Here is a 114,192-nt window from a genome sequence, read left to right on the forward strand (position 1 = left end):
GGAAGCACAAGGCTGGTTCTTTCCGCTCGATCTCGGCGCGCGTGGCTCATGCCAGGTCGGCGGCAATGCGGCGACGAATGCGGGCGGCAATCGCGTCGTGCGCTTTGGCGTGATGCGCGACCTGATCCTCGGCATGGAAGTGGCGCTCGCCGATGGCACTGTCCTCACGATGATGAACAAGGTCACCAAGAACACGACCGGCATCGACCTGAAGCAACTGTTCATTGGCTCGGAAGGCCTGCTCGGCGTCATCACGCGGCTCGTGCTCAAGCTGGAGCCGAAGCCCGGCGTGACGAATACGGCGCTCTGCGCACTCGCTTCGTTCGACGCCGCCACGCATCTGCTGAAAGAGTTGCGCCGCCGTTTGCCGGCGTTGTCGTCGTTCGAATTGATGTGGGACGACTTCATGGATGCGGCGATGGACATCGGCGGCCTGAAGGCGCCGTTTGCCGAACGCTCGCCGGTGTACGTGCTGGTCGAAACCCTGGGCGGTTCGGAAGCAGGCGAGCGTCGCGCGTTGGAAGAGGTGCTGGAATACGCGCTGGAAAACGCCATCGTGAACGACGTGATCGTTGCGCAATCGCTCGACCATGCGCGTCAACTGTGGGCGTATCGCGAAACGGTGGGGGAGTTGCTGGGCCGCCTGAAGCCACACGCGGCCTTCGACGTCGGCCTGCCGATGATCGCAATGGACCGCTTCGTCACGACGATGAAAGCGGCGCTGCAAGAGCGTTTCCCACAGCAGACGCATCTGTTCTTCGGCCATCTGGGCGATGGCAATCTGCATCTGCTCTCCGGTCCCTATGCCGACGCCGCCGCGCTTTACGAAGTCGAAAAAATCGTCTATGCGCAGGTGCAGGCGTGCGATGGCTGCATTTCAGCCGAACATGGCATCGGCGTGGTCAAGCAGGACTTTCTGCCATTGAGCCGCTCATCCGCGGAGATCGAACTGATGCGAAAACTCAAGGCATTGCTCGATCCCAGCGGAATCCTGAACGACGCGCGGGTGATCGCGCCGGACAACCTGTACGGCGGCGCCGGTCACCCACCATCCGCGCCGCACTGACTCGCTCAGAACTTCTGGCGCAGGCCGATGCTGACGATCGCTTGCGACTGCGTGGCGGCCGAGTGGCTATTGCCTTTGTCGCTGACCGAGGCGGTGGCCGCGACCGGTGTGCCGAGGGCGTTCAGCGTGTCGCCGGAAGCGTGCTGATAGCCGCCCATCAGGTAGAGCGCCGTGCGCTTGGAGAAGTTGTACTGTCCGCCGAGCGTGACGTTGTGATACTGCGCACGATCGTCCACGCCATCCACTTCGCCGCCGCGCGTGTAGCTGTAACCGGCGAACAGTTGCACGGCCGGCGAGAGAGTCCACTGACCGAACATCCCCGCGATGTTGAAGGTGGCGTGCCCCTTGAAGAGCGAGTCCGCGCCCGAGCGGTACTGCACGTTGCTGTAGTTCACACCGACGATCGCCGGGCCGACGCTATATGTCGCGCCCGCGCCGATGATCTGCTGCGATTGGGCGCTCGCATAGCCTTCGTTGATCGACGAATTGAACAGACCGTCGTCCGTGCTGTTCCACTTGCCGTTGGTGGCGTCCTGCGGGCCGCTCTTGCTGTTGTCGGAGCGCTCGTAACCCACCCCCACGTTCAGCGGACCGTTGCCGTAGCCCGCGCCCACGCTCCACGTGTTCTGCTGCTTCAGGCTGCCGGGTTGGCCGCCGAAGCCGTACAACGCGCCGAAGGTGAAGCCCGAGTAGTTGGCGCTGGTGTACTTGACGGAGTTGTTCACGCGCGCGGTCTGATCGAGATCGTCGATGTCGCCCGGATGCGCGCCATAGCCGCCGACCAGTGCGACCGGCGAGACCGGCGCGACGAAGTCGTTCAGCGAAGTGTACTGGCGGCCGAGTGTGACCGTGCCGTACTGCGTGCTGCCGATCCCCGCGAATGCCTGACGGCCGAAGAGGCCGCCATTCTGGCCAGTCTTGCCGTTCGTGATGTCGAAACCGTCTTCGAGCAGGAACAGCGCGCGCAGACCGCCGCCCAGGTCCTCCTGTCCCTTGATGCCCCAGCGGCTGCCGGAGAGGTTGCCGCTCGTCGCCGCCACGTTCGAGTGGCCGCTGTAGTTGCCGGCCGTGCCGGTGCGTTCATTGCTGCGGTACGTGACGCCCGCGTCGACGATGCCGTACAGCGTCACCGAACTCTGCGCGGACGCAATGCCGGCGAAAGACAACAACAGGGGGGCGGCAATCCATGGCTTTTTCATCGTGGTAATAGCTCGGTTGAAACGTCTATTTCAGGTCGCCTGACTGGCGATCTCTCGTTTTTTCCGCCCACACGCCGACCGCTCCTGAACCAGGGGGCGGTCTTGCGTGGTGCGGGGGAAGCGGGGTTCACGCCGGCATGCGCGTGATCGGTGGTTCAGCGGTTCAGCGGTTCAGTGACTCAGCGCTCAGTGACTCAGCGACGCCCCCGGCGGCATCTCGGGCGCATGCACCGTGACGGTCTTGCGGACCTTCGCGACATCGGCGGCGCTGACGGTCGAGCCGGTGTTGCCCCAACTGGTGCGCACGAAGTTCGTCACATCCGCGACTTCCTGATCGTTCAGCCGCCAGCCGAATGCCGGCATCGTGAACGAGGAGGGCGCCGTCTTCGTGCCTTCGAGCGTGTTGCCGGTGAGCATCACGTGAATCAGCGAGGTCGGGTCCTTACCCTGCACCACAGGGTTGCCGCCGAGTGCCGGGAACACGCGGTTGTAGCCGTGGCCGTCGCTACGGTGGCAGGCCGTGCAGCTGTCGCGATAGACCGCCGCGCCGGGCGCATTGGCGTCGCCGGTGCGCAACGCGCGGGCGGCCGTGTCGTCGTACACGTACGGTGTTTCCTGCGGATCGTTCGACGGCAACGTCTTCAGATAACGCGCGATCGCAGTGAGATCGGCGTCGCTCATGTGCTGCATGCTGTGCTGCACGACGTCGGTCATGCCGCCGAAGGCCGCGCTATGTTGTGTGCGTCCGGTCTTCAGGAACTGCACGAGATCGGCCTCGGTCCACGTGCCGATGCCGGTGCGTGGATTGCCGCGCAGGCTCGACGGAACCCAGCCGTCGATCGGCGCACCGCCGGCGAGAAACTGCGTGCCGTCGAGATCGCTCAACGCGTGCTCCTGCATCGTTACCGCGCGTGGCGTGTGGCACGCACCGCAGTGGCCGAGCCCTTGCACGAGATAGGCGCCGCGTGCAACTACCGGATCGCTGTAGTGCTGCGCGTCGAACGTGGCCGGCGCCGGCGCGAACATGTGCCGCCAGATGCCGAGCGGCCAGCGCATCGACAGCGGCCAGACGATATCGACCGCGCGATTGCCCTGAGCAACCGGCGCGACGCCGTGCGAAAAGTACGCATACAGCGCGTGCATGTCGGCTTCACTCAAACGCGCATACGACGGGTACGGCATGGCCGGATATAGCGTGTCGCCATTCGGCTTCACGCCGGCTCGCACCGCGCGGTCGAACTGCGCGAACGTCCACGCGCCGATGCCGGTGTTGCGATCCGGCGTGATGTTGGTCGAGTAGATCGCGCCGATCGGCGTGTCGAACTTCAGGCCGCCCGCGAACGGTTTGCCCGAAGGCGTCGAGTGACAGGCGATACAGTCGCCGGCGCGCGCGAGGTATTCGCCGTGGGCAATCAGCGCCGCATCGGATTGTGCTTGCGCTTGCGTTCCGGCAGCAGCTGGGGTTGCGGCCTTCACGGCGAGCGGCGCGCTCAGGGTGGCAGCCGCGCACAACGAAGCCGCGCCCGCACGTTTGAGTGCCCGCGCGAGGCGTTGGATATCGATCTTCTTCATGCGCTCACCAGCGGCCCGGGGTTCTTCAAATACTGCTCGCGAATCGCTTTCGCCGACCAGTAAGCCAGCGCCGCGACGAGGCCGGTCGGGTTGTAGCCGATGCCCTGCGGAAACGCGGATGCGCCCATCACGAATACGTTGTGTACGTCCCAGCTTTGCAGATAGCGATTCAGCACGCTGGTTTTCGGATCGGTGCCCATCACCGCGCCACCGACGAGGTGAGTGGTCTGATAGCGACGCGAATCGAAGTGCGCGCCGAATTCGCGCGTGTAGACGTTGATCGCTTTGGGTCCCATCTGCTGTGCGATCCTGTGCATCTGACCGGTCACGTAGCGGGCCATCCTGATGTCGTTGTCCTTCCAGTCGAAGGTCATGCGCAACAGCGGCTGGCCGTACGAATCGCGATAAGTCGGATCGAGATCGAGGAACACATCGCGGTACGACATGTTGGAACCGTGCGCGTCCATCGAAATGGTATGCGCGTAGTGGTCCTTCACGGACTTCTTCCAGTCCGAGCCCCAGTTCGGCGTGCCGGCCGGCGTGGCGATACCGCTCACCGGCTTGGTGCCCGCCTGGTTCACCCACAACGGCGAGCCGCCGACGAAACCGAGCGGCCCGTGATCGAAGTTGTCGGCGTTGAAGTCGTCCACCGCGACGCCGTTGCCGCCCGCACCGATGAACGGATTGGTGAAGGTGTCCTTGTCGAAGAACGCCGTGATGGTCGAGAGGTTCTGGTATGCGAAATTGCGGCCGACCACGCCTTCGCCCGAGAGCGGATCATACGGCTTGCCGATGCCCGAGAGCAGCAGCAGATGCACGTTGTGATACTGGAATGCCGCAACGATCACGAGATCGGCAGGCTGGAACACTTCGTTGCCCGCCGGATCGACATAGGTCACGCCCCTGGCGCGCTTTTTCGTGTCGTCGAGTTCGACGCGCAGCACGTGGCAACGCGAACGCAATTCGAAATTCGGCAACGGTTTCAGCGCGGGCAGAATGTTCAGGTTCGGCGACGCCTTCGAATACATGTAGCACGCGTAGCCGCTGCAGAAGCCGCAGAAATTGCACGGGCCCATCTGCACGCCGTACGGATTCGTGTACGGACCCGAGGTATTCGCCGAAGGCAAACGGTACGGGTGCAGGCCGAGTTCGCTGGCGGCCTTGCCGAAACGCTCGGCGGAATAGGTGTTCAACTGCGCGGCAAGCGGAAAATTATCGCTGCGCGGCGCTTCGAACACATTGCCGTCGCCGACCACCTTGCCGTCGACCTTGTAGGCCTGCCCCGAAGTGCCGAACACTTTTTCGGCGAAGTCGAAATGAGGCTCGAGTTCTTCGTAGCTGACGCCGTAATCCTGGATCGTCATGCCTTCGGGAATGAACTTCTTGCCGTAGCGTTCTTCGTAATGGCTGCGCAGGCGCAGCTCCTCTGGCGTGATGCGGAAATGCACGCCCGACCAGTGCAGGCCCGCGCCGCCGACACCTTCGCCCGGCAGAAACGCCGCGAGCTGCCGATAGGGCAACGCGGTTTGCGTGACGTCGTGACGGATCGAAACCGTGGTCTTCGAGAGATCGAGGAACAGCTTCTTGCGGACGTTGTAGGTCAGTTCGTCGATGGTGTTCGGATACGCGCCGTCCGGATAGGTGTCGCGATACTCGCCGCGCTCGAGCGCGACCACGTTCAGACCGGCCTCGGTGAGTTCCTTCGCCAGGATTGCCCCGGTCCAGCCGAAGCCGACGATGACCGCGTCGACGTGCGGTTTGGTCTGGTTGGACATCAGGTGCGCTTTCCTTCGATCGACACGGGGCCATACGGGTAGGCCGCGCCGTTCTGATTGACGAAGTCCATGAAATCGGCGCGCGCGCCCGGGAAGCCGATCATTTTCCAGCTGCCCATGTCGCGATTGCCGCCGTGGATCGGGTCGCTGAAGTAGCCTTCGCGGGTGTTCTGTAGCAGCTGCGCAAAGAACACATTGGCCGGCACATCGGCGAGTTCGATCCTGTCGTTTTCCAGCGCGCCGAGCACGGTGTCGCGGGTCGGCGCGTCGAGGGCGTCGAAGGCGTGGCCGTAGGTCTTCACGCTGTACGCATTGACCGACGCGATGCCGAGCCGGTACAGATCGCGCGGCACGAGCTTCAGCTGATAGCCGAGCTCGGGCACGCCTTGCGCGAACGGTCCTTGCATGTACCAGAGCGCGCCGTGCGCATACGGCGTCTCCATCTGACGATCGATGAATTCGGGCACGCCTGCATCCAGCGCGCCGGGGCCTTCGCTATCGGCGGGAATCAGACGGTCCACGGCAGCATGGATGAACGCCCATTCCTTTGCGTCGAAGAAAGTCGGCTTGTAGTCGACGCCGCTTGCACGGGCCGCCGATGGGCTTTCGCCCGAACCGGCGGTGGCCGTGGTCGACGATGGCTTCACTTCGCAGCCGGCGAGCGTGCCGGCCGGAACCAGCGCGATGGCCGTGCGCAGAAAGCCGCGGCGAGAGCTGAGTGGGGATTGGGACATGGGGTTCTGTTTACCGGGTGGGAGCGCTCAGTGTGCTCCTGAAAACTTGTCGTTGGTACGTCGGCGCCATCGTAAATGGAACCGGTTCCAAAGTCTTTCCGGAATTTTACAATAAGCTGTTTCCGGAAGTGGTGAAATGTCGCAATTCCCGGAAAAGCTCTTTTGAATCAAAGCGATCGAGCGGCGCAGCGAAGCGGATGGCGAGGCCGCCCAACTGTGAGCGAGTGATGCGAAAAAGCGACGACTTTTGGCGGAAGGACGCTTGACTGCGCGGCGGGCGGTGCGGCGCAATCCGCTGCGACGCAGACCCACCGACCCACAGACCCACGCCGAGATGCCCCGCTGATGCAACCCGGCGCCGTTGTCACGGCGCCGGCTCGACCATCAAAGCGGCAAGCCCGCGACACTCGGTTGCGTGGCGGTCGGCAACTCGAAGTAGAAGGTCGTGCCTTTGCCCGCGTGTTCGACGAGACGAATCTGCGTGTGATGCAACTGCAGCATGCGCTGCACGATCAGCAAACCGAGACCGCCGCCACGGTGCGCGCCGCCCGAACTGAAAGGGCGCTCGAACAGGCCGTCACGCAGTTCGGCTGGAATGCCGGAACCGGTGTCGCTCACGGTGACCGATACCTTGCCGTCCTTATTCGCGAGATCGACTTCGATCGATCCTTCTGCCGGCGTATGGCGAATCGCGTTGTCGAGCAGATTCGTGAGCACACGCTCGATCATGCCGAGATCGGCGTTGACGTTCGGCAGGCGCGGCGGGATACCGGCCCGCAACTCGATGTGCCGCGCTTCAGCGGGCAATTCGAATTTCTGGAACACGTCCTGCACGAGATCGACCAGTGAGAATTGCTCGAGCGCGGGTTGCACGTTGCCGTGTTCGAGTCGCGCCAGTTCGAAGAGCGATTGCGCAAGCCGGCCTACCTTGACGCTCTGCGCGAGCGCGATCGCCAGATAGCGTTTGCGTTCGGCCTCGCCGAGCGTGTCGGCCTTCAGTGCGAGCGTTTCGAGGTAGCCATGCAGGGAGGTCAGCGGCGTGCGCAGATCGTGCGAAATATTGGCGATCAACTCGCGACGCTGCTGGTCCTGGCGCCGCAGCGCGCGCCATTGTTCGCCGATACGCCCGGCCATCTGCGCGAAGGTGGCCTCCAGCACGGCGATTTCGTCGCCCCGGGTGTTGGGCGTCGAACGCGGCACGACCGGCTGTGTGTCGGGCTCGCCGTCGGCGTCGAAGCGACGCATGGCGCCGGTCAGGCGGCGCAGCGGACGCGTAATCAGGCCAAACGCCGTCAACCCCGCCAGCAGGCCCAGCAGCGCCACCAGCGCCATCGACCACAAGGTGGTGCGCAGCACCGAACTGGCGGCGACCCGCGCGGCGAGCGCGTCGTGCTCTTCGCCGAGCAGGACCACGTAGATATAGCCCGACGGCGGCTGCCCGTTCATTTGCAGCGGGGCGGCGCTGAACACTTTTTTGCCGTCGACACTGCGCGGATCGTCGCCGAGGATCGGCAAGGTGTCGCCGACGATGAAGCGGCGAACCGGCGTGAGATCCACCTGATCGCGTTTGACGTGACCCGCGGGCGCGTCGTCGCCCTGGATGCGGCCCTGGTTGTCGAGCAGATAGACCTCGACGCTCGGATTCACCATCATCAGCTGGCCGAACAGTTGCCGCACGGCGTCGGGGCGCAGGCCGTTCGCATCCATCAGGGTCGTGCGATGCGCGATGTGGTTGGCGAGATCCTTCGAGAGGCTTTGCACGACCTCTTTTTCATGCAGATCGCTGGAGCGGATCTGCAACATGGCAGACGCGCCGCAGCATGCCAGCAGCAGGGCGGAGAAAACGATCGAGAGCCGTTGGGTGAGCGTCAGATTCACGGCATGTCCTTGCGTGTGCCGGCCGCGAGCGGTGCCTCGCCGGGCACGGCGAGTTTATAGCCGCGACCCCACACCGTCAGGATGCGTTCGGGCTGGGCCGGATCGGTTTCGATCTTGGCCCGCAGCCGGTTGATGTGGGTATTGACCGTGTGCTCGTAGCCTTCGTGCTGGTAGCCCCATACGGCGTTCAGCAGGTCCATCCGCGAAAACACCTTGCCGGGATGCTGCGCGAAGTAATACAGCAGGTCGAATTCACGCGGCGTCAGTTCGATGGGCCGGCCTTCGACGGCGGCCTCGCGCGTCAGCGGATCGATGCTCAGCCCGGCGATCTGCAGATTGCCCGCGTCGATGCGCGAGTCTTTAGCCATCGCATCCACACGGCGTAACAAGGCTTTGACGCGCGCCACCAGTTCGAGCACGGAGAACGGCTTGGCCAGGTAGTCGTCGGCGCCGAGTTCGAGGCCGAGAATCCGGTGCACCTCGCTCGAGCGCGCGCTGGTGATGATGATCGGCGTGTAGCGTGTCATCGCGCGGGCACGCCGGCAGATTTCCAGGCCGTCCACGCCCGGCAGCATCAGGTCGAGAATCAGCGCGTCCCAGCCGCCCTGTTCGAGCAGGCGCAGTCCCTCGTTGCCGTCGGCGCTGTGCACGACCTCGTAGCGCTCGTCGCGCAGATGGAGGCTCAGCACGTTGGCGATATCGACATCGTCTTCGACGATCAGGATGCGCTTGGGATGGTCCATAGAGGGCGTCAGGTGCGTGATGGAGCGTGCTTCAGTGGGTTGAGCGGGGATCGCGCAGAGGGGCAGCGCCGAAATCCCGCGCCGGCGGCAAACCGGCGCGTTGCGCCATTGTGCAAAATTTTCGGGCAGCGAGTTATCACATTTAATTTAACTTTTCGTGAGGACTTCGACACCGCCCGCGCACTAGGATGTGACCACTTTCCCGCAACCTCCCAGTGAAGGGGTCATCATGCAAAGCAGAAGGCGCTTCCTTTTTTCGAGCGCGGCGTCGCTCGCCGCGTTGGCCGCGGCGGCCCGCTGGCGTCCGCTGTCCACCGCGCAGGCGGCTCAGCCGGTGGCCGGCAAGCCGGCTGAAAGTTTCGAGGTCACGCATACCGACCAGCAATGGCGGCAGTTGCTGAGCCCGGCCCAGTATGACGTACTCCGTCAGGAAGGCACCGAGCGGCCGTACACGAGTCCGTTGAACGACGAGCATCGCAAAGGCACGTTCGGGTGCGCCGGCTGCCGGCTCGACCTGTTCGCGGCGCGCACCAAGTTCGACAGTCACACGGGCTGGCCGAGTTTCTACGCACCGCTCGATCACGCGGTCGTCACCCGCGAGGACGGCTCGTTCGGCATGACCCGCACGGAAGTGCATTGCCGGCGTTGCGGCGGCCATCTTGGCCATGTTTTCGACGACGGCCCGCAGCCGACCGGCCTGCGTTACTGCATGAACGGTCTCGCCATGAACTTCACGCCGGCTGCCGCCTGAGCCCGCCTTCTCCCTGTCACGCATTACCTGAACGTCGGAACAGTCATGCTACTCATCGTTCTTGCCTATCTTGGCGGCGCCCTCACGATTCTGAGTCCGTGCATCCTGCCGGTGCTGCCCTTTGTGTTCGCCCGCGCGGACCAGCCTTTCGTGCGCAGCGGTTTGCCCTTGCTGGCGGGCATGGCATTGACGTTCGCGATCGTCGCGACGTTCGCGGCGGTGGGCGGCGGCTGGGTCACGCAGGCCAATCAGTATGGCCGCTGGATCGCCATTGCCCTGCTCGCCGTATTCGGCCTGACGTTGCTGTTCCCACGGTTCGCCGATCATCTGATGCGTCCGCTGGTTAGCGCCGGCAATCGCCTGTCGAATTTCGCCCAGGCCGATGGCCAGCAGGTCCGGGCGGGTTCGTCGTTTCTGTTGGGGATCGCCACCGGTCTGTTGTGGGCGCCTTGCGCCGGCCCGATTCTCGGCCTCGTGCTGACCGGCGCGGCGCTGCGCGGCGCCAGCGTCGGCACGACTTTGCTGCTGGCCGCTTATGCGGCGGGCGCGGCGACGTCGCTGGCCGTGGCGTTGCTGATCGGCGGCAAGGTGTTGACGGCGATGAAGCGCTCGCTCGGCGCCGGCGAATGGATTCGCCGTGGCATCGGTGCGGCCATGCTGTGCGGGGTGGTCGCGATCGCGCTGGGTTTCGACACCGGCGTGCTGGCAAGCGTCTCGACGGTGGCCACGGGCGGTCTCGAACAGAAGCTGGTCGACTCGCTGTCGCCCAAAAAGCCTGCCGTTAACGCGGCGCCCGATGCGGCAAACGGCGACGCGATGATGTCGGCCAACCCGGTGGTACAGCCGGCAGCGGACTCGAGCGGCGGTGCCGCTACGGGGTCCGGCTCGATGATGCGCGCCTCCCAGGTCACACCCGGCTCGCCCGCGCCGCTGCCGGTGGAAGGTACGTTGCCGCCGCTGAACGGCGCGGTTCAATGGCTCAACTCCGCGCCGCTGACGACCCAGGACCTGCGCGGCAAGGTCGTGCTGATCGACTTCTGGACTTACTCGTGTATCAACTGCCTGCGTTCGCTCCCGTACGTCAAGGCATGGGCGCAGAAGTACAAGGATCAGGGGCTGGTGGTGATCGGTGTGCACGCACCGGAATTCGCCTTCGAACGCAATATCGACAACGTGAAGAAGGCCACGCACGACCTCGGCGTCGACTATCCGGTTGCGATCGACAACAACTATGCGATCTGGCGCGCGCTGAATAACCAGTACTGGCCCGCGCATTATTTCGTCGACGCGAAAGGTCAGATCCGCTACCACCACTTCGGTGAAGGCGACTACGCGGAGTCCGAAAAAGTGATCCAGCAATTGCTGACCGAAGCGGGCCATACCGACGCATCGAAGATCGCCATCGGCGTGCAGGACATGGGCGCGCAAGGTGTCCAGGCGGCCGCCGACAACGCCGATATGCAATCGCCGGAAACCTACGTCGGCTACGAGCGGGCGGAGAATTTTTCCTCGCCGGGCGGCCAAGCCGAGGACAAGTCGCATACGTATGCGGCGCCGTCCCAGCCCGCCGTCAACGATTGGGGGCTGGCCGGTACGTGGCATGTCGGCGCCGAGCACGCCACCCTCGAAGCCGCCTCGGGACGCATCGTCTACCGCTTCCATGCGCGCGACCTGCATCTGGTGCTGGGCCCGGGCAAGGACGGCAAGCCGGTGCGGTTTCGCGTGAGCGTCGACGGCGCCGCACCGGGCGCCGCGCATGGCAGCGATGTCACCGCCGACGGCAGCGGCACCGTGACCGGACAGCGTCTCTATCAACTGGTGCGGCAAAGCGGCGAGGTCGAGGATCACACCTTCTCGATCGAGTTTCTCGACCCGGGTGTGCAGGCCTTTGCATTTACCTTCGGCTGAACCAGGCCGGGGCAACGAATCAATCAACGTTTGAAGGATCGATATCATGCACACGAAATCTGGCACGCAGGCTTTCTGGAGCGGGCGCTCGTCCGTCGTCAAACTCGCGGGTTGTGTGGCGATCGCGGCGAGCGTGTTTGCCGCGCAACGCTTCGCGCATTCGGCGGAGGGAGCCACCAGGATTCCGCTCCCCGTTCAGGACGAGAGCGTCGGCGCGACGCACAACGAAACCGCCGTATTTGCAGGCGGCTGCTTCTGGGGCGTTCAAGGCGTATTCGAGCATGTGCGCGGCGTCAAGCAGGTCGCCTCGGGCTATACGGGCGGCGCGGCCAGCACGGCGCAATACGAAACCGTGAGCGATGGCGACACCGGTCATGCCGAGTCGGTGCAGATCACTTACGATCCGACGCAGATCACGTATGGACGCCTGTTGCAGATCTTCTTCTCGGTGGTTCACGATCCGACCGAACTGAACTACCAGGGTCCCGACCACGGCACGCAGTACCGCTCGGCGATCTTTCCGGTGAATCCGTCGCAGCGGACCATCGCGCAGTCGTATATCGCGCAACTGGATCACGCGCATGTGTTTTCGGGGCCGGTCGTCACCAAGGTGGAGAACTTCAAGGGCTTCTATCCGGCGGAAAACTATCACCAGAATTTCCTCGCGCTCCATCCCGACTACCCGTATATCGCGATCAACGATATGCCGAAGGTGAGCGAACTGAAGCGGGTGTTCCCGGAGCTTTATCGCACCGATCCGGTCCTGCTGAAAGTCGGCCAGTCCTGACGACTGAGCACTATTCCTTCTGTACGCCATGCCGATGGTATATCGTGAATCAGTGGCACCCGATCTGTCCCGCTGCGGGCAGATCGCGTCTGCTTGCAGTGAAGCACGCAAAACATCAGAACAATCGTGCGTGACGCATCGGCGCATGTCGATGCGGTCCCCATGAAAGCAATGAAACGCTGAAAAAGTAAGATTCGCTCCGTGTGCCGTATCGCGAGAGCGTCAAACTGGAGCGAGACATGAGCCAGTCAGTTTCCGCCGTGCCCGATGCGGGCGAACACGGCGGGCGCGGACATCGCGGTCCGGCGATGCCCGCACTCGCGCTCGCGGCCCTGGGTGTGGTGTATGGCGACATCGGCACCAGTCCGCTCTATACGCTGCAAACCGTGTTCGACCCGGCCAACGGCCTCGCGCTCAATGCGCTGAATATCGTCGGCATCGTCTCGCTGATCGTCTGGTCGCTGATCGTCGTGGTCTCGCTCAAATACGTCACGCTGATCCTGCGTGCCAACAATCACGGCGAAGGCGGCATCATGGCGCTGCTGGCGCTGGCCGCGTCTTCCGTGGCGACGCGGCCGCGACTGCGTCGAACCCTGCTGGGCGTGGGCATCATGGGCGCGGCCCTGTTCTATGGCGACAGCGTGATTACGCCGGCCATCTCGGTGCTGAGCGCGGTCGAAGGGCTGGAGGTCGCCGCGCCGATTCTGAAGACCTGCGTGATCCCCGTGACCCTCGTCGCGCTGGTGACGCTGTTTCTCATGCAGAAGCGCGGCACGGCCGGTATCGGCGCGGTATTCGGGCCCGTGATGGTGCTCTGGTTCATCGTGCTGGCCGCGGCGGGCCTCGTCAACATGATGCGCTCACCCGCGATCCTGGTCGCACTCAATCCGTTCACGGGGCTCGCATTCTGCCTGCATCACCGGTGGCTCGCATTCGTTGCATTGGGCGCGGTCGTGCTGTCGCTCACCGGCGCCGAAGCGCTGTATGCCGACATGGGCCATTTCGGCGCGAGACCGATTCGCTGGACCTGGTTCGGCCTCGTGTTTCCGGCCCTCGCGTTGAATTATCTGGGGCAGGGCGCGTTGTTGCTGGCCGAGCCGGGCGCGCTGCAAAATCCTTTCTACCGGATGTTTCCCGCATGGGCGCTGTATCCGATGATCGTGCTGGCGACGATCGCAACCGTGATCGCCTCGCAAGCCGTTATCTCGGGCACGTACTCGATGACGAAGCAGGCCATGCAACTCGGCTTTCTGCCGCGTATGAGCGTCGTCTACACATCGGAAAGAGAAATGGGGCAGATCTATGTGCCCGGTATCAACTGGACGCTGCTGGTCGCGGTGGTGGCGGCCGTGCTCGGCTTCGGTTCGTCCACGGCACTCGGCTCCGCGTACGGTATCGCCGTCACCGGGACGATGCTGATCACGACGATCCTGACGTTCTTCGTGATTCGCTACGCGTGGCATTACAACTGGTTGCTCTGCGTGGTGGCCACGGTGTTCTTCTTCGTGATCGATGCCGCGTTCTTCTCGGCGAATCTGCTGAAGATCGTGCAAGGCGGCTGGTTCCCGCTACTGGTCGGGTTGATCATCTACACGATCATGGCGACCTGGGGAAAGGGCTGGGAGATGATGCGCGCCGAAGCTCGCGTGCGAGCCGGCACCATGCCGCTCAAACCCTATCTGGCGACGCTGCTGGCCGGCTCGCCGATCAGGGTGAAAGGCACGGCGATTTTTCTGTCGCCCGACCCGGATGGTGTGCCGCATTCGCTGATCAACAATCTGATGCACAACCGCGTGCTGCACAAACGCGTCGTTTTCGTCACGGTGAATAACGAAGAAGTGCCGTGGGTTCCCGCGAGCGAGCGGGTCAACGTGCATCGGCTGGACGCGGAGTGCTATCAGATCACGATCAACTACGGTTTCATGGACGAAGTCGATCTGCCGTGCGCACTGCAGATCTGCAAGGCCGAAGGGCTCACGTTCGAGGCTGCGGAGACGTCTTACTTCCTCAGCCGCGCGACCCTCGTGCCCACGCGCGACAGCGGCATGGCGATGTGGCGCGAGCGACTGTTCTCGGTGATGTTGCACAACGTCGGCAATGTCGCGGCGTATCTCAAGCTGCCGGCCAACCGCGTGATCGAGTTGGGCGCGCGCGTGGAAATCTGACGTCGAAGTCAATCTTATCCGGCGAGCGCCCGCGTGACGAAGCGGCGAGAGACCGGCAACCGGGCTACGGTTGCCGCCACTGCCGGTTAGGAACGATTGGCTGTTTCCGGCGCGGGCGCATCCGATACGGCGAGCACCTTGATGCCTTCCCAGTGCGGATGCAGCAACCTCAGGACCGCGAGGATCGCGCTATTGGTGTTCTCCGGCACGGTGACCAGATCGCTGCCTTTCTGGACCGTTTTCTTACCATGCTGGCAATACTGATACTCGACATGAAGCGTGACTGACATGACTCTGACTTCCCTTTTCTATGGGTGCTGATCTCGCGTGAAGAATGGCGCGTCGTTGCCCGCTCTGCGCTTCGCCCCGATCGATGAATCCGCGCCGTCTTCTCACCGCTCTATAACGGCACCGTGACGGCTCGACTTGAGTGCTTACAGCCGTAGGATGGTCGTCGGCTATTTGTCATATTTGAAACTTCGTTTCAGAACCTGCATCGGTGCGTCGTTAAGACGGGTATCAAAACACGCAGGTATTTCATGGCTTTCGTCAGCAACCTCAAAATCGGCCCCCGTCTCGGTGCGGGCTTTGCAATCGTGTTACTGCTGCTGTGCGCGGTGGGTGGCATCGGCCTGATCGAAGCTTCACGCATATTCGACGGCACCCGCGAGATCGCCGACAACTGGCTGCCCAGTATCGAAAGTCTCGGGAACATTCGCACCCAGGCGGACGACGTACGCCGTTTGTCGCTGCGTGAGTTGCTGACGACCGACGCCGAAGAAACGCGCGCGCTGCGCGCGCAACACGCCGCCGCCGTTGCCGGTTTCGCGTCGGCGATGAACGACTACGCGAAACTCGTCTCGTCGCCGGAAGAACAGCGTTTCGACGACGGCATCAAATCGTCGTGGGCGAGCTATCTGGAAACGGACGCGAAGCTCGAAAAACTGCTGGACGGCGGCGAAAGCAATGTCGCTGAAGCCCGTCAGTTGGCGTCCCTCGAAGGGTCCAAACGCTTCACCGCGACGCTCGCGTTTATCGACGACGACATCAAGCTGAATCACACGGGTTCGACGCAGGAAGTCGGCGTTGCGCAGACCGCATTCGAGAGTGCACGCATGTGGACGCTGTTACTGGTGGCGCTTGCCTTGCTTTCCGGCGGCGCGATCGCCGTGTTCATCACGCGCTCGATCACGGGTCCGCTGCGCCGCTCGGTCGATGTCGCGGAAACAGTCGCGCGCGGCGATCTCACGGCGGTAATCGAGGTGACGGGTGGCGATGAACTGGCGCAGTTGCTCGGCGCGCTGCGCAATATGAACGAACGTCTGCTCGACACCGTTAGCCGCGTGACGTCCAGCAGCGAGGGCATTGCCACCGGCTCGGCGGAAATTGCCGCGGGCAACACCGATCTGAGTCAACGCACGGAAGAGCAGGCGGCGTCGCTGGAAGAAACGGCGGCGAGCATGGAAGAGCTCACGGCCACCGTCAAACAGAACGCCGAAAACGCCAACCAGGGCAATGCGCTGGCGGCGCGGGCTTCGGAAACGGCGGCGCGCGGCGGTGCCGTGGTGGGCCGGGTGGTCGATACTATGAGCGATATCTCGGCCAGCTCGCAGCAGGTCGCCCAGATCATTTCGGTGATCGAGGGGATCGCGTTCCAGACCAACATTCTCGCCCTCAACGCAGCGGTCGAAGCGGCGCGCGCGGGCGAACAGGGTCGCGGTTTCGCGGTTGTCGCGGGTGAAGTGCGAACGCTCGCGCAACGTAGTGCGGCAGCGGCGAAGGAGATCAAGGATCTGATCAGCCAGTCGGTCGAACGCGTGAACAGCGGCACGGCGCTCGTCGACGAGGCGGGCCGCACGATGGGTGAAATCGTGCAGGCTGTGGGTCAGGTGTCCGATCTGATGGGCGAGATCAGTGCGGCATCGGGCGAGCAGCACACCGGTATCGAGCAGGTGAACGTGGCGATCGCGCAGATGGATCAGGTCACGCAACAGAATGCGGCGCTGGTCGAAGAGGCGTCGGCGGCGGCGCAGTCCATGGCCGCGCAGTCGGCTTCGCTGCGCGAACTGGTCGCCGTATTCAAGCTGCCCGCCGGGCGCCGCGCCCAGGACCCGGCGCGTGCTTCAGTCGCGCCGCGCGCCCAGCACGGCCTTCGGCTCCAGAAAAGCCTCTAGTCCGTAGGCACCGTACTCGCGGCCGATGCCCGACTGCTTGAAGCCGCCGAACGGTGCAGCCGGCTCGTGCGCGAGCGTGTTGACGAGGACGCGGCCGGCGTCGATACGCGCCGCGACTTCGCTCGCCCGCGCCGGGTCGGCTGAGAAGACATACGCCTGCAAGCCGTAAGGGGTGTCGTTAGCGATGGCGATGGCCTCGTCGGTGTCGCGGTACGTGATGATCGACAGCACAGGGCCGAAGATTTCTTCGCGCGCAATCGTCATGTCGTTGGAGACGCCGCTGAAGACGGTCGGACGCACGAACCAGCCTGCGCCGACCCCTTCCGGCCTGCCTGCGCCGCCGGCAATCAAACGCGCGCCTTCGTCGATGCCCAGGCGAATATAGCGCTGCACACGCTCCCATTGTTTCTGACTGACCATCGGCCCGACCACGGTTTGCGGATCGCGTGGATCGCCCGCTTGCGTGCGTGACACTTCCTCACTGATGCGCGCTTCGAATTCGTCGAGCCGGTGTTGCGGCACGAGAATCCGCGTCCCGGCAATGCAGGCCTGGCCGCTATTCATGAAGCCGGCCTGAATCACGAGCGGGACGACCACGTCGAAGTCCGCATCGTCGAGCACGATTGCGGGCGACTTGCCGCCGAGTTCGAGTGTGACGCGCTTGAGCGTATCGGCCGCGCTGCGCAGTATCGTCTTGCCGACCGCCGTCGAGCCGGTGAACGACAGCTTGGCGACATCGGGGTGGGCACTGATGCGCGCGCCGACGGTGTCGCCGCGTCCGGTGACGATGTTGAACACGCCCGGCGGCAAGCCCGCCTCATGCAATGCTTCGGTGACGACACGTGTCTGCATCGCGCTCATTTCGCTCGGCTTGATCACGGCGGTACAGCCTGCGGCCAACGCGGCGGCAAGCTTGCCGCAGATAAAGCCGGCATCGCTGTTCCAGGGTGTAATCAGCCCGGCGACGCCGAGCGGCTGCATCACGACATCCGCCGTACCCGCACGGCGCGTGAACGCAAAGTCTTGCAGCACCTTGGCCGCTTCGAGCAGCACCGCGCTCGCATGCTTCGCCATCCAGCGGCCGCGCGACACCGGCGCGCCATATTCTTCGGTGATCGCCTCGAAAAGTTCGTCCTCTCGTGCGAGTACCGCTGCGTGCATCCGCTTCAGCATGTCGATGCGTTCGCGCTTGCTGGTGCGTGAAAATGCCGGAAAGGCGCGCTTCGCGGCGGCGATCGCGAGGTCGGCATCTTGCGCGTCGGCCAGCCGCACGCGGCCGATTACCTGTTCGGTGGCGGGGTTGAAGAGATCATAGCGTTCCTCGCCGTGCGGCGTGACGAAGGCGCCGTCGATATAAATCGTGTCGATGTCCTGCATGGTTCGCTCCCAAAGCGGTTCCGGTCGACACACGATAAGCCGACGGCATTGCGCTGACTAGCCGTACAATCGCGCATGATTCATTGAATAATTCGGGACAATGAAAACATCGGGTCTGGGTGAACTGGAAGCGGTGCTGGCGGTGGCGCGGCATCGTAACTTTCGCGCGGCGGCGACGGAACTCGGCGTGTCCACTTCGGCGCTCAGCCATGCGGTGGCCGGGCTGGAGCGGCGCATTGGCGTGCGCCTCTTCAATCGCACGACCCGCAGCGTGTCGCTGTCGGAAGCCGGCGCGCAATTCGTCGAGAGCGTCGCGCCCGCGCTGTCCTCCATCCGCATGGCGATCGAGCGGGCCGGCAGCTTTCGCGACACCGTGTCGGGCACGTTGCGCATCAATACGTCGGCGGGCGCGGGCAGGCAGGTGATGGCGCTCTTCATCGATTTCCTGCAGCGCTATCCCGAGATGAAACTCGATATCGTCACCGAGGGCAAGCTGATCGATATCGTCGCGGACGGTTTCGATGCGGGCGTTCGCCTCGCCGAAACGGTGCCGCAGGAGATGATCGCGGTGCCGTTCGGCGATATGCAGCGCTTTGCCGTGGTCGGCAGCCCGGCCTATTTCGAGCGGCGCAAACCGCCGCGCAACCCCGGCGATCTGCTCGCTCACGAGTGCGTCCGCATGCGCATGCCCAGCGGCGCGATTTACCAGTGGGAGTTCGAGCGGCGCGGCGAGGCGCTGCGGGTCGACGTCAAAGGCGCGCTGATGCTCGACGAACCCGCGATGACGCTTCAAGCCGCGCGGGCCGGTCTCGGTCTGGCGTATCTGAGCGAATGGAATGCGGCGGCGGATCTGCAAGCCGGCACGCTGGTGCGCGTGCTGGAAGCCTGGACGCCGCCGCTCGACGGCCTGTGCCTGTATTACCCAGGCCGCCGCCATGTGCCGGCGGGCTTGCGTGCGCTCATCGAGATGATTCGCGAGCAAGCCGACGCACGGCGGGTCAAGCGGCGAACCCGGCCTGTTCAGTGACCGTGCCGCTCGCCGACCGCGCACCTCGCCGCGCATGGCGCGCTGGCCGCCGCGCGTGAACTCACGCGGCACAATTGCGGCGGCATAACGGGCGTTGTACGGCGCGGGAAATATCCTTTTTGCTTAAGTTCTGCCAGCATTTGCCGTAATCGAGGAACGAATCCCATCGATGAGACCGGCATAAATGAAGCGATTGACCTTGAACCAGAAGCTCTGGAGCATTCTGACGCTGCTCTGGTTTGGCCTTGGTGTGCTCGTCGTCACGAGCGCGTGGTTTAGCCGGGGCGATATGCTCGAACAGCGCAAGAGCATGCTGTCCCAGGAAGTGGACACCGCGCTCGGCGTGATTGCCTTCTACCAGAAGAAAGCCGCCGACCATACCTTGCCGGTCGACGAAGCAAAACATCAGGCGCTCGAAACGCTGCGCGTGCTGCGCTACGGCGCGGACCGCAGTGGTTATTTCGGCATCTACGACTCGAACGTGGTGGGGCTGCTCGTGCCGCCCAAGCCGGAACTCGAGGGCAAGTCGCAGGCGAACCTGGTCGATCCGAACGGCACGCACGTGGCGGCCGAGATCGTCAAAAGCTCATCGCCGGGTGGCAATCACTTCAGCGAATACGTGTGGCCCAAGCCGGGCAGCGACACGCCCGCGCGCAAGATTTCCGCCAGCGAATTCGTCGCCGACTGGGACTGGCACGTTTTCACGGGCGTGTATGTCGACGATATCGATCAGGTGTTCTACGCGGCACTCCTGCGCGATCTGCTGCTCGCGACGATCGTGACCGCGGTGTTGTCGCTCGGGATCATGTTGCTGATCCGCAGCATCCGCACGAGCCTGGGTGGCGAGCCCGATCACGCGGCCGAGGTCTGCAAGCAGATCGCCAACGGCGATCTGGGTGTGGATGTCGACCTGCGCGCCGGCGACACCACCAGCCTGATGGCGTCGCTCAAGGCCATGCGTGACAGCCTGTCGCGCGTGGTCATCGAAGTACGCGAGAACGCCGAAGGCGTGGCGACCGCCAGCAGCGAGATTGCACAAGGCAATCTCGATCTGTCGAGCCGTACGGAAGAGCAGGCCGCCTCGCTCGAAGAAACCGCGTCGAGCATGGAAGAGTTGACCGCCACGGTCCGTCACAACACCGACAACGCCAGACAGGCGGCGACGCTGGCCGGTACGGCCTCGGGAGTGGCGGTGCGCGGCGGCGAAGTGGTGGGCCGCGTGGTCGAGACGATGCAGGAGATCTCCGGCAGTTCGGCCAAGATGTCCGAGATCATTTCGGTCATCGAGGGCATCGCGTTCCAGACCAATATTCTTGCGCTCAACGCCGCGGTCGAAGCGGCGCGTGCCGGTGAACAGGGGCGAGGTTTCGCAGTCGTGGCCGGCGAAGTCCGCACGCTCGCGCAGCGCAGCGCCACGGCGGCACGCGAGATCAAGGACCTGATCGGCGACTCGGTCGGCCGTGTGGAAGCGGGTTCGAAACTGGTGGAGGAAGCGGGCCGCACGATCAACGAAATCGTCGGTGCCGTGAAGCGCGTGACCGACATCGTCGGCGAGATCTCCTCGGCGTCGGCGGAACAGAGCCAGGGCATCGAGCAGGTCAGCCAGGCGGTCAGCCAGATGGATCAGGTGACCCAGCAAAACGCAGCCCTGGTCGAAGAGGCCTCGGCGGCGGCGCAGTCGATGGCGCATCAGGCGCGGGCGTTGCGTGAGACGGTGTCGTTCTTCAAGGTCGAGGGTGCCAGATCGTCGGCCGCCCTCGCGGTCGAACGCGTGAGCAAGCCGCGTAGCGTGGTGGCGACAGCGGCGCCGAAGGTTCGCGCGCCGCGTCCTGCCGCGACGAAGCCGGAGACGACGCGCGCCGCGAGCGCCGGGAGCCACGCCAAGGCCGCGGTCGTTGCGCCGACCGCGGATGCCACCGCGGACTGGGAGACGTTCTGAACGCAGCAGTCCGCGCGCGGACTGCTCGACTCGATGCGCTCCCACGTTAAAGGACGCAGTGTCACGCCCTGAAGTCCCGCATCCGATGGCATCATAGAGGCCTCGTTTTCCAACCCGCGAGCCTCTTTTCGAACATGTCGAACCTGATCGTGCACGGCGGTCTCCCTTTGCGCGGCGAGATCGCGCCGTCCGCCAACAAGAACGCTGTCCTCCCCATTCTTTGCGCCACGTTGCTGACCGACCAGCCCCTGCGTCTGGTCGGCGTGCCTGATATCACCGACGTCAGGAAAATCCTCGATATCTTTCGCACGCTGGGCAGCCGGGTCTCGATGGACTTCGCGACCGGCATGCTCGAACTGCATCATCACGCGACCACGTTCGATCCGGTCGCGCACAAACTGCCTGAGGAGATGCGCTCGTCGATCATGCTCGTGCCGCCCTTGCTGGCGCGTTTCGGCGTAGCGCGGCTGGAGAACGACGTGAAGGGCTGCACGCTCGGCGTGCGCGAGATCGACCCGCACGTCGAAGTGTTCGAGCGTTTCGGCGCCAGCGTCGAGCGCACGGCGGATTCGCTGGTGGTGCGCGCCGGTGGACAGATGCAGGCGAACCATCACTGGCTGGACTACGCGTCGGTCACCACTACCGAAAACTTCGTGCTGTGCGCGGCATCGGCGAACGGCACCTCGAGCCTCGTCAATGCGGCGTCCGAGCCGCACGTGCAGGAGTTTTGCCGCTTTCTGGCCATGCTGGGCGTTGCGATCGACGGCATCGGCACTTCGCGTTTGACGGTCGAAGGCGGACGCAAGCTCGGTGGCGGCGAGTTCCGTTTCAGCGAAGACTTTCACGAGATCGCCACGTTTCTGGCACTCGGCGCGATCACCGGCGGCGACATCGTCGTGCGAAACACGGCGCCCGAGCAGTTCCCGCTCATCGACCGGACCTTCGCGAAGTTCGGCGTGCAGGTGGTGCACCGCGACGGCTGGTCGCGCGCCGTACGGCAGGGTCCGCTGCGGGTGCAGCGACCGTTCACGCAGAATATCCTCACCAAGGTGGAAGCGGCCCCGTGGCCGTATCTGCCGGTCGATCTGCTGCCCATCTTCATTGCACTCGGCGTGAAAGCCGAAGGCAGCGCCATGTTCTGGAACAAGGTCTACGACGGCGCGATGGGCTGGTCGGTCGAACTTTCCAAGTTCGGCGCGCATGTGTTTTTGTCGGACCCGCATCGCCTGATTACCTTCGGGGGACTGCCCCTGAGTCCGGCACGAGTCGAGAGCCCGTACATCATTCGCGTGGCGATTGCCCTGCTGATGGTCGCCGCGAGTATCGAAGGGCGCTCGGAGATCATGAATGCACTGCCGATTCGCCGGGCGCATCCACGGTTCGTGGAGAATCTGCGCTCGGTGGGGGCGAACGTCGAGTGGACAAGTAGTGAGTGAACCGTCCGGCAGAGGCCGCATGAAAGACAGGGCAACCGTTCTATGCGTGCGCGACGACCGCATCCTGCTGGTTGCCCGGGCACGCTCGCGCTGGGCACTGCCCGGCGGCCGGATTCATCGGGACGAAGCGCCGCACGAGGCGGCGTTGCGCGAACTGGAAGAGGAGACCACGCTCGTCGCGGATCAGATCATGTATCTGTTCCAGTTCTCCGGCTTCAACACGATCCACCACGTCTTTTTTGCCGACCTCGCGCCGCACGCGCAGCCGCAGCCCAGCAACGAAATCGCGAAGTGCCGCTGGTTCGCGCCCGTCAAGATCGCGACGCTCTCTGCCAGCGTGCCGACGCACGGCATCGTGGAGCTGTTCTTCGAGCACATCCGGGCTCACCAGGCCGACGATCCGCTCTCGCCGCCGAAGCCGCCGGTGCCCGCTCGACCTTGACGCCGGCCTGAGCCACCCGCCTCGAAGGCCTGTGGGATAATCGCGGAGTTTGCCCGGAGCGCGGCTCAAAAGGTTGCTCGCACGGGCGCGCGAGGGGCCTTTATTCCCGTGGCCCGCTTCCTTTCGGCGATATTTAATCAGCAACCACAATGCCCGCATACCGTTCCAAAACCTCCACCGCCGGCCGCAACATGGCGGGGGCGCGCTCCCTGTGGCGCGCCACCGGCATGAAAGACGAAGACTTCTCCAAGCCGATCATCGCGGTGGTCAATTCGTTCACCCAGTTCGTGCCCGGCCACGTCCACCTGAAGGACCTGGGTCAGCTCGTCGCGCGCGAGATCGAAGCCGCGGGTGGCGTAGCCAAAGAGTTCAACACCATCGCGGTCGATGACGGCATCGCCATGGGTCACGACGGCATGCTGTACTCGCTGCCGAGCCGCGACATCATCGCCGATTCGGTGGAATACATGGTCAACGCGCACTGCGCCGACGCCATGGTGTGCATCTCCAATTGCGACAAGATCACCCCCGGCATGCTGATGGCCGCGATGCGGCTCAACATCCCCGTGATCTTCGTGTCCGGCGGTCCGATGGAAGCCGGCAAGACGCGCCTGGCGAACCCGCAGACCGGCACCATCGAGTTCAAGAAGCTCGATCTGGTCGACGCGATGGTGATTGCCGCCGACGAGCGCTATTCCGACGCCGACGTCGCCGAAGTGGAACGTTCCGCCTGCCCGACCTGCGGTTCGTGCTCGGGCATGTTCACCGCCAATTCGATGAACTGCCTGACCGAAGCACTCGGTCTTTCGCTGCCCGGCAACGGCACGGTGGTGGCCACGCATGCGGACCGCGAGCAGCTCTTCAAGCGCGCCGGCCGCCGCATCGTCGAACTCGCTCACAAGTACTACGAGCAGGAAGAGGCCTCGGTGCTGCCGCGCGCGGTCGGCTTCAAGGCCTTCGAAAACGCGATGACGCTCGACATCGCCATGGGCGGCTCGACCAACACGATCCTGCACCTGCTGGCAATCGCCCGCGAAGCGGAGATCGACTTCACCATGACCGACATCGACCGCCTGTCGCGCATCGTGCCGCAGTTGTGCAAGGTGGCCCCAAACACCAACAAATACCACATCGAAGACGTGCATCGCGCGGGCGGCATCATGGCGATCCTCGGCGAGCTGGACCGCGCCGGCAAGCTGCACACCGACGTGCCCACGGTGCACACCGCGACGCTCAAGGACGCGCTGGATCAGTGGGACATCGTGCGCACCCAGGACGAAGCCGTGCGGACCTTCTACATGGCCGGTCCGGGCGGCGTGCCGACGCAGGTGGCGTTCAGCCAGAACGCGCGCTGGCCGAGCCTGGACACCGATCGTGCCGAGGGCTGCATCCGCTCCTATGAACACGCGTTCTCGAAGGAAGGCGGCCTGGGCGTGCTGACGGGCAACATCGCGCTGGATGGCTGCGTGGTGAAGACGGCCGGCGTGGACGAAAGCATTCTGGTGTTCGAAGGCACGGCGCACGTCACGGAATCGCAGGACGAAGCGGTCGAGAACATCCTCAACGACAAGGTCAAGGCCGGCGACGTGGTGATCGTGCGCTACGAAGGTCCGAAGGGCGGCCCCGGCATGCAGGAAATGCTCTACCCGACGAGCTACATCAAGTCGAAGGGTCTGGGTAAAGCCTGTGCGTTGCTGACCGACGGGCGCTTCTCGGGCGGCACCTCGGGCCTGTCCATCGGTCACTGCTCGCCGGAAGCGGCGGCGGGCGGCGCGATTGGTCTCGTGCGCGACGGCGACAAGATCCGCATCGACATCCCCAATCGCACGATCAACGTGCTGGTGTCCGACGAGGAACTGGCGCGTCGTCGCGAGGAGCAGAACGCCAAGGGCTGGAAGCCGGCCCAGCCGCGTCCGCGCAAGGTGTCGGCGGCGCTGAAGGCGTATGCCAAGCTGGTGATGTCGGCGGATAAGGGCGCAGTGCGCGACCTGTCGCTGCTGGAAGACTGAACCTGCGGCGGGCTGCGTGCCCGTCCGCTGTGAAGAAGGCCGCTCTTTTGAGCGGCCTTTTTTTCGTGCAACGAGTCTTTCGGATTCGCGCCTCAGTCCTCGCTTCCATGATGAAGCGGCGCGCGTTCAACGCAGCGCGGGCCAAGCTGCGCCAGTGCGTTGCAGCCGAGCAGCCGCAGGGTGATCTGCATCTCGTTCATCATCAACGCAAGCACGTCGGTCACGCCGGCGCCGCCTCGCGACGCGAGACCATACAGCGGCGCGCGTCCGAGCAGCACGCCTCGCGCGCCTAACGCGACCGCTTTCAACGCATCGCTGCCGCGGCGGATGCCGCCGTCGACGTAAATACTCAATCGATGGCCGACCTCGTCGGCGATCGACGGCAACAGTTCGAGCGGCGACAGGGTGCTGCCCAATTGCCGCCCGCCGTGGTTCGACAGCACGATTCCGTCGGCGCCGTGAGCGGCCGCAAGCAGCGCGTCCTCGTGGCCCTGAACGCCCTTGACGATCAGCTTGCCGCTCCAGTGGCGACGCACCCATTCGAGATCCGTCCACCCAAGCGTCAGATCCATCTGCCGACTGAGCATCGCTGCATGGCGGGACAGATCGGCGCGCTCGCCGACGCTTTGCGCGATGTTCTTCAACTGCGGCGCGCCGTATCGCGCCATCTGCCAGCACCAGTGCGGATGCCGGAGACAGTCGGCCAGCAAGCGGCGCGACACGCGCAAGGGCAGCGCGAAACCATTGCGGGTGTCATGGTCGCGTTTGCCGTGAACCGGCACGTCGACCGTGAGGACGAGCGTCGAAAAGCCGGCGACACTCGCCCGGCGCATCAGATTCTCGGCGATGCCGCGGTCCTGCTGGACGTACAACTGCATCCACAGGTCGGCGCCGGGCGCAGCGGCGCGCACGTCTTCGAGCAGCGAAGTCGACGCCGTCGACAGCACGAAGGGCAAGCCCGCGCGACTCGCCGCCTGCGCGAGCAACTCGTCTGCGCACGGCCAGAAGAGTCCGTTGAGCCCGGTCGGCCCGACGATCAGCGGGGCCGCCGCCTCCCGTTCGAAAAACCGTGTGGCGATCGAACATTGCGACACATCGGTCATCACACGCGGTTTGAAGAGCCATTGCCGGTAAGCGTCGGTATTGCGGCGCAACGCATCGCCGTCTTCGGCGCCGCCGTCGAGATAGTCGAAGGCCAGACGCGGCAGACGTTTGCGCGCGGCGATGCGGTAATCGGCAACACAGGAAAGCATGAATGCTCCGGATGCATCGAATTGACTTCAACGGTGCGAATCAATCGCATTACAATTGAACCAGGCGCAATCCGATAAACGTTGAACAACCTGATACCACCATGTCAGAACGCACCGCACGCACGCCCAAGGCGGAGAAGACAGCCAGTCCGGAAGCGTCCCGTTCGTCGCTTTTCGTCGGCTCGACCGAAAAAGCCTTTCAGGTGCTGCATGCTTTCGACGGTCCCAGCCGGCACATGACGCTCGTCGATATCGCACGCGCGTCCGGACTCGATCGCAGCGCCACGCAACGACTCGTGCACACGCTCGAAACGCTCGGCTATCTCTACCGTGTGCCCGACACGCGCAACTACGGTCTCACCACCAAGGTGCTGCAGTTCTCATACAACTACGTACGCGCCAACGAGCTCATCGACAAGGCCTCGCCGTATCTGCTGGACATCAGCCGCCGTCTGGGCGAGACCACCAATCTGCTCGAACTCGACGGTCACGAAATCGTGTTCGTCGCGCGCTTTCCCGGGCAGCATCTGGTCAACATCGACATCGTGGTCGGCGCCCGTTTGCCTGCCATGTTCACGGCGGCAGGCATCGCGATCCTGTCGCGTCTGTCCGACGAGCGCGTGCGCGAAATCCTCGCGCAAACCCGGCTCGACCCGCTCACGCACTACACCGAAACCAATCCCGACAAGCTGCTCGAACGCGTTCGCAAGGTGGCGCGGCGCGGCTACGCGGTGATCGAAAACGAAACCGTGCTCGGCGATATTTCGGTCGCTGCACCGGTCACGGATCACGGCGGCATGGGGGTCGCCGCGATCAATATTTCGGTGCCGACCTCGCGCTGGTCGCGTGAACGCGTGGAAGCCGAACTCGCGCAACACGTGCAGGTGGCCGCGACGTCGATTTCCAAATCGCGGCTCTCGGGCTACTCGCGCTAAAGCGCTGACCAGAGCGTCAGGCAGGGCACCAACGCGACTCAGCGATTTCGCTCGAAGCGGTCCAGTTGCTTCTCGAGTTCGACGCGCAGATTCGCCGACAGCTCCGGCGCGGCCTCCGCCAGCGGTGCGAGCATCGCCGGCGCATGCACGCCGATCAGATCCATCACCGATTTCATCGGCCCCGGATTGGTTTCGGCGAACGCCATGTTCATCAGCGGGATCAGCGAGCGGTGCAGCGTCAAGGCTTCTTGCGTCTTGCCGTCGCTCGCGAGCTGGTGGATGGTGCGCCACGCGGTCGGCAGCAAGCTCGCAGTCACGACGATGCCACCGCGCGCGCCCGCCGCGACGTGTAGCGGAAACAGCGTGTCTTCGCCACTCAGCACCGAGAACGACGAATCGACGCCGGCCACCGTGCGCAGAAAGTGCCACATGTCGGTGTTGCAAGCCTTCATGCCGATGATCCGTTCGTGTTTCGACAGTTCGTGCAGCACCTCCGGGGCAATCGCGATACGCGTGCGGTACGGAATCTCATAGATGAGGATCGGCAACGGCGATTCGTCGGCGTAACGCATGAAGTAATCACGGATGCCGCCTTGAGTCGGATTCGTGTAATAGGGCGTCAGGACCAGCAAGCCGTCGGCGCCGACGGCGGCGAATTCCTTGCCGGCCTGAAGCGCGTCGTGATATCCGGGATCGAGCACGCCCGGAATCACCGGCACCTTGCCGGCGGTTTCGCTGACGGTAAGCTCCGCCATACGGATGCGCTGAGCGCGCGCGAGCGCGCCATATTCACCGGTGCCGCCGAGCGGCACGAAGCCGTCCACGCCCTGCTTGAGCAGGTAGCGAATCAGCGTGCGCGCCGCGTCGACGTTGATGCTGTCGTCGGCATTGACGGGAGTCGGGATGGCCGGCAGAACGCCGCGCAGTTGTTGTGCTGAAAGCATGAAAGAGTCTCGATGAATAAAGTCAGGAAGCGAGGCTGCGGCGGCGCAAGCGGTCGGCCACCCAGATCAGCACCGCGATGAAAGCGAACAGGCAGGTCGAGACGGCGGCGATCACCGGTGAAATCTGCATGGTGATTTCGTCCCAGAACTGCTTGGGTAAAGTGGTGCTCACGCCGCCCGAGGTGAAGAGGGCGATGGTGAGTTCGTCGAACGAGGTGGCGAAGGCGAACAGGAACGAAGACATCAGCCCCGCGCCGAGAATCGGGAACGTCACGCGGCGCAAAGTGGCCCACGGCCGCGCGCCCATGCTGTGCGCCGCCTGGTCCAGACGCGTGTCGTAGTTGCGCAGCACGGCCATCATCGTGATCACGACGTAGGGCACGGCCACCATGGTATGCGCGAGCACGAGTCCCAGCGACGAACCCACCAGCCCGATCTTCGCGAAGAAATAGAACACGCCCACGGCGATGATCATGCGCGGCACGACGATCGGCGCGAGCACGAAGGCCAGCATGGCGGCCTTGCCGCGCATGCCGCCGCGCACCAGCAGGAAGGCGGCGGGCGTGCCGATCAGCATCGACAGAATGCCGGTGCCGACGCCGACCAGCATCGAGCGCGTGATGGCCTGCATCCACAGCGGCGAGTCGACGATCTGCCGATACCACTGCAGCGAGAAGCCGTGCGGCGGCCAGGCGAGGCCGGAGCCGGCGTCGAAGGAGAGTGGAATCATCAGGAACGCGGGCGCGCTCAGGAACACCAGCAGCAGGATCACGACCACGCGCAGCGTGAGGCTTTCGCCGTTGCCGGCGGCACGCTTGCGACGACGCGGCAGCACGCCGATGAGTGCGTCGGTTGCGTTGCCGAGCAGGGTCAGCACGGCGTCGCCGAGTTGACGGCGCCACTGGCCGCCGCGGCCGGGTTGGCGTGCGGTCGAGCTGCCGCCCGCCATGGTGGAGAGTCCCACCATGCGGTCGTAGACGAGGAACACGATCAGCACCACCGCCAGCAGCAGCACCGAGATCGCCCCGGCGAAACCCCAGTTCAGCGCTTGCATCACCTGGTCGATGATCAGTTGCGTGATCATCGTTTGATGGCGTCCGCCGAGCAACGTCGGCGTGATGAAAAAGCCGATCGCGGTGACGAACACCATCAATGCGCCGGCCGCGACGCCGGGCAGCGAGAGCGGGAAATACACCTTCCAGAACACGGTGCCGGGACGCGCGCCGAGTGTCGCCGCGGCGCTCGGCAAGCGGCGGTCGATGTTCTCCATCACCGACAGCATGGTCAGCACGGCGAGCGGCATCAATGCATGCACCATGCCGACGATCACGCTGGAGAAGTGGTAGAGCAGGCTCAACGGTTGATCGATGATGCCGAGGCTCATCAGCAGCTTGTTGATTACGCCGTTGCGGCCGAGCAGCACGACCCATGCAAACGTGCGCACGAGGAAGCTCGTCCAGAACGACAGCAGCACCCAGAACAGCAAGCGGTTCTTGCGTTCGCGCGTGAGCGACGAGATCAGATAGGCGATCGGATAGCCGGTCAGCACGGAGAAGAAGGTGGTCCACAGCGAGACCTTCAACGTGATGAGCAGTACGTCGACATACACGGAGGAGGCGAACAGCCGCTTGTATTCGATCAGCGTGAAGCCGTTGCCGTTGTGCACGCTCAGCAGCAGAAGCTGGCCGACCGGATAGACCAGCATCACGAGCAGCAGCACGACGATCGGCGCGGCTTTCGCGCCGGGTTGCAGCCACGCGCGCCAGGGCGCGCGTCGTGCCGGCGACGCGCTGGCAGGATGAGGCGGCTGCGCGGTGAGAGCGGAATGATTCATGGCTTATCCCGCGATCGCGACGGCGTCGGCGGCGAGCCACGACAGCCCGAGCGTCTGTCCGACTTCGTACTGGCTGCCGAGCCGGTTGGTGGGAAACGCGGCGACGAGCGGGGCGGCATCGGCCGCCGGCGGTTGCAGATAGAGCCGCGTCATGCTGCCGGTGACCATGATGTCGGTGAGTTTCGCCGACAAGGTGCCGCCGCCGTCGGCGCCGCTGCCCGCGTCTTCGTGAACCTTCAGATTCTGCGGACGCAGCATCAGCTTGACCGGTTTGCCGTCGGCGATCACCGGGTCGTACACCATCGCGCGACCCTGTTCGACACCTTGCAGGCTGATCTGCACCTGATCGCCGGCGCGGCCGGTGACCACCGCGTCGAGCAGGTTCGATTCGCCGAGAAAGTCCGCCACGAACACGCTCTTCGGCCGGAAATACAGATCGGCCGGCGTGCCGAGTTGCGCGATCGAGCCGGCGTTCATCAGGCAGATGCGATCGGACATCGTCATTGCTTCTTCCTGATCGTGCGTGACGTAGACGATGGTCGTGCCGAGGTCGCGGTGAATCCGCTTGATCTCGAGTTGCATGTGATCGCGCAGCTTCTTGTCGAGTGCGCCGAGCGGCTCGTCCATGAGAATGATCGACGGCCGGTAGACCATGCAGCGCGCCAGCGCGATCCGTTGCTGCTGTCCGCCGGACAACTCGCGTGGGTAGCGGTCCGCGACATGCGGAAGATGCACCATCTCCAGCGCCTGCCTCACCTTGTCGCGCGCAGCCTTCGCGTCGGTCTTGCGCATCTGCAGCGGAAACGCGATGTTCTGCGCCACCGTCATATGCGGAAACAGCGCGTAGTTCTGAAACACCATGCCGATGTCGCGTTCATACGGCGCGCCCCACGTGACGTCGACGCCGTTGATATGAATCTGGCCCGCATCGGGTTGCGCAAGGCCGGCGATCAGGCTGAGCAGCGTCGTCTTGCCCGAGCCGCTCGGACCGAGCAGGGTCAGAAACTCGCCTTTGGCGACGTCGAGATCGGTCGGCGCCAGCGCGACGAAATCGCCATAGCGTTTGCTGAGGCCCGTGATTTGAAGGTTCGAGGCGGACATGGAATCGGCATCCTTGAAAATGAAAACGAAGGTCAGGTCAGGATCCAGCGGTTGAAGCGTTCGAGTGCCACGCTTTGCTGTTCCTGCCAGTACCGCGCGTCGATATGCAGGCCGTTTTTCATATTCGCCGGGAACGTGGGGCAGTTTTTGGCGATGTCCTGCTTGATGAAACTGAACGCTTCGGGCTGCGTGACGCCGGCCGGAAAGTAATCGACCAGCGAGGCCTGGCGCTTCGGATCGGAGGCGAACTTGATGAACTCGCGGCACGCGTTCGCGTTCGGCGTCCCTTTCAGGATCGACCAGTTGTCGCAACCCCAGATGTTCTGATTCCAGACGATCGCCACGGGCGCCCCGTTCGCGATGGCCGACTGTGCGCGCGACACCCAGGTGCTGATCATGTCGACTTCGCCCGAGCCGAGCATCTGTTCGACTTGCGCGCCGGTGTTCCACCATACGTCGACGTGTTTCGAGATCTTGTCGAGGCTCGCGAAGCCGCGATCGAAGTTGCACGGGTAGACCTGCGAAGTCGGCACGCCGTCGGCCATCAGTGCTTCTTCCAGCGTGTCGAACGGATATTTGCGCAGACCGCGCCGGCCCGGAAAGTCTTTCACGTTCCACATATCCGCCCACGAATTCGGCGCCTTGCGTCCCTTGAACGCGTCGGTGCGATAGGCGAGCACGGTGGTGTACACATTCGTGCCCACGCCGTACGGCGACATGTATTGCTGCGGAATTTTCGCGACCATCGGATCGGCTTCGAGACCGTGTTTCTCGAGATATTCCTTGCCGCCGCCCGTCAACAGCAAAATGGCCGGCTGGCTGATCTTCGCCATGTCCCACGTGTAGCTGCCGGTCTCCACCATGCTTTTGATCTGCGCGGTCGGTTCCGCATTGGCCTGCACGCCGATCACCTCGATGCCGGTCTTCTCGAAGAACGGTTTATAGAACACCGCGCCGTAGGCTTTCGTATAGATGCCGCCGTCGTCGCGGATCACGATCCGCTTGTTGGCCGCACGCGATGGCGTCCAAACGAACGGGAAAGCGAGTCCCGCCGCGCCGACGAGCGCCGTCTTGATGGCCGTGCGACGGCCGGGCTGTTGAATCTGATCGCGTGCGGGCTGCTTTTTCATGTCGGCTCCAGAGGAAGAGGGAAGGCCTGTAGTGCGAGAGGTGAGGCCGCGGGGGCGGCCGGATTGGAATGGGTGGCGCGGTGTTCGTGCGCGGTTCGTCGACGAGGCACGGTCAGGGCAATAAGCGGCCCGGGTTGAGCAGGTTGTGCGGATCGAGCGCCTGTTTCACGGCGCGCATCAGATTCAACTCGACCGCGGACTTGTAGTACGCCATTTCGCTGAGGCCGGTTTGGCCGACGCCGTGTTCCGCGCTGAACGTGCCGCGCAATTCGTAGGCGACGTCGTTGACGCAGCGGCGCATCGCGGCGGCCATCGCGACGGGATCGGCGAGTTCGCGCCAGGCCTCGAAGGTGAAGAAGGGGATGAAGTGCGCGTTACCGTCGCCCAGATGCGCGACGACGAGTACGTCGAGATCCGGCACGAGCGCTCGTACCGCGCCGGTGGCCCGTTCGATGAACGCCGGCACGGCGGACACGGGCACCGCGCAATCCGTGGTCAGGCCCACACCGCCCTTCTTGTTCGCTTCCGAGACGCTGTGGCGAATCTCCCAGAGCGCGGCGCGCTGCGTGTCGTTGCTCGCGACCACGGCGTCGAGCACGAGTCCGGCTTCGGCGGTCTGTTCGAGTGTCTGCTGCAGCAGCTCGGCCATTTCGTCGCCGCCTTGCGTGTCGGCCAGTTCGACCAGCACGTGCCATTCGTGCGATTGGTGCGATTCACCGAATGGATTGCGACGCTCGGGCACATGCTCGATCACGAGATCGAGTTGACGGCGGTTGATCATTTCGAACGCGTTGAGCCGCGATCCACAGGCGGCCTGGAACAGTCCGAGTACGCGCAATGCGGCAGCAGGATCGGCTGGCGTGAACCACGCAAGCGCGTGATGCGTGGGCAGCGGATGCAGCTTCAGGGTGGCTGCGGTGATGATGCCGAGCGTGCCTTCCGTGCCGATGAAAAGATGCTTCAGATCGAGCCCGGTGTTGTCCTTGCGCAGCGCGCGCAGACCGTTCCAGACCGTGCCGTCGGCGAGTACCGCTTCGAGGCCGAGCACGTTGTCGCGCGTGTTGCCGTAACGCAGCACACCGGTGCCGCCCGCGTTGGTGGACAGATTGCCGCCGATCTGACACGAGCCTTCCGCGCCGAGACTCACCGCATACAGACGCTGGTGCCCTGCAGCGGCGTCCTGCACGGTCTTCAGCACGCAACCCGCCTCGACTTCCATCGAGCCGTTGGCGGCGTCGATATGACGAATGCGCCGCATGCGCGTCAGGTTGACGATGACCGGTGGCACGCCCTGACCCGGCGGCACCGCACCGGCGCACAGGCTCGTGTTGCCACCCTGCGGCAGCACCGGCACTCGATACTGCGCGCACAACCGCACGACGGCGGCCACCTGCGCCGTATTCGCGGGCAGCACCACACAGGCGGCGGGTCCTTTATAGCGGCCGCGCCAGTCTTCCGTGAAGCCCTCCAGATCGGACGGCTCCGTCAGGACGGCATCGGCGCCGAGGGCAGTGGTCAGTGCGGCCAGGAGTGACGCGACATCGTTCATTTCCGTTCCTCGATCAGGCAGCGGCTGCGGCTCGATTGAGCGCGAATCAGCAGTGTCTGGGAAAAGCATAGGAGCAAAAAAATCGCATTGAAATGCAATTAATCGCATTGCGATTGAAATGGGTGTATTTACTGAAGCGATCAGCGCAGAGGCCCGTCAGGCGGGCTTCCCAGGCTTACGAGTTGGCAACGGCTCGAGTTTCGTCAGCTGTTTGGGTCGACGAAGGTCGGCGATCCTGAAGGACGGGCGCGACTGAGAATGCGCTTGAGCGCGAGGTGGGCACGTTGAATATCGCGGATGACCGACCATGCAGCCAGGCGAACCGCGACAAGTGGCGAGAAGCCGAAAGAGGGAGCGCCGGCATGCCGGCAGCGCCGTGCAATGGCCCGACGCTCCGGTGAGTCTCTACCGTTACAGGTAGCTGCAGACGTAGTCGAGCGTTTCGACCACGTCGATATCGAAACGGCTCTTGCCGGGCACCGAAAACGATTCGCCCGCGTTGTAGGTTTTCCACTCTTCGCTACCGTCGAGGCGAATGCGGCATTGGCCGGCTTGCACTTCCATGAGTTCCGGCGCGTCGGTGCCGAAGTTGAGCGCGCCCGGCAGGATCACGCCCAAGGTCTTGCGCGTGCCGTCGGCGAATAGAACGGTGTGCGAGACACATTTGCCGTCGAAATAGACGTTGGCTCGTTTGATAACGGAAACCTGATCGAATTGCGTTGCTGTCGTCATAGCGGAATGACTCCGGGTCATCGTGAAGAAATACGTGGGCGTTCCGAGGCGCGCGGGCGGTTTAGGGTTGCCCGCGCGGGGCGTCGGTGCGCGAAAGACCGCCATCATACTGTGTCGATGCCCGCATCGCGCAGTGCAATGAGTTTTCCCCATCTTGCCTCGAAATCAAGACTGTTTTATCGTGATTCGCGCCGCCTCCACGATCGGCAAAACAAGCGGAATTTTAAGTGCAGTCTGGCGGTGTTGAAGATGCGAAATGAATGCGCAACTGCACGGGCCGGTGCGTTGTGCCGGGCCGGGCCTTTCTGAGAGAAGGTTCCTGAGCAATATCACGAACGACTAATCGAGCTTTTAAAAGCCGCCGACCTATGCAAAGCAATTACAACCTGGGGCTAGTCGCGTTCTCCCTGATCGTCGCGACTTGCCTCCTATACCGCACTCGATCTTGCCGACCGGATTTTCCTGCTGGCCTACGCTCGCGCTCGTCATATCTGGCTGCTCGGCGGTGCGTTGGCAATGGGCTTCGGAATCTGGTCGATGCATTTCATCGGCATGCTGTCGTTTTCATTGAATATCCCGCTTGGCTATGATTTTGCCGTGACCGGTTATTCGCTGCTGATCGCCGTTGTCGTAGCGTGGTTTGCGTTGTACGTGGTCACGCGCGTGAGGCTCAGGCTCGCCGGTTTGCTGGCAGGCGGCGTACTGATGGGCGTGGGCATTGCCGGCATGCATTACATGGGCATGGCGGCGCTATTGATGCACCCCGCGATTCACTATGAGCCCGGCATTTTCGCCGCGTCGATTCTGATTGCGATCGCGGCATCGACTGCGGCGCTCTGGGTCGCGCGCACCTTGCGTGGCGCGGAGACGATCCATTTGATGCGTAAGCGCATCGGCGCAGCTTGTGTGATGGGTGTCGCGATTGCGGGCATGCACTACACGGGCATGGCCGCGGCCAATTTCCTGCCGGGTTCGATCTGCGGCGCGGCCAACGGAGTCAGGCCGTCATGGCTGGCCGCCGCCGTGATCCCGTTCGCGTTCGCGATTCTTATCGTGACCTTGTTGTTGTCCCGCCTCGATGCACGCGCCGCGTTTCTCTCGAAGTCGATCGCGCGGCTCGACGATCAGATCGATCGTATCCAGGGTTCGGCGCGTTGAGCGTCTGCATATCGAGTCGGGCTGCCATTTACATGCGCTGCACGAACAAGGTGAATCGATCGATTCACCTTGGGCGTAGTCGCCTTGAACTGCTATCTTGAGATGAGTGTTCCTGCCAGCGGCTGTTGGCGGAAGCCTTGCCATACACGCTGAAAGAATCCCTGTCTGGAGGTGCAAGATGGTCGACAATACCTGGCTCGTCGTGGCGGACGGAGGTCGTGCGCGTTTTTTCCAGATGCCTGGACTCACGCTGGATTTGCAGCAGATCGAAGAACTCGTCAACGACGAGTACACCGGTACGACGCTCACCGAAAAGGATCGCGAGAAGTTCGCGAAGCGCGTGTCCGACTACATCGAGAAAGGGCGACTGCACCAGCAATACAGTCGGCTGCGGCTTGCCGTCGAAGCGAAATTCCTCGGCATGGTGCGTTTGAACCTGAGCGAGGACACGCGTCGTTTGATATTCGAACAGGTCAGCGAAGATCTGACCGGCCGCAGCGTGCAGGAGATCGAAGCGCATCTGCGGCGCCAGTGAACGTCAATGGCATGCCGCGAGACCTGCAAGTGTCTTGCAAGCCTGCAAGCCCGGCGCCTAGCCACTAATTTCCGGACCGCGCGTTTTTTCTTCGGCGGCGCGGAACCACTCTTCCGCGCGCGAGCGTTCGGCGACCCAGGAGTGGGTCTGCGGCGAGTTGAACTCACGATCGATGAAACGCTGCGCCCATTCGACTGCGTCCCGGATCGCTTCGTCTTCCGTGAGCCATTCGGGCTGAATGGTCATCGGGCGCACATCGACCACGGTGCCCGCAGCGTTTTTCAGACTCACGCTGGCGAGCCAGGCGCCGAGTTTGTTGGTCTCGGTGTTCACGACAATCTCAATCTCGCCGTAAGAAACAGTGCGTGTCGGCATCGTTCGCTCCTGTAATAGACGTGTCGATTCAAGCGCCATCATGCCGCAATTTGCGGGGTTGTAGTTCGCCAGCAACTCGCGTTGGTGGGATCGCGGTTAATCTGAACATTACCGGGCGACTCGTATGACGAAACCGTGTCGCTGCAATTTCATTTTCTGGTGAGGAGGTGTGATGGCTCCAGCATTCTCGTATCGACGTTTTCAGTTTGCCGCCACGATTTCGACGCTGGGTGAAAGCCGGGGCTGGGTCTCGGTCGATGTCACGACCGCGGATGCCGAGCGTATCGCCGATCTGGGCACAGAGCGTTTTCTGCATCTGGAGCGCTGGGTGGAGCGCAACGAGCCCGACTTTCTGCAGGTGGTGGTGGACGAGTGCAAGGTTGCCGTCGACCATTACGCCGACAACGTCGACGACAGTTGAGGTTTCCCCATCGCCGCATGAATAGCGTGCCGCAGTGGACTATCCTGTTTATTCTGGTCACCGGACTCTGAACTCATATGAGGTGCGGAATATGCAGGAATTCGATTTCTATCTCAACCTGAAGAAGCCGACACTTGGACTCTACGTACGCAACGGAGCGGGCCTGCCCGATCTCGCCGACAAAGCCGACTGGCAATTCGACGGCCACGTCTGGCAAAGCGAGTTGAACGCGGAGTTGCTGAAGGGGCTCGAGGCCAATGGCCACGTATTTCAGGAGCTGGGTGGGTAAGGCCAGGCTCTACGGCGCGTAGAGCGAAATAAGGTAAGGGAGCAAACCATGGCGGAGCAGCAAAGTGACTTGAGCGCGGAGTTCATCGCGCAACAGCGTAAGCGTCTCGAGACGCTGCGTCAGCAACTGGTGGGCGGCGAGGAGGGCACGATTGCCGACCAGCGTACGGCCGGCGAGGAGCACGGCGACGAGGCCAGGGAGTACGAAGACGATGCACAGACCATGGCGCAGGACGACGTCGACCAGTCGCTGAACGACGTGAACGACCAACGCATCGGCAATATCCTGCGAGCCTTGCAAAAGATCGACGAAGGCACCTACGGTCTCTCCGACGAAAGCGACGAGCCGATACCCAAAGCGCGCCTCGAGGTCATGCCCGAAGCGATATACACGGTGGCGGAGCAGAGCCGCCGGGAAGCGGGCAATTAGCGGGTTGGCACGCGGCCCGTCGAGTGAGTTGCGTGTTCAGGGCCGCGAGTCGAAAGAGGTTTCAGCTACGCGCGTTTGCGCAGCGATAGCGTCGGGCAAGTGCGCCTCTGCGGGTCATCGAAAAAAGCAATGTTCCCTTGCTCGTGATCCACTCATAGAATTCTAAGGCGGTGACGGAGTTCGGTGTGCCAAACATGTTTGGCCAGGGCGTTCGCGTCGCTCCGTTATTTCGGACATCGCTTGTCGGAAACGGACAGGCACTCGAAGGGTCCGCGTCAGGACCGACTATTCAACCGAACGAATCGCACCGACCTCAGCGTGTGCTTCGCGTATCCACGAATCTCATCAACGCGTCCTACAACCTTTAGTCAAGCCGGATGCTTCAACCGTAAAGGTGACTCCACGATGCCCGCCCTCTGCGAAATCTGCCATTCCCGTCCCGCTGTCGCCCGAGTAGCCGTCGTACAGAATGGCGAGCGGAAAACTTTATCGATTTGCGATTACGACTATCGGCAATTAATGCGGCACCAGGGCATGGTCAATCCGTTCGATTCGCTACTCGGCGGTAGCGGCTTGTCGCGCTTTTTCGGCGGCATGGGCGGCGCCGGCCAGCAGGGTGACGACGAAGACGAGGAGGACGAGGGCTACGCCGCCGAAGTGCCGCGCGAATCCGTCGACGCCACCGACGCATTCAGCGAGCAGACGATGGAGCTGCTGCAGCGCGCCGCGGAGAAAGCCCACGAGTTGCAGCGCACCGAACTCGACACCGAGCATTTGCTGTACGTGCTCGCGGACACCGATGTATGTGCGGCCTTGCTGAAGGAATTGAAGCTCTCGCCGCAGGATATCAAGAGCTACATCGATCAGCACGCGCAGAAGGGCACGGCCTCGTCCGATGCGCCGATGGACAAGATGACCGTCTCGCCGCGCCTGAAAAAAGCGTTTCAGTACGCGTTTCAGGCGTCGCGCGATCTGGGGCATTCGTATGTCGGCCCGGAACATCTGCTGATTGGTCTGGCAGCGGTGCCGGACAGTATCGCGGGCAGCTTGCTGAAGAAGTACGGCGTGACGCCGGAAGCACTGCGGCAAAAAGTGGTGAAAGTCGTGGGCAAGGGCGCCGAGGACGGGCGCGTCAATGCACCGACCGGTACGCCGACGCTCGACAAGTTCGGGCGCGACCTCACCGCGCTCGCGCGCAAGGGCGAGCTCGACCCCGTGCTGGGGCGCGCGCAGGAAATCGAAAACACGATCGAGGTGCTGGCCCGGCGCAGAAAGAACAATCCGGTGTTGATCGGTGAGCCGGGTGTCGGCAAGACCGCGATCGTCGAAGGCCTCGCGCAGCGCATCGTCAACGACGACGTGCCGGAAGACCTGCGCGGCAAACGCCTCGTCGAGGTCAATATCAACTCGATGGTGGCCGGCGCGAAATATCGCGGCGAGTTCGAGGAGCGCGCCAAGCAGCTGATCGACGAAGTGACCGCGAAGAAAGACGAGCTGGTGCTGTTCATCGACGAGTTGCACACCATCGTGGGCGCGGGGCAAGGCGGCGGCGAAGGCGGTCTCGACATTGCGAACGTGCTCAAGCCCGCGCTGGCCCGCGGCGAACTCAGCCTGATCGGCGCGACGACGCTCAACGAATACCAGAAGTACATCGAAAAGGATGCCGCGCTCGAACGGCGCTTCCAGCCGGTGCTGGTGCCCGAGCCCACGGTCGAGCAGACCATCGTCATCCTGCGCGGTCTGCGCGACAAGCTCGAAGCGCATCATCAGGTGACGTTCGCCGACGACGCCTTCGTGGCCGCCGCCGAACTGTCGGACCGTTACATCACGCAACGCTTTCTGCCCGACAAGGCCATCGATCTGATCGACCAGGCCGCCGCGCGCGTGCGCATCGGTGCAACCTCACGTCCGCCCGACATGCAGGAACTCGAAGCCGAAATCGCCCAGCTCAAGCGTGAGCAGGATTACGCGTCGTCGCGCAAGCGTTTCGACGAAGCGAAGAAGTTCGAGGAACGCATCGGCGAAAAGCAGACGAAACTCGACGAACTCACCGAGGCCTGGCAACGCAAGACCGGTTCGGAGACGCTCGAAGTCACCGTGGCTTCGGTTGCCGAAGTGGTCTCGCGTTTGACCGGCGTGCCGGTCACGGAATTGACCCAGGAAGAGCGCCAGAAACTGCTGGACATGGAGAACAAGCTGCGCGAGCGCGTGGTCGGTCAGGACGATGCGGTGCTGGCCGTCAGCGACGCCGTGCGGCTGTCGCGTGCCGGACTCGGCCAGGCGAACCGGCCGATCGCGACCTTCCTGTTCCTCGGACCCACCGGCGTGGGCAAGACCGAACTCGCCAAGGCGCTGGCCGAAACGGTATTCGGCGACGAGCAGGCGGTCATCCGCATCGACATGTCCGAATATATGGAGCGGCACGCGGTGGCCCGCCTGATCGGTGCGCCGCCGGGCTATGTCGGTTACGACGAAGGCGGTCAGCTGACCGAGCGCGTGCGCCGCCGCCCGTATAGCGTGATCCTGCTCGACGAGATCGAAAAGGCGCATCCGGACGTGAGCAACGTGCTGCTTCAGGTATTCGACGACGGGCGCCTGACCGACGGCAAAGGCCGGGTGGTGGATTTCAGCAATACGATCATCATCGCGACGAGTAATCTCGGCGCGTCGATCATCATGGACAACCTCGAGAAGGACGAGAAAGACCGTCTCCCGGAGAAGGCCGTACGCGAGGAATTGATGGGCGTGCTCAAAGGCCACTTCCGTCCGGAGTTCCTGAACCGGATCGACGAGATCATCGTCTTCCACGGGCTTTCGCGCGAAAATATTCATGCCATCGTGCGGATTCAGCTCGAACGTGTCATACGTACCGCCGCCGCGCAGGACATCACGCTCAGGATGGACGAGTCGGTGATCGACCATCTTGCCGAAGCGGGCTTTCGTCCGGAGTTCGGCGCACGGGAATTGAAACGGCAGATCCGTCAGGAGTTGGAGACACGCCTTGCCAAAGAGATTCTCAACAACGATTTGAAATCCGGTGATAGTGTCGAGGTGAGTTACGATAAGGACAGCGACACCGTCAAGTTCACAAAGAGCGATACACCGGCGCCCAAGCCTAAGCGCAGCGGTGGCCGCTCGAAGAAAAAATCGCCCGATGAACCGAGCAGCGCCGAATCCACGACGGCGGGCGCCGGTCACTAACGGCTGGCGTCATCCCTCGATCGAGCCGTTCCCGGCCTGCCGGGACGGTTCACGGAGCTTTCATGACCACGCGACGCGACACATGCAAGTCGGTGCCGGTCCATGTTCTGCGCGCCGCGCAGAACTGATCGACTATGGACCTCTTCGACGCATTCCACCTGGCCCGCCTGCAATTCGCGTTTACCGTTTCATTTCACATCGTCTTTCCCGCGATCAGTATCGGCATGGCCAGTTTTCTCGCGGTACTGGAGGCGCGCTGGCTGCTGACCGGCGACATCGCCTACAAGGACATGTTCCTGTTCTGGTCGAAGATCTTCGCGGTCGGCTTCGGCATGGGCGTGGTGTCGGGCGTGGTGATGGCCTACGAGTTCGGCACCAACTGGAGCGGCTTTTCTTCCATCGCGGGCAATATCACGGGGCCGCTGCTGACCTACGAAGTGTTGACGGCGTTCTTTCTCGAAGCCGGTTTTCTCGGCGTCATGCTGTTCGGCTGGGAGCGCGTGAGTCCGCGCGGTCATTTCTTCGCCACGCTGATGGTGGCGGCGGGCACCTTGATTTCCACCTTCTGGATTCTGGCATCGAACAGTTTCATGCAGACGCCGCAAGGCTATGCAATCGAGAACGGCCGTATCGTGCCGGTCGACTGGATGAAGGTGATCTTCAATCCGTCGTTTCCCTACCGGCTCGCCCATATGACGATTGCCGCGTTCATCGTCGCGGGTTTTATCATCGCCGCGTGCGGCGCGTGGCATCTGTTGCGTGGGCGGCGTGACAAGCCCATCACGCGCAGTTTTTCGATGGCGCTGTGGATTCTGCTGTTGCTCGCGCCGATCCAGATTTTCGTCGGCGATGCGCACGGTCTCAACACGCGCCAATATCAGCCGGCCAAAATCGCCGCGATCGAAGGCTTGTGGCAAACCGAGAAGGGCGGCACGGCGCTCAACCTCGTCGGATTGCCCGACATGGACGCGGAAGTCACGCGTTACACGCTGCAAATACCGCATCTGGGCAGCCTTATCCTGACCCACAGCTGGGACGGCGAAATCCGCGGACTGAAGGAGTTTCCCGCGCAGGACCGCCCGTACTCGCCGATTATCTTCTGGACCTTCCGCATCATGGCGGGCCTCGGCATGCTGATGCTCCTGACCGCCTTGCTGGGCTTGCTGCTTCGGCTACGAGGCCGTCTCTACGAGACGCGCTGGTTCCAGAGGCTCGTGCTGTGCATGGGACCGTCGGGCATCGTCGCGCTGCTGGCGGGGTGGATCACGACCGAGGTCGGACGCCAGCCCTGGACCGTCTACGGCGTGTTGCGCACGGCCGATTCTCTTTCGCCGATCAGCGCGCAACAGGCGGGCGTGTCATTGCTGATCTTCGTGCTGGTGTATTTCCTGGTGTTCGGAATGGGGGTCTATTACATGCTGCGGATGATGATGCGCGGCCCGGAGCCGCGCCTCGACGCTCGCCCGTCCAGCAAACATCCGGTGTTGCGCAACCGGCCGCTGGACGCACTGGAAAAGGAGTGACGCCGTGGAAATCGATCTTCCGGTTATATGGGCTGCGATCATCGGCCTCGGCGTATTCATCTACGTGATGCTCGACGGCTTCGATCTCGGCATCGGCCTGCTGTTTCCGTTTTTCGAGGAGAAGGCCGACCGGCAGGTGATGCTCAACACCATCGCGCCGGTGTGGGACGGCAACGAGACGTTTCTCGTGCTCGGCGGCGCGGGCTTGTACGGAGCGTTTCCGGTGGTCTATTCGACCTTGCTGCCGGCGAACTATCTGCCCTTGATCCTGATGGTGGTCGGTCTGATTTTTCGCGGCGCGGCCTTCGAGTTGCGCGCCAAGGCCACGCGAACCCAGCACGCGTGGGATCTCGCGTTCATCGCCGGGTCCGCGCTGGCGGGGCTTTGCCAGGGCATCGTGCTGGGCTCGCTGCTGCAAGGCATCAAGATCGTAGATGGCCGGTTCGTCGGCGAGCCGTTCGACTGGCTGTCGCCCTTCAGCCTGTTCTGCGGCATCGGCGTGCTGTTCACTTACGCGACACTCGGCTGCGGCTGGCTGATTCTGAAGACGGAAGGCGAGTTGCAGCGCAAGATGCGCGAGGTGATGCGCCCGCTTCTGAGCGTTCTGCTCGGCGTCATGGCGGTGGTGAGCCTGTGGACCGTGCTCGGCTTGCCGGCGGTGGCGCATCGCTGGTTCGGCAGCGGTAACCTCGGCTGGTTCCTGCCCGTGCCGATTCTGGTGATTGCCTGCGTGTGGGGTATTTTTCGATCGCTGCGCCGGCAGCACGAGGCGATGCCGTTCCTGCTCACGCTTGCGTTGTGCTTTCTTGGCTACAGCGGCTTGCTGATCAGCATCTGGCCGAACATCGTGCCGCCTTCGCTGACGATCTGGGAAGCCTCGTCGAGTCACTCGAGCCAGCTGTTCGCGCTGGTCGGCACCGTCATCGTGCTGCCGATCATTCTCGTGTACAACGCCATGCAGTACCGCGTATTTCGCGGCAAGGTGCGTGAAGGGGATGCGGGCTACCACTGAGGGCGCCTGAACGTGAAATCGTCGTTGCGTGCCCGGGCACGCAACGACAGGCAATTTACTCCGCCGAGGTCAGCGACACCGAGGCTTCGCTCGTCAGCATCAGGAAGGTCAGCGTCTCGACCAGGTAGAGGCGTACTACCGCGTCGGTATGGCTGATATAGCCGATCGACAGATCTTCGCCCAGGTGCAACTCGAAGTCGCCGCCGCGCGTGGACAGCACGGTGCCGCCTGCCAGCGCCGGCGCCCAGATGATCTCGCCGTTCACGATCCGCTTGATGTGCTCGATCACCGGATAACCCTGGTCGCGCGCCTCGCTGAGCGCGGTGTACGCGTCGGCGCCGAGCAGCACGGAATAGGGGCCGTCCACGCCCGCGAGGCGCAACTGTTCGAGCGCGTTGCCGATCGCATGCGGGTAGTCGGCGATGTCGGCCGGCAGCGCGATCGGCGTGTTCGACGAACTCTCGCGTATGCCGTCGATGCTCGCGGCTTTATAGCCGTCGAAAATGGCGCGGTCTTCCGCATAGGCGAGTTCCTGCGCCGCTTCCTTGGCGGGCTGCCAGTCGGCGTCGTTCGCGCCGCGCACGACGCTGTCGATCTCGTCGCGGCGCAACTCGAACGGCACGTTGAACTGGACCAGACTCTTGACCTCGGCCAGCTTGGCCACCACGCCTTGCTGCGGCTCGGCAATCGCGATCTGATGGCCGGTGCCGACGCCGGTCAGTTCGATGCCGCCAGGTTCCTTGACGTCGACCACGCGACGGCCGGCCACGCTGCGTTTGAAGGTGCGTGCCACTTCGGCTTCGAGCTGCGACCAGGCGGCGCGGGAGATGGGAGCAAGCTCGCGATGCAGGTTATTCATGTTGGGGGATTCCCTTGAGAGAGCCAATATTCAGCGAGCCTTGGTGGCGCGGCTCGTCGGTTGGTGCAGTATCCGGCTTCGATTCGACGGCGGCCACGGCGGGCGCATCGCGATCCGCGAGCGACTCGAGCATCTCCGCCGACGGCACGAAGAACAGGCCACCGGTCACCGCGCGGCTGAAGTCGAGCAGACGGTCGTAATTGCCCGGCGGCCGGCCAATGAACATATTCTCCAGCATCTGTTCGATGGGCGAGGGAGAGCGGGCATAACCGATAAAGTAGGTGCCGAACTCCGCCGCGCCGAGTCGGCCGAACGGCATGTTGTCGCGTACGATTTTGACTTCGTCGCCGTTCTCGTCCGTGATGGTGGTCAACGAACTGTGCGAGCGCGAGGGTTTGACCGACGCGTCGAGTTCCACGTCGGACAGTTTCTTGCGGCCGATGATGCGTTCCTGCGTTTCGACGGAAAGTGCGTTCCAGCCTTCCATATCGTGCAGGTACTTTTGCACGATCACATAGCTGCCGCCCGCGAACTCGGGGTCCTGATCGGTGATGAGCGTGAATTTGTCCGCGATACGGCCTGTCGGATTCTCCGTGCCGTCGACGAAGCCCACCATGTCGCGCATGTCGAAGTAGCGAAAACCGTGCACTTCGTCCACCACCGTGACGGCGTCGCCGAGTGCGCCGAGCAGTTGCGTCGCCAGTTCGAAGCAGAGATCCATGTGATCGGCGCGGATGTGCAGCAGGAAATCGCCCGGCGTGCCCAACGCCTGGCGCTCGCCGACGCCAATGTCGCGAAACGGATGCAACTGGGCGGGACGCGGCGCGCCGAACAGCCGGTCCCACGCGTCGGAGGCGAACGCACAGACACAGGACAGCTTGCCGGCAGGCGCACGCGTGCCGACCGAGCGCACGAGCGCCGCGACGTCGCCGCACCACGAGCGCACCGTTGCGGCTTCTTCGGCGCCGCCATTGACGGTCGCGACGATAAAGATCGCGCTGCGCGAAACGTCATTACAAATGGCTTGCGGCTCGGGCATTTCAGGGATTTCTTTAGGCATCGGTTCGAGTAGGAAGAGACCGTTACGGATTCCGGCTGCGGCAGAATCCATGTCGTTCCGCCTGGGTATTTCACACGCCTCAGGCGGGCGGGAATTTCTGTTTGAATGACATCGCCATGTCCTGTTGCAAGGGGCGATGCGAGGGACGGGAGCTGCCCTACGTCCATCGCGCCTACAGATGTTATACCGGGCGGCGACTGGATGGGAACTCGATGCCAACTGCGCCGCATTCGCCACGAGGCTGCCGGCAGAGATCGGGCGCCGGGATGTATGCTTAGGGTTGCGCATTCTTCCGGAGCGACAGGATATGACCGTAGACACCAACGAAGTTCTCGCTCGCGAAGCGGTTGACGGGTTCTATCGAGCCTTCGAGGGAAAGAGCGTCGAGTTATTGAAGAAGGTCGTCACGTCCGACTGGGAATATATTCCCGAGCCGCCCGGTGCCGTGCTCGGTCCCGAGCAGATGAAAGATGTGTTCGGCAGGATGGCGATCGCGCTTCCCGATATGAAAATCGATATTCTCGACGTGCTGGTTCACGACAATCGATTAGGCGTTCGCGCGCAGATCAGCGGCACGCAATCGGGCGCGCTGCTCGGCATTGCCGCCAGCTCGAAACACGTGAGCTTTGCGATTCATTCTTTTCATCAGATGCGCGGCAGTCTGATCGAAAAGACCTGGCATCTGGAAGACTGGTTGTCCGTGTTCCGGCAACTCGGACAATTGCCGACGTCGCTCGACAATCCCTGAGTCCACTTCCCGAGTCAGCGCTGGTAATGCATCGCTGCTGCAATCAGAAGACGAAACGGCAGTGCCAGCAAAACGGCGCCGAGCACGCCGAGCAGCCACAAGGCAACGAACCACAGCAGGCGTTTGCTGAAAGTACTTTCGCGATCATGGTTCGTGCGTGACACGCTTTTCCTCGCTCGACTATTCGGTCCGGCGCCAGCGGCCGGAAGCCGGGCATACCTCGACCGGTTGACCTGCCAGCCAGACCTGTTCGGTGTCCAGTTGCAACGCGCTCGCGGTGGCGGTGTCGAAGGCGACTTCGAGCGCGCGGCCGACATGGCTGTCTTCGATCGGAAGCTCCCATGTCAGGAATACCTGAGTGTAGTCCCGATCCGGCGGGAAGTCGGCTGCATCGAAACCGCTGCTGCCGCGCGCAATGACGGCGTGAGGCTGGCCGGTGTCGAAGATCATGGCCGTACCGCGCTTGAGGGGAATGCGCAGACCGATAGCGGGGAAATGCACGTCCAGGCCGCAGTCCTCGCTCAGGAAAAGGTTGCAGAAGGCCGCGCTGCCGTACTGCATGGCGTCATGGTGATAGCGCGCGCCGCGGCAAGCCATCAGGGCGACGTCGCTGGAAACCAGCACGCCGGGCAGGCCGAGCGTGGCGGTCCAATCGGCAACCGCCTGCACGCAGCGCCCGTAGTCCGGCCAGCGGGTCCGCGCGCGCGGTAGCGGCAAGGCTTCGACGTCGCCCGTTTCCAGTATCAGGTTCGACGCAATTTCCCTATCCCAGTCCGCGAGTAGACGCACAGGGAGTTCCGGTATAGCGAGCGTGCCGGTCAGTACGGTGTCGCTCACGTGCCGGCTGCGAATGACGTCGCCGCTCCAGAAAAAGGAGGTCAGCATGTCTTGCGCTCGTGGTGTCGGAAAGGGCTCATCGCGATCATTGTAAAGAGATCAAGCGAGCCACGGTCAGTAGCCGAACTCCGTGGCGAGCGTCACGATCACGACTGCCGCGACACTCATGATGAGCACGAGCGGTAGTGCGAACCGGACCCACTGGCCGTAGCCCACTCTGGAAATCGCGAGAAAGGCGAGCGTAAGACCGGAGGCCGGATTGACGATGCCCATGATGCCGTTGCCCAGCAGGAAGGCGAGCACCACGGTCTGGCCGCTCAGTCCCGCGAGGTGGGCAATCGGAGCGAGGATCGGCATGCTGATGGCGGCCTTGCCCGAGGTCGACGGAACCAGCAGGTCCAGCACGGCTTCGATCACCATGATGCCGCTCGCGACAAAGGCGGGCGGGTGCCCGTTGACGAGTTCCGACAGCCGCTCGATGACCGTGTCGAGCACCATGCTGCGTTGAAGCACCAGTTCGATGGTTGCCGCCAGTCCGATGAGCAGCGCCGCGAGCATCATGCCCTTCATGCCTTGCACGAAGGCATCGGCGGCTTCGCGCGCGCCGAGCCGTCCTGTCACCGCGATGGCGATGCCGAGGAAAATGTAGAACGCGCTCAGCTCGCCGTTGTGCCACTTGAACTCGCGCGCCGCGAATACCAGCACCACGGTGGCCAATCCCATCACGAGCAGCACCAGCCGGTGCGGCGTCGCCATGCGGCTGGCCGGCGCGGTGTGACGGATGGCTTCGTAGCGGGTCAGCCGCAGCTGGTAGAGGAAGTACGCGATGGCGATCGCCATTGCGACGGCGAAGACGATGAGACGAACGCCCGCGCCGCTGAAGAGCGGCACCCCCGCGATGGATTGCGCCACCGGCAACACGATCGGATTGCTCACCGAGGCGACATAGCCGAGCTTGGCGCCGAAGGCCAGCATCGCGAGCGAGAGCATCGGACTGATCTTGAGACGCTCGCCAAGCGCGAGCACGACCGGCAACAGCACCAGGTATTCGGACATCAGGCCGAGGAACGTGCTGCCCAGCCCGACGGTCAGAATCAGCAGCGGCGCCAGCACGTACATGTTGCCGCGCGAGACCGACACGAGCCGGTCGAGACCCGCGTCGAGTGCGCCGGTCCGCTTGAAGACTTCGAACATGCCGCCCACGAACATCACCATGAAGATCAGCGACGAGGTCCTGGTCAAGCCATCCGGAATCGCGCGAAACAGCGACAGCGCGCTTGCCGGGTAGGCACGCGCGGCGGTGCTGGCCGGCATCGAGAGTGCGAATATCGCCAGCGGGTCCGCGGTTTTTTCAATGCGCTGATAGCTACCGGGCTCGACGAGATTCTGATGCCGCTGGAATTGCCCCGCATCGAGAAGATAGGTGAGCGCCATCGCGATCAGCAGGATGCCGAGCATCATCAGAATCGGATGCAGGGACCGCTTGTGCGCAGTTGGAGCGTGGGCGATGTCGGGCTGGATTGACATGGTGGTGGACAGGTTGATCGTTAGGAGGCGCGGTGCCCGAGCAGGCGCGAAATCTCGCTGGCCGTCGCGTGCATCTGCTGAATCAGCTCGGGTAGGGTGGCTTCGTCGAAGCGCGTTTCGACGATCGACGCGCCCAGCGCCGCGAGCAGGTTGCGCTGCGAGTCGAACACCGGAACGGCGATGGCCACGACGCCGGGCGTCGCTTCGCCCCGGCTGATGGCATAGCCGGTTGCGCGGATGTGCGCGAGTTCCTCCTTCAGACGCCTGGGCTCCTTGCGGGTCTCGCGCGTAAATGAGCGCAAGGGCGACGCGAGCAGCCGGTCGCGCTCTTCGTCAGGCAAAAACGCGAGATAGAGCTTGCCCGATGCGCCGACATGCAGCGGCCGCCGGTTGCCGACCGTGCCGTGTACCCGCACTGCATGACTGGACTCCACCCGGGCGATGCAAACGGTCTCGTCGCCGTCGCGAACGCGGATCTGGATAGCCTCGTTCACCTGTTCCACCAGTTGCATCAGGGGCGTATTCGCCGCGGCCGCCAGATCGATCTGACGGCTCGCGGCCACGCCTAATGCGAGCGCTTGCGTACCCAGTCGGTACGACGCCGGTTCGCCCACCCGCTCGACGAGTCGATGCGTGGCGAGCGTGCTCAGCAGCCGGAACGTACGCGACGTGTTGATGCCGGCGCGCTCGGCCAGCTCGCTCAGCCCGAGCCGCGGATGGTCCGCGACGATGGCGAGCAGGCGAAGCGCGGTGTCCACCGACGCCACGGTGTAGTCGTTCATGAAAAAGCCTGTTCCGGCTGGCCGATGCGTTGCGCGAAAGCGTCCAGAAAGCGGTTGATGTCCGCTTTCAATTGAGCATAGCGAGGCGTCTTTTCACACGTTGCCTCGTCCATGTAGATCGCGCGATTGATCTCGATCTGGATGCTATGGCGGCGTTGCCGAGGGGCGCCATAGCTGTGCACGATGTCGCCGCCCTTGTACGGGTCGTTGATGTTGACTGCGTAACCCAGCTCGCGGAATTTCGCGGCGATCCAGGCGGTCGCCGCCGGATCGCTGGTCGTCCCCATGCGGTCGCTGATGACGAAGTCGGGACGAGCCTGACCGGCGTCCAGATTCATTGCGTTGCCGCGCGATTTCATCGAATGCAGATCGATGTGCCACACGTGGCCATGACGCGCCACGGTCTGTTCGATCGCCTCGGCCACGGCGGCGCGATAGGGGCGGTAGTAGGTGTCCAGGCGGTTTTCGACTTCGGCCACGCTGAGCTTTCGGTCGTACATCGGGACGCCGGGCAGGGCGAACCGGCGGATCAGCCCCTGACCGCGCCGGCTGTAATCGCTGGGGTTGCCCGGATGAGGCCAGCGGGCGTCGAGCAGCGCCTGGTCGATGTCGTCGGCCGCGCGGTTGGCGTCGATGTAGGTGCGAGGGAAATGCGCGCCGATCAAGGTGGCGCCGAGTGTGGTGGCGTGGGCCCAGAGGTCGTCGAGGTAAGCGTCCCAGCCTGTGCGGATTGCTTCCACCGGGGCTGCCGGGCGGAAATCATCCGGGAAGGTGAAGCCGCTGTGCGGCGAGTCGAGAACGAGCGCAAGAGCGGCATCGGCGGGTTGGTCGACGAAAAAGGCAGGGGTATCGCGGCGGGGCATTTTTTATCCAGTAAAAAGCATTTTCAATATTTAAAAACGCCGAACGGATGATGTCAAGCAATCGCTACGAGATCGACAAGGGTTTAGGGGTTAACGTGGGGGTGATGCGGACGGAGAAAACGGCGGTGGCGCGGACTGTTGGTGGCCGCAGAACTGCGGCGCACCGCACTCGGAGCAGCGGGCGATCAGCGGGCGAAAGCTGCGGTTCTATTCCGCTTGACTGCTGGATGCTTTCGCTCGGCCACGCGCGGGGGCATTCTTCTTCAGCCTGGTCTGGTTGTGCTCGATCGCGGCGCGCACGAGATTTTTTAGCGCAGTCTTGTTGATCTTGTCGCCCTCGAAAAAATCGATCGCGCGTCGCGCGTTGCCTTCGAGCCCCGCGTTGAAGAGTTGCTCAGGATCGGCGAGATGCGCCCCGTGCGCGAAGGTCAGCTTGACCTTGCCCTTGTGAGCATTGGCGACGGCAATCATGCCGTCGCGTGACCAGACCGGGCTGCCCATCCACTTCCATTCCTCGATGATTGCCTTGTCGGCCTCGAGGATGGTCTTGCGCAGACTGGCGAAGGTTTTGCCGCGCCAGTCTGCGATGCCGGCGATCAACTCGTCGATCTGTTCCGATGCGTTCATTGATGTCCACGCCTCAAGTTGTGATGTGGGTTCAGATGCTCGGCATAGTAACCTCTGACGTCTCGCTAGACGAGCCTTTGAGCCGTCATTGCCAACAGCAGCCGTTCTGGGTGAAGACGTGCACTGAGCATCAATTCGCGGTGAGCTTTCATACACGAACCTCCTGAGTGTCGACCTGACACGTTATTCAATCGCGCAACCATTAACCGTCAGGCGCAATGGCGTTTTTCGACGCAGCCTTGATGCACTGGATCGCAAGGCAATGCATATGCTTTACCACGCCGCGAATACCGATCCAGAATGGTTCCGGTGCTGCCGGCAAGTTGCCGTCCGGACTCTCTGGGATGAGCGAATGAACGCGGCGGTCCTCCGCGATTGGAAGACTCCAGTACTCGTACGGATGCAGCATTCTGGCAAGGGCAATACGCGTTGCCAACGTGGGGCTTCTTTCGTCCATGGTCATCTCCGCGGGTAGTGCCGGTCGCGGAGACGCCACAAACAAAAAAGGCCTCATCCGTATTTCCGGCGAGGCCTTTTAAGCTGCGTTTCTACTTGTCTAACGCGTAAAAGCCTCCCGTGGCATATCCGAACGGATTGCCATTTGGCGGTGAATCGCGAAAGAGAAGAAGTTGAGTGTCAGCATGCGAGCAAGTGTCTTTGCAATTGCAACGCGTGTCAACCTTTATGCGTTGTAGCGTTCAGCCGATCAGCACAGCAACCGAACTATTCTCGCAATAGACTGGAGTAAGACGGAAAGCGCGAGGTTCATCGTCCGAATGCCGCTACACGTTCGCAGCGTTACGTCGCTACAGCGCATTCACTCCGCGACGGAAAATCGCGCGTGCTGCGCTTGCGGTGATTTTGCCGAACGTTCGACGCGGGGGCTGGCACCGCGAACGAAGAGAATCGCGCAGAAGGCGACCATCGCCCAGATAGAAAGCATTACGGTGAAAGCGCTCATGTCAGTACTCGGAGATGCAAAACTGCGTGGTGACTGTGCGGCCGGTCGACCCATTCAATGTGTCGTGGGTGCGGCCGTGTCGTCGAAGAGGAGGTCGTCGATCAACTGCGTGGTGAGGGCTAGCTGTGCTGCCAGCACCACGCGTGCAGCGTTCGCGCTCACTTCATCGCCGCGCGCGAGCGCATCATGCGTGCAGGCTGCCAGACGCAACACCGTCTCCGACGCGAGCTGCAGGACTTGCAGCGATTCGGCGTCGTCGTCGAAGGCGGCGAATTCTGCTGAGCGGACGTCGAACGGACCATTCTTTTCGTAACGGGACGACATTTGAGACTCCTGGCGCGATGGGCACGAAGTCAGTGTGCGCCGCCCCGGCGGCTTTCAATCGGTCGAAAAGAAGCCGGTTTTGAAGCTAATCCCAGCATCGCGATTACGTATTGCTTTCAGTGGGAAAATGTACCGGCAGCATTGCGATAATCTTGGCTCGAACTGAGGAGTCAACCTGTGCCGTCTACCGTAAGCAATTCGCTGATCTGGATCTTCGACGCCTTCGAGCGCGAGCCGACTTACCTTGGCAAACGCATGTTCGGCTGCGATGCCGCATACCTCGACGGCTTGCTGTGTCTGGTTGCCGCGGACCGCCAGAAACCGTGGAATGGCCTGCTAATCTGCACGTCGCAGGAACGGCACGCCGCGCTCGTCGAAGAGATGCCGGCCTTGCGGGCACATCCGGTTCTGGGTAAGTGGCTTTATGTCCCGCAGGACGATCCGGCTTTCGAAGAGGTGGTTGAACAAGCGGTCGCGCTGGTGCTGGCGCGCGATCCGCGCGTGGGCGTCGAGCCGAAACCACGTCGAGGTAGCGGCAAATCCAGATTGCCAAAAATATAGAACTTGAATTTGCCCGCAAAACCTCTCGCGCAAAAAAATCTGGATACCGCGACGGATTGTGCCCGGATGGGTCGTTAAAGCATCAGGAGCACGACGTTCGCGGGCCGGAAGTTTCTGCCTGACGATTTCGAAAGCCGATGCCATCCGGCCGCCCTGGCCGGCGAGCACCCCGGCGGCGACGTCGTGCCGACCCGCTTTCCCATCGGCGCGCCGGACTCACACCATGACTACACACATACTGGTCGTCGACAACGACGCTGAATTGCTCGAAGCATTGACCGACGTCCTCGGTCGAGCCGGGATGGCGGTCTCCGCGCTGCGCGATGTGAGCCTGCTCGAGGCGCGGGTCGAGCGTGAGCCGCCCGACCTCATCGTGCTCAACCAGAGCGCCCAGGTCTCGACCAGCCTCGCGGCTCTCGCCAGGCTGCGCGCAGCGGGTAACGACGTGCCGGTGATCCTGACTGCGAGCGCGAACGACACGGACCGGATCGTCGGCCTGGAAATGGGCGCGGACGACTGTCTCGACAAACCTTTCAATCCGCGCGAGCTCGCGGCCCGCGTGCGCGCCATTTTGCGGCGCCGCAATGCATCGCTGGCGGCTGCGACGCAGGATCGGCATCCCGTTGCCACGTTTGGGCCCTATACGCTGGATCTGCGGATTCGCACGCTGACGCTGGATGGCAGCGCGCTCTTTCTGTCGGCGGCGGAATTCGCGTTGCTCAAGGTGTTCGTCGAAAATCCGATGCGCACGTTGACCCGGACGCGGCTGCTCGAGTTGCTGCACGGGCCCACCGACGAGCACACCGATCGCGGCGTCGACGTGCAGGTGTGGCGTCTGCGCAGAATCCTCGAAGCCGATCCGTCCGCGCCGAGATTCATCCAGACCGTGCGCAGCCACGGCTACGTGTTCGTGCCCGATGGCGCGCGCCACGCTCTTCAGCCTGACAAGGCGAGGCCCCGCTTCGACGGACGCAGCGCACGGGTGTCGGCGCTACGCGAATGGGCGCGTTCGACTTAACATGGCGCTTGTCGCCGGGCTTAACCGGCACCGCGCCATGGAACAACGTGGAAAACCTCCTCAAGAAACTCGACCTCACCTCGCTGCGCCTCTTTGTTGCCGTCTGCCAGGAGCAGAACATCGCGCGGGCGGCCGAGCGTGAATTCATTGCTTCATCGGCCGTGAGCCGGCGCATCGCGGAGATCGAAGTTTTGATCGGCTTGCCGGTGATCCAGCGCCAGTCGCGTGGCATTACGGTCACGCCGGTGGGCGAGACCGTGTTGCGCTACGCGCTCGCGATCATCGGCAACATCGAGCAACTGAGCGCGGAGTTGTCGCGCTGTTCGTCGGGTGCCAAGGGGCGGGTCAGGGTGGTGGCGAATCTGTCGTCGATCGTGCAGTTTTTGCCGGAAGACGTAGCCGCATTCGGGCGCGTGTTTCCGGAAGTGTCGATTGAACTGGAAGAAGAGAATAGCGCGGACGTATTGCGCATCGTCGCCGAGCATGCGGCTGATTTTGGCATCTGCAATCCGGTGGCGGGCAGCGAGGCCTTCGAGCAGATGCCATACCGGCAAGACCGTCTCGCGGTACTGGTGCCGGGCGCTCACCGGCTCGCAGATGCATCTCGCGCCGCCTTCGATGATCTGCTCGGCGACAGCTTCGTCGGTCTGCGCAGCGAGAGCGCACTGACGCAATTACTGGTTCAGCAGGCGGCCAATGCAGGCCGCCAACTCGATGTGAAATTCGCGTGAGCAGTCTCGACGCGCTGTGCCGGATGGTGCACGCCGGTCTCGGCATAGCAGTCGTGCCCGAGCAGGTTGGACTGCTGTATGTGAATACGCTCGACGTGCGTCTGCTGTCGCTCGCCGACGCGTGGGCCGTGCGCCGCCTCGTCATGATCTTCAAGTCGCGCGATCAGTTGAGCGCAAGCGCGGCGGCGCTGGTGAGGTTTCTCGGCCAGGGCGCGTAGCGATCCGGCCGCCCAAACGCGGAAGCATTCATGCCGGCACGGCCGCCGGCGCCGTTCTATCGCGCGCGTCCAGCATGCGCACGGCGAAGCCGAAGCATCGTTCGATCAGCGCCGGCTGCATGATGTCGCGCGGCGTGCCCTGCGCGGCGACGCTGAACGACGCACCCGCGAGCTTCGCCAAACGAGACGCCTGCGTTGCCGGACCAGCACTTCGGCATCGATCCCGTGCGCCGTATAGTGAGCGCCAAGGAGAATGCTCATGAGCGACACGATTCGTCTGGACGGCCGCGTGCTGTACCTGTCTGAAGATCCCACGGTGATAGCGGCGCAACTCGCCGGCGACAACTTCACGCGCGCCACGGCGGGTCCGTTGCGCGACAACGTCTCCACCGACGAGATCACGCCCGTCACGGTCATGCTCACTTACGACGAGCGCCTCGGTCAGTATCCGTACGTCGGCTTCGAGGTTGGCGCACGCATGCCGATCGGTCGCAACGCGATCAGGGACGGCGGCTTTCAGGTGACGGTAGCGGGCAAACGCTATGGCAAAGGGTCGTCGCGCGAATCGAGTCCGCTGGCCGAGTTGTCGGCGGGCATCCGGCTGATCGTCGCGGAGAGCTTCGAGCGGATCTATCAGCAGAACTGCGACAACATCGGCATTCTGACCACCACGGATTTTGCGGTGCTCGATAAGCTGATGGCAGGCGATGCCGTGCCGATCGACGAGTTTCTCAAAGGACGCGACGCGCTCACGCAGCAGATCATTCGTAGCGGTGGATTGCTCGCGTATAGCAAGTTTGCGGACTGGCCGGCGCCGCATGCCCGGGAGCGTGCGGGCGCCGAGACAAACGCGGGGGGCGTCGCGAAAACGCTCGTCGAGAAGATCATCGAACGACATCTGCATCCGGGCATGGCGAGTGCCCAGCGCGGCGACGGCGTGTTCATTGCCGCCGACTGGCGCTTCAGTCATGATTACTTCACGGGCATGTGCGCGCACCTGATGCATCGCGCGTTCGGTAAGCCCGCGCCGCTGCATGCACCGGATCACATCATTGCGTTTCAGGATCATCTGGTGCTCGCGTCGCAGAGCATTCCGCATGTGCGCGACGGTCTGTTGCCGGGCGTCGCCAATCTGATGGAAGGGCACACCTCGTTCTCACGCGACTACCCCGTGCGCGCGCACGGCGCGCTCGATAATCTGCCGGGTTCCGAAGGCATCTGTCATGCGTTGATGGCCGAACACTACGCATTGCCGGGCCAGGTCGTGTGCGGCACCGATTCGCACACGCCGCATTCGGGCGCGCTCGGCTGCCTCGCGTTCGGTGCGGGCGCAACCGAAATCGCCAATAGCTGGGTGACGGGCTACGTGCGCTGCAAAGTGCCGGAGACGTTGCGCATCGAGATCGACGGCAGCTTGCGCGACGGGGTGACCGCGAAAGACGTCGTGCTGCATCTGTTGAGTCTGGAGGCGATCCGCTCGGGCGGCGCGATCGGTCTCGTGTTCGAGTACGGCGGCGCGGCGGTGCGCGCGATGTCGATCGACGAACGCGCGACCTTGACCAACATGGTGGCGGAATTGGGCGGCTTCACCGGCATCGTCGAACCGGATGAGCGCACGGTGGCGTTTCTGAAGGAGCGGCGCGGCGTCGATTTCACCCTTGAAAACTGGATGCAAAGCGATGCGGACGCCGTCTATCGCGACACGATCCGCCTCGACGCGGGCGCGATCGAACCGATGCTCGCGCGCCCGGGAGATCCCGGCAACGGCGTCGCGGCGAAGCAACTCGACGAGGTTGTCGCGATCGATATTGCCTACGGCGGTTCGTGTACCGCGGGCAAGCGCGAGGACTTCGACTTCTATCATGAGGTGCTGCGCTGGGGCGTCGAGCGGGATATGCGTGTGCCGGTCGGGACGCGTCTCTTCCTGCAGTTCGGCACCATGGCGGTGCGTGCGTATTGCGAAGAACAAGGCTATTTACCGGTCTTCGAGCGTGCGGGCGTGACGCTCGTCATGCCGGGTTGCGGGTCCTGCGCCAATTGTGGACCGGGGCAATCGGCCGATGCAAACGAAGTGACCATCAGCGCGATCAACCGCAATTTTCCGGGCCGTTCGGGGCCGGGCGAGGTGTGGCTGGCGAACCCCTATACCGTCGCGGCGAGCGCACTGGCCGGAAAAATCACCACCTTCGAACAATTGAAGCGCACGCGCGGCTAGAATGCAGGCCGGACCTCGTGGCCCGGCATCGTGGTGCGGTTGACGCGCGGAAGCACGAAAGGCCGGCATGAGATCGGTCAAGGCGAGGTGGTTCGTGTTCCGTCTGCATCGCCCGTGCGACCCGCGTTATCAGGAGACAAACAACATGGCATCCCCAGAACACGCCGGAGCCGTCGTGCAAAACGGCGCCGGCGCGGCGTCCTTCCACACTACGTCCACGGCCACACCGCTCGACGCCGGCAGCATCTCGGCGCGCCTCGACCGCTTGCCGGCCACGCGTTCCGTCTGGAAGCTGGTGGTGCTGCTGAGTCTCGGCTTCTTCTTCGAACTTTACGACCTGCTGTACTCCGGCTACGTCGCGCCCGGTCTCGTCAAAAGCGGACTATTGACGGCGACCACGCACGGTTTATTCGGCTCGACCGGCGTCGCGAGTTTTATTGCCGCGCTGTTCAGCGGGCTTTTTATCGGCACGATTGCTTGCGGCTTTCTGGCGGATCGTTTCGGACGTCGCGCCGTCTTCACGTATTCGTTGCTGTGGTACACCGCGGCGAACGTCGTGATGGCTTTCCAGGAAACGGCCACGGGGTTGAACTTCTGGCGCTTCGTGGCGGGCATCGGCATCGGCGTGGAGCTGGTGACCATCGGCACTTATATCTCCGAGCTGGTGCCCAAGCAGATTCGCGGACGCGCCTTCGCGTGCGAGCAGGCAGTCGGCTTCACGGCAGTGCCGGTGGTGGCGTTTCTGTCGTATCTGCTGGTGCCGCGCACGCCGTTCGGTCTCGACGGCTGGCGCTGGGTCGTGCTGATCGGCGCACACGGTGCGCTGTTCGTGTGGTGGATTCGCCGCGCCTTGCCGGAAAGTCCGCGTTGGCTCGCTCAGCAAGGGCGTCTTGCCGAAGCCGATCGCGTGATGAGCCAACTCGAAGCCAGGGTGCGCAGTGAATATGGCCGGGAACTGCCGCCGCCTGCACCGTCCGTGCCGGTGGCGCCGCGCGGCAGCTTCCGCGATATGTGGGTGCCGCCATACCGCAGCCGCACGCTGATGATGACGATCTTCAACATCTTCCAGACAGTGGGCTTCTATGGCTTCGCGAACTGGGTGCCGACGCTGTTGATCAAGCAGGGCATTACGATCACCACGAGCTTGATGTATTCGAGCGTGATTGCATTGGCCGCGCCGCTGGGTCCGGTGATCGGACTGTTTATCGGCGACCGTTTCGAGCGCAAGACGGTGATCGTGGTGATGGCCGCGGTCAACATCGTGTGCGGGCTGTGGTTCAGTCAGGCGTCGGGCGCGGTGCTGCTGGTGAGTCTCGGCGTATGTTTGACGCTTGCCGGGAACATCATTTCGTACAGCTTCCATGCGTACCAGACCGAGCTTTTCCCGACCAGCATCCGCGCGCGCGCCGTGGGCTTCGTTTATTCGTGGAGCCGGTTTTCCGCGATTTTCACGGCGTTTCTGATTGCGTCGGTGTTGAAGCACTTCGGCACCAGCGGCGTGTTCGTCTTCATCGCCGGTGCGATGCTGGTCGTGATGCTGGCGATCGGCTTGATGGGGCCGCGTACGAAAGGGCTGGAGCTGGAGAAGATTTCGAAGTAGCCGAGCTTAAGCTATCGGTTCATCGAGGCGGATGGAATCGCGGCAATACCTCGTCCGCCAGCTCATTGATGACCTCGGCCACATTGCGTTGCGTCGAGAGATTGAACGTCACGTGATGCGTCCCGTCGGCGCGCATGTCCTGCAAGATGCGAATCAAGGCGTGCCGGCCAGTGCGATAGCCGAGAGAAACGGCCTGCGCCGGCTCATGCGGATCGTCGCTCAGTTCGAGCCGCATGGCGGCGCCGAATGCGCGGAACGCGCCTGGCGCCGCGCGCTCGACGGCGGCGCGCCACATGCTATAGCGAGCGCGCTGCGCTTCCGGCTCGCGATGGTAAGTCATCCACCCCAGCGAATGCCGCGCAATCCAGTCGACGCTCTGACCACCCGAGCCCACGGCAAGCAGCGGGACCGCGTTCGGGTTTTCAGGCAATAGCTGAAAAGTTGGCACGCCTTCGGGTGCCTCGTCGGGAATCACGCGCGACGGCTCGCCTAATGCGGCGGCCACCGTTTCCCAATGCTCGCGATACAACTCGCGCCGCTCGTCCGCATTGCGTCCGAATGCGGCGTATTCCGGCGGACGGTCGCCCGAACCCAAACCCAGAATGAAACGCCCGCGACTGAGCGTGTCGACCGAACGTGCCGCCTTGGCGATATGCAGCGGATGACGCAGTGTGAGCACGATGGCGCCGCTTATCAGGGCAATACGCCGGGTCTCGACGGCCAGCGCGCCGAGCAGGACCCAAGGATCGAGGTGCCCGACCGGATCGGGATAGTCGGCGCTGTTCAAGGGCACGTCACGGACCCACAGTGCGCGGAAACCGCGTTCGTCGGCAAGACGCGCGAGCGACATCTGTTCGTTGAAGTCGGCCACGATGACGCCGCTGCGCAACACGGGCAGCGTGAGCCCGATACTGAGTGCGCCCTCGGCAAATACCTGCTGCGCAACGCTGCTTGCCGCGTCGCCCGATTGATCGCTTGCTGTACTCAAATTCGACTCCTTCGTGCATGGCCGATCCCAACTGGATCCTGACACACCTTCAGAACAACTGCTTTTGTCCCGACACCAACGTCGTGAAATCGTCGCGCAGCAGCGGCAGAATCGCGTCGGCGACCGGCTGCAACTGACGCGTCAGATAGTGCTCGTAATCGATGGCCGAGCGCAGCGTTTCCAACGGCTCGGGGCCTGCCACCGTCATCACATAGCTGATCCAGCCGCCGTTCTGGTATTGCAGCGGCCGCCCTTGCCGCTGGTTGAACTCGTCGGCCACGCGGGCCGCGCGCACGTGAGGCGGCACGTTGCGCTCGTACTCGCCGAGCGGTCTGCGCAGGCGCTTGCGATACACGAGCTGATCGTCGAGTTGGCCGTCGAGCGTGGCGCGCACGTAGTCGCGAACGTAGTCCTGATAGGGTTGCTGCGTGAAGATGCGGCGATACAGTTCCTGCTGGAATTGCTGCGCGAGCGGCGTCCAGTCCGTGCGCACCGTTTCGAGACCTTTGTAGACGATATCTTCTTTACCGTCGGGCAAGACGGTGAGGCCCGCGTAGCGTTTCTTGCTGCCTTCCTCGGCGCCGCGAATCGTCGGCATGAAAAAGCGCCGGTAGTGCCGCTCGAATTGCAATTCGAGCGCGCTGTCGAGTTGGAAGCGTGTCTGCAGATTGTCCCGCCACCATGCGTTGATATGCTCGACGAGCGCGCGGCCGATGCGGCTTGCGTCTTCCTCGCCGTGCGCATGCTTCAACCACACGAAGGTCGAATCCGTGTCGCCGTAGATGACCTCGTAGCCCTGGCTTTGAATCAGCTCGCGCGTGGTGTGCATGATTTCGTGGCCGCGCATGGTGATCGACGACGCCAGGCGTGGATCGAAAAAGCGGCACCCGGTCGAGCCCAGCACGCCGTAAAAGGCGTTCATGATGATCTTCAGCGCTTGCGATAAAGGCTGGTTGCGATCGCGCTTCGCGGTCTCGCGCCCTTGCCAGACCTGCCCGACGATCGACGGCAAACAATGGCGTGTACGTGAAAAACGCGCGCCGAGAAAACCGGGCACCGACTGCGCGTCGCCGGGTTCGAGCATGCCTTCCACGAGGCCGACCGGATCGATCAGAAAGGTGCGGATGATCGACGGATACAGGCTCTTGTAATCGAGCACCAGCACGGAATCGTACAGACCCGGCCGCGAATCCATGACGAAGCCGCCCGGACTCGCTGCGCCGGCCACGTCACCGAGATTCGGCGCGACGTAGCCTTGCCGATGCATGCGCGGCATGTACAGATGGGTGAACGCCGCCACCGAGCCGCCGCTGCGATCGGCCGGCAGGCCCGTGACCGACGCGCGCTCCAGCAGAAAGTGCAGCAGTTCGGTCTTCTCGAAGATGCGGGTGACGAGCTCGCAGTCCTTGAGGTTGTAGCGTGCGAGCGCGGGCTTGTCCTCGTCGAAGCGGCGCTGGATTTCGTCCATGCGCTGATACGGGTTGTCGATCGCTTTACCTTCGCCGAGCACCGTGCGCGAGACGTGTTCGAGACTGAACGAGGGGAAGCTCCATGTAGCGGAACGTAGCGCCTCGATGCCGTCGATGATCAGACGTCCCGCAGCGCCGGCAAAGTAGTGGTTCTGCTTCATGCCGTGCTCGCGCCATTCCATCACGGTGCCTCCTCGGCCGAGCCGCAACGGGACGCGATATTGTTCGGCATGCTGCTGCAGCACCCGCAGATCGAACTGTACGAGATTCCAGCCGATGATCGCATCGGGATCGTGCTGCGCCATCCACTTGTTCAGTTTGTCGAGCAACTGGGCACGCGTGTCGCAGTATTCGAGGTCGAAGTCGAGCGCTTGCGCGTCTGCCGTATTGCCGTTCGGCGGTCCGAGCATATAGACCTGCCGCTGGCCGCAGCCTTCGAGCGCGATCGAATAAAGCTCGGCGTGGGCGCTGGTTTCGATGTCGAGCGAGACGAGCCTCAATGGCGGCCGATAGCCGGTAGCGGGCTTGAGTTCACTGTTCAGAAGCGGGCCCTGTTCCTGAGCCTCGCCACCGAACCATACCGGCGCAGTGATGAAACGCTCCATCATGTAGCGTTCGGGCGGGAAGATATCGGCCTCGTAGACATCCACGCCGCCTTGCTTCAGACGTTTTTCGAAGCCTGTCAGCTGCCGGTATTGCGGACAGTAAAGGCCCATGACGGGCCGATGCTGGAAGTCGCGCAATTCGAGTGTGCGCAGATCGAGCGGCGCCTCGCGGCGCAGAATCGTTTCGACACGCTCGCGCTGCCCCTCGGGAATGAACGCCACCGAAGCTTGCGAGCGCAAACGGATGTGACGAGGCCCGCTGTCTGTTGCCAGCCAGAAATCGACTTCCGTGCCGGCGGGCGTGTCCCGCCAATGCCGGGTCAAGATGAAACCCTGTTCAAGCTCAGTCAAACTGCCACCTCTAAAGCGGGCGTGATCGCCTCGTGCGATTTTACCGCCATGCGCTTTGGGTCGTGACGCGGCTTCCGAGGGCGGCTTCGTGGCGTTGCGACGGATCACCGCGCGCCTGGCAGGTTAGATGCAGCCTGTTCGCGCAGTCTGTATGATCGCGGAGGGATGTTTCCTTCGGCGTAGCAGATGCGCCGGTCAAGTCTACCAAGAGCGGAGTGAACGATATGACGTTGGGCAAATATGTTCTCGCAGTTGCAGTTGCAGCAACCAGTTTCGGTGCCCAGGCGCAAGTCGCCGGCACGCAACCGCTGAGCGTCACCGTCGAGCAGTCCACCGCGTTGCTGAGCGGCTGGAGTGTCAAGAAGAGCATTCTCGGTAAGGGCGTTTATAACGACCAGAACGAAAAGATCGGTACGGTCCGCGATCTCGTGATCGCACCGGACGGCTCGCTGTCGGCGGCAATCGTCTCGGCCGGCGGTTTCCTCGGCGTGGCGTCGCATGACGTGGCGGTGCCCATCGCTGCGCTGGATATTCGCGGCGGCAATTTCTATCTGGCCGGCGCAACGAAAGACGCGTTGAAGGCAACGCCGGAGTTCCAGTACAACAAGGTCCAGGCACCGCCGAAGCCGAAAAAGCTGACGGGCCAGTAAGCCGGGAGAGCGGACCGAACGGTCGGCTCATCGGCTTGCGAAACGCCTCCGGCGGTTCGCAAGCCAAAGAAAAAAGCAGGCGGCGTTCGCGGCGCGAAACGGTTGGCAGACAAACCGTTTCACGTTTGCAAACGCCGCTTTGTTTTGCTGACGCGCGACTGCGTAACGAATCAGGCTTCCAGAGCCAGCGTGGCGAACGTTCCCAACCAGTGCTCGCCCATGTAATCGCCGGCCACGTGAGCCAGCGCGCTCTGCAGATGCCGCTCGGCGGAATCGAACAGCACGGTGCGGCGGATATCGCCAGCGGGCAATGCACGCGCGAGCGAGCGCTGACACCAGGCACGGCTCAGATTGAGGCCGTCGAGGTGGGCAATTTTCCCGTCGGTGCGATCGGTTACGGTCACGGGTTCAAACAGCGTAGCAGGCATTTTCGCACCGAGATGCGGCAGAAAGCGCCCGAACCAGTCGACGAATTGGGCGGGCGGCAGCACGCGCCGCATCAACTCGGCTTCCATCAGCGAAGGCGAGAGGAATTCATCGCCGGCGGGTTCCCACGCCTGGCACGCGACGTCGTTCAGGAACCAGCGCTCCGCCGTATTGACGATCAGCGCCTCCAGCGACTCACGCGAAGTCTGACGCGCAAAATCGAGCGTGAGCGCGAGCGCGAAGGCCATGTTGAAATGCGTGCCCACGCGTAGCGGATAAGTCGCTTTCGGCAGAAATTCTTCGAAGCGTTCGACGAACGTTTCCGTGAGCGGCGCGAAGGTTTTCTTCCAGCGTACCGCTTCGGAGAGTTTGAGCGAATCGAGTTGTGCGCCGAGCGCGAGCGCCCAGGCCCATCCATAGGGGCGCTCGAAACCGCGGTTGTGCGGCAGATCGAGATACGCACGCTCACCCGCCACGTTGGCCGCGGTGAAATGCTCATGGACCACCGCGACGATGCGTGCCGCTTCGGGCAGCTCGGGAAAGCGCTCCAGCAGATGCAGGATCAGCCAGTAGCCGTGCACGCAGGAGTGCCAGTCGTAGCTGCCGTAAAAGATCGGATGCAGCACGCGCGGTCCCTGCACGTCTTGCGGACCGGCCAAGGAGTGTGTCAGCTTGTTGGGATATTCACGCGTGAGATGGGCGAGCGCGAGATTGGCGAATCGGGATGCGAATTCGGGCGTGAGTTGAGCAGTCATCGGCGCCTCCTCGAAAGCGTAGTGCGAACAGGTTCGTCAGTATGGTGTCGACGGTCGACGGTAGTAAAGCGGCCACGAAATCTATCATGATAATTTATCGATAAATAGTTGATAAAGTGAATATTGCGGGTAAATGCGGAGGCGTGTGGCTACCGACCTGCCGGATTGAACCGGGCAGGTCGTGGCAGAGGCGCCCTTCGCGCCTTTATTCCTTATGCCCTTATGCCGTCACAGGATGATGTCGGCTAGTTTGTCGAGGGGTAAAACCAATGGCTCTCCGCTTCTGAGCGCCTCCCGGCCGGATTCGTTTCTCGCCAGCGGATCAGCGGCGACGTATGCACTGAAGTCGTAGCCGGTAGCATCCGCCAGGTCGCTGATCGCCACCTGGAACGTGCGATAGGCGCCGAGCACGAATCCCTCCAGCGCCTCTGCCCGTGAGCGCTTCTCGAGCAGCTTGCGGATGAGCTGCCCCTGACTCAGCACGTAAGCCGTGGCGTGCAGCGTCTTGTCGCTGGCGTCCAGTGTGGCGACGACTTTCCAGAATTCGATCGGCACGATTGCGCCATCGATGACGATCTCCTCCTCGTCACCTTCGGGATCGCGCAGCACCGGTCCGGTGAAGACGCAGGCCTGGAATCCATGCGTGCGGGCGTTGTCGAGGATGTAGTTCTCGAGTCCTTGCCAGAGCGATTTGTCCTGATTCAGACGGGAGTGCTGGGCAGCGGCGTTGGTGTAGTGAAACGTATCGTCGTTGGCCTGTTGGGCGTCGCCCGGACTGCCCCAGACCGGGTCTTCGCGTCGCACCATGTGGCCGCGATCGATTTCGGCATCGCGGAAATTCTGCGCGTTCAACTGGACCGACCTGGGAATACGCTCGTCGGCAAACCACTTGTCGTTGCCCCGTTTCACCCGCACCGAGGCCGCACCGTCGAGATTGACCGCCGTGATCAGCGGCAGCTTGAGCGCGGCGGAGTACTTGATGCCGAAGTGGGTGTAGCGCAGTTCGTTAGGCTCCGGCGGATTGTCGGCCGGCTCGGCAAGCCCCGCTGACCAGTGCGCGGGAATGCCTGGCCAGGGCGTGGCCACCGGCTGCGCATCCGGGTGGCTTTTGAGGAAGTCCGTGTCGAGTCCGGCTCGACCTGCAAAGTAGGCAGCAGGATGGCTGCCGTCTCTTGCCTCTTCGCCTTCGCCCCGCAGCGCGACCGAGACAGGGCGCTGGCCTTTGAGTAGTGCGCCGATCGTCCTCGCGCTCACGGCGGAGTTGGCCTTGCCGTAGATGCCTGAGAAATGCAGGCCCGCGACCTTGCCGTCTTCGAGGCGGATCACCGGTGAGCCCGAGTTGCCGCCGAGGCTCGTGCAATCGTAGGTCAGGATGCCGTCGCCGGGCGCCTGAAGAATCTTGCCCGGCGCGAAACGCTTGACCTCGTAAATGTCACGGAAATACCGCGCCTGGGCGTCGGCGTCGTTACGGGAATCGTAGGCCGGGTAGCCGATCAGGGCGACCAGTTCCCCCTCGGCGAGCTTGCGCTCGTCTTCGATCAGACGGAATGCCTCGGGCAGTTCGAAGTCGGCCGTCTCGATCCGCAGCAAGGCCACGTCGGCGGACGTGTCGTCAGCCAGGTATTGGACTCTGGACAGTTCGGCCGTGCGACTGTGGTCGATTTTCCTGCTCGCGACCTCTTCACCGAAGTCGATGGCGGCGCCATAGCGGGCCCCCGAGGGCGAACGCATGAAGACCGCCGAGCCGTCGGCCTTGCGACGCGCGACGATCCTGGCGACATGGCGATTCGTGACCACCAGCGCGCCCTTGCTCCAGCGCTCGGCGACCCAACCGGTGCCACCCCATGCCATGTCGTTGTTGTGAAATTCGATGCGTCCGACAGAAGGAATCCATTTCTGGACGCCGAGGATCAAGCCAGGCGTCTGCCGAGGAAGCTCCGGCATTTTCTGCATGACCACCTTGTCGTTGCGGATGAGCAGCGACGGCCGTCCGACCAGTGCGACGATCGCCTCCATATCGCCGAACGATTGCGTGGCGGTATCCGCGACAGATCCAAACGATTGTCCCTTCTCCAGCGCGTCGAGGCTGGATTGGGGGAGCGCGTGCATGAGCGAGACAGGAAGCCGCTTATTGGCTATGGCGTCGCACACGGCGCACTCCATCTCCGGTGTGAGTCTTGCTCGTAGAGCTCTGATCCTTTCCTGGTTGGCCATGCGGTATTCCTTTGCAGTTCGTGCTGAAAACACCATCGAAGGTGAAGTGAACTCGCGTACCGATAACGCTCGCCGTGGCACGCTTCCAGCAACTCTGCTGCGACGGCTGTCCCAAAACAAGGTCCCGCCTCGGGGATGGGAAAATGGATAGTAAGTATTGCTAGGTTTTGCGCGCGTCAGCAGTCGGCTTGAGCGGTTCTACAGGCTTCTTTTCACGATGCGTGAAATGTTAAAAACGTATTCGTGGCGATCTGAATTGGGCGAGCCAAATTCGTAGAAAGACGCGCGACGATCAGGCGTGATATCTCGAAGTGGCTACGCAAACTCGCGCGGAGGATAAAGACGTGACGATTCCGAGCGCATCGGCGGAAATCGATCAGCAGGCGAGGAGGGCAGTGAGAGAGTGACGGGCGAATCGAAACGCCCGTCGGGTTTTCAAGTGGTGTAGCTTTACCTCAGGGCATTGCGACGAATTAGAACAACTCCAGAATCCGGTGATACAACATCCCGAGTTCCAGCGCCGGCCCGCGCAATGCCGGTCCACCCGGAAAACGCGCATGCCGCAGCCGCGCGAACAAATCAAAGGCCGCCGTTTCGCCGGCCATCGCTTTCGCCACGACACGCCCGGCGATTCCCGTCAATGCCACGCCGTGCCCCGAAAAGCCCTGCACGTAGAAGTAGTTTGGATCGATCGATCCAAAATCCGGCGCGCGATTACGCGTCACGTCGACAAAGCCGCCCCATGCATAGTCGATCTTCACATCGCCGAGTTGTGGAAACACACCGACCATGCGTTGACGAATCTCCTCACCGAGTTGCACCGGCGACGCGCCCGTCGAACTCGCGCGTCCGCCGAACAGCAAACGATGGTCCGCCGACAAACGGAAATAGTCGAGGAAGAAGTTGTTGTCGCAGATCGCCTCGCGTCCGTGGATCAACGCATCCGCGCGCGCTTTGCCGAGCGGTTCGGTCGCGACGATATACGAAGCAATCGGCGCGATGCGTGCCGCGATCGGCGCGGGCAATACGTCACCAAGGGTCGCGTTGCCACAGGCCGCGACGAAACGGCAGCGTACCTCGCCGCGCGCTGTTCGCACGACAGGCCGCGCGCCGCGCTCGACGTCGATCACACGAGAATGGGCAAAGAGCTGCGCGCCTTCGCGACGCGCTGCGTCGGCGAGGCCGAGGCAATACTTGAGCGGATGAAGATGGCGGGAAAAGGGATCGTAGACGCCGGCGAGGTAGCGCTTCGACGCGATACGTGAGCGTATTTCGTCGGTATCGAGCCAGGAGAGCTTCGTATAACCCCAACGCTGGCTGGCCGACTCCATCCACGAACGCAAATCCGGCACGCGTTTGGGTTTGGTCGCAACCGTCAGATACCCTGCAGTGAAGTCGCAATCGATGCCGTAGCGTTCGATGCGCTCACGCACCAGCCCCACGCCTTCGACCGACATGGCCCACGCCGCGCGCGCGCCATCGAGTCCGAGCTGGCGCTCCATGATCTCGTCTTTCGCGAAGCCGACGAGCGTTTGCCCGCCGTTACGGCCCGATGCGCCCCAGCCCGGCCGATGCGCGTCGAGCACGATCACCGACAAGCCACGCGCCCGGCATTCCAGCGCCACCGACAAGCCGGCAAAACCCGCGCCGATCACACAAACGTCGGCCTCGAACGATCCTTCGAGTGAAGGATCGTCGACGTGCGGACGCGCTACGCTCGCTTCGTAATAGGAGTTGGCAATCAGCGCATCGGCGCGCTGATCGAGGGTGTTGAAGCCGGAAGTCGGAGCGTTCATCAAAGCAGGTCCTTCATTCGATACCAGGCCATCGCGAGCACGAGGGCGGGGGTTCGCAGTGTAGCGCCGCCGGGAAAATCGCGGTGACGAACCTTGCCAAACAGATCGAAGCGCGACGCCTGGCCGTCGATGGCTTCGGCGATGAGTTTTCCCGCCAGGCCCGTGGTGTTCACACCATGTCCGGAAAAACCTTGCGCGAAATAAACGGTAGATGAGAGGCGGCCGAAATGGGGCGCACGATTCATCGTGATATCGACAAAACCGCCCCACGCATAGTCGATCTTGACGTCGTCGAGTTGGGGAAACGTTTTCAGCATGTCACGGCGCATGGCTTCGCCGAGATTGCGCGGCGCTAAGGTCGAGTAGCTGACTTTACCGCCCCACAGCAGCCGGTTATCCGGCGCAGGACGGAAATAGTCGAGCACGAAGCGGCTATCGCAGACTGCGGCTTTGGCGGGCATCAGCGCTTCGGCACGATCGGGATCGAGCGGTTCGGTGGCGATCACATAGGTGCCGACCGGCATGATCTTGCCGGCGACCTCCGGCGCCAGTTCGCCGAGATAGGTATTGCAGGCGAGTACGACAAAGCGCGCTTTAACCTGGCCACGCGACGTTTCGGCTACCTGTAGGCCGTTTTCTTTGCGCAGCGCCGTCACGCAGCTGTCTTCGAAAATCCGTACACCGGCTTCGCGTGCCGCACGCGCCAGGCCCAAGGTGTAGTTCAATGGATGCAGATGGCCGCTGTGGGCGTCGAACAACCCGCCGAGATAACGCTGCGACTGGACGTAGTGGCCGACGCTGTCCGCGTCGACATAGGTGAAACCGTCATAGCCGAAGCGGTGCTGCGCTTCATCGCGCCATTTTTGCAGCGCATCCACATCGCGCGGCTTATTTGCCGCGGTCAAATAACCAAAAGTCAAATCGCAGTCGATCCGGTGCTTCGCCACCCGCTCCCTGACGATATCGACGGTCTCGATGCCCATGTCCCAAACACGCTTCACGTCGGCCGCGGGCATGTACTTCGCGAACGTATCGATATCGCAGGCAAAGCCGCCGATCAATTGTCCACCATTGCGACCGCTCGCCGCCCAGCCGACTTTCGAGGCTTCGAGCACGACGACCGAGTGCCCGCGTTCAGCGAGATTCAGCGCGGTGGAGAGGCCCGTCAGTCCGGCGCCGATCACGCAGACGTCGACATCCAGCATGTCTTCGAGCGGAGGATGGCGGGTCGTGTCGTTGGCGGTAGCGGCGTAGTACGAGGCGACGTGAGGCTGGTTCGAGAATGGGAGCATAGGCAGAACAGACAGAAGAAGCCCTTGCGCCGGGCGATGAATCAGGCGAGCCCAGGCGCAAGGGCGATACGGTTTAGAACGAGTAGATGAACTGCGTCGCGAGCAGGTCGTTGGACTTGCCGTACGAACCGTCGTTCTTCAGGAACACCTGCTTGTTGGCCCAGTCGTGGCGGTATTCCACCTTGACCGTGATCTGCTGGGTCGGATAGAACAACACATCGAGCGACACGTCCTGATGGGTCGCGCCCTTGCACTCGAAGCCAAGGCCGCCGTTCGCCTTCGAATTGGCGAGGCAATCCGCGCCGATACCGAAGCCGTCGGCCGTATCCATACCGTTCGAGTTCAACGCGATGCCACCGCCACCGCCGCCGTTCTTGCTATCCACGAGCAGGTCATAACGTGCGGTCACGCCCATGCGGCCCACCATCGGCAGACTGAACTTGCGGTGCGCGAGCAGCGACAGGCCATACCACTGCGCCTGGCCGCCGTTGTACGCGCCGTTCTGCTGCTGGCCGTAGTCGACTTCGGCGTTGTACTGCACGTCGGCGAGGGTATAGGTCAGGTCGGCTTCGGTGAAGAAGAAGGTGCCGCCCGCGCTCGGCGACTGGCCGCCAATCCCGTAGGCGACACTGCCCGTGGTGGGATCGACTGCGCTCGACAAGGTCTGACGGCCGATATTGACCGAGCCGCCCACATCGAGTGCGCTCGACCACGTGTAGTCGGTACGCGCCGTGAAGGTCGGGATCTTGTTGCTGGTCGTGATCGGGTCGCCCAGTGCGTTGGTGCCGATCTGCGTCGTCGCACCATACGTGCGGTACTGTTCATTGCCGAGGAAGAACTTCCACGCCCAGTTGCCCGTCGCGTAGTTCGCGCCGACCCCGATGTAGCTGCCCGGATCCGAGAAGTCGTACAGCAGGTTGTGCGTGAGCGTGAGCATCTGATTCGACTGCTGCACTTCATAGCCGCCGAAGCTCGGAATCAAACCGGCCACGAGTGTCGTGGTCGCCGTCAACGGCACGTTGATGACCGCCGTGTTCAGGATGTTGTTGCCGATGTCGCCATGTTCGTTGGCAAGCAGCGTAATCCCGTTGCCGCGGTTCGGCATCAAGGTGATTTCGGCCGACGGCGCCATCGGGCCGACCCCGAAGGTCTTCTTGATGTCGAGGTACAGATCGCCGAACGTGCTGTTGAAGTAGTTGTAGCTGCTTTCGTGGTTCGCGAACAGGAACGAGGAGCTGCTTTGCGCGCGGTTATAGATATAGGTCGGGTCGATATAACCCGTCACCGACAAGCCCGCGATCGGCCCGGTCTGCGCTGCGTCTTCGAGCGAGTCCACCTTCAATTGCTGATTGGCGATCTGTTGTTTCATCGACGTGACGTCGTCGTTGGACAGCGTCGCCTGTGCCTTGCCGTAATCCGGCGACGAGATATCCACCGGCGCGGCCACCACAACCGGGGCAGGCGCCATCGTCGCCGCGGTGACTGCCTTGGGTTTGCTGGCGACTTCGGCCCGCAGCTGCTTCACCTCCTTTTGCAGCGAGTTGAGTTGGGCCTGGAGCGCCTTGATCTGGTCGCTGGTGGCATCTGCCATGGCCATGCCAGGCAGACTCCCCGCCACCAACAGACAGATAAGCTTCTTTCTCATTCAAATTCTCCTTATTGGTCGTATTGCGAAAGAACTTCTATGCGCGTGCCGTATCGAGCGACTTACGTACGGCGGCTTGTTGTGGTGCCGAAGGCAAAGGGTCGGCGGCTTCGGCAAGTGCGAACGCCATTTGCATATCGCGGTTGCGCTTGCGTTCACGTATCTGCATCCAGCGGTTCACGGCGATCACGCCGATCGTCACCGTGCTGATGAAGATCGTCGCCAGCGCATTCATTTCCGGATTCAGGCCGAGACGCACGCGCGAGAACACGACGAGCGGCAGCGTCGTCGAGCCGGGACCGGAGAGAAACGCGGACAGCACGAGGTCGTCGAAGGAGAGCGTGAACGACAGGAGCCAACCGGACATCAAGGCTTGCGAGATCAGTGGCAGCGTGATCAGGAAGAACACCTTGAAGGGTGTCGCGCCGAGATCGAGCGCGGCTTCTTCGAGCGACTTGTTGAGTTCCTTCACGCGCGACTGCACGATGATCGCCACATAGGACACGCACAGCATCACGTGACCGATCCAGATCGTGAAGAGGCCGCGGCCCTTCGGCCAGCCGAGCATCTGTTCCAGCGCTACGAACAGCAGCAGCAGCGAGATGCCCTGAATCACTTCGGGAATCACGAGCGGCGCGTTGATCATGCCGGCGAACAGCGTGAAGCCGCGAAAGCGTCCGAAGCGCGCCAGCACGAAGCCGGCCCACGTGCCGATCACCACCGACGCGCAGGCCGTCAGCAGGCCGATCTTCAGCGAAAGCCAGGCGGCGCTCAATAACTCGTCGTCGTGCAGCAGCGCGCCATACCACTTGAGCGAGAAGCCGGACCAGACCGTGACGAGCTTGGACTCGTTGAAGGAGTACACGATCAGGCTGATGATCGGAATGTAGAGAAACAGAAATCCGAATGTCAGCACGCTATTCGAAAGCGTTTTATTAGGCTTGATCATTTCGCGCCCTCCAGTTCCTTGACCTGGTAGTACTGGAACACGGCCATCGGCACGAGCAGCAGTAGCACCATGGCGACCGTGACGGCGGATGCCATCGGCCAGTCCATATCGTTGAAGAATTCATCCCACATCACGCGGCCGATCATCAGCGTGTCGGCGCCGCCGAGCAGTTCGGGAATCACGTACTCTCCTACCGCCGGAATGAACACCAGCAAACTGCCGGCGATGATCCCGTTCTTCGACAACGGCAACGTAATGCGCGTGAACGCGGTCCACGGTTTGCAGCCGAGGTCGTAGGCGGCTTCCAGCAATGTCAGATCCATCTTCACCAGGTGCGCATAGAGCGGCATCACCATGAACGGCAGATACGAATAGACCATGCCGATGTAGACGCCGATATCCGTGTGATAGAGACGCAACGGCGAATGAATCATGCCGATCGACATCAGCGTGTGATTGAGCAGGCCGTCGTCTTTCAGAATGCCGATCCACGCATAGACGCGAATCAGGAACGACGTCCAGAACGGCAGCATCACGCCCATCATCAACAGGTTGCGTTTCGCCGGCTCCGAGCGCGCGATGTAGTACGCAATCGGATAGCCGATCAGCAGACAGAAGAAGGTCGAGACCGCCGCCATCTTCAACGAGCTGATATACGTGGCGACGTACAGATCGTCCTGCAGCAGGAACGCGTAGTGACTGAGCTGCATGGCGAAATGCACCATGCCGTCCTTCACCGTCACCAGATCCGTGTAGGGCGGAATGCCCAGGCGCAGATCGGCGAAACTGATTTTCAGCACCAGCACGAACGGCAGCGCGAAGAACAACGTCAGCCACAGGAACGGCACGCCGATCACGGTGGTGCGGCCCGAAGGCAGCAGCATCGACAGGCGGTTTTTCAGCGCAGCGAGCAGACGGCTGCCTGAGGGCGCGCCCAGCGCCGCGGGGGAAGAGGTGGCGGGATTTCTCATTGCGTCAGCACCACGCCGCTAGCCGGCGACCAGTAGACGAACACGTCGTCGTTATAGGACGGCGCACCTTCGCTCATCAGATGCGAACTGGAGAGATTCGACACGACGGTCTTGCCGCTCGGCAGACGCACGTGATACAGCGAATAGCTGCCCATATACGCCACGTCGGAGACCACGCCGCGTGCCCAGTTGTGTGGCGTCGAGGGCTTGTCGAGCGATACCTTGACGCGCTCCGGACGCACCGAGATACCGACCGGCATGCCGAGTGGACCAGTAACGCCGTGACTCACGTAAATGCGCGATTCGAGCTCGTCGCTCTCGACGAAGATATGGTCCGGCTCATCGGCGACGACCGTGCCTTCGAACAGATTGGTCGAGCCGATGAATTCGGCCGAGAAGCGGCTATTCGGAAACTCGTACACCTGACTCGGCGAACCGATCTGCACGATGCGGCCTTCGCTCATCACCGCGAGGCGGCCGGCCATCGTCATCGCTTCTTCCTGATCGTGCGTGACCATCACGCAGGTCACGTCCACTTTCTCGATGATGTTCACCAGTTCGAGCTGGGTTTTCTGGCGGATCTTTTTGTCGAGCGCCGACATCGGTTCATCGAGCAGCAGCAGCTTCGGGCGCTTGACGAGCGAACGGGCCAGCGCGACACGTTGTTGTTGACCGCCTGACAGTTGATGTGGCTTGCGCTGCGCGTACTTCCCCATCTGCACGAGATTGAGCGCGTCGGCGACGCGTTCCTTGATCTCGTTCCTCGGCGTGCCTTCCTGCTTCAGCCCGAAAGCGATATTCGCTTCGACGCTCATGTGCGGGAACAGCGCATACGACTGGAACATCATGTTGACCGGCCGCTTGTACGGCGGCATCGCGGCGAGATCTTCGCCGTCGACGAAAATACGCCCCGACGTGACCGGCTCGAACCCTGCGAGCATGCGCAGGAGGGTGGACTTGCCGCAGCCGGAGCTGCCGAGCAGCGCGAACAACTCGTTCTTGGCAATGCTCAGATTGACGTTGTCGACAGCGGTGCTGTCACCGAATTTCTTCACGACATTTTCGATGCGGACGAATTCATCCGACTTCGATTTTGTCGCCACTGCGGGGCGGGCCATCTGCGTGGCGCCGGCTGCGCTTTTAAGGGTCGTCGAGTTCATGATGTAACCATTCCTTGCGGATCGCGGGCGCAAGTGTCTCCCTACGAGGGCGCGGGGAGCGTCTCGCACTGGCGCTGCGATCGGAAAACATGGGACTGCGCGCAGGTGGGACCTTAAACGCGCGCAGGCTGACTACCGGTACTGCTTTCATGCGCTCAGGGTTCGAGCGATCCCTGAGCGCGGGATCGAAGTTCTAACTCGTGGGTTTAATCAATGACCGGTTTTAAGCTGCGCCCAAAGACGGTTTTCGAGGCGCAGAATATCGGTCGGCATCGGCTTCATCAGCGTCATCTTGCTCAACACGTCGTCGCCCGGATAAACGGTCTTGTCCTGTGCGACGCCCGGAGTCACGAACTGGCGCGCGGCCTTGTTCGCGGTCGGGTAAAACACTTCGTTGGTGATCGCGGCGTTGACCTTCGGGTCGGAAATGTAGTTGATCCATTTCAGCGCGGCCTCCGGGTGCGGCGCGTCTTTCGGGATCACCATCACGTCGAACCACAGCAGGCCGCCTTCCTTCACGTTCGAGAATTTGACCTGATACGAGCGCTTGGCTTCTTCGGTGCGGCGGCTTGCGATGCCGACGTCGCCCGACCAGCCCACGGCGACGCACACGTCGTTATTGGCGAGGTCGTTGATGTAGCCCGATGAATTGAATTGAGTGATGTAGGGGCGGACTTTCTTCAGCACTTCGAACGCGGCCTGGTAGTCGGCAGGGTTCGTGCTGTTCGGATCTTTGTGCATGTATTGCAGCGTGGCGGCGAACACGTCGACGGCCTGGTCGAGGAACGATACACCGCAGCCTTTCAGCTTCGAGAGATTGGCCGGATCGAACACGAGTGCCCAGCTGTCTACCGGTGCATTCGCGCCGAGCGCTTTCTGCACGGCCTGCACGTTATAGCCGATACCATCCGTGCCGTACGCCCAAGGCACACCGTACTGGTTGCCCGGATCGGCGTCGGCGATCATCTTCATCAACACGGGGTCGAGGTTCGCGAGGTTCGGCAGCTTCGATTTGTCGAGCTTCTGGTACACGCCGGCCTGAATCTGCTTGGCCATGTAGTTCGACGTCGGCACCACGATGTCGTAACCCGAACTACCGGCGAGCAGCTTGGCTTGCAGGGTGTCGTCGCTATCGTAGTTGTCGTATTTGACCTTGATGCTGTCCTGCTTTTCGAAGTTCGAAATCGTATCTTTCGCGATGTAGTCCGACCAGTTGTACACGTTCAGTTCCGTGTCGGCCGCAAGGGCCGGCGTCACCGACAGCGCCGCAAAACCGGTAAAGGCGAGAACCGCGGCCCCCGCGACCGCATGACGAAGATGACTAACGCTCATGGTTTTTTTCCCTTGATGTGAAGAACCGGCACGCGCCTGGATTGTGGGTGAGCTCATGCCGGAACGAACTGCCGTTACGAAATACCGAGTTGTTGTGCCGTGGCGTCGATGGCTTGCTTCGCTTTCGACACGATTTCATCGATTTCCAGCTTGCTGATGACAAGCGGCGGCGACAGCAGCATGCGGTCGCCGGAGGCGCGCATGATCAGATTGCCGTTGAAGGAGAAGTCACGGCAAATCGTGCCGACGTCCCCGCCATTGGCGAAGCGCTTGCGTGCTTTCGGGTCTTGCGCGAGTTGCAAACCGGCCACCAGGCCGGCGCCGGCGATTTCGCCGACGATCGGATGATTGGCGAACGTGTCGCGCAGTTGTTTCTGGAAATACGGACCCGTGTCGGTCTTGACGCGCTCGACGATCTTCTCGTCGCGCAGCAGCTTGAGATTGGCGACGGCGACCGCTGCGGCCACCGGGTGGCCGGAGTAGGTGAGGCCGTGATTGAAGTCGCCGTTCTCGATGATCGCTTTGGCGACGCGATCATGCAGGCCGACTGCGCCCATTGGCACATAACCGCTCGTCAGACCCTTGGCCAGCGTGATCAGGTCCGGCTCGAAGCCGAAGTGCTGATGCGCGAACCATTCGCCAGTGCGGCCGAAACCGCCGATGACCTCGTCGGCGACCAGCAGAATGTCGTACTTGCGGCAAATGCGCTGGATTTCCGGCCAATACGTCGAAGCCGGGAAGATTACGCCGCCCGCTCCCTGGAAAGGCTCACCGATGAACGCGGCCACGTTGTCAGCGCCGATCTCGAGGATCTTCGCTTCCAGTTGCTGGGCGCGCGCGAGGCCGAATTCTTCCGGCGTCAGATTGCCTTGGGCCTCCCCAAAGAAATAGGGCTGATCGATGTGCACGATGTTCTCGACTTTCGAGGGCATCTGTTCGTGCATATAACCCATGCCGCCGAGCGTGCCGCCCGCAATCGTCGATCCGTGATAACCGTTCTTGCGCGAGATGACGAACTTCTTCGAGTGTTTGCCTTGCGTCGCCCAATATTGATGGACGATGCGCAACACCGTATCGTTGCCTTCCGAGCCGCTGTTGCAGTAGAAGAAGTGATTGAACGGTTCCGGCGTCAGTTCCGCGAGCAGCGCGGACAGTTCGATCACCGGCGGGTGCGTGGTCTTGAAGAAGGTGTTGTAGTACGGCAGTTCCTGCATCTGCTGGTACGCGGCGTCGGCCAGTTCCTTGCGGCCGTAACCGACGTTCACGCACCACAGGCCGGCCATGCCGTCGATTACCTTGTTGCCTTCCGAATCCCACAGATACACGCCCTGGGCCTTCACGATCACGCGGCTGCCGCTGCGATTGAGCGAGCCCATATCCGAGAACGGATGAATGTGATGCGCGGCGTCGAGCGCCCGGTATTCGGCGGTGCTGCGGGCGGCCTGCGTGGTCGATGCGCTCGCGGCGGCGCTAATTGGCGCGGCCGGTTGCACGTAAGCGACTTCCTCTGTTCTGTAGCTCATACTGCCTCCAGTTTTTCTTGCGTTTGCGTTTAGACGTGCAGCAGCAAATGCCGGCGTTCCCACGAACTGATCACGCGGAAAAACGCTTCATATTCGGTTTCTTTCAGAGCGAGATAGGCCTTCACGAATTTCTCGCCGAGTACTTCGGCGATCGGTTCGCAGGCACCCATCAGCGTCAGGCCTTCTTCCAGATTGCGCGGCAACTGGTAGGGCAACTCGTAACCGTCGCTCAGCAACGGCTCGGTGGCTTCGAGCTTTTGCGTCATGCCGAGGTAACCGGCGGCGAGCGTCGCGGCAATCGCCAGATAAGGATTGCAGTCCACACCCGGAATACGGTTTTCGATGCGACGCGCGGCCGGTCCCGAATGCGGAATCCGGAAGCCCACCGTGCGGTTGTCGTAACCCCACGCCACGTTGATTGGCGCGGCCATGAAGCGCGATAGCCGGCGATACGAGTTGATATACGGCGCGAAGATCGGCATCAGTGCCGGCGTGTACTTCTGCAGACCGGCGATATAGCCCGTGAAGAGCGAGGTCGGCTTGCCGTCCGCGCCGGTGAAGAGGTTGTGGCCGGTTTCTTCGTCGACGAGGCTCTGGTGCATGTGCATGGCCGAGCCCGGTTCGCCTTCCATCGGCTTGGCCATGAACGTGGCGTACATCTTGTGGCGCAAGGCCGCTTCGCGCACCGTGCGCTTGAAGAGGAACACGCTGTCGGCGAGTTTCAGCGGATCGCCGTGCATGAAGTTGATTTCCATCTGCGCGGCGCCGACTTCGTGAATCAGCGTGTCGACTTCGAGTTCCTGCACCTCGCAGTACTCGTAGATGTCCTCGAACAGCGGATCGAATTCGTTGACGGCTTCGATCGAGTACGCCTGACGGCCGGTTTCCGGACGACCCGTACGACCGATAGGCGGCTGCAGCGGCAGGTCCGGGTCCTTGTTCATATCGACCAGATAGAACTCCAGCTCGGGCGCGATGACCGGCTTCCAGCCTTTGGCCTTATAGAGTTCGAGCACGCGGCGTAGCACCCGGCGCGGCGAAATCGCAACCGGCGTGCCGTCGAAATGAACGCAATCGTGGATCACCTGGGCGGTCGGATCGATCGCCCACGGGATCATGCGGATAGTGCTCGCATCGGGCACGCACACCATGTCCGGATCGGTGACGCCGGTGAGCGTGCCGTCTTCCGGATAGTCCCCTGTGACGGTCTGGATCATCACCGCCTGCGGCAAGCGCATCGACTCACCGGATTCGAACTTGCTGCGCGGAATGATCTTGCCGCGCGCGATCCCGGCCATATCCGGAATGATCGCTTCGATTTCGGTGACGCGGTTCTTCTTCAGAAATTCGTCGATCTCATGCATGTTTATTCTCTCTATTTTGGTGCGCGACCGGCTCAGGCATGCGTGGCAGCGGCGGATGCCGCGCCATAGCCGGCCTTGGTGCGCATTCGATCGCGGCAGGCGTCGCCGAACGCGCGAAAGATCGCGGTGGAAAGTGCGTCGTTGGCGTGTTTCCATTCGGGGTGCCATTGCACACCCAGAGCGAAGGCACGCGCATCCGTCACGCTCACCGCTTCGATCAACCCGTCCGGCGCAATCGCTTCGGCCGTGAGGCCGGCGCCCAACCGCTCGACGCCCTGACCGTGCAATGAATTCACACGCGCTTCATTCGTGCCGCCCGCGAGGCGTTGCAACAGAGCGCCCTGCGTCAGCGTGATCGAATGCGACGGTGCGTATTGCACGTCCAGGTCGTCTTCCTTGTTCTCACGATGGTCGTTCAGACCCGCCACCGCGTGAACGCTTTGATGCAAGGTCCCGCCGAACACCACGTTCATTTCCTGGAAGCCCCTGCATACGGCCAGCACCGGCACACCGGCGGCGACTGCGGCACGCAGCAGCGGCAGCGTCGTCGCGTCGCGTGCGGCGTCGTGCAACGTGCCCGGCACGCTGGCGTGGCCGCCGTAACGATGCGGCTCGACATTCGAATAGCTGCCGGTAAAGAGCAGACCGTCGACTGTCGCGAGTACGTCTTCAATGGACTGACGTTCGCCGAGCGCCGGCAGCAGCATGGCGAGCGCCTGCGAGCCGTCCACGATCGCGGCGATGTACTTCTCGCCGACCACGTGGGACGGGTGGGCTCCCATCATCGTTCTGTCGGCGCTGATACCGACCAGAGGTTTGTTTCGCATGACGAATAGACGTGTGTGTTCCCCGCGGGACGCGGCATGAACAACGTTAAACACAGCGCGGCACGATTCCGCAGCCGGGCGCAAGCCGCCAGACCGCCGGATAGTGCGGGCGGTTCTCTTCGACAGAAACGCGCCGCGCGTGATAAGCAGGTGGGTCGTTCGATTTGAGCCGTTGCGCCAGGCAACTATTCCGGTGGACGCAAAGTGTGCGGATGGCAGACAGCACCGCACACGCACGAACTCGCAACTCGAAAGAGTGCGCTCGCGCAAACGGACAAATCGAACGACGAAAAGGAGGGAGGCGCTACGGCAGTAGCGAGGCGACTTCGTCCGTGCGCACTGCAATGAAGGCGCGCGCGGAGATGGAGTTGTGACGTCGAACTGAACGACGGGACAGGATCGTGAAGACGGACAGGAAGCGGCGGAACGCAAGGCTGCCGTTGCTGCCGTCGGCGATGGCGCCGTCAGCGCGAAGACAACTCGCCTGACTACGATTCCATCTCACCAAAGGGCCTCGGACTCTCACGATTAGACTCGACTAGCGCTGTTGAAAGTATTGAACGGCCTGCTCAGAATCCGCACGGGGCGTTTAAAGAAACAGGACGCTGGGATGATCTTCTTGCACCGCGCCAAGTGAATTTGCGCTGCTTCCAAAGACCCTCTCGCGTCTTGTGAAGCTGGTGTGACGATCGCCTGAGAACCAGCATATACGAGCCAATAATGCCGTCAAATCATTTCTACAAAAGAATTATCAGGGGTTTCCCGAGGGTCCGACTAGAATCCCATCCCGTGGGAACGAACGTTGCGCGTTTTCTATTTCGGAATCCTTTCAGGGTTTTCCCCAGCGGCGCAATAGTCAAAGTGACTAGAATATTCAACACTTGCGAGCACTCGTCACCCGGATTCGTTGCTCGACCCACGCGCCCCGACCGTCTTCAATGTCAGAGAACCTAGCAATGTCTATAGAAGTAGCAACCCGCCTGCAATACATCCGCAAGAAGCACGGCTTGTCTCAGCGTGAGCTGGCTAAGCGGGCAGGGGTGACCAACGGCACGATCTCGTTGATCGAGCAGAATCGCGTCAGTCCTTCGGTCGGCTCGCTGAAGAAGTTGCTCGAATGCATACCCATGAGTCTGGCCGAATTCTTCACCTTCGAAGTGGAGGTCGAGCGCTCCGTGGTGTCGCGCCGTGTCGATATGCCGAACCTCGGCAATGAGTCGATCGAGTTCTATCTGGCGGGCTCGAGCATCAAAGACCGGAACATGGGCATTCTGCGCGAGGTCTATCAGCCGCTGTCGGATACGGGGCCGGAAATGCTCGTGCACGAGGGACACGAAGGCGGCGTGATCGTCAGCGGTCAGATCGAATTGACGGTGGACGGCACGATCTGGCTGCTCGACCCCGGCGACAGTTACTACTTCGAGAGCCGCTTGCCGCACCGTTTTCGCAATCCCAGCGCGGAGCATCTCTGCGAGATCGTGTCGGCCAATTCGCCGCCCACGTTCTAAAGACTCCGCGCCAACACGCCGCGACGCAGTGCAAGGCCGTTCGATGTCGACGCCGGTTTGCGTCGCGCGCATAACATTGAGGCATCCTGATGGACAAGAAATCTCTCGCTTATTGGCAGGACAAGGCCGCTACGCTTTCGATCGAAGGTCGCGCGTTCATCGGCGGTGAATACCGTGATGCCAGCAGCGGGCGCACGTTCGACTGCCTGAGTCCGATCGACGGCAAGCTGCTGGCGAAAGTGGCCGACAGCGCTGCTGCGGATGTCGATGCCGCCGTCGCCGCCGCGCGTCAGGCGTTCGACGCCGGCGTATGGTCCGGGCTCAATCCGCGCCAGCGCAAAGCCGTGCTGCTGCGCTGGGCGGCATCGATTCGCGAGCATGCGGATGAACTCGCGTTGCTCGAAACGCTCGACGCCGGCAAGCCGATTGCCGACACCACCACGGTCGACGTGCCGGGCGCGGCGTATTGCGTCGAATGGTTTGCGGAAGCGATCGATAAGGTAGGCGGCGAAGTCGCGCCCGCCGATCATCATCTGGTCGGACTCGTGACGCGCGAGCCGATCGGCGTGGTGGCCGCGGTGGTGCCGTGGAATTTCCCGATCCTGATGGCGTCGTGGAAGTTCGGCCCGGCGCTAGCGGCAGGCAATAGCGTGGTGCTCAAGCCGTCGGAGAAGTCGCCGCTTACCGCGATTCGCCTGGCGCAACTCGCGCTCGACGCCGGCATTCCCGCAGGCGTGTTCAACGTCGTGCCGGGTGCGGGCGAACCGGGCAAGCTGCTGGCGCTGCATGAAGACGTGGACTGTCTCGCCTTCACCGGCTCGACCAACGTCGGCAAGCTGATCATGCAATATGCCGGGCAGTCGAACCTGAAACGCGTATGGCTCGAACTCGGCGGCAAGTCGCCGAACATCGTCATGCCCGATTGCCCGGATATGGACCGCGCGGCGAATGCGGCGGCCGGGGCCATCTTCTACAACATGGGCGAGATGTGCACGGCGGGTTCGCGTCTGCTCGTGCATCGCGACATCAAAGAAGCGTTCCTCGACAAACTGATCGCCGCGGCGCGCAGCTATACGCCTGGCAATCCGCTCGATCCGAACACGTCGATGGGCGCGATCGTCGATAAGATTCAGCTCGAACGTGTGCTCGGCTATATCGAAGCGGGCCGCGCCGAAGCGAAGCTGCTGCTGGGCGGCTCGCGCGTGAAGGAAGAGTCGGGTGGCTTCTACATCGAGCCGACCATCTTCGAGATTCCGGCTTCCGGCGCGAAAGTGGCGCGAGAGGAAATCTTCGGACCGGTGCTCTCGGTGATCACGTTCGATACCGTCGACGAAGCGATCCGTATCGCCAACGACAGCGAGTATGGTCTCGCGGCAGCGGTCTGGACCTCGAATCTGACCACTGCGCACGAGGTGTCGCGCCAGTTGCGCGCGGGCACCGTATGGGTCAATTGCTACGACGAAGGCGGCGACATGAACTTCCCGTTCGGCGGATATAAGCAATCGGGAAATGGCCGCGACAAGTCCTTGCACGCGATGGAGAAATACACCGAGCTGAAGTCCACGCTGGTGCGGCTGCGCTAAGGGGCAAACCGGCGGTCGGCCTGTCGACGACGATCGATCGGGCCGACGTCGGCCCTTGCGTAAGCCGACCGTTCAGGCGAGCAGTGTGCCGCTCGCCTGCGCGAGCACGAAGTCCGCCCGGCGAGCGCAAAGCTTCGCGTCTACTCCGCCAGCTGCGCTCGCACCGTGTATTCCCCTTCGGCTTGCTCGTCGGCTTCGTCTTCCAGCAGATGAGCGCGTGCTGTATAGAAGTCGACCGGCAGAGGTTCCACCGGATAGCCGCGCTTCTCCCACGCGTCGAGTCCGCCCTTGAGCGCGCGCACCTGGCGGATGTTCTTGCGATGCAGCTGATCGATGATCCGCTTGGCCGTCGCTTCGTTCGGGCACACGCAGTAAACAACGATGGGCCGCTGCAGCAGATCGGGATGAATCGGCTCGGGCGAATCGAGATCGAGCGGCAGGGCCCCGGCGATCCGGTGCGATTCCTTCTCGCGCACGCAGCGCGGCCGTGCATCCAGAATCAGTGGTGGTTCGGCCGATTTCATCATCTCGTCGAGCTGGTCCGGACTGATACGGATATGCGCGAGCCAGCGGCGGAACTGCCAGCGGCGCACCCAGCGATACAGCAGCACGGCCACGAAGATCGCGGCAAACGCATCGACGATGGTGCCGCCGTTGTTCCGCACGAGCAGGACCAGTTGCACGATCTGATCATGCAGCGCGGCGCCGCCGATCACCCATACGCTCGCCCACAGCGTCGCGCCGATCAGATCCCACAGCAGGAATACGCCCACGTTGATGGCGGTGGTGCCGAGCAGTGGCGCCGAGATCAGGCCGAGGCCCGGCAAGAATTTGGCGATGGTGAGAATCGGCACGCCATAGCGCTCGAACGTGTTGCGTGCGACGCGCACGGTCGTGTCGAGCGACAGCGAATAGCGTACGAGGTAGTTCAGCAGCCGGCGGCCATAGGCGCGTCCGGTGAAGAACCACAGTGAATCGGCGATCAGCGTGGCGACCACGGCGGCGAACACCACGTTGGTATAGGAGGTTTGTCCCATGGCAGCCATGGTTCCACCCAGAATCAGCATTGGCGCGGCCGGAATCGGCACGCCGAGCTGGGTGACGAGCACGCTCATGAAAACGGCCCAGACGCCCAGCGAGGGTGGAATAGCAACCGGAAAATGCCACACAACCGCGCTCCTGATACTGCGATGAAGGAAAGGAAATGGCCGCGCCCGCACCGGGCGTGACGAACGTGCCGCGCATGATCCGTTCCTGGGTCGAAGCCGGCGACCGGCAACCGGCGAAGCGTTCCAGCGAGCCAGCGGCGGCGCCAGAAGACGGCCCGGCAGCACGAGTAGCGGATTTAATCACAGGTAGGGAAATGGTGCCACGAAGGGACGCAACGCTTCGCGGCCGGCCGCCGCTGCCGCGCCGGGTGCGAAGCGCAGTCCCGGTTGCTAGAATGGTCCACACGCCCAGATTGATGACGGAGACATCGCATGACATCCCTGCAGCCGATCAGCCGCTACCCCGTGCCCGAACCGGATGAATGGCCGGACGACATCCGCGCGCGCATCCTGGAGGTGCAGGAGAAAGCCGGCTTCGTGCCGAACGTCTTCCTGACGCTGGCGCATCGCCCGGACGAATTTCGCGCCTTCTTCGCCTATCACGATGCGCTGATGCTGAAGGAGGGCGGCCTGACCAAAGGCGAGCGCGAAATGATCGTGGTCGCCACCAGCGCAGCGAACGGATGCCTGTACTGCGTCGTCGCGCACGGTGCGATTCTGCGCATCTACGAAAAGGCGCCGCTCGTAGCCGATCAGGTCGCAGTGAATCATCGTAAGGCGGATATCGCGCCGCGTCAGAAAGCGATGCTCGACTTTGCACTGAAGGTCGGCAGCGCCTCGGCGAGCGTCGGCGAGGCCGACTTTCAAACCCTGCGCGAACACGGCTTTTCCGATGAAGATATCTGGGACATCTCGGCGATCACCGCGTTTTTCGGCTTGTCGAACCGCATGGCGAATGTGATCTCGATGCGTCCGAACGACGAGTTCTATCTGATGGGGCGCGTGCCGAAAGCGGCGTCCGATTCACCACGTAATTAGTGGGTGACGGTTCAGGCGCCCGCAGGTTCAGCGTCTGACGCAGACGCAGACGCGGACGCGATCACGGCGCGGTCGTCGATTGGAAAATGCAACATCGCGGCAATGAGTCCGACGACGACCGTCGCGTCCCACAACAACGAATACGAGCCAGTCAGATCGAACACCAGGCCGCCGAGCCACGCGCCGAGAAACGAGCCGATCTGATGGCTCAGAAAGCACACGCCGAACAGACTGCCAAGATGGCGCATGCCGAACACCTTGGCCACGAGACCGCTGGTGAGCGGCACGGTGCCAAGCCAGGTCAGTCCCATCACGGCCGCGAAAACGACGACCGATATCGTGGTTTTCGGCAGCAGGAAGAACGTGGCGATGGTGGCGCTGCGAATCAGATACAGCCAGCCGAGCACATGATGCTGACGAAAACGCCCGCCGAGCCAGCCGCAAGCCCAACTTCCCGCCATGTTGAACAGCCCGATCAGCGCGAGCGCGGTAGCGCCCAGGCCCAGCGGCATATGGCAGAGCGTCAGGTATTCGGGCAGGTGCGTGGCGATGAACGCGAGCTGGAAGCCGCAGGTGAAGAAACCCAGCGTCAGCAGCCGGTAACCGCGATGCCTGACGGCTTGCATGAGCACCTGGCGAAGCGGGGCGGCGGGCGCTTCATGGACCGTCGCTCCAGTGCGCGCACGCCGATCGAGCACGATGCCGAGCGGGGCGACCAGCAGCATCACGAACGCCAGCACGAAGAGCGACGTCGCAATGCCCGCACCGAGCCGCACGCTTTGCACCAGCGGCACCATCAGCACCTGGCCCGCGGAGCCGCCGGCGCTGACGAGCCCCATCGCCATACTGCGTTGTTTGGCCGTGGCAACGCGGCCGACCGCCGGCAATACCACGCCGAAGGTCGTACAGCTCACGCCGATCCCGACCAGCAGTCCCATGCCGACGATCAAGGTCGCACCGCCGGGCGCCACCGCCGCGAGGCCGAGGCCTGCTGCGAAGGTGGTGGCACCGAACGCGACCACCGGCGCCGAGCCGTAGCGATCGGCGGCGGCGCCCGCGAAGGGTTGAGCGAAACCCCAGACCAGGTTGTGCAGCGCGATGGCGAAGGCGATCAGCGTGACCGGCAAACCGCGATCGAATGAAAACGGGCCGATGAAGAGCCCGAAAGTTTGCCGGATGCCCATCGCGGCGCTCAGGATGAGCGCGCCGGCGAGAATCACCAGGAACGTCGGGTGAAAGGCGAAGGCGAAACGTGGACGATGGGTGCTCGACATGGTTCTGATCTCCTTGAACCGCATGGTCGCAGCGAGCATCAGACGCGGCAAAGGAAAAGATTTTGACGACACGTGAGCGGCGCTCACGTGTCGGCGAATGCTGGCTTGGGTGGATCAGGAGAGCGGATTGGTCACGGACTCATGCGTATGGAGTGCCGCGCCGGAATACGCATCGACTTGCGCCGCCTCGCTGACGAGCCAGCGCCCGAACTCATACAGCTCCGGCCGGCGCTGCGTGTTTTCCGCACTCACCAGCCAATACGCGGTCTCGGAGGCAATCGTTTCGGCGCAAGCCTCGACGAGTGCGCCGCTGGCCAGATCGTGGTCCACCAGGGGGCGTCTGCCAAGCGCCATACCCAGACCCATGGCGGCGGCTTCAAAGGCCAACTGGATCGTGTCGACGCACAATCCACCGGCGAGATCGACACCCTCGGTGGCGCTTGCGTCCAGCCACGCCTGCCAATCTTCGCCAGCGGTGTTCACGTGAATGAGCGTCGCGCGACGCAGGTCGATCTGGCCGTGCTCGCCGCGCAATTCGTCGAGATAGGCGGCGCTGCATACTGGGACGAACTGCTCGCCGAATAGCCGCGTCCAGGCCGTGCCTGCAACCGGGGCGCGGCTCATGCGAATCGCGAAATCGAAACCGTCGACGGGAAAGCCGACATGACGATGCGACGTGTCGACCGTGACGTTCACATTCGGCCACTCTGCGCGAAAACCGGCGAGACGCGGCAGCAGCCAGCGCGACGCGAATGTCGGCGCGCAACTCACGGCAATCGGACGATCCGCGCGATGATTCGGCAGACGCTGCGTGCCGATCGCTATCAGCGAAAACGCTTCGGAGACGTACGAAAGATAATCGGCGCCGTGGGCGGTAAGCGAAATGCCGCGTGGCTCGCGTACGAACAATTCCACGCCGAGCGCCTCCTCCAGGCCGACAATGGCGTGACTGACTGCGCTCGGCGTGACGCTCAGCTCCTCGGCGGCCAGCTTGAAACTCTGATGCCTGCCGGCCGCTTCGAAAAGACGAAGCGCGGGCAGAGGTGGCAGACGAAACGGCATGATGTCTCTCCGGATACGGCGCGTCGCGCGCCGTGACGTTGTGCCGTTCGCATCCAGCGGATGGACCGGCCGAAACGGGTAAAAGGCTGAAAAGAGGCGGCTTCGTCGAAGGATACCGCGTGGGTCGGCCGGCTGTGACGCGGGCTTTACAGCGGACACAGCGGGCACAGCGGGCACAGCGGACACAGTCTGCGCGGCAGAGCGCAGCGCGATACATCGCCGCGAAAAAACCGCGCCTATCCTGTCGATATTCCGCCATGCCATTCGTCGTAGCGATATAGGGCACGAAAATGCGGCGCCGTCGTCGCGCAGCCTGATCGCACCCTTGCTTGCTTTTTCACCGAGGAGATAGCTGATGACCGACGTATCTGCATCTGCACCGGCCCTCAAGCCGGCCCGTGAACTGGCCGATCTGCCGCGCCGCTTTCCCGGCGAGAGCGAGGCCTATCGCAGCGCGCGCAACGACTTGCTGGCCGAGGAAATCGAATTGCGCCGCCATATCGAACGGGTGGCGGCGCAGCGTCGCGCGCTGCCGCCTGGGGGCGCCGTCCCCGAGGATTACCGTTTCGAGGGCGAAGACGGACCTGTCACGCTCTCGGCGATGTTCGGCCGACACGACACGCTCGTCACCTACAACTGGATGTTCGGACCGCAACGCACGCGGCCGTGTCCCATGTGCACGTCGCTGCTAAGCGCCTACGACGGCGAAATGCCCGACATCCTGCAACGGGTGGCGTTCGCCGTGATCGGCCGTGCGCCGCTCGAGAAACTCGTGGCATTCAAGCAGGCGCGCGGCTGGCGGCATTTGCGTCTGTATTCGTCGGGTGGTAACACGTTCAATCGCGACTACGCGGCGGAAGATCCCACCGGCGACGATAACCCCGCGTTCAATGTGTTCACGCGCCAGAATGGCGTGGTGCGCCATTTCTGGGCCGAGGAGATGGGACCGGAGAGTGCGGACCCCGGGCAGGACCCGCGCGGTGCGCCGGATGTCATGCCGATCTGGACGGTGCTGGACATGACGCCGGGTGGGCGAGGCAAGGATTGGTATCCGAAGCTGAACTACGATGCCGCGACGTAAGTTACGCGTTACGCACCGCGTGACATCCGACGGCCTGCAGCCAAGTTTTAACTAGGGCTGCGCCGCGACTTCGTAAGCCGGTTCGAGCGCCGCCTGCAAATAAGCCGCGATGGCGCTGGCCCGCATCGGCCGGCTGAACAGATAGCCCTGCACGGCGCGCGCGCCGAGCGCCTTGACGACCTCGGCTTGCGACGCCGTCTCGAGTCCTTCCACCACGCATTCGAGTCCCAGGTTCAGGCACAGATCGAGCACCGACTTCACGATCTTCTTCGACGCGCTGTTGGTATCCACGTCGGTCATGAAGCTGCGATCGATCTTGATCGTATCGAAGGGCAGACGATGCACGTAGCTGAGGCTCGAATAGCCGGTACCGAAGTCGTCGAGCGACACGCGGCAGCCCGCTTTCTTGATCATGGTGAGCGAGCAGCGGGCCTGTTCGAAATCGCGCGTCACGGCCGTCTCCGTGATCTCGAACGACACCCGATGCGGCGGCACGCCGCTCGCCTGCACGATCTCGATCAGGCGGCGGGCGCGAGCCGACGTGCAGATGTCGATTGCGGACAGGTTGAAGGACAGATAGAGCTCCTCGGGCCAGCGTGCGGCTTCGGCGAGGGCTTTGTGCAGCAGTACTTCGGTGATGCGCAGAATCAGTTCGGTACGCTCGGCAATCCGAATGAATTCCTCCGGCTTGACCGCGCCGAGCCGCGGATTCTGCCAGCGCCCCAACGCTTCGAGACCGATGGTGCGTTGCGACAGCACATCGGCGATCGGTTGAAACTCCAGGTACAGTTCCGCCTCGAGGTCGGCGTGACGCAGTTCCTGGGTCACGAGACTCGAGCGGCGAATGCGCGTCTCGTGTTCGGTCGAGAAAATGACCGGCGTGCCGCGACGGCTTTCCTTGCCGACGTAGAGCGCCGCGTCGGCGCGCTCGAAGACCTGCGTGACCGTGGTGCCGGCTTCCGGAAAGGCGGCCCAGCCGATCGTCCCCGACAACTCGGCGACGTTGCCGGCTACGCGGTACGGCTCGCTGAGCGCGTGGCAAATGCGCTGGCCGAGGTCCACCAGCGTTTCGTTGGCCATTTTGTGCTGCGCCAGCACGCCGAATTCGTCACCGCCAAGGCGCGCAAAGAAGATGCCGGGCTCGGCCAGACGCAGCAACCGCAGGCCGACTTCCTGCAGCACGAGGTCGCCGCTCGCGTGACCGTAGATATCGTTGACCTGCTTGAAGCCGTCGAGATCGATCAGGCCGACGTTGAAGCCGCCGCCCGCGCCGAGCGCCTGCTCGGAGAGCGCGCGCAGCGAGGCGAAAAAGCTGCGCCGGTTGGGCAGATCGGTCAGCACGTCGATGCTCGCGAGCCGGAAGTTGTCGTCGCTCAGACGCTGGGTTTTCAGCTGGCTCGCTTCGAGTTCGCGCTGCGCGTGAACCACGCCGGAGAAGGTGCGGTAATAGAGGTGGATGATGAACGCGAGCGCTACGCCCACCAGCGTCATGTCGATCGCCATTGCGATGAAAACCGGATAGCCCGTGAGCACCAGAAAGGTGGCAAAGCTTAGGATCACGATCGACAGCAGAAGCAGGGCGGCGGCTCGTAAATGCATCAGGCAGAACACGCAGCCCACCAGGGTCGTCGCCATATAGAACGCGACCTGCGACTGCTCATAAGGCGTGCCATACGGAAACAGGAGGAGCGACCATGTGCTGAAAGCGACGCCGAACAGGCCGGCCAGCCAGACCAGCTTGCGCAGTTGGGCCGGAGCGCTCTCCAGGGTCAGCGGGCGATGCCGCGCGCGCCACCAGTGCAGACACCGAACGATACACAGCGCGCCGAGCGCGGCGGGAAAATACACCGATAACCAGGCGGGCGCGCTCGTCAGATGCGTGGCTGCGACGGCCATCGTGTTGACGAGCAGAATGAAATAGAGGAGCGGAATCTGGCGGCCGAATGCCTGGAGTTGCGAGCGCACGAGTTCGGGATCGCTTTCCGCGACCCTTAGCGCTTCTCTCAATCTGACTAGCAGAACCATGACCCGTCCTTTTTTATCGTTTGCGCCGCACACGCAGCTTTGTATATCGGCAGGGACGCTGGGACCTTGAGGGTCTTTTCGCGAGAATTCAATATCGCGTTCGCAAGCCGGTAAGTCCGACCGGTTTTGCCTGCTGTTTACGTCAGTTATGCTGCTTAAACGGGCGTGGCGCGCTCAAAGCGCCGGACATGACAGCACGCGCTGCGGCGCGAGCGTCGTGCCAGGTTCGCCGTTCTGCACGGGTGTGCCTTGCGGCGGTGTAGAAACAAGCCGGACCGTATCGACGCCGGCATTCGCCAGCACATATTTTTCCGGGCTATTTTCGGCTTGCCAATAGGCCCGGAATACGCCGTTGTCGCCGAAAACCAGCAGCTTGCCATGCACTGTTTTTCCACTGCCGACCAGGTCGACTGGCTCACCATTTCGTACCTGAAAACCCTGGGATGAACCCGGCGCATGTGCGCCAACCAGCGTGGCGCAGCCGGTTTCGACAGCTTTCGCGCTCGTGCAGGACAACGCGGCCAACAAGCCCGTCCATATCGAAACGCATGCCGCGAATGTTGCAATATGGCGAAACCGCATTTTTTTATTCCTCCCGGATTCTTTATTGTCAGACACCAGGCCCGGTTAACGTCGTTTCTTCCACCACCACCATAACATAGTAAAAAAGGCCGCCCGAGGCCGCTTCAGCCGCGCTAAAGCACTGAAATTGCAACGGATTGTGATTAACAATCGTCGCCCGATAAATGGAATTAACACGTAAGCGCACGATTCTTATGGCACTTTGCCTCGAAAAATCGTCAAATTGCCTGTGGGCGGGTGATACAAGGCTTACACCCAAGGTTTGCGCGAATACGCGCCTATGCGTTAGTGTGTCGGTCCCGGCGCAACAGAAGTGGCGCCGGTTCCATGATTACCATACGGGAAGTGCTATGAACAAACAGGAACTGATTGATGCAGTCGCCGCAGCGACGGGCGAAAGCAAAGCGGCCACCGGCCAGACCATCGACGCAATCGTCGAAGCGGTGACCAAAGCCGTGGTGGGTGGCGATACGGTGCAACTGGTCGGTTTCGGTTCTTTCTCGACCGGCGCGCGCGCAGCACGCGTGGGCCGCAATCCGTCGACGGGCGCTGAAATCCAGATCGCTGCAGCCAAGACGGTGAAGTTCACCGCCGGCAAGGCGTTCAAGGAAGCAGTCAACGCGTCGTAATGCAACGCGCCTCGCGCCGGAGCAGCCACGCGCGCCATCGCGGCGCGCGGCGAGCGAGGCATCGGGTGTGAGGAATCACGCGCTGCCCAACCCCGGTGAGCGGTAGGCATCGGAGCTGGTGCGGCGCGTGTGCCTGAGCGGCTCCTGGAATGCGACTGAGTCGCCGCTCCAGGCGCGCGATCAGCCGGCCCGGCGTTTGCGCGTTGCTTCGGCGAGCGTGGCGAGCACCGGCTCCGTCTGCGTCCAGCTGACGCACGCATCCGTGATCGATACGCCATAACGCAGCGGCACGCCGGCCTTCAGATCCTGACGGCCTTCTTCCAGATGACTTTCCAGCATGACGCCGATGATGCGGCGCTCGCGCTGCGAGAGTTGCTGCGCCACGTCCTGCACCACCTCCAGTTGACGCAAATGCGATTTGCCCGAGTTGGCATGCGAGCAGTCGATCATCACCTGCTCACGCAGACCCGCTGATTTGAGCGCCTCGCAGGTTGCCTGCACCGAGGCGCTATCGTAGTTCGGCCCTTTCTTGCCGCCGCGCAGAATCACGTGGGCGTCGTCGTTGCCGCGCGTTTCGAAGATCGCGGCCATGCCCATCTTGGTCATACCCATGAAGGCGTGACTCGCGCGCGCGGCGACGATCGCGTCCGCCGCGATCTGCACGCCGCCGTCCGTACCGTTCTTGAAGCCGATCGGGCAGCTCAGCCCCGACGCCAGCTGACGATGACTCTGGCTCTCCGTCGTACGCGCGCCGATGGCGCCCCACGCGATCAGATCGGCGATGTATTGCGGACTGAGCAGGTCGAGAAACTCGGTGGCCGTGGGCAGGCCGAGTCCGTTGATGTCGAGCAGAAGTTGCCGCGCGAGGCGCAGGCCTTCGTTGATACGGAAGCTGCCGTCCAGACGCGGATCGTTGATATAGCCTTTCCAGCCCACGGTCGTGCGCGGCTTCTCGAAGTAGACGCGCATCACGATCAGCAGATCGTCCTTGTAGGCTTGCGCCGCGACCTTGAGTTTGTGGGCGTATTCGACTGCCTGGTCGTGGTCGTGAATCGAGCAGGGGCCGACGATCAGCACGAGCCGGTCGTCGCGGCCGTGCAGAATGTCGGCGATTTCCGCGCGGGTCTTCTCGACGAGCGTCTGCACCGAAGGCGGACAGGGCAGTTCATCCTGCAGCAAGGCAGGCGAGATCAGCGGACGTACCGCGCCGATCCGGACGTCGTCGATGCGCGTGGTGTCCTGGGTGGCGTCGGCCGAGCCGACTTCCTGATCGTGCAAAGGATTGTCGATGGCGCTCAAAATAGTCTCCCGGACTTTGGGTGTCGAAGTGGCCTCGCGGCCTGAGTAGGTGAGGGACGTTGCCGTGCTTCGTTGCCGGGATTATGACACTCGCCTGCGCAGGCCGCGACGCCGCGCGTCAGACGCGTTTGATCAACGCCATGGCCGCTGCCGGGTTGCGTTCCTTGAAACCGCTGATCACGTACAGATAGACGTCGCGGGTGGCCGTTTTTGCGGCGGGTTCGGCGCAGGTCTCCAGGTCGCCCGGCGTGGTGCCGCCGGCTAACTGGCGGGCCCGTTCGGCCCATGCATCGAGTGCTTTGGTCGAGTAGCCCTTGGCCTGCTTGTCGGTCGTGCCCATGATGCGGGCGTAGACGAAGGGCGCGGTGAGGTCGGCGATCTGCGGATAGTCGCTGTCGCCCGCGAGAACCACGGCGACTTTGTACTGGCGAGCGAGCGCGATGAATTCCGGCGTCTGGAAAGTTTCGTTGCGTACTTCGACGGCGTGCCTGAGTTTCTGTCCTTCGATGCTTGCGGGCAGCAACTTCAGAAAAGCCTCGAAATCTTCCTTGTCGAATTTCTTGGTGGTGGCGAATTGCCAGTTGATCGGGCCGAGTTTCTGTTTGAGCAGCAGCACGCCGCTCGCGAAGAAACGCTCCATCGTTTCACCGGCATCCGCGAGGACTTTGCGATTGGTCGCGTAACGCGGGGCTTTCAGCGAAAAGACGAAATCGTCCGGCGTTTCCTGATACCACTTCTCATAACTCGACGGTTTCTGCAAGCCGTAGAACGTGCCGTTGATTTCAATCGACGTGAGGTTCTTGCTCGCGTATTCGAGCTCGCGGCTTTGCGTGAGATCTTCGGGATAGAAGACACCCCGCCACGGTGCATAAGTCCAACCGCCGATGCCAATGCGGATACTCGGGTTTTTAGATGTTTTCGCGGTGGGCACTTGGGGTTCTCCTTCGGGCTTCGCAGGCAAGCGGTAGCTTGGCGCTATTTATCTCCGCAAGACGCATTCCCCTCGACACGTGCGGCCGCTTCGAAGCGCCGGTTGGCCTCCGCCACTTCGGCGCGGAACTGCTGCAGCGCATTGTGCGCCAGGTCGGGCGGCGTGAGCGCGGACCACAGCACGTCGATCAACTGATCCGCCGTCGCCTCGATGTCGATATGCCGGTTCGCGAGCGTGGCGTCCCATAGCACGTGCTCCATCGGGCCGAACACCATCGAACGTAATAGACGCAGGGGCATGTCGGCGCGAATCTGGCCGCTTTCCTGTCCCTGAGCCAGCACGCGCATCAACGGGGCGGTGTAGCGGCGTTGCAGTTCGGTCAGCGCCTCGCTCAATTCATGGTGCCGCGCGCGTCCTTCGGACAACACCAGCGCGCACAGGTCGGTGCCGTTCACCAGCATCAGGCGCAAATGCGTGCGCACGATGAAGGCGAACTGCTGGCGCACGCTGCCGTCGCGCGGCAGGCCGGATTCGATGGCTTCGATGATCTCGTCGTACCAGTCGCCGATGACCCGCGCGCACAACTCGCGCTTGCCGCGGAAATAGCTGAACACGGTTGCCTCGGAAATGCCCAGGCGTTGCGCGATCTCGGCGGTGGTCGCGCGCTCGTAGCCTTTTTCGGAGAATACGTCGCGGCCCGCCTGAAGAATTTCCTTCACGCGTTGCTGCGACTTGCGCCCGGCCGGCTGACGGCGCGAGACGGGTAGTTCGGCCTTCAGGGTAGCCGTCATATGAGTCCAGTTCAGATTTGTTGGGCAAGCCGGCGTTTGACTTCACCTGGATGAGCCCGATATGCGCGATGCTAGCACGCTGGAAAGCCTTTGGAGCGGGGCACTCCATTTTCTGAGTAACACTCAAAAATACCTATTGACGCTTACGTAAATCTAGCGTGAAATGCGCCTTGAACGTTTCGCGCCTCGTGCGGGGCGGCGAGGCGGCCCACAAGGCCGCGGCCGTCCGCGAGGCCGAATCCGGACCCGCCGTCGCCCACCCCGGTTGACCGGCCGCCAACGAACTCTGGAGACACAGCAATGAGCAACCTGCCCGGTTTGCAATTCCCGCTCGGCGAAGAAATCGAAATGCTGCGCGACAGCATCGCGGGATTCGCTGCCAAAGAAATCGCGCCGCGCGCGGCGGAAATCGATCGCACGGATCAGTTTCCGATGGACCTGTGGCGCAAATTCGGCGATCTGGGCGTGCTCGGCATGACGGTCTCCGAGGAATACGGCGGCGCGAACATGGGCTACACGGCGCACATGATTGCAATGGAGGAGATTTCCCGCGCCTCGGCTTCGGTCGGTCTCTCCTATGGCGCGCATTCGAATCTGTGCGTGAACCAGATTCATCGCAACGGCACGCAAGCGCAAAAGCAGAAGTATCTGCCGAGGCTAGTGTCGGGCGAACATATCGGCGCGCTGGCCATGAGCGAGCCGAACGCCGGTTCGGACGTCGTCAGCATGAAGTTGCGCGCCGAGAAAAAGGGTGACCACTACGTGCTCAACGGCACGAAAATGTGGATCACCAATGGTCCGGATTGCGACACGCTGGTGGTCTACGCGAAAACCGATCCCGAAGCGAATTCGCGTGGCATTACCGCGTTTATCGTCGAGAAAGGCATGAAGGGCTTCTCGGTGGCGCAGAAGCTCGACAAGCTCGGCATGCGTGGCTCACACACGGGCGAACTGGTGTTCCAGGACGTCGAAGTACCGGAAGAAAATATTCTCGGTCAGTTGAACGGTGGTACCAAAGTGCTGATGAGCGGCCTCGACTACGAGCGCGCCGTGCTCGCGGGCGGCCCGACCGGCATCATGGTCGCGGTGATGGACGCGGTCGTGCCGTATATCCACGATCGCAAACAGTTCGGTCAATCGATCGGCGAATTCCAGTTGATTCAGGGCAAGGTGGCCGATCTGTACACCACGTTGCAGGCCTGCCGCGCATATCTGTACGCGGTGGGTCGTCAACTCGACACGCTCGGCAAGGAGCACGTGCGCCAGGTGCGCAAGGACTGCGCCGGCGTGATTCTCTACACGGCGGAAAAAGCCACGTGGATGGCCGGCGAAGCGATTCAGATTCTCGGCGGCAATGGCTATATCAACGAGTATCCGGTCGGCCGGTTGTGGCGCGACGCGAAGCTGTATGAAATCGGCGCGGGCACGAGCGAAATCCGCCGCATGTTGATCGGCCGCGAACTGTTTGCTGAAACGGCTTGAGCGCAAGCCCATCAATCGCGGCAACTGGAGAAGACTCGCAATGCCGATCATCGAATCAAAACTGAATCCGCGCTCGGACGATTTCCGCGCCAATACGGCGGCGCTCGAAGCCGTGGTCGCCGATCTTCGCGCGAAAGTCGACAAGCTCGCGCTGGGCGGCGGTCAGGCCGCGCGCGACAAGCACACCGGCCGCGGCAAACTGCTGCCGCGCGATCGGATCGCGCAACTGCTCGATCCGGGCACGCCGTTTCTGGAGTTCTCGCAACTCGCGGCTTACGGCATGTACAACGACGACGCGCCCGGCGCGGGCGTCATCACCGGCATCGGCCGGATCGCGGGACAGGAGTGCGTGATCGTCTGCAACGACGCCACGGTCAAGGGCGGCACCTACTATCCGGTCACCGTGAAGAAGCACGTGCGGGCACAGGAAATCGCCGCCGAAAATCATTTGCCCTGTGTGTATCTGGTCGACTCGGGCGGTGCGAATCTGCCGAATCAGGACGACGTGTTCCCCGATCGCGACCACTTCGGCCGCATCTTTTTCAATCAGGCGAATCTCTCGGCCGCGGGCATTCCGCAGATCGCCGTGGTGATGGGCTCGTGCACCGCAGGCGGCGCGTATGTGCCGGCGATGAGCGACGAGTCGATCATCGTCAAGAATCAGGGGACGATTTTCCTGGGCGGCCCGCCGCTCGTGAAAGCCGCCACCGGTGAAGTGGTGAGCGCGGAGGACCTCGGCGGCGGCGACGTGCATACGCGTCTGTCCGGCGTGGTCGATCATCTCGCGCAGAACGATGCGCATGCGCTGGGGATTGCGCGCAGCATCGTCGGCAATCTGAATCGCACGAAGCAGGTGCCGGTGGCCTTGCAGGAACCGAAGCCGCCGCGCTACGACGCGAAGAGCATGTACGGTGTGATTCCGGTGGATACGCGTAAGCCCTTCGATATCCGCGAGGTGATCGCGCGGCTCGTCGACGACTCCGCTTTCGACGAATTCAAGGCGCGTTACGGCACGACGCTCGTTTGCGGTTTCGCGCATATCTGGGGGCATCCGGTCGGCATCATCGCGAACAACGGCATTCTGTTTTCGGAGTCGGCGCTCAAGGGCGCGCACTTCATCGAACTATGCTGCCAGCGCAAGATTCCGCTCGTATTCCTGCAGAACATCACCGGCTTCATGGTGGGCCGCAAGTACGAAAACGAAGGCATTGCGCGTAACGGCGCGAAGATGGTGACGGCGGTAGCCACGGCGAAGGTGCCGAAGTTCACGGTGATCATCGGCGGCTCGTTCGGGGCGGGCAATTACGGCATGTGCGGTCGCGCTTATTCGCCGCGCTTCCTGTGGATGTGGCCGAATGCGCGCATCTCCGTGATGGGCGGCGAGCAGGCGGCCTCCGTGCTGGCCACGGTCAAACGTGACGGGATCGAAGGCAAAGGCGGCGCGTGGAGCGCCGCAGAAGAAGAGGCGTTCAAACAGCCGATCCGCGAACAATACGAGCATCAAGGGCATCCGTATTACGCGAGCGCGCGTCTGTGGGACGACGGTGTAATCGATCCGGCGCAAACCCGCGACGTGCTCGGTCTGGGCCTTTCTGCAAGCATGAATGCGCCGATCGAAGACACGCGTTTCGGCGTGTTCAGAATGTGACCGGGCGCGACGCAACGCCACCACGCGCAGGAGCTGCCACGATGCAATACGAAACACTGACCGTCGAATTCGCAGGACAGGTCGCCACGGTCACGCTGAATCGCCCGGACGTGCGCAACGCGTTCAACGAAACGATGATCGCCGAAGTGACCTCGGCCTTCACCGCGCTGAACACGCGCGACGATGTGCGCGCCGTCGTGCTCGCCGCGACCGGCAAGGCGTTCTGTGCCGGCGCCGATCTGAACTGGATGAAGAAAATGGCCGGTTACTCGGACGACGAGAACCGTGCCGACGCCATGTTGCTCGCGAACATGCTGTCGTCGATCTATCGCTGCAACAAGCCGGTAATTGCACGCGTGAACGGCGACGCCTACGCGGGCGGCATGGGCCTGATCTCCGCGTGCGACATCGTGGTGGCAGTGGAGAGCGCACGCTTTTGCCTCTCCGAAGCGCGGCTCGGGCTGATTCCGGCCACCATCGCGCCGTACGTGATTCGTGCTTTGGGCGAGCAGGCCTCGCGCCGTTATTTCACGACCGCCGAGCAGTTCGATTGCGCGACGGCGTTCCGTCTCGGGCTCGTCAGCGAAGCGGTCAGCGCGGAGCAACTCGACGCTACCGTCCAGCAGATCGCCGACACGCTCTGCGCGAATGGGCCGCAAGCGGTGCGGGCCTGCAAGCAACTGGTGCAGGACATTGCCGGCCACGAGCTGAACGCGGCCATGATCGAAGACACCGCAGCGCGTATCGCGCGCACGCGTGCCGGCGCGGAAGGCCGCGAGGGCGTCGCATCGTTCCTCGAAAAACGCACGCCGGCCTGGCGCAATTGAATCGCAGCACCCTTCATCGAGACACTTCATGTTCAACAAGATCCTGATTGCCAACCGCGGCGAGATCGCGTGCCGCGTGGCCGCGACCTGCAAGCGGCTCGGCATCGCGAGTGTGGCCGTCTATTCCGATGCGGACGCCAACGCGAAACACGTGGCCGCCTGCGATGAGGCGGTGCACATCGGCGGATCGACGGCGGCGGAAAGTTATCTGCGCGTCGAGCGCATCATCGAGGCCGCGCGTGCCACGGGAGCGCAGGCGGTGCACCCCGGCTACGGCTTCCTGTCGGAAAACGAAGACTTCGCGAAGGCGTGCGAAGCGGCCGGTCTCGTCTTTATCGGGCCGCCGGTCGAAGCGATCGCTGCAATGGGTTCGAAGGCCGCCGCGAAGGCGCTGATGCATGAGGCAGCCGTGCCGCTCGTGCCGGGCTATCACGGCGACGACCAGGACCCGCAACTCCTGCATCGCGAGGCGGACGCGATCGGCTATCCGGTCCTGCTCAAGGCAAGCGCGGGCGGCGGCGGCAAGGGCATGCGGGTGGTCGAGCGCAGCGAGGATTTCGCTGCGGCGCTGGCCTCGTGCAAACGCGAAGCGGCAAGCAGTTTCGGCAACGATCGCGTGCTGATTGAAAAGTATCTGACGCGGCCGCGTCACGTGGAAGTGCAGGTGTTCGCCGACCGTCACGGCGGCGCGGTCTATCTGTTCGACCGCGACTGCTCGGTGCAGCGTCGTCATCAGAAGGTACTGGAAGAGGCGCCGGCACCGGGCCTGTCGGCTGAGATCAAGCGGGAAATGGGCGAAGCGGCGGTGGCCGCTGCGCGCGCGGTGAATTACGTCGGCGCGGGCACCGTCGAATTCATCATGACCGGCACGGGCCATTTCTACTTCATGGAGATGAACACGCGCCTGCAGGTCGAGCACCCGGTCACCGAAATGGTGACGGGCCAGGACCTGGTGGAATGGCAACTACGGGTCGCCGCCGACGAGCCGCTGCCCCTCACGCAGGAACAGATCAAGCTCGACGGTCATGCGATCGAAGCGCGTATTTACGCGGAACATCCGGCGCGTGGCTTCCTGCCTTCCACGGGCACGTTGAAGTATCTGCGCATGCCGCAAGGCGTGGAGTTCGTGCTGGGCGAGTCGGGGCGCAAGGCGGCCGTGCGGATCGACAGCGGCGTGCGCGAAGGCGACACCATCACACCGTTTTACGATCCGATGATCGCCAAGCTGATTGTCCACGGCGCCACGCGTGAAGAAGCACTCGCGCGTATGAGCCGCGCGTTGCGTGCGTGCGAAGTGGTCGGCCCGCATACGAACGTCGAATTCCTGCAACGCATTGTCGCGAGCGAGCCGTTTGCCACCGGCGATCTGGACACGGGTCTGATCGAGCGTCATCACGACGCTTTATTTGCGCCGCTCAAAAAACCCTTCAAGGAAGCGCTCGCGCTGGCCTGCGCGGCCTTGCTCACGCGCGAAGGCGGCACGGCACATGGCGCGTCGCCGTGGGATGCGTTGTCGCACTGGCGTCTGAATAGCGGCTATACGCAAACGCTGGGCTGGCGCAATCTCGACGACGAAAGCGTTTTCACGGTGAGCTTTGCACGCGACGGCGCCACGCAAACACTCGAACACGATGGCATGCGTGAAGAGTTCACATGGTCGGCTGCGACTGGCGATCACGAATATCGCGCCACCATCGGCGATGCACGCGTGACCGGCCGGGTGTTCGTGGACGGCGATACGTTCCACGTGTTCTGCCTCGGCGAAACCCTGGCGTTCGAGTGGCAGAACCTGCTCGCGCACGCAGCGGATACGGAAGGCGGCGAAGGCCGCCTAACCGCGCCGATGCCGGGCAAGGTCATCGCCGTGCTGGTCGAGCCGGGCGCCGTGGTAGAGAAAGGCACGCCGCTGATCGTGATGGAAGCCATGAAAATGGAGCACACGATCGGCGCGCCGGCGGCGGGTACGGTGGCGGAGGTCCTGTATGCCGTGGGCGATCAGGTCGCCGATGGAGCGCAGCTTCTGGTGCTGGACGTCAAGTCCGCGTGAGGGTCACGCGAGGCGCGTATAGCCGACGGCGCGCGCTTCGTTTTCCAGTTGTTCGATGCGGCTGTAGTCGATAAGCGGCAACGACGAAAAACCCTTCAAACGCAGGCGTTTTGCGCGGTCGGGGCGCAGGGCGACGGTTTCGTTCAAGGCTTCGCGTAGCGCTTCGACGGTTTGCAACGGGACTGTATCCGACGCGATCAGCGGTAAGCCCGGCGCGGTTGCCGTCACGCCGATCTGGCGCACTTGCCGGGCGAGTTCCGGCATTTCATCGCAGACGAAGGCAAGGGTGACGCAATCGATCGCCGCGACGTCCGCGTGATTCTGCGCCACCGCGCGCAGCGAGCCGAGATGCGAACCGGTGCGCAACACCGAGCGGAAGAATCCGCCGCCGCGGGAGAGCGGCGCTACCGCGTGGCGGAACACATTCATGCCGCTATTCGAATCGTCCTGATTGTAGGCGGCACGTGCGCCGCGGCAGTCCGCGAGCGTCTCGAACGGGGCGTCCGCGCGCGTGACCAGCACACTTGAATAATCCGCGCCCTCGCAGCCGGGCGCATCGAAGCGCGGCGTTGCAATGAGCTGGACCTGGGCGTGCAAGCCGTGCATCAGCGGATAACCGCACGTCTGCGAGATCAGGACATTGGGGCGTCGCCAGAAGCCGTGCAACTCCTCGTCCGGCTCGACGATGCGGCATGCGGGCTTGACCATGCGCAGCACGTCGCCGAGCCACGCGCGCCATTCGAAGGCGAGGGCGGGCGTGACGTTGTACATCGGCAGGGCGGCGATCCAGGTCATGGCCGCGATTCTGACATGATTAATGTCTGATCATTCGGAATTCATCGAGACCGAGACGCACGGGCTCAGTCGGTCTGAAGGTCCATTTCTGCGCGGCCACCGTGAGGATCTCGAGTTGCGCGTCTTCGAAGGCGACGAGCAGATCGCGCTTGCGTGTGCTCGTCGCTCCGCAGAACGTGACGAGTGCGTCCGCGCTGACTTCGAAAATCTGCGCGCGATCGTCGTAACACACCCGGAACGCGACGGTGGCGCACTCCGTGACACAGGGCCGAAACCCTTCATCGACATAAACTGACATGGCGATCTCCCTACGCACGTCCGAGATGTCAGGATGACAAACCGAAAGGCGGCCGTATGTGGGAGAGCCAGCATTGGCAACGAATCCCGTCCGGAAATCGAGTATCTCCCGCACAATGCGCGCTACCGGTTCCGCCAGATTCTATGCAGCAGGCGCAAGGCCGTGCATCGACGCCCGCCACTAATTGACGAGATCGTCCAGGCGCTCGTCGTCGATGCCCGCAGGCTCGAGATGGGCGACGACATCGGCGCCCTGAAATAGACGCTGTACCGCTTTTTCGGCGTGGTCGCCAATCGTGTGTCCTGCCTCGACCGTGAGCGAGCCGTCCACTTCCACATGAAACTCGACGAACACGCGATCTCCGCCGTTGCGCGTGCGGATATCGTGCACCCCTTGTACGCCGTCGCAACTTCGCACGGCGGCTTCGATGCGCACGCGGTCCGGTTCGTCCAGTTCACGGTCGAGTAGTTGGAACAATGCCTGTTGGGCCATGCCGCGCGCGTTCCACAGCATATAGGCCGAGATCGCCAGCGCGCCGATCGCGTCCGCGCGGCTCCAGCCGAGAAAACGATCGAGCAGAAGGGCGATCAGCACCGCAATATTCACGGCGACGTCCGTCACGTAGTGAGCCCGATCGGCAGCGATCGCGGTCGAGCCGGTTCGCTTCACCACCAGCGTCTGCATGCCCACGAGCCCGGCTGCAACCAGCGAACTGCCGACGATCACCGCTATCCCGAAGCCAGTCTGGTTCAGCGCCTGCGGCACCATCAGGCGTTGGACGGATTCGATGCCGAGCCCGATCGCAGCACCGGCAAGCAGCAACGCCTGCACGAAGGCCGCGACAGCCTCCGCCTTGCCGTGCCCATAGCGATGCCCGCGATCCGCCGGCCGAGCGGCGTAGCGCACGCCCGCAAAAGTCACTGAAGAAGCAACCACGTCGACCAGTCCGTCCGCGGCGGATGTCAGCAGCGAAATGGAGCCCGTAGCCAGCCAGGCCCATACCTTCACGACCACCAACGCCAGCGCGACTGCGAGCGCCACCACGGAGGCCATGCGTCGCAGGGCTGCGTCGGACATACCTTCGGACATCGTTTCGACCTCGTTCGCCAGGACCATCGGATGAGCTTTCGGATCCAGCGCGGCCGCGTAAGCGAGCGACGCTTTTGCCAGCATCATACCGAGTGTCGTGGCTGGCACGAGCAGTGGAATTCTTCCGTCGCCCATCTTTGGCGGCAGGGCGATATGGCCAATAGCATCGACCGACCCGCCGAAACGGGCCCGGAATCACGCCGACTTTTGATCGAGGTAATGGGAAGCCTGCGGAATCGATTGATCGCCAGCGATGGCATCGCCGTGTATGGGATGAGCCACAGCGGTGAATACGAAGTTCTTGATCCATTCGCCATAACCCTGGACCAGAAAACCGCCCGAGCGCGCGATGTACTGCTCGCGGGACGCTTCATAGACCCGCCGCAAAGCGAACCACGGCACATGCGGCAGATCGTGATGGATGGCGTGGTAGTTGTTGTTCAAAAAGAGCAGGCGCCAGAACCATCCTGCCTCGTTGATGACCGTGCGGTGCTCATGAGCATGCGCCACGCGATGCTCCTGAAACGAGCGGATCGAGCCGAGCGACAGCGCACCGTAACCCGCGCCGATCACGAAGACCCACGCCGGCATGCCGCACACGCGCTGCAACCAGGTCGTCAGCGCGGCTAATGCGACGAAATGCGCAAGCCATACCGGCACCTCGCGCCACTCGCCGCGTCTGATTTTGCCGAGCGCATCCATCGCTGTGCCCGCGATGGCGAACGCCGGCCCAACCAGCAGACGCCCAATCAACGTATTACGCAAAACCAGCAGCGCGCGCACCGGTGCCCCAGTGCGTTGCCACACCGGCGCACTGACGAAATAGCTTTCCGGATCACGCCCCGGATGCGTCAGATGCGGGTCGTCGTGGTGCCTGAGATGGGAATCGCGGTAGATGCCATACGGAAACCAGACGGCGAGCGGCGCAAAGCCGAGCAGGGCGTTGACGACTGGCGAGCGCGTCGGATGGCCGTGCAGCAATTCGTGTTGCAGGGACATGTACCACGCACCGAGCACGGCCAGCAGGAGCGCGCTTAGCGGCAGGCCGAGATCGCGTGCATGCGTCGCGACACCGAACCAGGCGCCGTATATCGTGACGATCAACGCCCAGGTGGGCCATTGCGTGCGCCATGTCCAGCTGGATGCCAGCCTGCTGATGGAATTGCGTTGTGTGTCGTCGAGATAAATCGCCATGGACGGAACGGGTCGTGAAGCATGTTGAGACCGATCCTACGGAACCCCCGAGCGCGCCCGAACCATTTTGTTGAGCAATGCATCTGCTCAATCGTGCTTAGGCGCGGTACATGGGCGGGGACGCGCGCGCGCCGTGCGGAATTTTACCGGGCGTCGGCCACGCGGCATGCGTGATCGAGCAGACCTTCGGCCGTGCCGCTGCCGTCGTTCACGTCGATGCCGCTATTCACGATCAGCCAGCCGTCCTGCGTGGCGGACGGTCCTGCGCCCGTTACCAGAATGGTCTGCGTCGCCATGGTGTCGGCGCCGTGGTTGTCGCGTGCGACGAGGCGGAACGGATTGTCGTCGTGAGCTAGCGAGGTGACGCGCATGATGCGATAGCGGTTGCCATCCAGCGTGTCCCAATGCCACTCGCCCGGCGTGTCGTGGGCGTGACGCGCGAGCGCATCGCCGATATCGGTGCGCATGCAGTCGATGTGAATATGCAGCTGATTTTGCGTGCGCCGATAGGCCGAGTTGATTTCGAGTCCCAGCTGATTGTCGGGCAACGTGCGCTTGACCGACTTCTCGACATAGAGGCGCGCGTCCCACGCGTCGACCCAGTAGTCCTTCGCTTGCGGCGCGAGGATCAGCGGACTTTCGATGCCGGTAATCCGGTCGGTTGGAATCAGCAGATGCTGCGAGCGTCCCACGATGTCCTTGAGGATCGCATAGCGCTTGTCGAGATCGACGGTGGTGCACTGGCCAGGGGTGCCGGTGGCCTGTTGCGACGGCACGCAGCGCAGGTCGACGATTTTCCACAGCGCCTCGGAATCGACCGCCGCGAGGCGCGCGCAGGCGCTGGCTGCGAAGGCGATGGCGAGAACTGCGGCCCATTTGACGCTACGGCGTGAGAAAGCGTGCCGCGAGGGCATCGGTGTCGGTGTGGTCATCGGCACGAAGAGTTGAATTGTTCTGGCAGAGTGTCCAAGGCTGGGGAACGGCTTCACAGCACCGGCGCGGGCAGTACGCCCAACAGCGCCTCGAACGCCACACCGATCGCGAGCAGGCGCCGGTCTTCGCCGAGCGGGCCATCCAGTTCGAGGCCGACGGGCAGGCCGCTCGCGGTCATGCCGGCCGCCAGCGAGAGCCCGGGAATGCCTGCGGTGCTGGCCGGATCGGTATTACGCAGGAACGCGTCCATCGTATCGAGCGAAGGCGCGCCGTCGATCGACACCGTCGACGAGCCGTTCAGTTCGTCGATCGGCACGGCGGCGAGGCGCGTCGTCGGAAACAGCAGCGCGTCGAGGCGCGCGTCGGAGAAAGTCGCGGCCATGTAGCGCTGCAAACGGGGCCGCCACAGATTCAGCGCCGCTTCGTAGTGCGCGCCGAGCACGTCGCCGAGCACACCGTCGTAGATCGCGCGCACGTCGGGGCTCGCAATGCGGGCGGCCAGATCGGCGACGCTCTGCACCGGCGCGTCGTTGGCGACGAGCCAGGCGAGTACGTCCTCGCGCGGTTCGTGAATCGCGATCGGACCGCCGACCATGCCGTTCAGCTGCTCCAGTTCGCTCATCGGCAGCGGCACGAAAACCACGCCGGCCGCGTCGAGCCGCTTGAGCGCGGCGCGCGCCACGTCTTTCACCTGGCGTTCGAGCCCTTCCCACAACGGATCGGGTAAGCCAATCCGCAGGCCGTTCAGCGCGAGCGTCGGCAATGCGTGATCGCCGGTGATTACGCCGTCGAGCAGCGCGATATCGGCGACGGTGCGCGCCATCGGACCGACCGTGTCGCGCGTATGGCTGATCGGCACGACAGCATCGGGATCGTGATAGCGACGTTCGGCGCCGCCGTTGCCGACCGATGGCCGGAAGCCGACCGTACCCGTCAGCGCCGCCGGAATGCGCGTCGATCCGCCCGTGTCGGTGCCCAGTCCGGCGGGCGCGATGCGCGCGGCGATCGCAGCGGCCGTGCCGCCGGACGAGCCGCCCGGTATCAGGCCAGGATCGTAGGGATTGCGCACCGGGCCGGCGTGCGCCGCGAGGTTCGTGCTCGTGATGCCGAACGCCAGTTCGTGCATGTTGGCTTTGCCGAGCACGATCGCGCCGGCGTCGATGAGCCGTTGCACGGAAGGGGCATTGGTCGCCGGCACGAAGCCTTCGAGCGCGGGCGTACCTGCGGAGGTCTGCAGGCCAGCCGTGTTGATGTTGTCCTTCACGACGATCGGCAGGCCCGCCAGCGGCAATTGCGCTTTCGCTTCGGCGGGCAAGGCGTCGATCCGATGCGCGGCGGCGAGCGCACCGTCGAGATCGAGAACCGTGAGTGCGTTGAGGCTCGAGAGCGCGGCCGCACGCGCGAGCAGCGTGGCCACATAGTCGGCGGCTCTGAGGCGCCCGGACTGGATCGCGGCGACGGCTTCGGTAGCGCTCAGCGCAAGTTGTGCATCGACGGTCCACGTCATGGCCGGCGGCTCCTTATCGGACTGAAGGTGTCGCCCATTCTGGCACAACCGCCCCAACCACGACGCCGCGACCTCGTTGGCACCTGCTGGTGCCTGTTACTGGTGGTTATCGATCCACATGCGTCCCCAGCGGAACGCGTAGGCCAGCGCGTGTTCTTCGTCGAAGAAGTAATCGAGGGCGTCGAACGAATACGCCTTGGGGTGTTGCGGGCTGGTCTGCTCGATGGTCAGGTTGGCGGCGAACAGTCCGTTGGGCAACTGTTGTGCGGCCGGTGCGACTTCGTAACCCTTGTAGCGAATATGTGAATTCATGATCATGACAGTAGGTAGTCCCGCGTGCGTGGCGAGTACGTCGGCCCTGGGACGCACTCGGGTTGCGTCGTGTGGCCGGTCGATCAGCGGGTACGGTCAAGCGTAGGCCGCGCTGCGCAGCGGGTGAACCAATCTTTCGTCGAATGCAAATCAGCGGCGCTCGGGAACGGTCTTCAGGAGCCGGGATCGGAACATAGGCGCTGTGTCGTTCGAACCTGTCCCGCAGGACGTGCTCGTGCAGACACTATCCGGCGCATTGGCAAATCGATCTGTTACGTGGCGCACGGTTTGCCCCAACGCGAGGACCAACGCCGACGCCGTGGGGCCGCTTGTGCGGCGCCACGGCGATCCTGCGCTGAAACGAAGGGAAGATCAGACCGCGTGCAGGAGTCGGGCGGGTTGTGACTGATCGAATGGCTCGCTGGCTGCCGCATTGGCCGGCGTGCGATGCGCATTGAAGGCCAGCGCGAATTGCGCGGCCTGCTGACCGACGGTGGCGAGTTGATCGACCACCTTGGGATCGGAACAGGTGTCGACGGTTTCGAAACGCGTTTCCAGCGTATTGATGCCGGCGCCGAACGGTGTCGGCCAGCCGCGCAAGGCGTGGACGATCGAGCGCAGCGACGTGAGCACCGAACCGGCCGCTTGCCAACCATACGCGGTCACGATGCAGCCGACCGCGCGGCCGTCCAGATACGGACGTTCGTCGGCACGCAGTTCTTCGAGCGTGTCGAGCGCGTTCTTGACGAGGCCGGAGACGCCGCCGTGGTAGCCGGGCGTGGCGATGATCAGCGCGTCCGCGTGACGCACGGCTTCGATTAGTTCTAGTTGCTCGTCGGTACGCTGGGGATGGTCAGGGGCATAGTGGGGCAGGCTATGCAGGAATTCGCCGCCGAACAGGCGGGTGGTCGCACCGGCGGTTTGCGCGCCGCGCAACGCGAAGCCGAGCGCGCGTTCGGTCGACGAGGCAGCACGTGTCGTGCCGCCAATGCCGATCACCAGCGGCCGACGATGTGAGTCGAAACGGGTCAATGCAATGCTCCTTCGGTAGCGGCTCACGATGCGCTGGCGCGGGGCTGCGCGCAGACGAACCGGGGCGAACCGGACTTTGAAGTGTCATCTTAATGACCGCGGTGCGGCGAGCGAAGCGACTTTTTGTTCTAACGATATAACCGTGTGAGGACTACGAGGACGGCGCGGCCGCCTGGGTCGCTTCACGATAAAGCCGTTTTTCGCATGCTACGATGGTCCGCGATGCGATTCACCGCGAGGTCGAGCAAGCCATGGCAACTCTTTATGACACGCTCGGTGTGCACACGCATGCCACGGACGAGGAAATCAAGCGGGCCTACCGCAAGGCCGCGATGAAGTGGCATCCCGATCGGAACGGCGGCGCGGAAGCGGTGGCGCGCGCCACCTTCCAGGAGATCAAGGACGCCTACGCAATCCTCTCCGATGCCGCGCAACGCAAGGTCTACGACGCGGTGTACGCCGAGCAGATGCGCGGCTGGGAAGCGCAGCACGCCCGTCGACAGCAGGCGCAAGCCGAACGAGAAGCCGCGGCGCGGGCCGCCGACGAAGCGGCCTACGCGCAGATGGTCTCGCTCGCCATGCGTTTCGCCGACGAAGGCCACAACCGCGATGTCGTCTTCGGCGTGTTGCTGGGGCGTCGATGCGAGGCGCGCCGGGCCGCGCAGATCGCGGACAGCGTGGCGGCGTTGCAGGCGTCGCGCCGTGCAGCGGCGGTGGCTGAAGCGACTGCAGACGCAGGCATCGATGTCGACGCTGCGGACGCCGCCGATATGTCGGCCCGAGCCGGCGCGGCATCGACGAAAGAAAACGCTGCCGATCACGACGCCGCCGGCGCTCGCGCCAGCCACGGCAAACGCGAAGAAGCCACCGCGAGCGACACGCATCCCGCCGGCGCGCTGAGCGGGCTCTGGTTTCAATTTCTGAACGGTTTGCGGTTTTAACCCGCTTCGATACATCAGGCCAGTTGCTGGACGATTCGTGAGAGCTCGGCGGCAAGTTCGTCGATATAAGGATCGTTCAATCCGCAATCCGCCAGCGCGTGTTGCAGCTTGAAGACGTACTCCCGGTTCGTGCCGAACAGGCCGCTTGCCACCGCCATGAGCGGCGCAATGGCCGATGCGTGCGCGTCGCGTTCGTAATGCCTGTGATCCGTCTCGGCCACGAACGCGATCGCGCTGATTTGCGTGCCGTCTTCGAGCGTGACCGATGCCCAGGTCGGCCGATAAGCGCCCGTCACCATTTCGCGGATCCACAGGATCCGCAACTCTTCTTCGAGCGTGGCGCCGCACAGGCGCAGCGCCACGCCCTGTGTGCTGCCGCCCTGTTCCAGCGCGAGCATGCGACCAGGTTGCTCGGGTGTGCCGCGACCGGCGATCAACCGGATGCTGAAACTGCGATGCCAGCCGTGCAAGGTCGCGATACGGCGGCAGTCGAACTCCGAGACCGGATTCCACAGTAACGAGCCATAGGCGAACACCCAGACGTCGTCGTCATGGGGACGTTGCCGCATGGTTTGCGCGAGCGAAGCGTCGATACGCGCCTGCGTCCAGAGCAGATCTTTCGGCAGCGAATCAAAACTTTCGAGGTAAGCGCCCGAGCTAATGGCGTTTCTGTTCAGCATCCGGTGAGCCCTGTCGTGGGGTGTCGCACCCTTGGCGGCCATGGCCTGGGCGCAACAAATCAGCCTCAGTATGAACGCCCGGGTCGTCGGGATAAATCCGTCTGAGGGAAATTGTGCGTCGCCAGAAACGCGACAATCCGGGCGATCCGGAACAATTTCGATTGCCGCGTTTCAGGCCGCTCACTCCCGACACGCAAGCTGTTTATTCGCCGCGAAGCCGCCAGCAGAATGACGTCGTGCCGCTGCTGGCCGCCACGCTCGCGCGTCGGGCGCTGGCGGGCGAGGACCACAGCGAGGCCGAGCAATCGTCCGTTGTGTGAGGAATGGGGCCTTGGCCGGTAGACCATAGACCTAGACGGATTTCAGATAGGGCGTCGGCTTCAGCGTTCGAATCCGGACTTCTAGAATCAAACAGGCATCCCCCGTTTCACTTTCCCTGCGCTGCGATTCCCTTGAGGCACGACCGCCATGATCACCTTCATTTTCGTCGTCGCTGCGGCGGCGTTCGTTCCCTACGTTGCGACGCCGGGTATCGTCAACGGCGTCAAGGCACTCGCGCCAAAGCCGTCGGCGATGCAATACGAGAGCACGCCCGCGCCGGCTTCACGGGCGAGCGATGCCGCCAATCGTCTCGTCTCCGGCCAGCCCGTCAGCGACGCTTCGGTCTGAAATCCGGCGGTGGCGCAGTCGCGTGAATGACAGCTTAATGAAAGGATATGTCCTGCGCTGGTATGCTTTCGACCAGCGCAATGCGTGTTGTCCGTGTGTCGGCAACCTGGTGCAAATTCCCGTGGCGCGAGAAATTTGAACATCGTAGTGTCACGAGGACGCAAGACTGGGTCGGCAGAATACAGACAGAAGCAAAAAAACACGGTACGGGGTGAGCGTGACCAGAAAATATAAAGTGCTGTTTCTCTGTCGCGAGAATTCGGCACGCAGCATCATTGCCGAAGCATTGCTGAGAGAACTGGCGGGACACCGGTTCGACGCGTTCAGTGCAGGGCCTGAGCCTGCCGCGCGGATTCATCCGTTTGCGCTCGCGCAATTGCGCCCTGGCGTGTCGGAGATCGAGATACTCAGCCCGAAAAGCTGGCTGGAATTTACCGGCGAGTGGGCGCCGCGCATGGACCTCGTCGTTGCGATGGAGGAGTCCGTGGCGGGTCAGCACGTGCCGGTATTTCCCGGGCAACCCGCAACGATTCACTGGAATTTCGCCGATCCGTTAATGGACCGCGTGTCTGAAACGGATCGTGAGCGTCTTTTCGGCAAAGTGTTCTGGCAGATCGTGCGACAGGTGAGCGCGTTCATCGAATTGCCGAAATACGCCCAGCCGCCGCGCGATGCCGGTGCTCAGGTCACGCATGGCGTGACCACCTGCGACGCATAAACCTTGCACGGCGTCCGATCCAGCTTGCCTACGCCAGAACTGTAACGGCGACCCGGTTCACTGAGAGGCTTTCGCCGTGCTCATCGTGTCGTTCTGCGACATTGGTTGCATCGTGCTGCCGCTCGAGTCCATCTTCGACATCGTGCTGCCGGGCATTGGGTCGAGTGGATTCGCGACCGGATCGCCCCAATGCGTCATACCCGCCGTGGCAGCGCTGTGCGCATTACCGCCGCCCGTGCCGCCATTGCCGTTGCCGCCTTGTGCAAAGGCCGCACCGCTTGCCAGCGATAGCGCGGCGACGCCGCCCAGCATGATTTTCAGCATTGATTTGCGCATGACATTTTCTCCTTGCGAGCTCATCAGGCGGTGAATCGCTGCGAGCTGGACATGTGCCGTTCATGAGTGCCATGACCGGTTCTCAGAGACAACGCCTTATTGCGCTGCCCTGACCGGATATACGGCGGGCAAGGGAGTCTGGATGCAAATACTTGCGGGCTGGCGGTTCGCTTAGCGGTTATTCGAACGCGCGAGCGGACTGCCTGCGAACGGGTCGTTTTGCCAGTCCACATGCTTTTTCGGCTGCGGCGCGGGCGCCGTTTTCGCCGCCAATTCGAAGTGGTCGATTGATTGACCTGCGCTGATCGCCTGTTTGAGCCATTGGGGCATCTCGCCCTGGCCGTCCCAGCTATCGCCCGTTGCACTGCGGTAGCGTTCAGCTTTTTGCGCTGTGGGCTCGGACGCCAGCACGGCAGCAAGGTCTTCTGGATCGATACCAAACTCTTCCATGCGGTGGCGGAGATACGCAATCATGCTATCTCGCTTCCTTTCGTCCATAAGATATTCGTCCTTCTAAAGCGTCCGGCGTTCTGTCAAAGTCGGATTGCAGGGGGAAGCCGCGAAAGCATCGACCCCTTTAAGTGGGCCGGCTCGCGCTCGGTTATTAATCGAAGGAAATTCCACGGGCCCCGTTAGATAACGTTGCTCCATAAATCGCGTTTCAGTCTTTTTCCGACAAGTCTCGCAATCAGTGAACACTCAGCGATATTCAAACACTGCGCCGTGCGGCAGATGTGGCTGCATAAGCCTGATGGCCGCAAAGGAGGAAAACACTGGTGACGATGCGCTGTTTGCGAACGGTCGGTTTCATTTCCACGCTCCGTCTCTCGCCGGGTTTTGCATGGTGCCGATTTTTCACGTTATGCCAGCATCATAGCGCACTGCGCGGAAAAATCGCGCGCCGATGCACCTGATTTTATTTACGCCTGCCACTGCGCTCGGTATGCAAGGCATGTTGCAGCGCGCCGAAATGGCGGAGATTGAATTCCCTGCCGGCCGAGCTATAACAAAACTGCGGAGTGTGAATCCGCAATTCCAGAACTGGATAGACCGGCTCCAGCGCGCCGTCATGGTGCGGCCGACATCGGTTGCAGGTCTGGCAACCCGTTATTCGTTTAGTTCGGTGACTCCGTGCGGCAGTGAGGCGTTCGCGTCGACTCGGCCTTTTCCCGGATCGGTCGACCTCGCGTTTTTTGCGGATCAGATTGTGAAGAGGACGAAAACTGCTGCGCCGGATTCAAGGAGTCTGGACATGAAATTACGTTTATGGATAGCAATCGCAAGTGCCGTTCTGCTGCTGGTGCCGGCGAGTGTCATCGCGCTACAAACGGACGGCGCGCAGAACGCCGGTATGTCGGGCAGCGCAACGATGCAACAGAACGCCAACGAATCGGCTCAGGCCACCACCGACATGTCGTACGGTGAGAGCGTGGCGCCTGCCACCGCAGTGCGCGACGTGTCGTATGGCGGGGTGACGGCGGGCCAGTCGCAAATGGGCGGCCCGAGCGGGCAGTCGTGCAATACCGGCGTGCAATGCAAGGTCTATTTTGGTCACTGACCGGTCGAACGAAGGGAAGACGGCGCATCCATCATCCGCGCTGTCTTCCGTTTTACCTTCTTTGTCGCTTTCCAGTTAGGCCAGCGCCATAGGGCGCTGTGCGTGATCGGCAAAGTCGTGGTGACGCGTCGTCATGGCGTTCACATCCTGGGGCTGTTCCGCCGATTCGGTACGCTGCGTGAAATCGCGAAACTCGTCGAGCAGCGAACGCCACGAGCCGTGCCAGCGCGTTTCCCTGATGCAGCTTCCCGACGGGTCCGCAATGCGCAACACGCCGTTGTCGGGATAGAACGTCAGCGTGACAGGCATGCCTTCGATGACACAGGTGGCGGTGCAGGGGCGGGTCGTGACCATGATGATCGATGTCCTTGGGGTAAGCGTCAGTGAGAGTCTGTAAAACACTGACGGCTGCTTCAGCAAACCGCGTGCCCGTGTAACTTTCGCGTCGCGCTCATTCTGTTGTCGTTCTTGTCGCGCAGAATGCTCTTGATCCGCGATGCAAAAGCAAAACGCGACCGTGGGATTTTGCAAATCGAATACCCCCACGCGCGACTGCGATTTTTCGCAATCGTCAGCGAGCGAATTAATACGATGCTAAGGTGTCTGCCATTCAGGTGCTCGATCGATGATTCCCCGATTGCGATAAAAGCAGGCACACATGGCCTGCTTTTTTAATCGAACAACAATCTGCGGACGCAAACATTCGGCGAGACCGCTCCAATCCCACCCGTTGTTGAGTAACCCGCGAACAATACTATGTTGATTGAAGAGACTTTGTCGGCGAGCACAGCCTCGTCCGACGACGACACCTCGTCGTCCCTGCGGGCCTGGCTTGCGGTCGTGGCCGTTGCCATCGGCGCTTTTGCCTTTGTCACGACGGAGTTCCTGCCGGTCGGTCTCTTACCGCGCGTGGCGGCCGATCTGGGTGTGTCGCCCGGCACGGCGGGATTGATGGTGACCGTGCCTGGGATCATCGCGGCCATCTCGGCACCGGGTCTGATGATCGTGGCGGGGCGCATGGATCGGCGGCGCGTGTTTCTGCTGCTCACGGCCTTATTGCTGGCATCGAATCTGATCTCGGCGTTTGCGCCGGGTTTTCTCGTCATGCTGGTCGGCCGCGCGCTGCTCGGCGCAGCCCTGGGCGGATTCTGGACCCTCGCCACGGCCGCTTCGGGACGCCTCGTGCGGCCTAAAGACTCGGCACGCGCCATGGCAACGATCCTGACCGGCGTGACGTGCGCGACGGTGATCGGCGTGCCGCTCGGCACATTCATCTCGAGCTTCGCGTCGTGGCGCGCGTCGTTCATGGCGACTGCCGTGCTCGTTGCGATCGCGCTCGTCGCGCAGTTTTTCCTCGTACCGTCTTTGCCTTCAACCGCGGCACTGCGCGTGCGCGATCTGGTCACGCTGCTGCGGCGTCCGCATCCGCGTCGCAGCATGCTGATGGTGGCGCTCGTGTTCGGCGCGCACTTTTCCTCGTACACGTATGTCGCGCCGTTCCTGCTGCGCAATGCCAGCTTCAGTATGCCGACCATCACGTGGATGTTGCTCGGCTTCGGCATCATCGGCTTCTTCTCGAACTTCGCGGTGTCGTCCACCGTGACGCGCAATCTGAAGTTGTCGGTCGGCACGATGATTTCGTTATTGATGTTCGCGCTGGTGTTGCTGCCGCTGCTGCAGCACTCGCCGCTCGGCGTTCTGGCGTTGGTGCTGATGTGGGGCATTGCCTTCGGTGCGCTGCCGCTGTGCTTCAGCATCTGGATTCAGCGCGCCACGCCGGATGCGCCGGAAGCCGGCTCGGCGCTATTCGTGAGCATCATTCAGGTGGCGATTGCACTGGGATCGCTGGTGGGCGGCCAGGTGGTCGATCATGTCGGTATTTCCGCCGACTTTCTGTTCGGCAGCGGCCTTGCTCTCCTGGGTCTGGCGGCATTGGCGAGCTTCGGGCGCAGCGAACAGAGCGTTGCTTCGGCAGCGGTTGCTTGCCCCGCATGCACTGACTAGTTTGAGCAGGATGCCCTCAGCTTGTCATGCTGTTGAATTCGCCAGAACCACCATTTCCATTGAATTTGCATTAAAAAATCCCCCGATCCACATTTGTTATCGCCTCCTCCAATACTCGGATTGTTAGCGCATCGCCCTGCCCGTATATTGACTGGACCGTCAGCACAGACAGCGTCAATACAACAACACGAAGACGCGCCACCGGCGCGTCACAGGAGCACAGCGATGAATCGGATCGATCTGGAGGGGCGCGTCGTCGCCATTACCGGCGGCGCGCGCGGCATCGGCTACGCCGTGGCGCAGCGGGCGTTGAACTCGGGCGCGTCGGTGGCGTTATGGGACGTCGACACGGAGCGGCTGGCACGCAGCCAGCGCGAATTGAGCGAACTCGGCAAAGTCACCGCCGTGACAGTCGACCTCACGCAGGAAGCCGCTGTCGCTGACACGGTGGCCCAAACCGTCGCCGCGCATGGTGCGATCGACGTGCTGATCAACTGCGCCGGCATCACCGGCGGCAACGGCACGACGTGGGAGCTCGATCCCGAGGTCTGGCGTCGCGTGATCGACGTGAATCTGATCGGCCCGTATCTGACCTGCCGCGCGGTCGTGCCGCAAATGC

103 protein-coding genes and 3 pseudogenes (2 of these 106 cut by a window edge) are annotated in these 114,192 nt (G+C 62.8%); 43 read left to right on the plus strand and 63 right to left on the minus strand.

The genetic code is table 11. From position 1 onward, the window contains the following. Positions 1-1,066, plus strand: the 3' portion of a protein-coding gene (locus FQ705_RS12915; RefSeq protein WP_144141339.1) for an FAD-binding oxidoreductase. It extends 359 nt beyond the left edge of the window; 1,066 of the gene's 1,425 nt are visible here — the last part of the coding sequence; its start codon lies off the left edge, out of view; the stop codon is at positions 1,064-1,066. A 5-nt stretch (positions 1,067-1,071) separates the two neighbouring features. Here the strand turns inward: FQ705_RS12915 and FQ705_RS12920 are convergent, their stop codons facing one another. From FQ705_RS12920 to FQ705_RS12945, 6 genes are all read right to left on the minus strand, one after another. Next, positions 1,072-2,265 carry a porin gene (locus tag FQ705_RS12920; RefSeq protein ID WP_144141342.1) on the minus strand — a complete coding sequence of 398 codons (1,194 nt, stop codon included), beginning with the start codon at positions 2,263-2,265 and terminating at the stop codon, positions 1,072-1,074. A gap of 186 nt (positions 2,266-2,451) precedes the next feature. Continuing rightward, on the minus strand, positions 2,452-3,837 hold the full coding sequence (locus FQ705_RS12925; RefSeq protein WP_144141344.1) for a c-type cytochrome: 1,386 nt from the start codon (positions 3,835-3,837) through the stop codon (positions 2,452-2,454). Next, entirely contained in the window at positions 3,834-5,612 is a 1,779-nt protein-coding gene (locus FQ705_RS12930; protein WP_144141346.1) for a GMC family oxidoreductase, read from the minus strand. The genes FQ705_RS12925 and FQ705_RS12930 overlap by 4 nt, the downstream gene beginning before the upstream one ends. Beyond that, entirely contained in the window at positions 5,612-6,346 is a 735-nt protein-coding gene (locus tag FQ705_RS12935; RefSeq protein WP_144141348.1) for a gluconate 2-dehydrogenase subunit 3 family protein, read from the minus strand. The genes FQ705_RS12930 and FQ705_RS12935 overlap by 1 nt, the downstream gene beginning before the upstream one ends. Before the next feature lie 384 nt (positions 6,347-6,730). Further along, complete coding sequence (locus FQ705_RS12940) at positions 6,731-8,224, minus strand: sensor histidine kinase (RefSeq protein ID WP_144141350.1); 1,494 nt, start codon at positions 8,222-8,224, stop codon at positions 6,731-6,733. Then, complete coding sequence (locus tag FQ705_RS12945) at positions 8,221-8,967, minus strand: response regulator transcription factor (RefSeq protein ID WP_144141352.1); 747 nt, start codon at positions 8,965-8,967, stop codon at positions 8,221-8,223. Before FQ705_RS12945 ends, FQ705_RS12940 begins: the two co-directional genes overlap by 4 nt. Before the next feature lie 229 nt (positions 8,968-9,196). Between FQ705_RS12945 and msrB the strand changes: the two genes are divergently transcribed. The 4 genes from msrB (at position 9,197) to FQ705_RS12965 (ending at position 14,578) form a co-directional block, all read left to right on the plus strand. Beyond that, the gene (msrB, locus tag FQ705_RS12950; protein WP_144141354.1) at positions 9,197-9,718 is read left to right on the plus strand and encodes a peptide-methionine (R)-S-oxide reductase MsrB; all 522 of its coding nucleotides are present in this window, start codon (positions 9,197-9,199) and stop codon (positions 9,716-9,718) included. A 45-nt stretch (positions 9,719-9,763) separates the two neighbouring features. Then, positions 9,764-11,626: a cytochrome c biogenesis protein DipZ gene (locus FQ705_RS12955; RefSeq protein WP_144141356.1), complete on the plus strand. Its 1,863-nt coding sequence runs from the start codon at positions 9,764-9,766 to the stop codon at positions 11,624-11,626. A 46-nt stretch (positions 11,627-11,672) separates the two neighbouring features. After that, positions 11,673-12,413 carry a peptide-methionine (S)-S-oxide reductase MsrA gene (gene msrA, locus FQ705_RS12960; RefSeq protein WP_144141358.1) on the plus strand — a complete coding sequence of 247 codons (741 nt, stop codon included), beginning with the start codon at positions 11,673-11,675 and terminating at the stop codon, positions 12,411-12,413. 239 nt (positions 12,414-12,652) lie between these two features. Next, positions 12,653-14,578: a potassium transporter Kup gene (locus tag FQ705_RS12965; protein ID WP_409934697.1), complete on the plus strand. Its 1,926-nt coding sequence runs from the start codon at positions 12,653-12,655 to the stop codon at positions 14,576-14,578. A gap of 86 nt (positions 14,579-14,664) precedes the next feature. Here FQ705_RS12965 and FQ705_RS12970 read toward each other — a convergent pair whose 3' ends face one another. Next, a complete protein-coding gene (locus tag FQ705_RS12970; RefSeq protein WP_144141360.1) occupies positions 14,665-14,868 on the minus strand; it encodes a hypothetical protein in 204 nt (67 codons plus the stop codon). Between the two features lie 249 nt (positions 14,869-15,117). Between FQ705_RS12970 and FQ705_RS12975 the strand changes: the two genes are divergently transcribed. Beyond that, the gene (locus FQ705_RS12975; RefSeq protein ID WP_144141362.1) at positions 15,118-16,752 is read left to right on the plus strand and encodes a methyl-accepting chemotaxis protein; all 1,635 of its coding nucleotides are present in this window, start codon (positions 15,118-15,120) and stop codon (positions 16,750-16,752) included. Here the strand turns inward: FQ705_RS12975 and FQ705_RS12980 are convergent. Next, positions 16,702-18,129, minus strand: a complete 1,428-nt coding sequence (locus tag FQ705_RS12980) for an aldehyde dehydrogenase family protein (RefSeq protein WP_144141364.1) — start codon at positions 18,127-18,129, stop codon at positions 16,702-16,704. The two genes, FQ705_RS12975 and FQ705_RS12980, sit on opposite strands and share 51 nt — an antisense overlap. Before the next feature lie 100 nt (positions 18,130-18,229). Between FQ705_RS12980 and FQ705_RS12985 the strand changes: the two genes are divergently transcribed. The 5 genes from FQ705_RS12985 to ilvD all read left to right on the plus strand — a co-directional run bounded on the left by FQ705_RS12985 (position 18,230) and on the right by ilvD (position 24,982). Then, the gene (locus FQ705_RS12985) at positions 18,230-19,156 is read left to right on the plus strand and encodes a LysR family transcriptional regulator (RefSeq protein ID WP_144141366.1); all 927 of its coding nucleotides are present in this window, start codon (positions 18,230-18,232) and stop codon (positions 19,154-19,156) included. A 184-nt stretch (positions 19,157-19,340) separates the two neighbouring features. Continuing rightward, positions 19,341-21,095 carry a methyl-accepting chemotaxis protein gene (locus tag FQ705_RS12990; RefSeq protein ID WP_144141368.1) on the plus strand — a complete coding sequence of 585 codons (1,755 nt, stop codon included), beginning with the start codon at positions 19,341-19,343 and terminating at the stop codon, positions 21,093-21,095. A gap of 134 nt (positions 21,096-21,229) precedes the next feature. Continuing rightward, a complete protein-coding gene (locus FQ705_RS12995; RefSeq protein WP_144141370.1) occupies positions 21,230-22,531 on the plus strand; it encodes a UDP-N-acetylglucosamine 1-carboxyvinyltransferase in 1,302 nt (433 codons plus the stop codon). Between the two features lie 19 nt (positions 22,532-22,550). Further along, positions 22,551-22,973 carry an NUDIX hydrolase gene (locus tag FQ705_RS13000; RefSeq protein WP_144141372.1) on the plus strand — a complete coding sequence of 141 codons (423 nt, stop codon included), beginning with the start codon at positions 22,551-22,553 and terminating at the stop codon, positions 22,971-22,973. 149 nt (positions 22,974-23,122) lie between these two features. Then, positions 23,123-24,982 carry a dihydroxy-acid dehydratase gene (ilvD, locus tag FQ705_RS13005; protein WP_144141374.1) on the plus strand — a complete coding sequence of 620 codons (1,860 nt, stop codon included), beginning with the start codon at positions 23,123-23,125 and terminating at the stop codon, positions 24,980-24,982. A gap of 92 nt (positions 24,983-25,074) precedes the next feature. Here ilvD and FQ705_RS13010 read toward each other — a convergent pair whose 3' ends face one another. Beyond that, a complete protein-coding gene (locus tag FQ705_RS13010; RefSeq protein WP_144141376.1) occupies positions 25,075-26,235 on the minus strand; it encodes an alpha-hydroxy acid oxidase in 1,161 nt (386 codons plus the stop codon). Positions 26,236-26,336: 101 nt separating this feature from the next. On the opposite strand from FQ705_RS13010, the gene FQ705_RS13015 reads away from it, so the two are divergent. After that, entirely contained in the window at positions 26,337-27,170 is an 834-nt protein-coding gene (locus tag FQ705_RS13015; protein ID WP_144141378.1) for an IclR family transcriptional regulator, read from the plus strand. 38 nt (positions 27,171-27,208) lie between these two features. On the opposite strand, the gene dapA is transcribed toward FQ705_RS13015, so the two are convergent. The 6 genes from dapA to FQ705_RS13045 all read right to left on the minus strand — a co-directional run bounded on the left by dapA (position 27,209) and on the right by FQ705_RS13045 (position 34,460). Then, entirely contained in the window at positions 27,209-28,114 is a 906-nt protein-coding gene (gene dapA / locus FQ705_RS13020) for a 4-hydroxy-tetrahydrodipicolinate synthase (protein ID WP_144141380.1), read from the minus strand. Positions 28,115-28,136: 22 nt separating this feature from the next. Beyond that, positions 28,137-29,819, minus strand: a complete 1,683-nt coding sequence (locus tag FQ705_RS13025; protein ID WP_260854513.1) for an ABC transporter permease subunit — start codon at positions 29,817-29,819, stop codon at positions 28,137-28,139. Between the two features lie 132 nt (positions 29,820-29,951). After that, positions 29,952-31,049 carry an ABC transporter ATP-binding protein gene (locus FQ705_RS13030; protein WP_144141384.1) on the minus strand — a complete coding sequence of 366 codons (1,098 nt, stop codon included), beginning with the start codon at positions 31,047-31,049 and terminating at the stop codon, positions 29,952-29,954. Between the two features lie 32 nt (positions 31,050-31,081). After that, complete coding sequence (locus FQ705_RS13035) at positions 31,082-32,179, minus strand: ABC transporter substrate-binding protein (RefSeq protein ID WP_144141386.1); 1,098 nt, start codon at positions 32,177-32,179, stop codon at positions 31,082-31,084. A 112-nt stretch (positions 32,180-32,291) separates the two neighbouring features. Beyond that, complete coding sequence (locus FQ705_RS13040; RefSeq protein ID WP_144141388.1) at positions 32,292-33,728, minus strand: FAD-binding oxidoreductase; 1,437 nt, start codon at positions 33,726-33,728, stop codon at positions 32,292-32,294. A gap of 411 nt (positions 33,729-34,139) precedes the next feature. Next, the gene (locus FQ705_RS13045) at positions 34,140-34,460 is read right to left on the minus strand and encodes a pyrimidine/purine nucleoside phosphorylase (RefSeq protein WP_144141390.1); all 321 of its coding nucleotides are present in this window, start codon (positions 34,458-34,460) and stop codon (positions 34,140-34,142) included. Between the two features lie 368 nt (positions 34,461-34,828). Here FQ705_RS13045 and FQ705_RS13050 point away from each other — a divergent pair. Both FQ705_RS13050 and FQ705_RS13055 read left to right on the plus strand, forming a co-directional pair. After that, positions 34,829-35,600: pseudogene (locus FQ705_RS13050) on the plus strand (MHYT domain-containing protein); the annotation flags it as partial. 196 nt (positions 35,601-35,796) lie between these two features. Further along, on the plus strand, positions 35,797-36,153 hold the full coding sequence (locus tag FQ705_RS13055; RefSeq protein ID WP_144141394.1) for a host attachment protein: 357 nt from the start codon (positions 35,797-35,799) through the stop codon (positions 36,151-36,153). A 57-nt stretch (positions 36,154-36,210) separates the two neighbouring features. On the opposite strand, the gene FQ705_RS13060 is transcribed toward FQ705_RS13055, so the two are convergent. Further along, positions 36,211-36,603 carry a DUF6566 family protein gene (locus FQ705_RS13060; RefSeq protein WP_260854470.1) on the minus strand — a complete coding sequence of 131 codons (393 nt, stop codon included), beginning with the start codon at positions 36,601-36,603 and terminating at the stop codon, positions 36,211-36,213. Between the two features lie 97 nt (positions 36,604-36,700). Here FQ705_RS13060 and FQ705_RS13065 point away from each other — a divergent pair, with 97 nt between their 5' ends. From FQ705_RS13065 to cydB, 6 genes are all read left to right on the plus strand, one after another. Continuing rightward, positions 36,701-36,949: a hypothetical protein gene (locus FQ705_RS13065; protein WP_144141396.1), complete on the plus strand. Its 249-nt coding sequence runs from the start codon at positions 36,701-36,703 to the stop codon at positions 36,947-36,949. 91 nt (positions 36,950-37,040) lie between these two features. Beyond that, positions 37,041-37,238 (plus strand): hypothetical protein, encoded by a 198-nt coding sequence (locus tag FQ705_RS13070; protein ID WP_144141398.1) that lies wholly within the window; start codon positions 37,041-37,043, stop codon positions 37,236-37,238. 48 nt (positions 37,239-37,286) lie between these two features. Next, positions 37,287-37,667, plus strand: coding sequence for a TraR/DksA family transcriptional regulator (locus tag FQ705_RS13075; RefSeq protein ID WP_144141400.1), 381 nt, complete (start codon positions 37,287-37,289; stop codon positions 37,665-37,667). A 405-nt stretch (positions 37,668-38,072) separates the two neighbouring features. After that, the gene (locus FQ705_RS13080) at positions 38,073-40,868 is read left to right on the plus strand and encodes an ATP-dependent Clp protease ATP-binding subunit (RefSeq protein WP_144141402.1); all 2,796 of its coding nucleotides are present in this window, start codon (positions 38,073-38,075) and stop codon (positions 40,866-40,868) included. A 134-nt stretch (positions 40,869-41,002) separates the two neighbouring features. Further along, a complete protein-coding gene (locus FQ705_RS13085) occupies positions 41,003-42,391 on the plus strand; it encodes a cytochrome ubiquinol oxidase subunit I (RefSeq protein ID WP_144141404.1) in 1,389 nt (462 codons plus the stop codon). 4 nt (positions 42,392-42,395) lie between these two features. Further along, positions 42,396-43,403 (plus strand): cytochrome d ubiquinol oxidase subunit II, encoded by a 1,008-nt coding sequence (cydB, locus tag FQ705_RS13090; protein WP_144141407.1) that lies wholly within the window; start codon positions 42,396-42,398, stop codon positions 43,401-43,403. A 55-nt stretch (positions 43,404-43,458) separates the two neighbouring features. Here cydB and FQ705_RS13095 read toward each other — a convergent pair whose 3' ends face one another. Together FQ705_RS13095 and FQ705_RS13100 are read right to left on the minus strand one after the other, a co-directional pair. Then, positions 43,459-44,262: a family 1 encapsulin nanocompartment shell protein gene (locus tag FQ705_RS13095; RefSeq protein ID WP_144141409.1), complete on the minus strand. Its 804-nt coding sequence runs from the start codon at positions 44,260-44,262 to the stop codon at positions 43,459-43,461. Continuing rightward, positions 44,255-45,322 (minus strand): Dyp-type peroxidase, encoded by a 1,068-nt coding sequence (locus FQ705_RS13100; RefSeq protein ID WP_144142394.1) that lies wholly within the window; start codon positions 45,320-45,322, stop codon positions 44,255-44,257. The genes FQ705_RS13095 and FQ705_RS13100 overlap by 8 nt, the downstream gene beginning before the upstream one ends. A 307-nt stretch (positions 45,323-45,629) precedes the next feature. Between FQ705_RS13100 and FQ705_RS13105 the strand changes: the two genes are divergently transcribed. Then, positions 45,630-46,070 carry an ester cyclase gene (locus FQ705_RS13105; RefSeq protein WP_144141411.1) on the plus strand — a complete coding sequence of 147 codons (441 nt, stop codon included), beginning with the start codon at positions 45,630-45,632 and terminating at the stop codon, positions 46,068-46,070. A gap of 14 nt (positions 46,071-46,084) precedes the next feature. Here FQ705_RS13105 and FQ705_RS34075 read toward each other — a convergent pair whose 3' ends face one another. The 9 genes from FQ705_RS34075 to FQ705_RS13140 form a co-directional block, all read right to left on the minus strand. Further along, complete coding sequence (locus FQ705_RS34075) at positions 46,085-46,234, minus strand: hypothetical protein (protein ID WP_186307845.1); 150 nt, start codon at positions 46,232-46,234, stop codon at positions 46,085-46,087. A gap of 16 nt (positions 46,235-46,250) precedes the next feature. Beyond that, the gene (locus FQ705_RS13110) at positions 46,251-46,955 is read right to left on the minus strand and encodes a hypothetical protein (protein ID WP_144141413.1); all 705 of its coding nucleotides are present in this window, start codon (positions 46,953-46,955) and stop codon (positions 46,251-46,253) included. Between the two features lie 66 nt (positions 46,956-47,021). Then, positions 47,022-48,434: an SLC13 family permease gene (locus FQ705_RS13115; RefSeq protein ID WP_144141415.1), complete on the minus strand. Its 1,413-nt coding sequence runs from the start codon at positions 48,432-48,434 to the stop codon at positions 47,022-47,024. Positions 48,435-48,454: 20 nt separating this feature from the next. Next, positions 48,455-49,216 carry an IclR family transcriptional regulator gene (locus tag FQ705_RS13120; RefSeq protein WP_144141417.1) on the minus strand — a complete coding sequence of 254 codons (762 nt, stop codon included), beginning with the start codon at positions 49,214-49,216 and terminating at the stop codon, positions 48,455-48,457. Next, positions 49,213-50,079: an N-formylglutamate amidohydrolase gene (locus FQ705_RS13125; RefSeq protein WP_144141419.1), complete on the minus strand. Its 867-nt coding sequence runs from the start codon at positions 50,077-50,079 to the stop codon at positions 49,213-49,215. Before FQ705_RS13125 ends, FQ705_RS13120 begins: the two co-directional genes overlap by 4 nt. A gap of 207 nt (positions 50,080-50,286) precedes the next feature. Continuing rightward, positions 50,287-50,706 carry a DUF1801 domain-containing protein gene (locus FQ705_RS13130; RefSeq protein ID WP_144141421.1) on the minus strand — a complete coding sequence of 140 codons (420 nt, stop codon included), beginning with the start codon at positions 50,704-50,706 and terminating at the stop codon, positions 50,287-50,289. Between the two features lie 202 nt (positions 50,707-50,908). Then, on the minus strand, positions 50,909-51,163 hold the full coding sequence (locus FQ705_RS13135) for a hypothetical protein (protein ID WP_144141423.1): 255 nt from the start codon (positions 51,161-51,163) through the stop codon (positions 50,909-50,911). 360 nt (positions 51,164-51,523) lie between these two features. Further along, a complete protein-coding gene (locus FQ705_RS34080; protein ID WP_186307846.1) occupies positions 51,524-51,667 on the minus strand; it encodes a hypothetical protein in 144 nt (47 codons plus the stop codon). Between the two features lie 54 nt (positions 51,668-51,721). After that, entirely contained in the window at positions 51,722-51,991 is a 270-nt protein-coding gene (locus tag FQ705_RS13140) for a hypothetical protein (RefSeq protein WP_144141425.1), read from the minus strand. A 177-nt stretch (positions 51,992-52,168) separates the two neighbouring features. Between FQ705_RS13140 and FQ705_RS13145 the strand changes: the two genes are divergently transcribed. The 3 genes and pseudogenes from FQ705_RS13145 (at position 52,169) to FQ705_RS13155 (ending at position 54,519) form a co-directional block, all read left to right on the plus strand. Next, the gene (locus tag FQ705_RS13145) at positions 52,169-52,552 is read left to right on the plus strand and encodes a hypothetical protein (protein ID WP_144141427.1); all 384 of its coding nucleotides are present in this window, start codon (positions 52,169-52,171) and stop codon (positions 52,550-52,552) included. A gap of 223 nt (positions 52,553-52,775) precedes the next feature. Beyond that, positions 52,776-53,486, plus strand: a pseudogene (locus tag FQ705_RS13150) (winged helix-turn-helix domain-containing protein); the annotation flags it as partial. A gap of 65 nt (positions 53,487-53,551) precedes the next feature. Beyond that, a pseudogene (locus tag FQ705_RS13155) lies at positions 53,552-54,519 on the plus strand (LysR family transcriptional regulator). A gap of 28 nt (positions 54,520-54,547) precedes the next feature. On the opposite strand, the gene FQ705_RS34085 reads toward FQ705_RS13155, so the two are convergent. Next, entirely contained in the window at positions 54,548-54,700 is a 153-nt protein-coding gene (locus FQ705_RS34085) for a hypothetical protein (RefSeq protein ID WP_186307847.1), read from the minus strand. Between the two features lie 78 nt (positions 54,701-54,778). Here FQ705_RS34085 and FQ705_RS13160 point away from each other — a divergent pair, with 78 nt between their 5' ends. Together FQ705_RS13160 and FQ705_RS13165 are read left to right on the plus strand one after the other, a co-directional pair. Further along, a complete protein-coding gene (locus FQ705_RS13160) occupies positions 54,779-56,734 on the plus strand; it encodes an aconitase family protein (protein WP_144141432.1) in 1,956 nt (651 codons plus the stop codon). A 145-nt stretch (positions 56,735-56,879) separates the two neighbouring features. Next, positions 56,880-58,334 (plus strand): MFS transporter, encoded by a 1,455-nt coding sequence (locus FQ705_RS13165; RefSeq protein WP_144141434.1) that lies wholly within the window; start codon positions 56,880-56,882, stop codon positions 58,332-58,334. A 19-nt stretch (positions 58,335-58,353) separates the two neighbouring features. Here the strand turns inward: FQ705_RS13165 and FQ705_RS13170 are convergent, their stop codons facing one another. Both FQ705_RS13170 and FQ705_RS13175 read right to left on the minus strand, forming a co-directional pair. Next, complete coding sequence (locus FQ705_RS13170) at positions 58,354-59,322, minus strand: LLM class oxidoreductase (RefSeq protein WP_144141436.1); 969 nt, start codon at positions 59,320-59,322, stop codon at positions 58,354-58,356. Positions 59,323-59,371: 49 nt separating this feature from the next. Then, entirely contained in the window at positions 59,372-61,747 is a 2,376-nt protein-coding gene (locus FQ705_RS13175) for a DNA polymerase II (protein ID WP_144141438.1), read from the minus strand. A gap of 224 nt (positions 61,748-61,971) precedes the next feature. Between FQ705_RS13175 and FQ705_RS13180 the strand changes: the two genes are divergently transcribed. Next, a complete protein-coding gene (locus FQ705_RS13180) occupies positions 61,972-62,397 on the plus strand; it encodes a PRC-barrel domain-containing protein (RefSeq protein WP_144141440.1) in 426 nt (141 codons plus the stop codon). 170 nt (positions 62,398-62,567) lie between these two features. On the opposite strand, the gene FQ705_RS13185 is transcribed toward FQ705_RS13180, so the two are convergent. The 13 genes from FQ705_RS13185 to FQ705_RS34525 form a co-directional block, all read right to left on the minus strand. Then, positions 62,568-63,578, minus strand: a complete 1,011-nt coding sequence (locus FQ705_RS13185; RefSeq protein WP_144141442.1) for a DUF2891 domain-containing protein — start codon at positions 63,576-63,578, stop codon at positions 62,568-62,570. A 228-nt stretch (positions 63,579-63,806) separates the two neighbouring features. Further along, positions 63,807-65,792: a DNA/RNA non-specific endonuclease gene (locus tag FQ705_RS13190; RefSeq protein ID WP_186307848.1), complete on the minus strand. Its 1,986-nt coding sequence runs from the start codon at positions 65,790-65,792 to the stop codon at positions 63,807-63,809. 473 nt (positions 65,793-66,265) lie between these two features. After that, positions 66,266-67,588 carry an NAD(P)/FAD-dependent oxidoreductase gene (locus FQ705_RS13195; RefSeq protein ID WP_144141444.1) on the minus strand — a complete coding sequence of 441 codons (1,323 nt, stop codon included), beginning with the start codon at positions 67,586-67,588 and terminating at the stop codon, positions 66,266-66,268. Further along, on the minus strand, positions 67,588-68,880 hold the full coding sequence (locus tag FQ705_RS13200; RefSeq protein WP_144141446.1) for an NAD(P)/FAD-dependent oxidoreductase: 1,293 nt from the start codon (positions 68,878-68,880) through the stop codon (positions 67,588-67,590). Before FQ705_RS13200 ends, FQ705_RS13195 begins: the two co-directional genes overlap by 1 nt. 73 nt (positions 68,881-68,953) lie before the next feature. Further along, on the minus strand, positions 68,954-70,525 hold the full coding sequence (locus tag FQ705_RS13205) for a DUF3138 family protein (protein ID WP_144141448.1): 1,572 nt from the start codon (positions 70,523-70,525) through the stop codon (positions 68,954-68,956). A 37-nt stretch (positions 70,526-70,562) separates the two neighbouring features. Continuing rightward, positions 70,563-71,474 (minus strand): ABC transporter permease subunit, encoded by a 912-nt coding sequence (locus FQ705_RS13210; protein WP_144141450.1) that lies wholly within the window; start codon positions 71,472-71,474, stop codon positions 70,563-70,565. After that, complete coding sequence (locus FQ705_RS13215; protein ID WP_144141452.1) at positions 71,471-72,445, minus strand: ABC transporter permease subunit; 975 nt, start codon at positions 72,443-72,445, stop codon at positions 71,471-71,473. The genes FQ705_RS13210 and FQ705_RS13215 overlap by 4 nt, the downstream gene beginning before the upstream one ends. Continuing rightward, positions 72,442-73,605: an ABC transporter ATP-binding protein gene (locus tag FQ705_RS13220; protein WP_144141455.1), complete on the minus strand. Its 1,164-nt coding sequence runs from the start codon at positions 73,603-73,605 to the stop codon at positions 72,442-72,444. Before FQ705_RS13220 ends, FQ705_RS13215 begins: the two co-directional genes overlap by 4 nt. Before the next feature lie 210 nt (positions 73,606-73,815). Then, positions 73,816-74,937: a polyamine ABC transporter substrate-binding protein gene (locus FQ705_RS13225; protein WP_144141457.1), complete on the minus strand. Its 1,122-nt coding sequence runs from the start codon at positions 74,935-74,937 to the stop codon at positions 73,816-73,818. Between the two features lie 74 nt (positions 74,938-75,011). Then, a complete protein-coding gene (locus FQ705_RS13230; protein ID WP_144141459.1) occupies positions 75,012-76,460 on the minus strand; it encodes an aspartate aminotransferase family protein in 1,449 nt (482 codons plus the stop codon). 29 nt (positions 76,461-76,489) lie between these two features. Beyond that, the gene (locus FQ705_RS13235) at positions 76,490-77,824 is read right to left on the minus strand and encodes a glutamine synthetase family protein (RefSeq protein WP_144141461.1); all 1,335 of its coding nucleotides are present in this window, start codon (positions 77,822-77,824) and stop codon (positions 76,490-76,492) included. A gap of 32 nt (positions 77,825-77,856) precedes the next feature. Further along, the gene (locus FQ705_RS13240; RefSeq protein ID WP_144141463.1) at positions 77,857-78,651 is read right to left on the minus strand and encodes a gamma-glutamyl-gamma-aminobutyrate hydrolase family protein; all 795 of its coding nucleotides are present in this window, start codon (positions 78,649-78,651) and stop codon (positions 77,857-77,859) included. A gap of 304 nt (positions 78,652-78,955) precedes the next feature. Further along, positions 78,956-79,177 carry a hypothetical protein gene (locus tag FQ705_RS34525; protein WP_260854471.1) on the minus strand — a complete coding sequence of 74 codons (222 nt, stop codon included), beginning with the start codon at positions 79,175-79,177 and terminating at the stop codon, positions 78,956-78,958. Between the two features lie 430 nt (positions 79,178-79,607). On the opposite strand from FQ705_RS34525, the gene FQ705_RS13250 reads away from it, so the two are divergent. Continuing rightward, on the plus strand, positions 79,608-80,159 hold the full coding sequence (locus FQ705_RS13250) for a cupin domain-containing protein (RefSeq protein WP_144141467.1): 552 nt from the start codon (positions 79,608-79,610) through the stop codon (positions 80,157-80,159). A gap of 89 nt (positions 80,160-80,248) precedes the next feature. Further along, the gene (locus FQ705_RS13255; protein WP_144141469.1) at positions 80,249-81,742 is read left to right on the plus strand and encodes an aldehyde dehydrogenase; all 1,494 of its coding nucleotides are present in this window, start codon (positions 80,249-80,251) and stop codon (positions 81,740-81,742) included. A 140-nt stretch (positions 81,743-81,882) separates the two neighbouring features. Here the strand turns inward: FQ705_RS13255 and FQ705_RS13260 are convergent, their stop codons facing one another. Further along, complete coding sequence (locus FQ705_RS13260; RefSeq protein WP_409934699.1) at positions 81,883-82,962, minus strand: VTT domain-containing protein; 1,080 nt, start codon at positions 82,960-82,962, stop codon at positions 81,883-81,885. A 261-nt stretch (positions 82,963-83,223) separates the two neighbouring features. Here FQ705_RS13260 and FQ705_RS13265 point away from each other — a divergent pair, with 261 nt between their 5' ends. Further along, entirely contained in the window at positions 83,224-83,829 is a 606-nt protein-coding gene (locus FQ705_RS13265) for a peroxidase-related enzyme (protein ID WP_144141473.1), read from the plus strand. Positions 83,830-83,840: 11 nt separating this feature from the next. Here the strand turns inward: FQ705_RS13265 and FQ705_RS13270 are convergent, their stop codons facing one another. Both FQ705_RS13270 and FQ705_RS13275 read right to left on the minus strand, forming a co-directional pair. After that, the gene (locus tag FQ705_RS13270; RefSeq protein WP_144141475.1) at positions 83,841-85,103 is read right to left on the minus strand and encodes an MFS transporter; all 1,263 of its coding nucleotides are present in this window, start codon (positions 85,101-85,103) and stop codon (positions 83,841-83,843) included. Between the two features lie 114 nt (positions 85,104-85,217). Continuing rightward, positions 85,218-86,165, minus strand: coding sequence for a LysR substrate-binding domain-containing protein (locus tag FQ705_RS13275; RefSeq protein WP_144141477.1), 948 nt, complete (start codon positions 86,163-86,165; stop codon positions 85,218-85,220). Between the two features lie 355 nt (positions 86,166-86,520). On the opposite strand from FQ705_RS13275, the gene FQ705_RS13280 reads away from it, so the two are divergent. Continuing rightward, a complete protein-coding gene (locus FQ705_RS13280) occupies positions 86,521-87,246 on the plus strand; it encodes a DUF899 family protein (RefSeq protein ID WP_144141479.1) in 726 nt (241 codons plus the stop codon). Between the two features lie 51 nt (positions 87,247-87,297). On the opposite strand, the gene FQ705_RS13285 is transcribed toward FQ705_RS13280, so the two are convergent. Together FQ705_RS13285 and FQ705_RS13290 are read right to left on the minus strand one after the other, a co-directional pair. After that, on the minus strand, positions 87,298-89,271 hold the full coding sequence (locus tag FQ705_RS13285) for a putative bifunctional diguanylate cyclase/phosphodiesterase (protein ID WP_144141481.1): 1,974 nt from the start codon (positions 89,269-89,271) through the stop codon (positions 87,298-87,300). Positions 89,272-89,445: 174 nt separating this feature from the next. Beyond that, complete coding sequence (locus FQ705_RS13290) at positions 89,446-89,853, minus strand: hypothetical protein (protein WP_144141483.1); 408 nt, start codon at positions 89,851-89,853, stop codon at positions 89,446-89,448. Between the two features lie 350 nt (positions 89,854-90,203). Between FQ705_RS13290 and FQ705_RS13295 the strand changes: the two genes are divergently transcribed. Beyond that, positions 90,204-90,482 (plus strand): HU family DNA-binding protein, encoded by a 279-nt coding sequence (locus tag FQ705_RS13295; RefSeq protein WP_006049832.1) that lies wholly within the window; start codon positions 90,204-90,206, stop codon positions 90,480-90,482. A 180-nt stretch (positions 90,483-90,662) separates the two neighbouring features. Here the strand turns inward: FQ705_RS13295 and FQ705_RS13300 are convergent, their stop codons facing one another. From FQ705_RS13300 to FQ705_RS13310, 3 genes are all read right to left on the minus strand, one after another. Beyond that, entirely contained in the window at positions 90,663-91,781 is a 1,119-nt protein-coding gene (locus FQ705_RS13300; protein ID WP_144141486.1) for a 3-deoxy-7-phosphoheptulonate synthase, read from the minus strand. Positions 91,782-91,899: 118 nt separating this feature from the next. Further along, positions 91,900-92,712, minus strand: a complete 813-nt coding sequence (locus FQ705_RS13305; RefSeq protein WP_186307849.1) for a DUF72 domain-containing protein — start codon at positions 92,710-92,712, stop codon at positions 91,900-91,902. A gap of 44 nt (positions 92,713-92,756) precedes the next feature. Next, on the minus strand, positions 92,757-93,503 hold the full coding sequence (locus tag FQ705_RS13310; protein ID WP_144141490.1) for a TetR/AcrR family transcriptional regulator: 747 nt from the start codon (positions 93,501-93,503) through the stop codon (positions 92,757-92,759). 300 nt (positions 93,504-93,803) lie between these two features. Here FQ705_RS13310 and FQ705_RS13315 point away from each other — a divergent pair, with 300 nt between their 5' ends. From FQ705_RS13315 to FQ705_RS13330, 4 genes are read left to right on the plus strand one after another with little or no spacing between them, the layout of a single operon-like run. Then, positions 93,804-94,985 (plus strand): isovaleryl-CoA dehydrogenase, encoded by a 1,182-nt coding sequence (locus tag FQ705_RS13315; RefSeq protein WP_144141493.1) that lies wholly within the window; start codon positions 93,804-93,806, stop codon positions 94,983-94,985. A 40-nt stretch (positions 94,986-95,025) separates the two neighbouring features. Further along, positions 95,026-96,633: a carboxyl transferase domain-containing protein gene (locus tag FQ705_RS13320; RefSeq protein ID WP_144141496.1), complete on the plus strand. Its 1,608-nt coding sequence runs from the start codon at positions 95,026-95,028 to the stop codon at positions 96,631-96,633. A gap of 41 nt (positions 96,634-96,674) precedes the next feature. Further along, positions 96,675-97,460: an enoyl-CoA hydratase/isomerase family protein gene (locus tag FQ705_RS13325; protein ID WP_144141498.1), complete on the plus strand. Its 786-nt coding sequence runs from the start codon at positions 96,675-96,677 to the stop codon at positions 97,458-97,460. A 28-nt stretch (positions 97,461-97,488) separates the two neighbouring features. Further along, a complete protein-coding gene (locus tag FQ705_RS13330) occupies positions 97,489-99,507 on the plus strand; it encodes an acetyl/propionyl/methylcrotonyl-CoA carboxylase subunit alpha (protein WP_144141501.1) in 2,019 nt (672 codons plus the stop codon). Positions 99,508-99,510: 3 nt separating this feature from the next. Here FQ705_RS13330 and FQ705_RS13335 read toward each other — a convergent pair whose 3' ends face one another. The 8 genes from FQ705_RS13335 to FQ705_RS13370 all read right to left on the minus strand — a co-directional run bounded on the left by FQ705_RS13335 (position 99,511) and on the right by FQ705_RS13370 (position 106,667). Next, positions 99,511-100,302, minus strand: coding sequence for a phosphate/phosphite/phosphonate ABC transporter substrate-binding protein (locus FQ705_RS13335; RefSeq protein WP_144141504.1), 792 nt, complete (start codon positions 100,300-100,302; stop codon positions 99,511-99,513). A gap of 19 nt (positions 100,303-100,321) precedes the next feature. Next, on the minus strand, positions 100,322-100,600 hold the full coding sequence (locus tag FQ705_RS13340) for a DUF1488 family protein (RefSeq protein ID WP_144141507.1): 279 nt from the start codon (positions 100,598-100,600) through the stop codon (positions 100,322-100,324). A 180-nt stretch (positions 100,601-100,780) separates the two neighbouring features. Beyond that, complete coding sequence (locus FQ705_RS13345; RefSeq protein WP_260854472.1) at positions 100,781-101,776, minus strand: cation diffusion facilitator family transporter; 996 nt, start codon at positions 101,774-101,776, stop codon at positions 100,781-100,783. Positions 101,777-101,884: 108 nt separating this feature from the next. After that, positions 101,885-102,883, minus strand: coding sequence for a fatty acid desaturase (locus FQ705_RS13350; RefSeq protein WP_144141510.1), 999 nt, complete (start codon positions 102,881-102,883; stop codon positions 101,885-101,887). 143 nt (positions 102,884-103,026) lie between these two features. Next, positions 103,027-103,815 carry a CDP-diacylglycerol diphosphatase gene (locus FQ705_RS13355; RefSeq protein WP_144141513.1) on the minus strand — a complete coding sequence of 263 codons (789 nt, stop codon included), beginning with the start codon at positions 103,813-103,815 and terminating at the stop codon, positions 103,027-103,029. A 53-nt stretch (positions 103,816-103,868) separates the two neighbouring features. Next, positions 103,869-105,323, minus strand: coding sequence for an indoleacetamide hydrolase (gene iaaH / locus FQ705_RS13360; RefSeq protein WP_144141516.1), 1,455 nt, complete (start codon positions 105,321-105,323; stop codon positions 103,869-103,871). A gap of 96 nt (positions 105,324-105,419) precedes the next feature. After that, positions 105,420-105,635 (minus strand): transcriptional regulator, encoded by a 216-nt coding sequence (locus tag FQ705_RS13365; RefSeq protein WP_144141518.1) that lies wholly within the window; start codon positions 105,633-105,635, stop codon positions 105,420-105,422. A 372-nt stretch (positions 105,636-106,007) separates the two neighbouring features. Further along, positions 106,008-106,667 carry an NADPH-dependent FMN reductase gene (locus FQ705_RS13370; RefSeq protein ID WP_144141521.1) on the minus strand — a complete coding sequence of 220 codons (660 nt, stop codon included), beginning with the start codon at positions 106,665-106,667 and terminating at the stop codon, positions 106,008-106,010. Between the two features lie 251 nt (positions 106,668-106,918). On the opposite strand from FQ705_RS13370, the gene FQ705_RS13375 reads away from it, so the two are divergent. Further along, positions 106,919-107,608 (plus strand): J domain-containing protein, encoded by a 690-nt coding sequence (locus FQ705_RS13375; RefSeq protein WP_144141524.1) that lies wholly within the window; start codon positions 106,919-106,921, stop codon positions 107,606-107,608. Positions 107,609-107,622: 14 nt separating this feature from the next. On the opposite strand, the gene FQ705_RS13380 is transcribed toward FQ705_RS13375, so the two are convergent. Beyond that, positions 107,623-108,288 carry a gamma-glutamylcyclotransferase gene (locus tag FQ705_RS13380; protein WP_144141527.1) on the minus strand — a complete coding sequence of 222 codons (666 nt, stop codon included), beginning with the start codon at positions 108,286-108,288 and terminating at the stop codon, positions 107,623-107,625. A gap of 113 nt (positions 108,289-108,401) precedes the next feature. Here FQ705_RS13380 and FQ705_RS13385 point away from each other — a divergent pair, with 113 nt between their 5' ends. From FQ705_RS13385 to FQ705_RS13395, 3 genes are all read left to right on the plus strand, one after another. Beyond that, positions 108,402-108,608 (plus strand): hypothetical protein, encoded by a 207-nt coding sequence (locus FQ705_RS13385; RefSeq protein ID WP_144141530.1) that lies wholly within the window; start codon positions 108,402-108,404, stop codon positions 108,606-108,608. 148 nt (positions 108,609-108,756) lie between these two features. Next, entirely contained in the window at positions 108,757-108,957 is a 201-nt protein-coding gene (locus FQ705_RS13390) for a hypothetical protein (protein WP_144141533.1), read from the plus strand. 217 nt (positions 108,958-109,174) lie between these two features. After that, complete coding sequence (locus FQ705_RS13395) at positions 109,175-109,675, plus strand: arsenate reductase ArsC (protein ID WP_144141536.1); 501 nt, start codon at positions 109,175-109,177, stop codon at positions 109,673-109,675. Between the two features lie 57 nt (positions 109,676-109,732). On the opposite strand, the gene FQ705_RS13400 is transcribed toward FQ705_RS13395, so the two are convergent. Together FQ705_RS13400 and FQ705_RS13405 are read right to left on the minus strand one after the other, a co-directional pair. Continuing rightward, on the minus strand, positions 109,733-110,011 hold the full coding sequence (locus tag FQ705_RS13400; protein WP_144141539.1) for a hypothetical protein: 279 nt from the start codon (positions 110,009-110,011) through the stop codon (positions 109,733-109,735). A 171-nt stretch (positions 110,012-110,182) separates the two neighbouring features. Next, the gene (locus FQ705_RS13405) at positions 110,183-110,509 is read right to left on the minus strand and encodes an H-NS family nucleoid-associated regulatory protein (RefSeq protein ID WP_144141542.1); all 327 of its coding nucleotides are present in this window, start codon (positions 110,507-110,509) and stop codon (positions 110,183-110,185) included. A 754-nt stretch (positions 110,510-111,263) separates the two neighbouring features. Between FQ705_RS13405 and FQ705_RS13410 the strand changes: the two genes are divergently transcribed. Next, positions 111,264-111,569: a hypothetical protein gene (locus tag FQ705_RS13410; protein ID WP_144141544.1), complete on the plus strand. Its 306-nt coding sequence runs from the start codon at positions 111,264-111,266 to the stop codon at positions 111,567-111,569. Positions 111,570-111,644: 75 nt separating this feature from the next. On the opposite strand, the gene FQ705_RS13415 is transcribed toward FQ705_RS13410, so the two are convergent. Further along, a complete protein-coding gene (locus FQ705_RS13415; RefSeq protein WP_144141547.1) occupies positions 111,645-111,923 on the minus strand; it encodes a hypothetical protein in 279 nt (92 codons plus the stop codon). A gap of 402 nt (positions 111,924-112,325) precedes the next feature. Here FQ705_RS13415 and FQ705_RS13420 point away from each other — a divergent pair, with 402 nt between their 5' ends. Beyond that, a complete protein-coding gene (locus FQ705_RS13420) occupies positions 112,326-113,573 on the plus strand; it encodes an MFS transporter (RefSeq protein ID WP_144141550.1) in 1,248 nt (415 codons plus the stop codon). A 225-nt stretch (positions 113,574-113,798) separates the two neighbouring features. Further along, positions 113,799-114,192: the 5' portion of an SDR family NAD(P)-dependent oxidoreductase gene (locus FQ705_RS13425; protein WP_144141553.1), read on the plus strand. The gene runs 359 nt beyond the window's last position; the window shows 394 of its 753 coding nt (coding positions 1-394); its start codon is at positions 113,799-113,801; the stop codon falls past the right edge of the window.

The sequence above is a fragment of the Paraburkholderia sp. BCC1884 genome, assembly GCF_900996225.1.
Taxonomy (GTDB): domain Bacteria; phylum Pseudomonadota; class Gammaproteobacteria; order Burkholderiales; family Burkholderiaceae; genus Paraburkholderia.

What these genes read in the sequence shown, in the direction of transcription:
- FQ705_RS13200 (WP_144141446.1), bottom strand. Translation starts at nt 68,880, where the DNA reads ATGCTCCCATTCTCGAACCAGCCTCACGTCGCCTCGTACTACGCCGCT.
- msrA (WP_144141358.1), top strand. Translation starts at nt 11,673, where the DNA reads ATGCACACGAAATCTGGCACGCAGGCTTTCTGGAGCGGGCGCTCGTCC.
- FQ705_RS13130 (WP_144141421.1), bottom strand. Translation starts at nt 50,706, where the DNA reads ATGAACGCATCGGAACAGATCGACGAGTTGATCGCCGGCATCGCAGAC.
- FQ705_RS13040 (WP_144141388.1), bottom strand. Translation starts at nt 33,728, where the DNA reads ATGAACGATGTCGCGTCACTCCTGGCCGCACTGACCACTGCCCTCGGC.
- FQ705_RS12975 (WP_144141362.1), top strand. Translation starts at nt 15,118, where the DNA reads ATGGCTTTCGTCAGCAACCTCAAAATCGGCCCCCGTCTCGGTGCGGGC.
- FQ705_RS13215 (WP_144141452.1), bottom strand. Translation starts at nt 72,445, where the DNA reads ATGAGAAATCCCGCCACCTCTTCCCCCGCGGCGCTGGGCGCGCCCTCA.
- FQ705_RS12930 (WP_144141346.1), bottom strand. Translation starts at nt 5,612, where the DNA reads ATGTCCAACCAGACCAAACCGCACGTCGACGCGGTCATCGTCGGCTTC.
- ilvD (WP_144141374.1), top strand. Translation starts at nt 23,123, where the DNA reads ATGCCCGCATACCGTTCCAAAACCTCCACCGCCGGCCGCAACATGGCG.
- FQ705_RS13225 (WP_144141457.1), bottom strand. Translation starts at nt 74,937, where the DNA reads ATGAGCGTTAGTCATCTTCGTCATGCGGTCGCGGGGGCCGCGGTTCTC.
- FQ705_RS13160 (WP_144141432.1), top strand. Translation starts at nt 54,779, where the DNA reads ATGAGCGACACGATTCGTCTGGACGGCCGCGTGCTGTACCTGTCTGAA.
- FQ705_RS12955 (WP_144141356.1), top strand. Translation starts at nt 9,764, where the DNA reads ATGCTACTCATCGTTCTTGCCTATCTTGGCGGCGCCCTCACGATTCTG.
- FQ705_RS13070 (WP_144141398.1), top strand. Translation starts at nt 37,041, where the DNA reads ATGCAGGAATTCGATTTCTATCTCAACCTGAAGAAGCCGACACTTGGA.
- FQ705_RS12995 (WP_144141370.1), top strand. Translation starts at nt 21,230, where the DNA reads ATGTCGAACCTGATCGTGCACGGCGGTCTCCCTTTGCGCGGCGAGATC.
- FQ705_RS13045 (WP_144141390.1), bottom strand. Translation starts at nt 34,460, where the DNA reads ATGACGACAGCAACGCAATTCGATCAGGTTTCCGTTATCAAACGAGCC.
- FQ705_RS12925 (WP_144141344.1), bottom strand. Translation starts at nt 3,837, where the DNA reads ATGAAGAAGATCGATATCCAACGCCTCGCGCGGGCACTCAAACGTGCG.
- FQ705_RS13165 (WP_144141434.1), top strand. Translation starts at nt 56,880, where the DNA reads ATGGCATCCCCAGAACACGCCGGAGCCGTCGTGCAAAACGGCGCCGGC.
- FQ705_RS13135 (WP_144141423.1), bottom strand. Translation starts at nt 51,163, where the DNA reads ATGGACGAAAGAAGCCCCACGTTGGCAACGCGTATTGCCCTTGCCAGA.
- FQ705_RS13340 (WP_144141507.1), bottom strand. Translation starts at nt 100,600, where the DNA reads ATGTCAGTTTATGTCGATGAAGGGTTTCGGCCCTGTGTCACGGAGTGC.
- FQ705_RS13030 (WP_144141384.1), bottom strand. Translation starts at nt 31,049, where the DNA reads ATGTCCGCCTCGAACCTTCAAATCACGGGCCTCAGCAAACGCTATGGC.
- FQ705_RS13365 (WP_144141518.1), bottom strand. Translation starts at nt 105,635, where the DNA reads ATGAATTCACATATTCGCTACAAGGGTTACGAAGTCGCACCGGCCGCA.
- FQ705_RS13015 (WP_144141378.1), top strand. Translation starts at nt 26,337, where the DNA reads ATGTCAGAACGCACCGCACGCACGCCCAAGGCGGAGAAGACAGCCAGT.
- FQ705_RS13255 (WP_144141469.1), top strand. Translation starts at nt 80,249, where the DNA reads ATGGACAAGAAATCTCTCGCTTATTGGCAGGACAAGGCCGCTACGCTT.
- FQ705_RS13195 (WP_144141444.1), bottom strand. Translation starts at nt 67,588, where the DNA reads ATGAACGCTCCGACTTCCGGCTTCAACACCCTCGATCAGCGCGCCGAT.
- FQ705_RS13265 (WP_144141473.1), top strand. Translation starts at nt 83,224, where the DNA reads ATGACATCCCTGCAGCCGATCAGCCGCTACCCCGTGCCCGAACCGGAT.
- FQ705_RS13180 (WP_144141440.1), top strand. Translation starts at nt 61,972, where the DNA reads ATGACGTTGGGCAAATATGTTCTCGCAGTTGCAGTTGCAGCAACCAGT.
- FQ705_RS13330 (WP_144141501.1), top strand. Translation starts at nt 97,489, where the DNA reads ATGTTCAACAAGATCCTGATTGCCAACCGCGGCGAGATCGCGTGCCGC.
- FQ705_RS13025 (WP_260854513.1), bottom strand. Translation starts at nt 29,819, where the DNA reads ATGCTGGTCTATCCGGTCGGCCAGCTTCTGCTGCTGAGCGTGCACAAC.
- FQ705_RS13240 (WP_144141463.1), bottom strand. Translation starts at nt 78,651, where the DNA reads ATGCGAAACAAACCTCTGGTCGGTATCAGCGCCGACAGAACGATGATG.
- FQ705_RS13420 (WP_144141550.1), top strand. Translation starts at nt 112,326, where the DNA reads ATGTTGATTGAAGAGACTTTGTCGGCGAGCACAGCCTCGTCCGACGAC.
- FQ705_RS13110 (WP_144141413.1), bottom strand. Translation starts at nt 46,955, where the DNA reads ATGCTGACCTCCTTTTTCTGGAGCGGCGACGTCATTCGCAGCCGGCAC.
- FQ705_RS13390 (WP_144141533.1), top strand. Translation starts at nt 108,757, where the DNA reads ATGATCACCTTCATTTTCGTCGTCGCTGCGGCGGCGTTCGTTCCCTAC.
- FQ705_RS13325 (WP_144141498.1), top strand. Translation starts at nt 96,675, where the DNA reads ATGCAATACGAAACACTGACCGTCGAATTCGCAGGACAGGTCGCCACG.
- FQ705_RS13235 (WP_144141461.1), bottom strand. Translation starts at nt 77,824, where the DNA reads ATGCATGAGATCGACGAATTTCTGAAGAAGAACCGCGTCACCGAAATC.
- FQ705_RS13125 (WP_144141419.1), bottom strand. Translation starts at nt 50,079, where the DNA reads ATGCCCCGCCGCGATACCCCTGCCTTTTTCGTCGACCAACCCGCCGAT.
- FQ705_RS13345 (WP_260854472.1), bottom strand. Translation starts at nt 101,776, where the DNA reads ATGATGCTGGCAAAAGCGTCGCTCGCTTACGCGGCCGCGCTGGATCCG.
- FQ705_RS13415 (WP_144141547.1), bottom strand. Translation starts at nt 111,923, where the DNA reads ATGGTCACGACCCGCCCCTGCACCGCCACCTGTGTCATCGAAGGCATG.
- FQ705_RS13280 (WP_144141479.1), top strand. Translation starts at nt 86,521, where the DNA reads ATGACCGACGTATCTGCATCTGCACCGGCCCTCAAGCCGGCCCGTGAA.
- FQ705_RS13010 (WP_144141376.1), bottom strand. Translation starts at nt 26,235, where the DNA reads ATGCTTTCCTGTGTTGCCGATTACCGCATCGCCGCGCGCAAACGTCTG.
- FQ705_RS13320 (WP_144141496.1), top strand. Translation starts at nt 95,026, where the DNA reads ATGCCGATCATCGAATCAAAACTGAATCCGCGCTCGGACGATTTCCGC.
- FQ705_RS12970 (WP_144141360.1), bottom strand. Translation starts at nt 14,868, where the DNA reads ATGTCAGTCACGCTTCATGTCGAGTATCAGTATTGCCAGCATGGTAAG.
- FQ705_RS13405 (WP_144141542.1), bottom strand. Translation starts at nt 110,509, where the DNA reads ATGGACGAAAGGAAGCGAGATAGCATGATTGCGTATCTCCGCCACCGC.
- FQ705_RS13275 (WP_144141477.1), bottom strand. Translation starts at nt 86,165, where the DNA reads ATGCCGTTTCGTCTGCCACCTCTGCCCGCGCTTCGTCTTTTCGAAGCG.
- FQ705_RS13380 (WP_144141527.1), bottom strand. Translation starts at nt 108,288, where the DNA reads ATGCTGAACAGAAACGCCATTAGCTCGGGCGCTTACCTCGAAAGTTTT.
- FQ705_RS13295 (WP_006049832.1), top strand. Translation starts at nt 90,204, where the DNA reads ATGAACAAACAGGAACTGATTGATGCAGTCGCCGCAGCGACGGGCGAA.
- FQ705_RS12935 (WP_144141348.1), bottom strand. Translation starts at nt 6,346, where the DNA reads ATGTCCCAATCCCCACTCAGCTCTCGCCGCGGCTTTCTGCGCACGGCC.
- msrB (WP_144141354.1), top strand. Translation starts at nt 9,197, where the DNA reads ATGCAAAGCAGAAGGCGCTTCCTTTTTTCGAGCGCGGCGTCGCTCGCC.
- FQ705_RS13100 (WP_144142394.1), bottom strand. Translation starts at nt 45,322, where the DNA reads ATGCCTAAAGAAATCCCTGAAATGCCCGAGCCGCAAGCCATTTGTAAT.
- FQ705_RS13310 (WP_144141490.1), bottom strand. Translation starts at nt 93,503, where the DNA reads ATGACGGCTACCCTGAAGGCCGAACTACCCGTCTCGCGCCGTCAGCCG.
- FQ705_RS13095 (WP_144141409.1), bottom strand. Translation starts at nt 44,262, where the DNA reads ATGAATAACCTGCATCGCGAGCTTGCTCCCATCTCCCGCGCCGCCTGG.
- FQ705_RS13065 (WP_144141396.1), top strand. Translation starts at nt 36,701, where the DNA reads ATGGCTCCAGCATTCTCGTATCGACGTTTTCAGTTTGCCGCCACGATT.
- FQ705_RS13230 (WP_144141459.1), bottom strand. Translation starts at nt 76,460, where the DNA reads ATGAGCTACAGAACAGAGGAAGTCGCTTACGTGCAACCGGCCGCGCCA.
- FQ705_RS12920 (WP_144141342.1), bottom strand. Translation starts at nt 2,265, where the DNA reads ATGAAAAAGCCATGGATTGCCGCCCCCCTGTTGTTGTCTTTCGCCGGC.
- FQ705_RS13220 (WP_144141455.1), bottom strand. Translation starts at nt 73,605, where the DNA reads ATGAACTCGACGACCCTTAAAAGCGCAGCCGGCGCCACGCAGATGGCC.
- FQ705_RS12945 (WP_144141352.1), bottom strand. Translation starts at nt 8,967, where the DNA reads ATGGACCATCCCAAGCGCATCCTGATCGTCGAAGACGATGTCGATATC.
- FQ705_RS13105 (WP_144141411.1), top strand. Translation starts at nt 45,630, where the DNA reads ATGACCGTAGACACCAACGAAGTTCTCGCTCGCGAAGCGGTTGACGGG.
- FQ705_RS12985 (WP_144141366.1), top strand. Translation starts at nt 18,230, where the DNA reads ATGAAAACATCGGGTCTGGGTGAACTGGAAGCGGTGCTGGCGGTGGCG.
- FQ705_RS13335 (WP_144141504.1), bottom strand. Translation starts at nt 100,302, where the DNA reads ATGACCTGGATCGCCGCCCTGCCGATGTACAACGTCACGCCCGCCCTC.
- FQ705_RS13115 (WP_144141415.1), bottom strand. Translation starts at nt 48,434, where the DNA reads ATGTCAATCCAGCCCGACATCGCCCACGCTCCAACTGCGCACAAGCGG.
- FQ705_RS13055 (WP_144141394.1), top strand. Translation starts at nt 35,797, where the DNA reads ATGGTCGACAATACCTGGCTCGTCGTGGCGGACGGAGGTCGTGCGCGT.
- FQ705_RS13210 (WP_144141450.1), bottom strand. Translation starts at nt 71,474, where the DNA reads ATGATCAAGCCTAATAAAACGCTTTCGAATAGCGTGCTGACATTCGGA.
- FQ705_RS12980 (WP_144141364.1), bottom strand. Translation starts at nt 18,129, where the DNA reads ATGCAGGACATCGACACGATTTATATCGACGGCGCCTTCGTCACGCCG.
- dapA (WP_144141380.1), bottom strand. Translation starts at nt 28,114, where the DNA reads ATGCTTTCAGCACAACAACTGCGCGGCGTTCTGCCGGCCATCCCGACT.
- FQ705_RS13120 (WP_144141417.1), bottom strand. Translation starts at nt 49,216, where the DNA reads ATGAACGACTACACCGTGGCGTCGGTGGACACCGCGCTTCGCCTGCTC.
- FQ705_RS13315 (WP_144141493.1), top strand. Translation starts at nt 93,804, where the DNA reads ATGAGCAACCTGCCCGGTTTGCAATTCCCGCTCGGCGAAGAAATCGAA.
- FQ705_RS13400 (WP_144141539.1), bottom strand. Translation starts at nt 110,011, where the DNA reads ATGCGCAAATCAATGCTGAAAATCATGCTGGGCGGCGTCGCCGCGCTA.
- FQ705_RS13355 (WP_144141513.1), bottom strand. Translation starts at nt 103,815, where the DNA reads ATGACCACACCGACACCGATGCCCTCGCGGCACGCTTTCTCACGCCGT.
- FQ705_RS13035 (WP_144141386.1), bottom strand. Translation starts at nt 32,179, where the DNA reads ATGAAAAAGCAGCCCGCACGCGATCAGATTCAACAGCCCGGCCGTCGC.
- FQ705_RS13000 (WP_144141372.1), top strand. Translation starts at nt 22,551, where the DNA reads ATGAAAGACAGGGCAACCGTTCTATGCGTGCGCGACGACCGCATCCTG.
- FQ705_RS13185 (WP_144141442.1), bottom strand. Translation starts at nt 63,578, where the DNA reads ATGACTGCTCAACTCACGCCCGAATTCGCATCCCGATTCGCCAATCTC.
- FQ705_RS13205 (WP_144141448.1), bottom strand. Translation starts at nt 70,525, where the DNA reads ATGAGAAAGAAGCTTATCTGTCTGTTGGTGGCGGGGAGTCTGCCTGGC.
- FQ705_RS13290 (WP_144141483.1), bottom strand. Translation starts at nt 89,853, where the DNA reads ATGCGGTTTCGCCATATTGCAACATTCGCGGCATGCGTTTCGATATGG.
- FQ705_RS13080 (WP_144141402.1), top strand. Translation starts at nt 38,073, where the DNA reads ATGCCCGCCCTCTGCGAAATCTGCCATTCCCGTCCCGCTGTCGCCCGA.
- FQ705_RS13375 (WP_144141524.1), top strand. Translation starts at nt 106,919, where the DNA reads ATGGCAACTCTTTATGACACGCTCGGTGTGCACACGCATGCCACGGAC.
- FQ705_RS13350 (WP_144141510.1), bottom strand. Translation starts at nt 102,883, where the DNA reads ATGGCGATTTATCTCGACGACACACAACGCAATTCCATCAGCAGGCTG.
- FQ705_RS13140 (WP_144141425.1), bottom strand. Translation starts at nt 51,991, where the DNA reads ATGTCGTCCCGTTACGAAAAGAATGGTCCGTTCGACGTCCGCTCAGCA.
- FQ705_RS34080 (WP_186307846.1), bottom strand. Translation starts at nt 51,667, where the DNA reads ATGAGCGCTTTCACCGTAATGCTTTCTATCTGGGCGATGGTCGCCTTC.
- FQ705_RS13270 (WP_144141475.1), bottom strand. Translation starts at nt 85,103, where the DNA reads ATGTCGAGCACCCATCGTCCACGTTTCGCCTTCGCCTTTCACCCGACG.
- FQ705_RS13190 (WP_186307848.1), bottom strand. Translation starts at nt 65,792, where the DNA reads ATGGCCAACCAGGAAAGGATCAGAGCTCTACGAGCAAGACTCACACCG.
- FQ705_RS12965 (WP_409934697.1), top strand. Translation starts at nt 12,653, where the DNA reads ATGAGCCAGTCAGTTTCCGCCGTGCCCGATGCGGGCGAACACGGCGGG.
- FQ705_RS13250 (WP_144141467.1), top strand. Translation starts at nt 79,608, where the DNA reads ATGTCTATAGAAGTAGCAACCCGCCTGCAATACATCCGCAAGAAGCAC.
- iaaH (WP_144141516.1), bottom strand. Translation starts at nt 105,323, where the DNA reads ATGACGTGGACCGTCGATGCACAACTTGCGCTGAGCGCTACCGAAGCC.
- FQ705_RS13410 (WP_144141544.1), top strand. Translation starts at nt 111,264, where the DNA reads ATGAAATTACGTTTATGGATAGCAATCGCAAGTGCCGTTCTGCTGCTG.
- FQ705_RS13085 (WP_144141404.1), top strand. Translation starts at nt 41,003, where the DNA reads ATGGACCTCTTCGACGCATTCCACCTGGCCCGCCTGCAATTCGCGTTT.
- FQ705_RS13285 (WP_144141481.1), bottom strand. Translation starts at nt 89,271, where the DNA reads ATGGTTCTGCTAGTCAGATTGAGAGAAGCGCTAAGGGTCGCGGAAAGC.
- FQ705_RS12990 (WP_144141368.1), top strand. Translation starts at nt 19,341, where the DNA reads ATGAAGCGATTGACCTTGAACCAGAAGCTCTGGAGCATTCTGACGCTG.
- FQ705_RS13075 (WP_144141400.1), top strand. Translation starts at nt 37,287, where the DNA reads ATGGCGGAGCAGCAAAGTGACTTGAGCGCGGAGTTCATCGCGCAACAG.